Annotated in this window: 105 protein-coding genes, 5 tRNA genes and 1 pseudogene (2 of these 111 cut by a window edge); 55 read left to right on the top strand and 56 right to left on the bottom strand. The window is 67.0% G+C overall.

The features are described 5' to 3' along the window. The 5 genes in view from D893_RS02780 to D893_RS02765 are tightly spaced (at most 57 nt apart) and all read left to right on the top strand, a layout consistent with a single transcriptional unit that may run on beyond the window. Window positions 1–1054 carry the 3' portion of a restriction endonuclease subunit S gene (locus D893_RS02780; RefSeq protein ID WP_110619091.1) on the top strand. 266 nt of this gene lie to the left of the window's left edge, so the window shows 1054 of its 1320 coding nt (coding positions 267–1320); its start codon lies beyond the left edge, outside the window; the stop codon is at window positions 1052–1054. 57 nt (window positions 1055–1111) lie between these two features. Continuing rightward, complete coding sequence (locus tag D893_RS13890; protein WP_246863867.1) at window positions 1112–1267, top strand: hypothetical protein; 156 nt, start codon at window positions 1112–1114, stop codon at window positions 1265–1267. After that, window positions 1216–2946, top strand: a complete 1731-nt coding sequence (locus D893_RS02775; protein WP_246863866.1) for a DUF262 domain-containing protein — start codon at window positions 1216–1218, stop codon at window positions 2944–2946. The genes D893_RS13890 and D893_RS02775 overlap by 52 nt, the downstream gene beginning before the upstream one ends. 24 nt (window positions 2947–2970) lie before the next feature. Beyond that, window positions 2971–4143 carry a hypothetical protein gene (locus tag D893_RS02770; RefSeq protein ID WP_110619090.1) on the top strand — a complete coding sequence of 391 codons (1173 nt, stop codon included), beginning with the start codon at window positions 2971–2973 and terminating at the stop codon, window positions 4141–4143. Between the two features lie 40 nt (window positions 4144–4183). Continuing rightward, the gene (locus D893_RS02765; protein ID WP_018946000.1) at window positions 4184–4798 is read left to right on the top strand and encodes a Fic family protein; all 615 of its coding nucleotides are present in this window, start codon (window positions 4184–4186) and stop codon (window positions 4796–4798) included. Here the strand turns inward: D893_RS02765 and D893_RS13800 are convergent. Then, on the bottom strand, window positions 4776–4940 hold the full coding sequence (locus D893_RS13800; protein ID WP_168409923.1) for a hypothetical protein: 165 nt from the start codon (window positions 4938–4940) through the stop codon (window positions 4776–4778). The two genes, D893_RS02765 and D893_RS13800, sit on opposite strands and share 23 nt — an antisense overlap. A 118-nt stretch (window positions 4941–5058) precedes the next feature. On the opposite strand from D893_RS13800, the gene D893_RS02760 reads away from it, so the two are divergent. Both D893_RS02760 and D893_RS02755 read left to right on the top strand, forming a co-directional pair. Continuing rightward, window positions 5059–8397, top strand: coding sequence for a type I restriction endonuclease subunit R (locus D893_RS02760; RefSeq protein WP_110619089.1), 3339 nt, complete (start codon window positions 5059–5061; stop codon window positions 8395–8397). Beyond that, window positions 8394–9095: a SprT family zinc-dependent metalloprotease gene (locus tag D893_RS02755; protein WP_110619088.1), complete on the top strand. Its 702-nt coding sequence runs from the start codon at window positions 8394–8396 to the stop codon at window positions 9093–9095. Before D893_RS02760 ends, D893_RS02755 begins: the two co-directional genes overlap by 4 nt. Before the next feature lie 172 nt (window positions 9096–9267). Here the strand turns inward: D893_RS02755 and D893_RS02750 are convergent. Then, window positions 9268–9343: transfer RNA gene (locus D893_RS02750), tRNA-Asn, on the bottom strand. 36 nt (window positions 9344–9379) lie between these two features. Continuing rightward, the gene (locus D893_RS02745) at window positions 9380–10570 is read right to left on the bottom strand and encodes a pyridoxal phosphate-dependent aminotransferase (protein WP_018946004.1); all 1191 of its coding nucleotides are present in this window, start codon (window positions 10568–10570) and stop codon (window positions 9380–9382) included. Window positions 10571–10632: 62 nt separating this feature from the next. Here D893_RS02745 and uvrB point away from each other — a divergent pair, with 62 nt between their 5' ends. The 5 genes from uvrB to D893_RS02720 all read left to right on the top strand — a co-directional run bounded on the left by uvrB (window position 10633) and on the right by D893_RS02720 (window position 15751). Further along, window positions 10633–12714: an excinuclease ABC subunit UvrB gene (uvrB, locus tag D893_RS02740; protein WP_110619087.1), complete on the top strand. Its 2082-nt coding sequence runs from the start codon at window positions 10633–10635 to the stop codon at window positions 12712–12714. Between the two features lie 27 nt (window positions 12715–12741). Beyond that, the gene (gene nagZ, locus D893_RS02735; RefSeq protein WP_018946006.1) at window positions 12742–13794 is read left to right on the top strand and encodes a beta-N-acetylhexosaminidase; all 1053 of its coding nucleotides are present in this window, start codon (window positions 12742–12744) and stop codon (window positions 13792–13794) included. Between the two features lie 118 nt (window positions 13795–13912). Further along, complete coding sequence (locus D893_RS02730) at window positions 13913–14281, top strand: DsrE/DsrF/DrsH-like family protein (protein ID WP_018946007.1); 369 nt, start codon at window positions 13913–13915, stop codon at window positions 14279–14281. A 128-nt stretch (window positions 14282–14409) separates the two neighbouring features. Continuing rightward, window positions 14410–14961 (top strand): hypoxanthine-guanine phosphoribosyltransferase, encoded by a 552-nt coding sequence (locus D893_RS02725; RefSeq protein WP_018946008.1) that lies wholly within the window; start codon window positions 14410–14412, stop codon window positions 14959–14961. A 37-nt stretch (window positions 14962–14998) separates the two neighbouring features. Further along, window positions 14999–15751: an S-methyl-5'-thioinosine phosphorylase gene (locus D893_RS02720; protein ID WP_018946009.1), complete on the top strand. Its 753-nt coding sequence runs from the start codon at window positions 14999–15001 to the stop codon at window positions 15749–15751. 127 nt (window positions 15752–15878) lie between these two features. Here D893_RS02720 and D893_RS02715 read toward each other — a convergent pair whose 3' ends face one another. Continuing rightward, window positions 15879–17237: an adenosylmethionine--8-amino-7-oxononanoate transaminase gene (locus tag D893_RS02715; RefSeq protein WP_110619086.1), complete on the bottom strand. Its 1359-nt coding sequence runs from the start codon at window positions 17235–17237 to the stop codon at window positions 15879–15881. Between the two features lie 3 nt (window positions 17238–17240). Then, window positions 17241–18611 (bottom strand): lysine 2,3-aminomutase, encoded by a 1371-nt coding sequence (locus D893_RS02710; RefSeq protein WP_110619085.1) that lies wholly within the window; start codon window positions 18609–18611, stop codon window positions 17241–17243. A gap of 266 nt (window positions 18612–18877) precedes the next feature. Here D893_RS02710 and D893_RS02705 point away from each other — a divergent pair, with 266 nt between their 5' ends. Continuing rightward, window positions 18878–20008, top strand: coding sequence for an aminotransferase class V-fold PLP-dependent enzyme (locus tag D893_RS02705; RefSeq protein ID WP_018946012.1), 1131 nt, complete (start codon window positions 18878–18880; stop codon window positions 20006–20008). A gap of 6 nt (window positions 20009–20014) precedes the next feature. Here D893_RS02705 and D893_RS02700 read toward each other — a convergent pair whose 3' ends face one another. The 10 genes from D893_RS02700 to fabD form a co-directional block, all read right to left on the bottom strand. Further along, window positions 20015–20353, bottom strand: a complete 339-nt coding sequence (locus tag D893_RS02700; protein ID WP_024328801.1) for a PilZ domain-containing protein — start codon at window positions 20351–20353, stop codon at window positions 20015–20017. A gap of 40 nt (window positions 20354–20393) precedes the next feature. Next, window positions 20394–21419 carry a DNA polymerase III subunit delta' gene (locus tag D893_RS02695; protein WP_018946014.1) on the bottom strand — a complete coding sequence of 342 codons (1026 nt, stop codon included), beginning with the start codon at window positions 21417–21419 and terminating at the stop codon, window positions 20394–20396. Beyond that, on the bottom strand, window positions 21416–22051 hold the full coding sequence (tmk, locus tag D893_RS02690) for a dTMP kinase (protein WP_077243794.1): 636 nt from the start codon (window positions 22049–22051) through the stop codon (window positions 21416–21418). Before tmk ends, D893_RS02695 begins: the two co-directional genes overlap by 4 nt. Beyond that, window positions 22051–23094: an endolytic transglycosylase MltG gene (gene mltG, locus D893_RS02685; RefSeq protein WP_077243793.1), complete on the bottom strand. Its 1044-nt coding sequence runs from the start codon at window positions 23092–23094 to the stop codon at window positions 22051–22053. Before mltG ends, tmk begins: the two co-directional genes overlap by 1 nt. Beyond that, complete coding sequence (locus D893_RS02680) at window positions 23081–23854, bottom strand: aminotransferase class IV (protein ID WP_077243792.1); 774 nt, start codon at window positions 23852–23854, stop codon at window positions 23081–23083. The genes mltG and D893_RS02680 overlap by 14 nt, the downstream gene beginning before the upstream one ends. 29 nt (window positions 23855–23883) lie before the next feature. After that, complete coding sequence (locus D893_RS02675; RefSeq protein WP_110619084.1) at window positions 23884–25239, bottom strand: aminodeoxychorismate synthase component I; 1356 nt, start codon at window positions 25237–25239, stop codon at window positions 23884–23886. Between the two features lie 18 nt (window positions 25240–25257). After that, the gene (fabF, locus tag D893_RS02670; protein WP_018946019.1) at window positions 25258–26478 is read right to left on the bottom strand and encodes a beta-ketoacyl-ACP synthase II; all 1221 of its coding nucleotides are present in this window, start codon (window positions 26476–26478) and stop codon (window positions 25258–25260) included. A gap of 109 nt (window positions 26479–26587) precedes the next feature. After that, window positions 26588–26827, bottom strand: coding sequence for an acyl carrier protein (gene acpP, locus D893_RS02665; RefSeq protein WP_018869396.1), 240 nt, complete (start codon window positions 26825–26827; stop codon window positions 26588–26590). A 127-nt stretch (window positions 26828–26954) separates the two neighbouring features. Further along, window positions 26955–27692 (bottom strand): 3-oxoacyl-ACP reductase FabG, encoded by a 738-nt coding sequence (fabG, locus tag D893_RS02660; RefSeq protein WP_018946020.1) that lies wholly within the window; start codon window positions 27690–27692, stop codon window positions 26955–26957. 31 nt (window positions 27693–27723) lie between these two features. After that, complete coding sequence (gene fabD, locus D893_RS02655; RefSeq protein ID WP_110619083.1) at window positions 27724–28668, bottom strand: ACP S-malonyltransferase; 945 nt, start codon at window positions 28666–28668, stop codon at window positions 27724–27726. Window positions 28669–28851: 183 nt separating this feature from the next. On the opposite strand from fabD, the gene infA reads away from it, so the two are divergent. Next, a complete protein-coding gene (gene infA / locus D893_RS02650) occupies window positions 28852–29070 on the top strand; it encodes a translation initiation factor IF-1 (RefSeq protein WP_018861401.1) in 219 nt (72 codons plus the stop codon). Window positions 29071–29174: 104 nt separating this feature from the next. On the opposite strand, the gene clpA is transcribed toward infA, so the two are convergent. From clpA to icd, 3 genes are all read right to left on the bottom strand, one after another. Beyond that, the gene (gene clpA, locus D893_RS02645; RefSeq protein WP_110619082.1) at window positions 29175–31451 is read right to left on the bottom strand and encodes an ATP-dependent Clp protease ATP-binding subunit ClpA; all 2277 of its coding nucleotides are present in this window, start codon (window positions 31449–31451) and stop codon (window positions 29175–29177) included. A gap of 5 nt (window positions 31452–31456) precedes the next feature. Continuing rightward, window positions 31457–31783, bottom strand: coding sequence for an ATP-dependent Clp protease adapter ClpS (clpS, locus tag D893_RS02640; RefSeq protein WP_018869392.1), 327 nt, complete (start codon window positions 31781–31783; stop codon window positions 31457–31459). A 229-nt stretch (window positions 31784–32012) separates the two neighbouring features. Then, on the bottom strand, window positions 32013–33275 hold the full coding sequence (gene icd, locus D893_RS02635; RefSeq protein ID WP_018946023.1) for an NADP-dependent isocitrate dehydrogenase: 1263 nt from the start codon (window positions 33273–33275) through the stop codon (window positions 32013–32015). A gap of 100 nt (window positions 33276–33375) precedes the next feature. On the opposite strand from icd, the gene D893_RS02630 reads away from it, so the two are divergent. From D893_RS02630 to D893_RS02600, 7 genes are all read left to right on the top strand, one after another. Beyond that, on the top strand, window positions 33376–33858 hold the full coding sequence (locus D893_RS02630) for an NUDIX domain-containing protein (protein WP_018946024.1): 483 nt from the start codon (window positions 33376–33378) through the stop codon (window positions 33856–33858). A gap of 5 nt (window positions 33859–33863) precedes the next feature. Continuing rightward, complete coding sequence (gene mnmA / locus D893_RS02625) at window positions 33864–34985, top strand: tRNA 2-thiouridine(34) synthase MnmA (RefSeq protein ID WP_110619081.1); 1122 nt, start codon at window positions 33864–33866, stop codon at window positions 34983–34985. A gap of 61 nt (window positions 34986–35046) precedes the next feature. Then, window positions 35047–35676, top strand: coding sequence for a high frequency lysogenization protein HflD (hflD, locus tag D893_RS02620; protein ID WP_018946026.1), 630 nt, complete (start codon window positions 35047–35049; stop codon window positions 35674–35676). Between the two features lie 17 nt (window positions 35677–35693). Then, a complete protein-coding gene (gene acnA, locus D893_RS02615) occupies window positions 35694–38447 on the top strand; it encodes an aconitate hydratase AcnA (RefSeq protein WP_110619080.1) in 2754 nt (917 codons plus the stop codon). 47 nt (window positions 38448–38494) lie between these two features. Then, complete coding sequence (locus D893_RS02610) at window positions 38495–38857, top strand: hypothetical protein (RefSeq protein ID WP_051130319.1); 363 nt, start codon at window positions 38495–38497, stop codon at window positions 38855–38857. A 2-nt stretch (window positions 38858–38859) separates the two neighbouring features. Next, on the top strand, window positions 38860–39699 hold the full coding sequence (locus D893_RS02605) for an HDOD domain-containing protein (protein WP_018946029.1): 840 nt from the start codon (window positions 38860–38862) through the stop codon (window positions 39697–39699). A gap of 7 nt (window positions 39700–39706) precedes the next feature. Continuing rightward, window positions 39707–41659: an EAL domain-containing protein gene (locus D893_RS02600; RefSeq protein ID WP_018946030.1), complete on the top strand. Its 1953-nt coding sequence runs from the start codon at window positions 39707–39709 to the stop codon at window positions 41657–41659. 31 nt (window positions 41660–41690) lie between these two features. On the opposite strand, the gene D893_RS02595 is transcribed toward D893_RS02600, so the two are convergent. Further along, window positions 41691–43082 carry a class II fumarate hydratase gene (locus D893_RS02595; protein ID WP_110619079.1) on the bottom strand — a complete coding sequence of 464 codons (1392 nt, stop codon included), beginning with the start codon at window positions 43080–43082 and terminating at the stop codon, window positions 41691–41693. 74 nt (window positions 43083–43156) lie between these two features. Between D893_RS02595 and purB the strand changes: the two genes are divergently transcribed. Then, window positions 43157–44524, top strand: a complete 1368-nt coding sequence (gene purB / locus D893_RS02590) for an adenylosuccinate lyase (RefSeq protein ID WP_110619078.1) — start codon at window positions 43157–43159, stop codon at window positions 44522–44524. A gap of 7 nt (window positions 44525–44531) precedes the next feature. Next, complete coding sequence (locus D893_RS02585; RefSeq protein ID WP_110619077.1) at window positions 44532–45698, top strand: cupin domain-containing protein; 1167 nt, start codon at window positions 44532–44534, stop codon at window positions 45696–45698. Between the two features lie 49 nt (window positions 45699–45747). Here D893_RS02585 and dusA read toward each other — a convergent pair whose 3' ends face one another. Beyond that, window positions 45748–46755, bottom strand: coding sequence for a tRNA dihydrouridine(20/20a) synthase DusA (gene dusA, locus D893_RS02580; RefSeq protein WP_210434075.1), 1008 nt, complete (start codon window positions 46753–46755; stop codon window positions 45748–45750). 390 nt (window positions 46756–47145) lie between these two features. Here dusA and D893_RS02575 point away from each other — a divergent pair. Continuing rightward, a pseudogene (locus D893_RS02575) lies at window positions 47146–47346 on the top strand (hypothetical protein); the annotation flags it as partial. A 219-nt stretch (window positions 47347–47565) separates the two neighbouring features. Beyond that, a complete protein-coding gene (locus D893_RS02570) occupies window positions 47566–48999 on the top strand; it encodes a Glu/Leu/Phe/Val dehydrogenase (protein WP_018946035.1) in 1434 nt (477 codons plus the stop codon). Here the strand turns inward: D893_RS02570 and D893_RS02565 are convergent. Continuing rightward, entirely contained in the window at window positions 48992–50386 is a 1395-nt protein-coding gene (locus tag D893_RS02565) for a leucyl aminopeptidase family protein (RefSeq protein WP_110619076.1), read from the bottom strand. The two genes, D893_RS02570 and D893_RS02565, sit on opposite strands and share 8 nt — an antisense overlap. Window positions 50387–50478: 92 nt before the next feature. Between D893_RS02565 and D893_RS02560 the strand changes: the two genes are divergently transcribed. The 4 genes from D893_RS02560 (at window position 50479) to mnmD (ending at window position 55743) form a co-directional block, all read left to right on the top strand. Further along, window positions 50479–51456 carry an ABC transporter ATP-binding protein gene (locus D893_RS02560; RefSeq protein WP_110619075.1) on the top strand — a complete coding sequence of 326 codons (978 nt, stop codon included), beginning with the start codon at window positions 50479–50481 and terminating at the stop codon, window positions 51454–51456. After that, on the top strand, window positions 51453–52235 hold the full coding sequence (locus tag D893_RS02555; protein WP_110619074.1) for an ABC transporter permease: 783 nt from the start codon (window positions 51453–51455) through the stop codon (window positions 52233–52235). The genes D893_RS02560 and D893_RS02555 overlap by 4 nt, the downstream gene beginning before the upstream one ends. A gap of 104 nt (window positions 52236–52339) precedes the next feature. Further along, entirely contained in the window at window positions 52340–53869 is a 1530-nt protein-coding gene (locus tag D893_RS02550; RefSeq protein WP_110619073.1) for a peptidoglycan DD-metalloendopeptidase family protein, read from the top strand. Between the two features lie 23 nt (window positions 53870–53892). Next, window positions 53893–55743, top strand: a complete 1851-nt coding sequence (mnmD, locus tag D893_RS02545) for a tRNA (5-methylaminomethyl-2-thiouridine)(34)-methyltransferase MnmD (RefSeq protein ID WP_018946040.1) — start codon at window positions 53893–53895, stop codon at window positions 55741–55743. A gap of 145 nt (window positions 55744–55888) precedes the next feature. Here the strand turns inward: mnmD and D893_RS02535 are convergent, their stop codons facing one another. The 4 genes from D893_RS02535 to D893_RS02520 all read right to left on the bottom strand — a co-directional run bounded on the left by D893_RS02535 (window position 55889) and on the right by D893_RS02520 (window position 60975). Further along, window positions 55889–58063 (bottom strand): diguanylate cyclase, encoded by a 2175-nt coding sequence (locus D893_RS02535; protein WP_110619125.1) that lies wholly within the window; start codon window positions 58061–58063, stop codon window positions 55889–55891. Window positions 58064–58290: 227 nt separating this feature from the next. Further along, window positions 58291–58377: transfer RNA gene (locus tag D893_RS02530), tRNA-Leu, on the bottom strand. A 24-nt stretch (window positions 58378–58401) separates the two neighbouring features. After that, entirely contained in the window at window positions 58402–60378 is a 1977-nt protein-coding gene (locus D893_RS02525; RefSeq protein ID WP_110619072.1) for a M48 family metallopeptidase, read from the bottom strand. Between the two features lie 12 nt (window positions 60379–60390). Beyond that, entirely contained in the window at window positions 60391–60975 is a 585-nt protein-coding gene (locus D893_RS02520) for a LemA family protein (protein ID WP_018946043.1), read from the bottom strand. Window positions 60976–61106: 131 nt separating this feature from the next. Here D893_RS02520 and D893_RS02515 point away from each other — a divergent pair, with 131 nt between their 5' ends. Together D893_RS02515 and D893_RS02510 are read left to right on the top strand one after the other, a co-directional pair. Continuing rightward, window positions 61107–61919 (top strand): MotA/TolQ/ExbB proton channel family protein, encoded by an 813-nt coding sequence (locus D893_RS02515; protein WP_024328824.1) that lies wholly within the window; start codon window positions 61107–61109, stop codon window positions 61917–61919. 3 nt (window positions 61920–61922) lie between these two features. Next, window positions 61923–62777, top strand: a complete 855-nt coding sequence (locus D893_RS02510) for an OmpA family protein (protein ID WP_018946045.1) — start codon at window positions 61923–61925, stop codon at window positions 62775–62777. Window positions 62778–62785: 8 nt separating this feature from the next. Here the strand turns inward: D893_RS02510 and D893_RS02505 are convergent, their stop codons facing one another. Continuing rightward, window positions 62786–63973 (bottom strand): NAD(P)/FAD-dependent oxidoreductase, encoded by a 1188-nt coding sequence (locus tag D893_RS02505; protein ID WP_077243776.1) that lies wholly within the window; start codon window positions 63971–63973, stop codon window positions 62786–62788. A 212-nt stretch (window positions 63974–64185) separates the two neighbouring features. Here D893_RS02505 and D893_RS02500 point away from each other — a divergent pair, with 212 nt between their 5' ends. After that, window positions 64186–64710 (top strand): hypothetical protein, encoded by a 525-nt coding sequence (locus D893_RS02500; protein ID WP_024328827.1) that lies wholly within the window; start codon window positions 64186–64188, stop codon window positions 64708–64710. A gap of 101 nt (window positions 64711–64811) precedes the next feature. Here D893_RS02500 and D893_RS02495 read toward each other — a convergent pair whose 3' ends face one another. The 11 genes from D893_RS02495 to D893_RS02445 form a co-directional block, all read right to left on the bottom strand. After that, window positions 64812–66431, bottom strand: coding sequence for a methyl-accepting chemotaxis protein (locus tag D893_RS02495; RefSeq protein ID WP_018946048.1), 1620 nt, complete (start codon window positions 66429–66431; stop codon window positions 64812–64814). Between the two features lie 174 nt (window positions 66432–66605). Then, window positions 66606–66679, bottom strand: a tRNA-Cys gene (locus D893_RS02490). 78 nt (window positions 66680–66757) lie between these two features. Continuing rightward, window positions 66758–66833 (bottom strand) — tRNA-Gly (locus D893_RS02485). A 65-nt stretch (window positions 66834–66898) separates the two neighbouring features. Beyond that, window positions 66899–67450 (bottom strand): CDP-diacylglycerol--glycerol-3-phosphate 3-phosphatidyltransferase, encoded by a 552-nt coding sequence (pgsA, locus tag D893_RS02480; protein ID WP_018946049.1) that lies wholly within the window; start codon window positions 67448–67450, stop codon window positions 66899–66901. 6 nt (window positions 67451–67456) lie between these two features. Continuing rightward, window positions 67457–69283: an excinuclease ABC subunit UvrC gene (gene uvrC / locus D893_RS02475; protein ID WP_110619071.1), complete on the bottom strand. Its 1827-nt coding sequence runs from the start codon at window positions 69281–69283 to the stop codon at window positions 67457–67459. A gap of 7 nt (window positions 69284–69290) precedes the next feature. Continuing rightward, window positions 69291–69956, bottom strand: coding sequence for a uracil-DNA glycosylase (locus D893_RS02470; RefSeq protein ID WP_110619070.1), 666 nt, complete (start codon window positions 69954–69956; stop codon window positions 69291–69293). Beyond that, window positions 69949–70425 carry a CYTH domain-containing protein gene (locus D893_RS02465; protein WP_018946052.1) on the bottom strand — a complete coding sequence of 159 codons (477 nt, stop codon included), beginning with the start codon at window positions 70423–70425 and terminating at the stop codon, window positions 69949–69951. The genes D893_RS02470 and D893_RS02465 overlap by 8 nt, the downstream gene beginning before the upstream one ends. 13 nt (window positions 70426–70438) lie before the next feature. Beyond that, the gene (locus D893_RS02460) at window positions 70439–71401 is read right to left on the bottom strand and encodes a beta-ketoacyl-ACP synthase III (protein WP_018869360.1); all 963 of its coding nucleotides are present in this window, start codon (window positions 71399–71401) and stop codon (window positions 70439–70441) included. Next, window positions 71398–72426 (bottom strand): phosphate acyltransferase PlsX, encoded by a 1029-nt coding sequence (gene plsX / locus D893_RS02455; RefSeq protein ID WP_018946053.1) that lies wholly within the window; start codon window positions 72424–72426, stop codon window positions 71398–71400. The genes D893_RS02460 and plsX overlap by 4 nt, the downstream gene beginning before the upstream one ends. 93 nt (window positions 72427–72519) lie before the next feature. Next, complete coding sequence (gene rpmF / locus D893_RS02450) at window positions 72520–72717, bottom strand: 50S ribosomal protein L32 (RefSeq protein ID WP_018869358.1); 198 nt, start codon at window positions 72715–72717, stop codon at window positions 72520–72522. A gap of 104 nt (window positions 72718–72821) precedes the next feature. Continuing rightward, the gene (locus D893_RS02445) at window positions 72822–73349 is read right to left on the bottom strand and encodes a YceD family protein (RefSeq protein ID WP_167769397.1); all 528 of its coding nucleotides are present in this window, start codon (window positions 73347–73349) and stop codon (window positions 72822–72824) included. 131 nt (window positions 73350–73480) lie between these two features. On the opposite strand from D893_RS02445, the gene D893_RS02440 reads away from it, so the two are divergent. The 5 genes from D893_RS02440 (at window position 73481) to mltF (ending at window position 79890) form a co-directional block, all read left to right on the top strand. Further along, window positions 73481–74899 (top strand): acetyl-CoA carboxylase biotin carboxylase subunit, encoded by a 1419-nt coding sequence (locus D893_RS02440; RefSeq protein ID WP_110619124.1) that lies wholly within the window; start codon window positions 73481–73483, stop codon window positions 74897–74899. A gap of 50 nt (window positions 74900–74949) precedes the next feature. After that, window positions 74950–76803 (top strand): sodium-extruding oxaloacetate decarboxylase subunit alpha, encoded by a 1854-nt coding sequence (gene oadA / locus D893_RS02435; RefSeq protein ID WP_110619069.1) that lies wholly within the window; start codon window positions 74950–74952, stop codon window positions 76801–76803. Window positions 76804–76806: 3 nt separating this feature from the next. After that, window positions 76807–77406, top strand: coding sequence for a Maf family protein (locus tag D893_RS02430; protein WP_110619068.1), 600 nt, complete (start codon window positions 76807–76809; stop codon window positions 77404–77406). Window positions 77407–77484: 78 nt separating this feature from the next. Beyond that, window positions 77485–78345: a diiron oxygenase gene (locus D893_RS02425; RefSeq protein ID WP_018946058.1), complete on the top strand. Its 861-nt coding sequence runs from the start codon at window positions 77485–77487 to the stop codon at window positions 78343–78345. 63 nt (window positions 78346–78408) lie between these two features. After that, window positions 78409–79890 (top strand): membrane-bound lytic murein transglycosylase MltF, encoded by a 1482-nt coding sequence (gene mltF / locus D893_RS02420; RefSeq protein ID WP_110619067.1) that lies wholly within the window; start codon window positions 78409–78411, stop codon window positions 79888–79890. Between the two features lie 5 nt (window positions 79891–79895). Here the strand turns inward: mltF and D893_RS02415 are convergent, their stop codons facing one another. Next, window positions 79896–80807 carry an NAD(P)-dependent oxidoreductase gene (locus D893_RS02415; RefSeq protein ID WP_024328836.1) on the bottom strand — a complete coding sequence of 304 codons (912 nt, stop codon included), beginning with the start codon at window positions 80805–80807 and terminating at the stop codon, window positions 79896–79898. Window positions 80808–80860: 53 nt separating this feature from the next. On the opposite strand from D893_RS02415, the gene D893_RS02410 reads away from it, so the two are divergent. After that, window positions 80861–81733, top strand: a complete 873-nt coding sequence (locus D893_RS02410; RefSeq protein ID WP_018946061.1) for a DMT family transporter — start codon at window positions 80861–80863, stop codon at window positions 81731–81733. A 121-nt stretch (window positions 81734–81854) separates the two neighbouring features. After that, complete coding sequence (locus tag D893_RS02405; protein WP_029681205.1) at window positions 81855–83111, top strand: thioredoxin family protein; 1257 nt, start codon at window positions 81855–81857, stop codon at window positions 83109–83111. 11 nt (window positions 83112–83122) lie between these two features. Here D893_RS02405 and D893_RS02400 read toward each other — a convergent pair whose 3' ends face one another. Next, window positions 83123–84481 (bottom strand): divalent metal cation transporter, encoded by a 1359-nt coding sequence (locus tag D893_RS02400; protein ID WP_110619066.1) that lies wholly within the window; start codon window positions 84479–84481, stop codon window positions 83123–83125. 215 nt (window positions 84482–84696) lie between these two features. Here D893_RS02400 and D893_RS02395 point away from each other — a divergent pair, with 215 nt between their 5' ends. The 9 genes from D893_RS02395 (at window position 84697) to D893_RS02355 (ending at window position 94334) form a co-directional block, all read left to right on the top strand. After that, window positions 84697–85602 (top strand): ATP-binding cassette domain-containing protein, encoded by a 906-nt coding sequence (locus tag D893_RS02395; RefSeq protein ID WP_018946064.1) that lies wholly within the window; start codon window positions 84697–84699, stop codon window positions 85600–85602. A 6-nt stretch (window positions 85603–85608) separates the two neighbouring features. Next, window positions 85609–86397 (top strand): ABC transporter permease, encoded by a 789-nt coding sequence (locus D893_RS02390; protein WP_018946065.1) that lies wholly within the window; start codon window positions 85609–85611, stop codon window positions 86395–86397. Between the two features lie 112 nt (window positions 86398–86509). Then, entirely contained in the window at window positions 86510–88099 is a 1590-nt protein-coding gene (locus D893_RS02385; RefSeq protein ID WP_018946066.1) for a PAS domain-containing methyl-accepting chemotaxis protein, read from the top strand. A 79-nt stretch (window positions 88100–88178) separates the two neighbouring features. Beyond that, entirely contained in the window at window positions 88179–88958 is a 780-nt protein-coding gene (locus D893_RS02380; protein WP_024328841.1) for an FKBP-type peptidyl-prolyl cis-trans isomerase, read from the top strand. Continuing rightward, on the top strand, window positions 88958–90475 hold the full coding sequence (locus D893_RS02375) for a peptidase S10 (RefSeq protein WP_246863863.1): 1518 nt from the start codon (window positions 88958–88960) through the stop codon (window positions 90473–90475). Before D893_RS02380 ends, D893_RS02375 begins: the two co-directional genes overlap by 1 nt. A 63-nt stretch (window positions 90476–90538) precedes the next feature. Continuing rightward, window positions 90539–91183 (top strand): transcriptional repressor LexA, encoded by a 645-nt coding sequence (gene lexA, locus D893_RS02370; protein ID WP_077243761.1) that lies wholly within the window; start codon window positions 90539–90541, stop codon window positions 91181–91183. Beyond that, window positions 91180–91833, top strand: coding sequence for a translesion DNA synthesis-associated protein ImuA (gene imuA / locus D893_RS02365; protein ID WP_110619064.1), 654 nt, complete (start codon window positions 91180–91182; stop codon window positions 91831–91833). The genes lexA and imuA overlap by 4 nt, the downstream gene beginning before the upstream one ends. A 152-nt stretch (window positions 91834–91985) precedes the next feature. Continuing rightward, on the top strand, window positions 91986–93461 hold the full coding sequence (locus D893_RS02360) for a DNA polymerase Y family protein (RefSeq protein WP_168409925.1): 1476 nt from the start codon (window positions 91986–91988) through the stop codon (window positions 93459–93461). A 327-nt stretch (window positions 93462–93788) separates the two neighbouring features. Continuing rightward, entirely contained in the window at window positions 93789–94334 is a 546-nt protein-coding gene (locus tag D893_RS02355) for a hemerythrin domain-containing protein (RefSeq protein WP_024328846.1), read from the top strand. Between the two features lie 37 nt (window positions 94335–94371). Here the strand turns inward: D893_RS02355 and D893_RS02350 are convergent, their stop codons facing one another. Both D893_RS02350 and D893_RS02345 read right to left on the bottom strand, forming a co-directional pair. Next, entirely contained in the window at window positions 94372–95136 is a 765-nt protein-coding gene (locus tag D893_RS02350; protein WP_018946073.1) for a hemerythrin domain-containing protein, read from the bottom strand. Continuing rightward, entirely contained in the window at window positions 95129–95674 is a 546-nt protein-coding gene (locus D893_RS02345; RefSeq protein WP_018946074.1) for a hemerythrin domain-containing protein, read from the bottom strand. The genes D893_RS02350 and D893_RS02345 overlap by 8 nt, the downstream gene beginning before the upstream one ends. A 263-nt stretch (window positions 95675–95937) precedes the next feature. Between D893_RS02345 and rnk the strand changes: the two genes are divergently transcribed. Further along, window positions 95938–96348 (top strand): nucleoside diphosphate kinase regulator, encoded by a 411-nt coding sequence (gene rnk / locus D893_RS02340; protein ID WP_018946075.1) that lies wholly within the window; start codon window positions 95938–95940, stop codon window positions 96346–96348. A 21-nt stretch (window positions 96349–96369) separates the two neighbouring features. Here the strand turns inward: rnk and D893_RS02335 are convergent, their stop codons facing one another. Both D893_RS02335 and D893_RS02330 read right to left on the bottom strand, forming a co-directional pair. Beyond that, window positions 96370–97167, bottom strand: coding sequence for a metallophosphoesterase (locus D893_RS02335; protein WP_110619063.1), 798 nt, complete (start codon window positions 97165–97167; stop codon window positions 96370–96372). A gap of 70 nt (window positions 97168–97237) precedes the next feature. Then, window positions 97238–98602, bottom strand: a complete 1365-nt coding sequence (locus D893_RS02330) for an FAD/NAD(P)-binding oxidoreductase (protein WP_026288873.1) — start codon at window positions 98600–98602, stop codon at window positions 97238–97240. A gap of 374 nt (window positions 98603–98976) precedes the next feature. Between D893_RS02330 and D893_RS02325 the strand changes: the two genes are divergently transcribed. The 3 genes from D893_RS02325 (at window position 98977) to D893_RS02315 (ending at window position 102990) form a co-directional block, all read left to right on the top strand. Continuing rightward, a complete protein-coding gene (locus tag D893_RS02325; protein WP_110619062.1) occupies window positions 98977–100383 on the top strand; it encodes a cytochrome ubiquinol oxidase subunit I in 1407 nt (468 codons plus the stop codon). A 4-nt stretch (window positions 100384–100387) separates the two neighbouring features. Further along, a complete protein-coding gene (cydB, locus tag D893_RS02320) occupies window positions 100388–101389 on the top strand; it encodes a cytochrome d ubiquinol oxidase subunit II (RefSeq protein ID WP_018946079.1) in 1002 nt (333 codons plus the stop codon). Window positions 101390–101625: 236 nt separating this feature from the next. Continuing rightward, window positions 101626–102990: a sigma-54-dependent Fis family transcriptional regulator gene (locus D893_RS02315; protein ID WP_110619061.1), complete on the top strand. Its 1365-nt coding sequence runs from the start codon at window positions 101626–101628 to the stop codon at window positions 102988–102990. 33 nt (window positions 102991–103023) lie between these two features. Here the strand turns inward: D893_RS02315 and D893_RS02310 are convergent, their stop codons facing one another. Together D893_RS02310 and rluB are read right to left on the bottom strand one after the other, a co-directional pair. Beyond that, window positions 103024–103695 (bottom strand): endonuclease, encoded by a 672-nt coding sequence (locus tag D893_RS02310; RefSeq protein WP_110619060.1) that lies wholly within the window; start codon window positions 103693–103695, stop codon window positions 103024–103026. Between the two features lie 3 nt (window positions 103696–103698). Next, the gene (gene rluB, locus D893_RS02305) at window positions 103699–104628 is read right to left on the bottom strand and encodes a 23S rRNA pseudouridine(2605) synthase RluB (RefSeq protein WP_077243755.1); all 930 of its coding nucleotides are present in this window, start codon (window positions 104626–104628) and stop codon (window positions 103699–103701) included. A 55-nt stretch (window positions 104629–104683) separates the two neighbouring features. On the opposite strand from rluB, the gene moaB reads away from it, so the two are divergent. Then, complete coding sequence (moaB, locus tag D893_RS02300; protein WP_077243754.1) at window positions 104684–105223, top strand: molybdenum cofactor biosynthesis protein B; 540 nt, start codon at window positions 104684–104686, stop codon at window positions 105221–105223. 55 nt (window positions 105224–105278) lie between these two features. Here moaB and D893_RS02295 read toward each other — a convergent pair whose 3' ends face one another. From D893_RS02295 to D893_RS02285, 3 genes are read right to left on the bottom strand one after another with little or no spacing between them, the layout of a single operon-like run. After that, complete coding sequence (locus D893_RS02295) at window positions 105279–107063, bottom strand: N-acetylglutaminylglutamine amidotransferase (RefSeq protein ID WP_110619059.1); 1785 nt, start codon at window positions 107061–107063, stop codon at window positions 105279–105281. Window positions 107064–107066: 3 nt separating this feature from the next. Next, a complete protein-coding gene (locus D893_RS02290; RefSeq protein WP_018946085.1) occupies window positions 107067–107975 on the bottom strand; it encodes a LysR family transcriptional regulator in 909 nt (302 codons plus the stop codon). Further along, window positions 107963–108343 carry a hypothetical protein gene (locus D893_RS02285; RefSeq protein WP_244263423.1) on the bottom strand — a complete coding sequence of 127 codons (381 nt, stop codon included), beginning with the start codon at window positions 108341–108343 and terminating at the stop codon, window positions 107963–107965. Before D893_RS02285 ends, D893_RS02290 begins: the two co-directional genes overlap by 13 nt. 59 nt (window positions 108344–108402) lie before the next feature. Between D893_RS02285 and sohB the strand changes: the two genes are divergently transcribed. Next, a complete protein-coding gene (gene sohB, locus D893_RS02280) occupies window positions 108403–109620 on the top strand; it encodes a protease SohB (protein WP_077243751.1) in 1218 nt (405 codons plus the stop codon). 66 nt (window positions 109621–109686) lie between these two features. Beyond that, window positions 109687–110187: a DsrE family protein gene (locus D893_RS02275; RefSeq protein ID WP_018946088.1), complete on the top strand. Its 501-nt coding sequence runs from the start codon at window positions 109687–109689 to the stop codon at window positions 110185–110187. An 86-nt stretch (window positions 110188–110273) separates the two neighbouring features. Here D893_RS02275 and D893_RS02270 read toward each other — a convergent pair. The 8 genes from D893_RS02270 to infC all read right to left on the bottom strand — a co-directional run. Further along, window positions 110274–110350, bottom strand: a tRNA-Pro gene (locus D893_RS02270). 69 nt (window positions 110351–110419) lie between these two features. After that, a complete protein-coding gene (locus tag D893_RS02265) occupies window positions 110420–110776 on the bottom strand; it encodes a MerR family transcriptional regulator (protein WP_018869324.1) in 357 nt (118 codons plus the stop codon). Then, entirely contained in the window at window positions 110760–111059 is a 300-nt protein-coding gene (locus D893_RS02260) for an integration host factor subunit alpha (protein WP_024329755.1), read from the bottom strand. Before D893_RS02260 ends, D893_RS02265 begins: the two co-directional genes overlap by 17 nt. A 3-nt stretch (window positions 111060–111062) precedes the next feature. Continuing rightward, the gene (gene pheT / locus D893_RS02255) at window positions 111063–113429 is read right to left on the bottom strand and encodes a phenylalanine--tRNA ligase subunit beta (protein WP_110619058.1); all 2367 of its coding nucleotides are present in this window, start codon (window positions 113427–113429) and stop codon (window positions 111063–111065) included. Then, on the bottom strand, window positions 113429–114457 hold the full coding sequence (gene pheS / locus D893_RS02250) for a phenylalanine--tRNA ligase subunit alpha (protein ID WP_026288876.1): 1029 nt from the start codon (window positions 114455–114457) through the stop codon (window positions 113429–113431). The genes pheT and pheS overlap by 1 nt, the downstream gene beginning before the upstream one ends. A 136-nt stretch (window positions 114458–114593) precedes the next feature. Next, the gene (gene rplT, locus D893_RS02245; RefSeq protein ID WP_018869320.1) at window positions 114594–114953 is read right to left on the bottom strand and encodes a 50S ribosomal protein L20; all 360 of its coding nucleotides are present in this window, start codon (window positions 114951–114953) and stop codon (window positions 114594–114596) included. A gap of 20 nt (window positions 114954–114973) precedes the next feature. Further along, window positions 114974–115174 carry a 50S ribosomal protein L35 gene (gene rpmI, locus D893_RS02240; protein ID WP_018869319.1) on the bottom strand — a complete coding sequence of 67 codons (201 nt, stop codon included), beginning with the start codon at window positions 115172–115174 and terminating at the stop codon, window positions 114974–114976. Between the two features lie 101 nt (window positions 115175–115275). Continuing rightward, window positions 115276–115343 carry the 3' end of a translation initiation factor IF-3 gene (gene infC, locus D893_RS02235; RefSeq protein ID WP_077243747.1) on the bottom strand. 454 nt of this gene lie beyond the right edge of the window, so 68 of the gene's 522 nt are visible here — the last part of the coding sequence; its start codon lies beyond the right edge, outside the window; it ends in the stop codon at window positions 115276–115278.

Here is a 115343-nt window from a genome sequence, read left to right as displayed (position 1 = left end):
CATTGCCCCTGAAGTAGATGGTGACATCGCTTTCTCGATGGATGTCACCCACCTTGATGTAGATAAAAACAAAGCATCGCCAGCTTTTGTTTGTTATCGACTGCTTCTTGATGATGCTCGCGAGCACATGAAGGGCGCTTCCGCCGGCTCAACTGTCTTACACTTGAACCTAAAGCAAGCATCTGCATTTCCCTTTAAGATCCCGACTAAAAGCGAACAGAAAGTAATAGCGAGAATCCTCGACACCCTCGACACCCAGATCCAGAAAACCGAAGCGCTGATCGCCAAGCTGGAGAAGGTCAAGGAGGGCCTGCTACACGACCTGCTGACCCGCGGCATCGACGAGAACGGCCAGCTCCGCCCCAGCCCCGAGCAGGCGCCGGAGCTCTACAAGGAGTCGCCGCTGGGGTTGATTCCGAGGGAGTGGGCGTGTGTTGCGATTGGTGAGACGGCTACCTCTACCACCCTTGGCACTGCAAACAGGGGGGCGGATTCAGCGGGAAAAACTAAGCTCATCAAGATGGGCAATCTTGATTGGGGAAACACCTTGTCGATTCTTGACGTCGAGAGCATCTCGGCCAGCAAAGTCCAGGACGGCCTTTTCCTGAATGATGCGGACCTTCTTTTTAACACAAGAAACACTCCTGAGCTGGTTGGAAAAACTTGCTCATGGAAAGGCGATGGATCTCTCTTTACGTTCGATAACAATATATTGCGTCTTCGTTTTTCCGAGAATCTCAATGGCCACTTTGTCGCATCATACATGGGTGGAGCTATTGGAAGAAGGCGTATAGGTCGTCTCGCCACAGGAACAACTTCGGTTGCAGCCATATACTGGCGGAGTCTGTCGAGGATGGAACTCCCAATGCCGAGTCCAGATGAACAACAGTTAATCGTTGATAAAATTGATTCATCCCAAAAGAACATTAATGCTCTAAACGATGGCTTGACCTCTCTTCAACGGCTGAAGGTTGGCCTAATGGATGACCTCCTTACCGGCCGTATCCGCGTCACCCCGCTGCTCAAGCAAACCCAGGCCACCACCCCGGCATAGACCGGGGCTCTTGCAACAACATCACAACACCAGGACCACATCGCACAGGGAACCGCCATGACCACCTTCGACAGCACCAAGCGCTCGCTGCCCGAGCTGCTCAGGGACATCACCACCGGCAAGATCCAGCTGCCGGACTTCCAGCGCGGGACGACGACCACGTGCAGAGCCTGCTGGTCAGCATTGCGCGCTCGTTCCCGGTGGGTGCGGTGATGCTGATGGAAACCGGGGGCGAGGTGCAGTTCCAGACGCGCCCGGTGGAAGGGATCGATCCGAACGGTGCGGCCGGTGAGCCCGACCAGTTGATCCTGGACGGTCAGCAACGGTTGACCAGTCTGACCCAGGCGGTGGGGCTGGAGACGCCGGTGGATACCCGGACCTCCAAGGGCAAGCCGATCAAGCGTCACTACTACTTCGACGTGCGCATGGCGCTGGAAGGGGAGGACCGCCTGGAAGAGGCGGTGTTCGCGGTGGACGAGAACCGCCAGACGCGCACGAACTTCGGCCGCGACGTGGAAATCGACCTCTCCACCCGCCAGCTGGAGTGCGAGCGGCTGTGCTTCCCCTGCGACCGGATCCTCGACGCCTCCGAATGGCTGCAGGACCTGTTCCGCTACAACCAGGAGGCCATGGGCGAGTTCCTGGAGTTCCAGAAGCAGATCATCAGTGCCTTTTCCTCCTATCAGTTGCCCGTGATCGAGCTGAAGAAGGAGACCTCCAAGGAGGCGGTCTGCCTGGTGTTCGAGAAGGTGAACACCGGTGGGGTGCAGCTCTCGGTGTTCGAGCTGATCACCGCCAGCTACGCCGCCGAGGGCTACAACCTGCGCGACGACTGGTACGGCTCCGATATCCGCAATGTCCCCTCCCGGCAGGCTCGGCTCGCGCAGCATGAACTGCTGGCCGATGTGGAGAACACGGACCTGCTGCAGGCGATCACGTTACTGCACACGCGCGAGCGCAAGCAGGAGGATATCGCCGCCGGAAAGCAGGGCAAGCAGGTGCGGCCGGTCAGCGCGAAGCGTGCCTCGGTGCTGGACCTGCCGCTGGAGGCCTACAAGCGCTGGGCCGACGCGGTGGAGCAGGGCTTCGTCGAGGCGGCGTATTTCCTCAAGGGCGAGTGTTTCTACAGCCGCCGCGAGCTGCCCTACGCCACTCAGCTGGTGCCGCTGGCCGCCGTGATGACCCTGCTGGGCAACCGCTGGCGCGAGCCGCGCATCCACAACAAGCTCTCCCGCTGGTTCTGGAGCGGCGTGCTGGGCGAACTCTACGGCGGCGCCGTGGAGACCCGCATCGCCCTGGACCTGGAGGAGCTGATGCACTGGTTCGAGGACGACGACGCGCTGCCACGCACCGTGGTGGACGCCTCGTTCGACCCGGCACGCCTCGATACCCTGCGCACCCGCCTGAGTGCGGCGTACAAGGGCATCAACGTGCTGATCCTGCGCGAAGGCGCCCGGGACTTCTTCTGGAAGGGCGATATCCAGGCCCTGGACCAGCAGGGCGTCGAACTGGACATCCACCACATCTTCCCCCGGGCCTGGTGCGATGGCCGGGAAATCCCGCCTCGGGTGTACGATTCGATCGTCAACAAGACGCCGATCTCGTTCAAGGCGAACCGGATGATCGGCGGCGATGCGCCCTCTGACTATCTGCAACGCCTGCAGAACCACGAGCAGGTCCAGCTTGGCGACGCGGATATGGATGCCATCCTTGAGGGCCACCGCATCCCGGTCGACGCTCTGCGCGCGAACGACTTCGATGCCTTCTACCAGCAGCGCAAGCGCCGCCTGCTGGAGATCATCGAGAAGGCGATGGGCAAGAAGGTACTCATGGGCACTGACGAAGGCATCGACACGTACGAAGATTCCATTGCACCGGAAGAGTTCTCTTAACGGGTAGAAACCGGAGCGCTGCCAATGCCGACCTACGGAAACATCCTTCTGCGTCAGGACGGGAGCGTTGCTTTCACGACCGCTCGCCGTTCCGCGTTGGGGTTCACTGATGGCCGGGACGAAGCCTGGCTGCGCGATGTTCTGGTCGGCAATCCGGAACTGCTGCCTATCGAGGAGATCGACCCCTCATTCGCACCTCTGATCCCGCTTTGTACCGAGCTGCAAACCGAGGCTGGCCCGGTGGATGCGGTGTTCATAAGCCCCTCCGGTCGGCTGACGCTGGTGGAGTGCAAGCTGTGGCGCAACCCCGAAGCCAGGCGCAAGGTGATCGCCCAGATCCTGGACTATGCGCGGGCCGTCTCCGGTTGGAGTTACGCCGATCTGCAGCGCCGGGTGGCGGCCGCCACCGGTCGTAAGGGGAATGCACCGTTCGAGACCGCCCGTGAGGTGCAGCCCGACTTGGACGAGGCGGCCTTCGTCGACGCCACAGCCAAAGCGTTGCGGGAGGGGCGCTTTCTGCTTCTGATCGCCGGTGACGGCATCCGCGAGGGGGTCAGCGGCATGGCGGAGCTGATCACCCGCAACGCGGCGCTTGGCTTCAGCTTCGGTCTGGTGGAAGTGGCCCTCTACGAATTCGGCGAGCAGGGCCTGGTGGTGCAGCCTCGAGTCGTGGCGCGGACGGAGACCATCGAACGCACCTTCCTGCGCGTGGGGGATGAGGGAGAGCGCCTTCAGGAAGTGACGGATGATACGGAAGAGGAGGGGGAGCCGGTATCACGCGCCGACGAACGCGCCTGGTGGGAGCCGCTGACCCGGATCAGCTTTGATGATCCCGAGCAGGAACCGCCCGCCTACCGTCCGCGCAACCATGTTCGGGTGCCGATGCCGTATCCAGGGGTCTGGATCACGGCCTTCAAGTTGATGTCCGACGGGGTGTGTGGGGTCTTCCTTGCGGGCAGAAAGACCGATCTCCACCAGGCGCTCGACCGGCTGAACGAGGAGCGCGAGGCGATCCTGGCCGAGCTGCCTGGGGTGTCGCACTCTCGTTACTCGTACGATCCTGAGCGGCCCGGATTTTCCATCTACGCCGACCTGAACGATTTCGAGACCGACGAGGCCTGCCGGGAGTGGTTGGCCCAGCAGCTCAATCGCTACGTGAACGCCTTTCGGCCCCGACTGAAGGCGATGGCCCGGTGAGAGGCACGGTACGCGTGAACCCTATGGAAGCGGAGCGGACATGAGCCGGTATCGAGCGACCGGGCCGGAGGGGAGTGCTGAGCCCGGCTCTGACGGTCGGGTGTTGGCGAACAAGATGGGTATTACCGATCAGCGCGAGCTGGACGAGGCGGAGGCCCAGCTGTTGCGAATGCTGTACGAGGAGGTATTTGCGAACCTGGAGCCAGACCAGCCGCTGGATGTGCCCCTGATCAAGCATTGGCACCGCCGCTGGTTGGGCAACCTCTATGACTGGGCCGGTCAAGAGCGGCAGGTCAACCTGCAGAAGGACGGCTTCATGTTCGCCGCGGCTTCACAAGTCCCGTACCTGCTGAAGGAGCTGGACGAGAAGTGGCTGAAGACGCGGACCCCATGCTGTGACATGGCGCGTGACGAAGCGATCCTCGTGATCGCGGAGATCCATGTGGAGTTGATCCTGATTCACCCGTTCCGGGAGGGGAACGGGCGGATCGCACGCCTTCTCGCTGATGCGATGGCGTATCAGGCGGGTATCGGGCCGATGGACTACAGCGACTGGGATACGAACAAAGCCGAGTATATCGCGGCGATTCACGCCGGGTTGGGCGGCGATTACCAGCCCATGGTCGAGCGGGTCAGCCGAGCCGCAGCGATTTGAGGCGCGGGTTGGGTTTGCGCAGCCGGGCTTCAATGGCCTTGCTGGATTCGCCGGTTTCAACCGCCGTCGAGGTCGCGACCGCCCGGATGATGGCCTCGCGGCTCACCGGTTTGCGGGATGTTTTCTTGGGGGGTGCTTTCATGGCGAACTCCTCGCAGTGCAGTTCTGATTATACGCTTTGGGCCAACTCGTTGCCCATGGTACGGAGGACGAAGTTGGCACAGTTGCTATGCTGATCCCACAGACCACTGGAGCGCGGTATGGCCGGGCCGGAATACACGGACGTTGAGAAGCCGCTGATCGATCAGCTGGTCGGGTTGGGGTGGACGCACCTGGCCGGGTCGCTCGAGGATCCGGGCGTGACCCACCGCGAGAGCTTTGCGCAGGTGGTGATGGAACCGGTGCTGCGCGAGCGGGTGCGGGCGATCAACCTGCGCGCGGGCGAGCCCTGGCTGGACGAGGGGCGCCTGGACCAAGTCGTGTCGGCGGTTACGCGCATCCCGGCCAGCAAGGTGATGGAGGCGAACCGGCAGGCGACCGAGCTGCTGCTGGGCGGCCTGAGCGTGGAGGGCCTGCCGGACTGGGACGGCGGCCGGGGCCAGACCATCCGGCTGATCGACTGGGACGAACCGGCGAACAACCACTTTCTGGTGGTGAACCAGTTCAAGGTGAAGTGCCCGCCCGGGTTCGACGTCGGCAAGGGGCACATCATCCCGGATCTGGTGCTGTTCGTGAACGGCATCCCGCTGGTGGTGGTGGAGTGCAAGAGCCGCACGGTGCCGGAGGGCATCAGCCAGGCGGTGGACCAGTTGCGCCGGTATCACGACCAGCGCTTCCAGGATTTCGAGGTCGAGGAGCACGAGGGCGCGCCGGCGCTGTTCGCGACCAGTCAGCTGCTGGTCGCCAGCAACTTCGACGAGGCGCGCGCGGGCACTGTGGGGGCGGCGTTTGCCCACTACCTGAGCTGGAAGACGGTGGTGCCGCGGCGCGAATCGGAGGTGGCCGAGGCGCTGGGCGTGGCGGAGCTCTCCGCCCAGCAGCGCCTGGCGGCGGGGATGCTGGCGCCGGATACGCTGCTGGATATCGTGCGCCACTACACGCTGTTCATGAACGCGGGCGGGCAGACGATCAAGCTGGCCTGTCGCTATCAGCAGTACCGCGGGGTGACCCGCGCGATCGAACGGCTGAAGACCGGGGCGACCCGCCGCGAAGACGGCGAGGTGGACCGGCGCGGCGGGATCATCTGGCACACCCAGGGCAGCGGGAAGAGCCTGTCGATGGTGTTTCTGGTGCGCAAGCTGCGCACGGACCCGGAGCTGCGCCGCTTCAAGGTGGTGGTGATCACCGACCGCAAGGACCTCCAGGCCCAGCTCTCGGAGACGGCCGCGCTGACCGGGGAGACGGTGGCGACCGCAGTGAATACCGGGCGCCTGAAACAGCTGCTGGCCCGGGAGGGGCCGGGGCTGGTGTTCGGCACCATCCAGAAGTATCGCGACCCCGACACCGAGGGGGAGGGCGCCGCCGGCGAGGCGCCGGGGGACGCGGCGCAGGACGATCTGCGCGAGGTGGCGGAATCGCCCGGCGAGTACGCGACCCGGGCGGCCCCGAAGCGTACCGAACCCTTCGAGGTGCTGAACACCAGCGAGGACATCCTGGTGCTGGTGGACGAGGCGCACCGGACCCAGGCCGGCGACCTGCACGCCAACATGATGCGCGCGTTGCCCAACGCGGCCCGCATCGGCTTCACCGGTACGCCCATCATCATGGGCGACAAGAAGCGCACGCACGACATCTTCGGCGACTACATCGACCGCTACACCATCAAGGAGGCGGAGCAGGACGGCGCCACCGTGCCGATCCTGTACGAGGGGCGCACGGTGAAGGGCGCGATCAAGGACGGGGCCAGTCTGGACGGCCTGTTCGAGGACCTGTTCCGCAGCTACAGCAAGGAGGAGCTGGAGGCGATCAAGAAGAAATACGCCACCAAGGGGCAGATCTTCGAGGCGCCACAGCTCATCCGCGAGAAGGCCGCGGACATGCTGCGCCACTACGTGACCCACATCCTGCCGAACGGCTACAAGGCGCAGCTGGTCGCCTACAGCCGGCGGGCGGCGGTGCGCTATTTCGAGGCCCTGAACGAGGCCCGGGACGAGCTGTTGCAGGAGGCGATGGCGCTGTCGGTGGAGGACAAGCAGCTCGACGATACGCAGCTGGTGGCCCGGCCGGAGCGGGTGAAGGCGGCGATCCAGGCCTGGCGCTATCGCGATCTGCTCCGGCGTCTGGAGTTTGCCGTGGTGATCAGCGGCGGCAACAACGACGATGCGGCGTGGGCGCGCTGGACCGACCGCGGCGCGGTGGAGAACCACATCCAGCGCTTCAAGAAGCCGCTGACGCACGACGACCCCGAGAAGGCCGACCCGCTGGCCTTCCTGATCGTGAAATCCATGCTGCTCACCGGCTTCGATGCGCCCATCGAGGGGGTGATGTACCTGGACCGTTCGATCCGCGAGGCGGAGTTGCTGCAGGCGATCGCCCGGGTCAATCGCACCGGTCACCGCAAGACCCACGGCATTGTGGTGGACTACTTCGGCGTGGCCAATCACCTCAAGGAGGCCCTGGCGGCCTACAGCGAGGAGGACATCGAGGGCGCCCTGCAGAGCCTGAAGGACGAGATCCCGTTGCTGCGCGATCGTCATCTGCGCGCGGTGGACGTGCTGCGCCAGCAGGGCGTGGAGCGCCTGGAGGACGTGGAAGAGGCGGTGCAGGCTCTTGCGGACGAGCGGGTGCGGGCCGAGTTCACGGTGAAGCTGAAGGAGTTCAGCCAGAGCCTGGATGACGTGCTGCCACGCCCGGAAGGGCTGGAGTTCGTAAACGACGCGAAGCAATTAGCCTATATCCACGCGCTGGCCCGCAACCGCTACAAGGATGTGCCGTCGCTGGGGCATGACGTGGGCAACAAGGTGCGCAAGCTGATCGACGAGTACGTGATCTCGCTGGGCATGGACCCGCGCATTCCGCCGGTTCAGCTCACGGATGCCGAGTTCGACAAGCACGTGAACCGTCAGGTGGGCGATCGCGCCAAGGCCTCCGAGATGGAGCACGCGGTCCGCTCCCATATCCGAAAGCACCTGGACGAAGACCCGGTGAAGTACGGGCGGCTGAGCGAGCGGCTGGAGGAACTGCTGCAGCAGCTGGATGGCCAGTGGGCGGAGCAGGTCGATGCACTGGAGGGGCTGATCCGGCAGCTGCGGGAGGATGAGCCCGTGGACGGCGAGGCGCTGCCCGGCCTGCCGGCCCACGCCGTCCCGTTCTGGCGTGAACTGGTGCAGAGCACCGGTGCGGACGGCGCTCCGACGGGGGACACCGAAGCGGGGCGGCTGATCCACGTCACCGAGGGGCTGCTTGGGGTGATCCAGGACGAGATCGACGTGCCCGATTTCTGGAAACCGTCCCATATCCCGGACCAGGAGCGGCTGAAGGGCCAGCTGTTCCAGCACCTGGTGGAGCGGGACGTGGTGCCGGTGGAGGAAGTCGAGCCGCTGGTGGAGCGCCTGTTCGATCTGGCGCGGGCCAACCACGACCGCCTGGTCAGCGCATGACGGAGCTACAGGTAGAAGACCTGACCTTCCGGGTGCGGGAGAGCCGGCGCCGCAAGACACTGGAGATCACCGTGGACCGGGATGGCGGGCTGTTCATCGCGGCACCGGCGGGGACCGACCCGGAGCAGATCCGAACCTTCGTGGTCGAGAAACGCGGGTGGATCTACCGGAAACTGGCGGAAAAGGCCCAGCGCCACCGGCCACTGCCAAGGAAAGAATACGTGGATGGCGAGGGCTTCCTGTACCTCGGGCGCAGCCATCGCCTGAAGACGGTCCCGGCGGCCGCGCAGGCCGTTCCCCTGAAGCTCGATGGCGGGCGTTTCCGGATCCGCGAAGATGTCCTGAGCGATGCCCAGCGGCATTTCATCCAGTGGTACACCGCGCGCGCGAACGACTGGCTGGGCCGCCAGGTGGATGCCCACGCGCAGCGCCTCGGCCTGTCGCCCGCGGGCGTCCGGGTGCAGGATCTCGGGTTCCGCTGGGGCTCCTGCGGCCGGGGCGACTGGCTCTACTTCCACTGGAAGACGATCCTGCTGCCCCGCAATATCGCCGAATACGTCGCGGTCCACGAGCTGATCCACCTGCACGAGCCCCACCACACGCCCGAGTTCTGGCGCCGCCTCGAACGCGCCATGCCCGACTACGACCAGCGCAAGCGCTGGCTCGCCGAACACGGTATCGAAGTGGAGGGGATCTGAGCCATCCGGGCATCTCTGGTGACGCTCAAACCTCATCTGGGGAAGTCGCCAATGGCTGTACTCCGAGGCGATACCGGGCATGTAGCGGGTACATGCGGCCCCAAGTGGTACAAATCCGGGTACACAAACGAAAAAGGCCAGCCCGAAGGCTGGCCTAAGTCGTTGTTTTGTCTGGCTCCCCGGGACGGGCTCGAACCGCCGACCTAGTGATTAACAGTCACCCGCTCTACCGACTGAGCTACCGGGGAATTAGCCGCGTATCGTATAGCTCGATCCGGGGTCCGTCAAGCGTTTCGGGAGGCGAACTCGCGCAGGCGTTCCAGTGCCTTGTCCAGCATCTCCAGGCTGGTGGCGAAGGACACGCGCAGATGCCCGGGGGCCCCGAACGCGCTGCCCGGGACCAGGGCCACGCCGGCCTCGTCCAGCAGTCGCTCGCCGAGGGCCACGTCGCTGTCGACCCCGGCACGTTCCATCAGGCCGGTGACCCGCGGGAAGCAGTAGAAGGTACCGTCGGGCATGCGGCATTCGATGCCGTCGATGGCGTTGAGGCCGTCCACCACGTGCCGCGCGCGCTGGGCGAACGCCGAGCACATCTGGCGTACGCAGGTCTGGTCGCCGTTGAGGGCGGCTTCGGCGGCCGCCTGGGCGATGGAGGTCGGGTTGGAGGTGCTCTGCGACTGGATCTTCTTCATCGCGCCGATCAGCTCGGCGGGGCCGCCGGCGTAGCCGATGCGCCAGCCGGTCATGGCGTACGCCTTGGACACGCCATTGAGGACGACAGTGCGCTCCAGCAGGTCGGGGGCTGCGTTGACGATGTTCACGAACTCGGTTTCGCCGAAGCGGATGTGTTCGTACATGTCGTCGGTGGCGATGACGATCTGCGGATGGCGCCGCAGCACCTCGGCGAGGGCCTCCAGTTCACCGCGCGAGTAGGCGGCGCCGGTGGGGTTGGAGGGGCTGTTCAGGAAGATCAGCCGGGTGTTGCCGGTGATCGCGGCTTCGAGGGTCTCCGGTCGCAGCTTGAAGCCTTCTTCCTGCGAGGCGCTCACGATGACGGGCCGCGCGCCGGCCAGCATCGCGATGTCGGGGTAGGAGACCCAGTAGGGGGCCGGCACGATCACTTCGTCACCCGGATTGAGCAGGGCCTGGCACAGGTTGAAGATGCTCTGCTTGCCGCCGGAGGAGACCAGGATTTGCCCGGGAGTGAACGTGAGCTCGTTATCACGTTCAAACTTGCGGATGATGGCGTCCTTCAGACCGGCCGTGCCGTCGACCGCGGTGTACTTGGTCTCACCGCGGGCAAGCGCATCAATCGCCGCCTGCTTGATATGCTCCGGCGTATCGAAGTCCGGCTCGCCGGCCCCCAGCCCCACGATGTCGCGGCCTTCGGCGCGCAGCCGGGCGGCCAGGGCCGTAACGGCCAGGGTGGGGGAGGGCTGGATGCGCTGTACACGATCGGATAGCTGGATTTCCAAGGGACTGCCTCGATGTGGATGGGGTCGAGCAGGCGGAGAGGCCGACCGGCTCGCGGCCCGAAATGATACTGAAATCAGACGCGGAGGATAAGCGGTTGGCGGAACATGAAGATGGAACGTTCCGGGTGGTATCGAAATACCAGCCGGCGGGGGACCAGCCCCAGGCCATTCGCGAACTGACCCGGGGCATCGAAGACGGCCTGGCGCACCAGGTCCTGCTGGGCGTGACGGGTTCGGGCAAGACCTTCACCGTCGCCAACGTGGTGGAGAACCTGCAGCGCCCGACGATCGTGCTGGCGCCCAACAAGACGCTGGCCGCGCAGCTCTACGGCGAGTTCAAGGAGTTCTTCCCCAACAACGCGGTGGAGTATTTCGTTTCGTATTACGACTACTACCAGCCGGAGGCCTACGTCCCGTCCTCGGATACGTATATCGAGAAGGACGCGTCGATCAACGACCACATCGAGCAGATGCGCCTGTCGGCCACGCGCGCGCTGCTGGAACGCCGCGATGCCATCATCGTCGCCTCGGTCTCGGCCATCTACGGCCTGGGCGACCCGCGCAAGTATCTGTCCATGGTGCTGCACCTCAAGCGCGGCGAGCGCATCGACCAGCGCGACCTGCTGCGGCGCCTGGCCGAACTGCAGTACACCCGCAACGACACCGAACTGCGCCGCGCGACCTACCGGGTGCGCGGCGAGGTGATCGACATCCATCCGGCGGAATCCGAACGCGAGGCGGTACGCATTGAGCTGTTCGATGACGAGATCGAGCGGCTGTCGTACTTCGACCCGCTGACCGGCGAGGTGTCGGGCACGGTGCCGCGCCTGACGATCTACCCCAAGACCCACTACGTCACCCCCCGCGAGACCCTGCTGGAGGCGGTGGACAAGATCCGCGACGAGCTGAAGGAACGCCTGGATTTTCTGCGCCAGGAGAACCGGCTGGTGGAGGCCCAGCGCCTGGAACAGCGCACCCAGTTCGATCTGGAGATGATCCTGGAGATCGGCTACTGCAACGGGATCGAGAACTACTCGCGCTATCTCTCCGGACGCGCGCCGGGCGAGCCGCCGCCGACCTTCTTCGACTACCTGCCCGAAGACGCCTTGCTGGTGATCGACGAGTCGCACGTGTCGGTGCCGCAGGTAGGCGGGATGTTCAAGGGCGACCGTTCGCGCAAGGAGACCCTGGTGGAGTACGGCTTCCGCCTGCCGTCGGCGCTGGACAACCGGCCGATGCGCTTCGAGGAATTCGAGCAGCTGATGCCGCAGACCATCCACGTCTCGGCCACGCCGGGGCCGTACGAGCGCGAGCACGCCGGCGCCATCATCGACCAGGTGGTACGGCCCACCGGGCTGCTGGACCCGGAACTGGAGGTGCGCCCGGTAGCTTCCCAGGTGGACGACTGCCTGTCCGAGATCCGCGACCGGGTGGAGCGCGACGAACGCACCCTGATCACCACGCTGACCAAGCGCATGGCCGAGGATCTGACCGACTACCTGTCGGAGCACGGCGTGCGCGTGCGTTACCTGCACTCGGATATCGACACGGTCGAGCGCATGGAGATTATCCGCGACCTGCGTCTGGGCGAATTCGACGTGCTGGTGGGGATCAACCTGCTGCGCGAGGGCCTGGACATGCCCGAGGTCTCGCTGGTGGCGATCTTCGATGCCGACAAGGAGGGCTTCCTGCGCTCCGACCGCTCGCTGATCCAGACCATCGGGCGCGCCGCACGCAACGTGCATGGCAAGGCCATCCTGTATGCCGACACGGTGACCGGATCCATGCGCCGGGCAATCGACGAGACCGAACGCCGCCGCGCCCGCCAGATCGAGCACAACGAGGCCCACGGAATCACGCCCGAAGGCATCCACAAGAGCGTGGCGGATATCCTCGAGGCCGGGCAGGCCGCGCCCGGCACACGGCGCAAGTCCGGCGAGCGCAAGGGCGCGGACAAGAAGGTGGCCGAGGAGGCCGCCGACTACGTCGACGCGCCACAGAATGCGGCGCGCGAGATCGAGCGTCTGGAACAGGAGATGTTCCAGAAGGCGCGCGACCTGGAGTTCGAGGAGGCGGCGCGTCTGCGCGACCGCATCGAGAAGCTCAAGGCCCTCGCTTTCCTGCCCGAGGCCTCGCTATCCTGATGCGCCCCTGACACCCCGGACCCGCCCATGCGCACACAGGATCCCCGCCCGCCCGGCGTGGTCATGCTCGACCTCGTCGGCACCGAACTGACCACCGAAGACCGCGAACGCCTTCAGCACCCCGCGACCGGCGGGGTGATCCTGTTCGACCGCAATGTCGGCGGGCCCGAACAGGTGCGCGCCCTGACCGGCGCGATCCGCCGTGAGCGCCCCGAACTGCTGATCGCGGTGGATCAGGAAGGAGGGCGGGTACAGCGCCTGCGCGAGGGCTTCACCCGCTTCCCGCCGATGCGCAGCCTCGGGGAGCTGCATGACCAGGTGCCGACACGGGCGCGCGAACTGGCCCGTGCCGCCGGCGAACTGCTTGCCCTGGAGCTGCAGTCGGTGGGCATCGATTTCAGCTTTACGCCAGTGCTGGACCGGGATCTGGAGATCAGCGAAGTCATCGGCGACCGTGCATTTCATGACGATCCCGCGGTGATCGCGGAACTCGGGCTGGCATTCGTACGCGGTCTGACCGCCGCCGGCATGGCCTCGGTGGGCAAGCATTTCCCCGGACACGGGGCCGTGGCCGCAGACTCGCACGTGGCCGTGCCGGAGGATCCGCGCCCGCTGGCCGAGATCGAGGCCGGAGATATCGAGGCATTCCGGCCACTGACAGGGCATCTGGAAGGGATGATGCCGGCGCATGTAGTGTATTCCGCTGTGGATGCACGGCCCGCCGGATTCTCCCGTACCTGGCTTCAGGCCATCCTGCGCCGTGAGACGGGCTTCCAGGGGGCGATCTTCTCCGACGACCTCGCGATGGCCGGCGCCGAAACCATGGGCTCGCCCGCCGAGCGGGCGGACGCAGCCCTGGAGGCGGGCTGCGACATGATCCTGATCTGCAATCGCCCGCAGGAGGCCGATACAATCCTCGATCACCTGCGCGAACACCAGCAGAATGCCGACACCCGGGCGCGCCTGCGGCGCATGCACGCCCGGGCCGTGGAGAGCGATCCGCGCCGTCGCGAGGCCCTGCGCGTCCAGCTGCACGCCTGGCTGGAAGCGGGCCATGCAAGCCCGACGAAGGGTTCCTGACCGCAGCGTTTGCCGCCCCGTTGGCGCCGGGCTACCGACCCGCCTATAATGCGCCACCGGTTCGACACTGAGCTGCTAATAATATACTTAACCAATCCCACAATGATGGAGAATCGTCATGGCCGATAAGCTCATGATCGTCATGGTCAACACCGACCCGAACAATCCGTCCGAACTCGGCGCCCCGTTCTTCCAGGCCACCGTGGCCGCCGCCATGGAATACGACGTCGAGGTCGTGATGACCGGCCGTGCCGGCGAACTGGCCAAGAAGGGCGTGGCCGAGAACCTGTTCGTGCAGGAAGGCAGCAGCAAGAGCGTCTACGACTTCATCAAGGACGCCCACGAAGCCGGCGTCGTGCTGAAGGTCTGCACCCCGACGCTGGACCTGTGGGGCAACGACCTGATCGACGAAGTCGAGGAAACCGTGGGCGGCGCCTACGTGATCTCCGAGGCGATGGACGACGACACCGTCACCTTCACCTACTGAGGCGAAGCGACGGAATCCGTCGAGTGACCGGCCGGCCCCAGCGTCGGCCGGTCCTGTTTCGGGGCGGGGCATTCGCCACGCCCGCAGGCCGGGACTCCGCTTCCGGCCCCAGACGACCGGGGACCCGCATGAATCCCGAACAGGCACGTGCCACGCTCCGCGACGCCGACTGTCTGTACAGCCGTGACGCGGTGGAAACCGCCATCGACCGACTGGCCGAACGCACCGCGCATCAACTGGCGGACGAGAACCCGCTGGTGCTGGGCGTGATGAACGGCGGAGTGGTCCTGCTGGGCGGGCTGCTCACCCGCTGGTCCTTCCCCATGCAGGTCGATTACCTGCACGCTACCCGCTATCGCGGCGCCACGCGCGGCGAGGAACAGCTGCACTGGCTGTCCCTGCCGCACCAGTCCATGCAGGGACGCACCGTCGTGATCGTCGACGACATCCTCGACGGCGGCATCACCCTGGCCGGCATCCAGAACTTCTGCCGGGAGCAGGGCGCCCGTCGCCTGGTCACCATCGTGCTGGTGGACAAGGCCAACCCCGAGCGGGACCCGTCGATTACGGCCGACCATGCCGCCCTCGAAGCGCCGAACCGCTATCTGTTCGGCTACGGGATGGACTACCAGGACTATCTGCGCAACGCGCCCGGCATATTTGCCGTGGCCGAAAACTGAGACACCATACCCGACCAGCGAATCACGAGAGCGCGCGATGACCGCACCCCGACTGGCCATCATTGGCGGCACCGGACTGACCCGACTGAAGGACCTGGAGATCACCCACCGTCGGGTGATGCACACGCCGTATGGCGAACCCTCCGGCCCGCTGGTGTTCGGACACCTCAACGGCATTGAGACGGTGTTCCTGCCGCGGCACGGGGCGCGTCACACCATCCCGCCACATCAGGTGAACTATCGCGCCAATGTCTGGGCCCTGCACAACACCGGGGTCGAGGCCGCCATCGCGGTGGCGGCGGTCGGCGGCATAACCGAATGCATGCAGCCGGGGCAGCTGGCAATCCCCGACCAGATCATCGACTACACCTGGTCGCGCGCGAACACCTATTTCGAAGGTGGCCACCTGGACGAGGTCACCCATGTAGACATGACCTGGCCGTACTGTCCCGAGGTTCGCGAAAAACTTCTGAACGCAGCCGGCGAGCTGGAACTACCTGTCTGCGAGCAGGGGACCTACGGTGCTACCCAGGGACCGAGGCTCGAAACCGCGGCGGAGATCGACCGCATGGAACGAGACGGCTGTGACCTGGTGGGGATGACCGGCATGCCGGAAACGGCTCTGGCTCGGGAGCTGGGCCTCAGTTATGCGGCCTGTGCGGTGATTGCCAACCGTGCCGCCGGGCGCAGCAAGGGCGAGATCACCATGGACGAGATCGGGCGCAATCTGGAAACCGGGATGGAGCAGGTCAAACGTCTTCTTGCTCGCGTGATCGCGAGTCTCGACTGAAGGGGTGCACGCAGACGAGCGTGCTTCTCCGTCCATCTACACGATTTAACATAATATTCATTATGCGACATTACATGGACACAGGAAGGAATCGGTTGACGCGATACGCTGATTACGCGCCGTGTCGTCAGTCGCGGGTGGCGATGTCGATGCCCTCGCCCATGACGTCCACGAGGAAGTCGATCTGCTCCTCGGTGATCACGTAGGGGGGCATGAGATAGGAGACATTGCCCAGCGGGCGCAGCAGCGCTCCCCGGGTCAGACCGTGCCGGTAGATGGAGAGCCCCCGCCGTTCCTGCCACGGATACGGGGTCCGGCTGGCCTTGTCCTGCACCAGCTCGACCGCGGCGATCATGCCGTGCTGGCGCACGTCGGCCACGTGCGGGTGATCGTTGAGCGGTCCCAGGCGCCGTGCGATGTGCGCTGCCAGCTCGCGATTGCGTTCCAGTACCGGTTCGGAGTCGAAGATGTCCAGCGTCGCCAGCGCGGCCCGGCAGGCCAGCGGGTTTCCGGTGTAGGAATGCGAATGCAGGAACATGTTGAGCTTTTCGTAATCGTCGTAGAACGCCTGGTAGACCGTATCGGTGGTCAGCAGCGCGGCCATCGGCAGATAACCGCCGGTCAGCCCCTTGGACAGGCACAGGAAGTCGGGCGTGATCGGCCCCTGCTCGCAGGCGAACAGGGTCCCGGTACGGCCGAAGCCCACCGCGATCTCGTCGGCGATCAGGTGCACGCCATGGCGGTCGCAAGCCTCGCGCAGCAGGCGCAGGTATTCCGGGTCGAACATGCGCATGTGACCGGCGCACTGCACCAGCGGCTCGACGATGACCGCGGCGACCTCGTGGGCGTGGCGTTCCAGCGCCTGTTCCATGTGCGCGAACTGGCGGCGCGCCACATCGGCGCAGTCCTCGCCCGGCTCGCGGTGAAAGCAGTCGGGGCCCGGGACATTGATCACGTCCAGCATCAGCGGCTCGTAGGTGTGCCGGTACAGCGGCACGTCACTGACCGAGAGGGCCCCGATGGTCTCCCCGTGATAGGCGTTGGAGAGCCCGATGAAGCGGGTTTTCTGCGGCTGGCCGACATTGCGCCAGTAGTGGAAGCTCATTTTGAGCGCCGCTTCCACGCCGGCCGAGCCGTTGTCGGCCAGGAACACCCGATCGAGGCCCGCCGGCGTTATGTCGATCAGGCGTTCGCTCAGCTCCACCACCGGTTCATGGGTGCAGCCGGCCAGGATGACGTGCTCCAGGCGGTCGACCTGGTCCTTTAGCGCGTCGTTGATGCGCGGATTGGCGTGGCCGAACAGGTTCACCCACCACGAGCTGATCGCGTCGAGGTAACGGTTGCCGTCGAAATCGTACAGCCACACGCCCTCGCCCCGCTCGATCGGCAGCAGGGGAAGCGTGCCCTCCTCCCCGTAATCCTTCATCTGGGTACAGGGATGCCACAGGGCACGCAGGTCCCGCCGGCGTACGTCTTCGTTGCTCATGGATCAGACCCCGTGGCCGGCCTTCATCGCCTCGAATTCGTCCTCGAAGAAGAATTTCTCTTCACCGAAAGCCGGTTTCAGCTGATTCAGCCAGGTGGCGTTCTCGTCGTAGCGGGCAAAGAACGGACGCTGCACCCAGTCCGGGTTGCGACCCTGGATGAAGCGCAGCACGAAGACCTTCTCCCCGTGGATCTCGGTGACCCCCTGGATCTCGACCTTGCCCGGATCGGCGCTCATGGACGGCCCGCGCGCGGTGCGCGCCAGCCCCGAGACCTGCTGCATCGCCTCGCGGTAGATCTCCCAGGCGCGCGCCAGCGGTACCTCGAAATAGCGCCGCGCGCCGGTGTCGCGCTCCACGAACATGTAGTACGGGATGATCCCGAGGCGCACCTGTTCGCGCCACAGATCGGCCCAGGCCTGCGGGTCGTCGTTGATGTGGCGCAGCAGCGGCCCCTGAGCACGGATCTCGGCGCCGGTGTCACGCACCCGGCGAATCGCCTCGCGGGCGATCGGCGTGCGCAGCTCGTTGAGATGGTTGTAATGCGCCATCAGCGCCACGTGCTTGCCGCCCTCGACCAGCTGTTCCAGCAGCCGCAGCAGGTCATCGGCATCACTTTCGGTCACGAAACGGTAGGGCCAGAAGGAGAGCGCCTTGGTCCCGATCCGCACCGTCTGGACATGCTCCAGCCCGGGTTCCAGCAGAGCTTCGAGATAGCCGCGCAGGTTCCTGGTTTTCATGACCATCGGATCGCCACCGGTCATCAGCAGATCGGAGATCGCCGGGTGCTGGCGCAAGTACTGGTGCAGCAGATCGGCATCGGTGGAGGCGATGCGCAGTTCCTTGTCCCCCACGAACTGGGCCCAGCGGAAGCAGAAGGTGCAGTACGAATGGCAGGTCTGCCCCTGACTGGGGAAGAACAGCACCGTCTCGCGATACTTGTGCTGCAGGCCGTTCATGACCTCGCCGTCATCCTCGCTGGGCCGGTTCAGTTCCATCTGGCCGGCCGGATGCGGGTTCAGCTCATCCCGCAGCTCCTTCGCCAGGGCCGCGATCTCCTTGCGCTCGGCCCCGCGGCGATGCAGCGCAGCCATCCGCTCGTAGGCCTCCGGGGACAGCATCTCCCGCTGCGGGAAGGTGAGCTGGAACATCGGGTCGTCCGGGATATTGTCCCAGTCGATCAGCTCGTCGATCACGTACTCGTTGATCCGGAATGGCAGCACGCTGGCCACCACGCGCATGTCGAAACGCATGGCCTCGGGGACACGCTCGAGGGCTTCGATCCGGTCCAGGTTGCGATCGTTGTAGACCTTGAAGTCACGTGGCTCGATCGAGCCGGCTTCCGGGTCCTGGTAGAACTTGAGAACGGAATTCATCCGTGCCTCCTGTCGACGGTCGATGCGCCCGCTCCGGCCCCCGGGCCGTCGCGATCGTGGGAATTACGGTTACTTCGGGACCGAGGCGGTCACACGGCGGGCCTTCGGGGCGAGGGCTGCCGCCTCGGTGGTGAGCGGCGTCAGGGAAACAGCGACGCGTACGTTATCAAGCACCTCGCGGACGGACAAGAGATTCCGCGTGATCCTCAGGTTACCACCCCTGCGGCAGTGTGGGTTACCCTCGCCGAACCTGAAAGGAGGGCGTCATGCACCCGGAATTCCCCCACAAGGACATCATCCACCTCAACCATGCCGCGGTCGGACCGTGGCCCCGGCGCACCGCCGAAGCGGTCGAGGCCTTCGCCCGCGAGAACCTGCATTACGGCTCGCGGGGTTATGGACGCTGGCTGGAAACCATCGCCGCCACACGGGAGCTGGCGCGGCAACTGATCGGTGCACCCGAGGCGGAAGACGTGGCCTTCGTGAAGAACACCTCGGAGGCGCTGTCCATGGTGGCCTTCGGTCTGCCCTGGCAACCGGGGCAGAACATCGTGATTCCCGAGGGGGAGTTTCCCTCCAACCGCGTGGTATGGCACGCCGCTGCCCAACGTTACGACCTGGAAGTCCGGGAGGTCGCCATCGGCGAGGAGCCCGAGCTGGATCTGCTGCGGGCCTGCGACCAAGCCACGGCCCTGGTGTCCGCGAGTGCGGTGCGCTATGACTCGGGCCTGCGCATGGACGTTCAGTTCCTCGGCAACGAGCTGCACGGGCGCGGCATCCTGTTCTGCGTGGATGCCATCCAGCATCTGGGCGCCCTGCCCTTTGACGCCCCGGGATGCCGTGCGGATTTTGTGATGGCCGACGCGCACAAGTGGATGCTGGCTCCGGAAGGCATCGGTCTGTTCTACGTCAATCCGGAGGTCCGTGATCGCCTGCAGCTGAACGAATACGGCTGGCACATGCTCGAGCACGCCGGCGACTTCGACAATCCCGCGCTGACGCCCTCGCCCGGCGCCCGGCGTTTCGAGCCCGGCAGCCCCAACATGCTGGGCATCCAGGCGCTCCATGGCAGTCTGTCGCTGTTGCTGGAAACCGGCATGGACCGGGTGGACGAAGAGATCCGGGAGCACTGGCTGCATCTCGAGGATCGCCTGCGCGGACTGGGCTGCGAGATCCTCAGTGCCCGCCACCGCCGCGCCGGCATCCTGACCTTCCGCCCCTCCGCGGGCCTGCTGGGGGATACCCCGCTGGAGACCGTCTACCACCGGCTGCAGGCGGACGGCATCCTGTGCGCCATGCGCGGCGGCGGGATCCGTTTCTCCCCGCATTTCTACCACGAGACCGCGGATCTGGACCGCGCGGTGGAGGGGCTGCGCGAGGCCCTGCCGGGCGGGTAAGGCCGTTCAGAAGGTGTGGGTTTTGCGATCCGAATTGAGCATGCCGCCCAGGTGATCCTCGATCCGGCGGCGGGTCTGCCCCTTGTCGGAGGTGTTGAACTGGACTCCGATACCGCGCAGGCGATTGCCCTGGGCCCGTGGCGGGGTGATCCAAACCACCGTACAGGGCGTTGGCAGGCGATCACCGTCCTCCAGCAGCGACAGCAGCAGGAAGACCTGATCACCCAGCTTGTACGACTTGTCGGTGGGAATGAACAGCCCCCCGTTGCTCACAAAGGGCATGTACGCCGCATACAGCGCGGGTTTTTCCTTGATTGCCAAGGTCAGCATCCCTTGCCCGGCCATGAGCCCTCCCCAATTTCCACAGTGGTTTTTGCAGCGGCGCTCAGTATGCCCCGGAGCGCCCCCGCGATGCCAGCCGACTGGCCGTCGCCTGCGGCAGCATGGCCGCCGCCATGTCTTCCAGCCGCAGCTGCGGGTTCAGCTGCGCGCGCGCCTGACGCTGCCAGCGCCGCGATTCCTGGACCAGCGAGGCCAGTCCCCGCGCCCCGCGCTCACGGGCAAAGGCCTGCAGCCGATCCGGCGGGAACTGCGCGGCGAATCGATCCACCTCGCCGCTCACCAGCCAGCGCTGGGCCGACAACAGCAGGGCCTGCCAGCGCGGCAGCAGGGTCTCCAGGTTGCAGCGCGCCAGGTGCGTGACCGCCGAATGCAGCTCGCGTGTCTGCAACAGTTCCGCCAGAGCCTCACGTTCCTGTCGCCAGGCGGCGTGACGCTCGGGATCCGCCAGGAGTTCGGCCGCGACCACCGGGCGTCCGAGGCTGGCCGCCCAGGCCTCATCCACCGCCGAAGAATCCGGCGCGCCGGCGGCCAGCCAGTCACGTGCGGCCTCGAGATCCGGCGCCGGAAGATGCAGATCCTCGCACCGGCTGCGAATGGTGGCCGGCAGGGCCGAGGGTCGCGCGCTCTCGAGAACGATCAGCCCGCCCGCCGGGGGCTCTTCCAGGGTCTTGAGCAGCGCATTGGCCGCACTGGCGTTCATGGCGTCCGCCGGATGCAGCCGGAGCACTCGCCAGTCACCGGAGCCGCTGAGCGCCAGGAATTCACCGGCTTCGCGCACGGCATCCACCGGGATATCCTTGCCCGGCTCCGGCGGCATCACGTCGTGCAGCTCCGGATGCACGCCCCCGAGAAAACCGCGACACCCGCCACATTCCCCGCAGGCCGGCTGCGTGCCCGTGGCCCTTTCGCAGAACAGGCGCTGCAGCAGGGCCGAGACCAGCAGGCCCTTGCCCACGCCCTCGGCGCCGGTGACCAGCAGGCCACCGGGCAAATGCCCGGCCGCCGCGCGCAGCACCAGCGCCTGCCAGGGCTGCGCGAGCCACGGCGGCACCGCGCCCGGCTCGTTCACGTAGACGCCTCCAGCAAACCGCGGGAGCGCAGTCCATCGAGCATCCGCTGCCCCACGGTGGCGGCATCCGCCGAGGCATCCACCATCAGATAGCGCTGCGGTTCGGCATTGGCCCGGCGCCGGTAAGCCGCGCGGGCACGTTCGAAGAAATCCATCGCCTCGCGCTCGATGCGGTCCCGTCGTCCCCGCTGCACGGCCCGCTCCAGCCCGGTTGTCGGGTCGATGTCCAGCAGGATCACCAGATCCGGTCGCAGATCGCCCTGCACCCAGTCCTCCACTGCCGCAACCCGGGTGTCGCCCAACCCGCGTCCTCCGCCCTGATAGGCAAAGCTCGCATCGGTAAAACGGTCGCTCACCACCCACTGTCCCGCATCCAGGGCCGGACGGATCACTTCGGCGAGATGCTGCGCGCGCGCCGCGAACATCAGCAGCAGCTCCGCCTCCGGGATCATCTGCGGCAGGTCCGGATCCAGCAACAGGCCGCGGAGGCGTTCGCCCAGCCCGGTGCCCCCGGGTTCGCGGGTCGCGCATACTCGGTGGCCGGCCGCCTCCAGCGCCGCGACCAGGGTTTCCATCTGGGTGGTCTTGCCGGCCCCTTCTATGCCCTCGAGGGTCAAAAATCGCCCGGTCATCAACGTCCCCTTCGGCCGTAGCGGCTCGCGTCGCCATCCAGCTGATAGCGAATCACGGCCTCGCGATGTTCGCGATAGGTCTCGGAAAAATGGTGGCTGCCATCATTGCGCGAGACAAAAAAGAACTCCCGGGTGTCCGCCGGCCGCGCGGCCGCTTCGATGGCGGCCCGGCCCGGCAGTGCGATGGGCGTCGGCGGAAGCCCTGCCCGGGTATAGGTGTTGTACGGATGATCCCGCTCCAGCTCCGCGCCCGTCAGTCGTTGCACGCCGGTCTCCTGCACATACAGCAGCGTGGGATCGGTCTGCAGCCGCATCCCCTCGCGCAGGCGATTCACGAACACGGCGGCCACCCGGTCACGCTCGTCGCCGCGCCCGGTCTCGCGTTCCACGATCGAGGCCAGGATCAGCAACTCGTACGGCTCCTCCAGCGGCAGATCCTCGGAACGCCCCGCCCAGGCCGCATCCAGCGTGGCCCGCATCGCCTCGTGGGCCCGCCGCAGGACGTCCAGCGAGTCGGTCCCGGAGCCGAAGAAATACGTATCCGGCAGGAACCAGCCTTCGGGGTGCTCGATGTCGTCGAGGCCCAGGACATCCGGCAGATTGTGGACACCCACCGATTCCGCCGGCGGGTCCAGTTCATCATGCCGGCGCACCGCGGCGAGTGCCTGGCGCACGGTCCAGCCTTCCGGCAGTGTCAGACGGTGCCGCACCACGTCGCCACGTGCCATGGCCTGCACCAGGTCCGCCGGGGTCATCCCGGCATCCACCGCGTACTCGCCGGCCTGGAGCCGGCCCGCCACACCCTGTCGCCGGGCATACACCTCGACCACCCGCGCCGACTCCACCCAGCCGCGGCGTTCGAACTCCCGGCTGAGGCTGCGCAGACCGGTCCCCGGCTGCAGCTCGAAGCGCTGCGGCTCCTCCAGGGCCAGCGGGCGTTCCAGCTGGGCCCGATACCAGTCGGCCAGCCACAGCGCCCCGGCCGCAACCGCCAAGAGCGTCAGTACGCCCGCCAATGCCATGATCTTCCTAATCCGCTTCATGCAGTGCCCTCCTGAGCGCCTGCAAGGCAGCAGGCTCGGTCCTCGCCGCCCCGCCCCCGATCAACACGCCCGCGGCCAGCCCCAGCCGCGCGTTGCTCACATACAGTCCGTCGGCGGCCTGCAGACGCTCGTACGTCGGCCAGGCGACCTCGGTGCTGACACCAAATTCCTCGGCCTTCTCCAGCACCCAGGCACGTCGCGTGCCGGCGATTCCGGCCTCGTCAACCGGCGGTGTCACGAGGTGAGTCCCCTCGCGCAACCACAGGTTCCCCTGCGTGGCACAGGTAATCCGACCGGCGGCGTCCCGCAGGATCGCCTCATCCTCTCCCTCGCGCCAGTGCATGCGCGCCAGCACGTTATCCAGGCGTCCCAGGTGCTTGATCCCGCCGAGGGCCGGATTGACGCTGGCCGGTATCGTCGAAAACCCGATGCGCAGCGGCGTCGCCCCTGCCGGGTCCGGCCGCGACATCTCCGGCCCGGCACTGACCAGCCGGGTGACCGCTGGCTCCGCCGGAGGCGCATAGCCTCGCGGGCCGCGGCCCCGGGTCAGGGTAAGACGCACCAGCCGTTCGCCCGGCCCCGCCGCCGCCTCGATCTCCCCGCGCAGCCACTCCGGGTCCTGCGCGGGGAACCCCAGGCGCTGCAGCCCCAGCTCGAGGCGCGCCCGATGCCACGCCCACAGGCAGGCATGCCGCTGGCGTACCAGTACCGTCTCGAACAGCCCGTCGCCCAGCAGCAGGCCCCGATCGTCGGCCGTCACCTCCGATCCGGAGCCATCGTTCGCCCGACTCACCCCCCCCGCTCCACATCCGTACCCAGCGCATCCAGCAGACCGCGCGCCTTGTGCCGGGTCTCCTCGAGCTCCTGGTCGGGATCCGAATCGGCGACGATCCCGGCGCCGGCGCGAAACCGCAGTTCCCGGTCCCGCACCACCAGGGTACGGATCAGGATATTGGTATCCATGCGACCGTGATCACTGACATAACCACAGGATCCGGTGTAGGCCCCGCGCGGCACTCGGCCCTCCAGTTCCTGGATCACCTGCATGGAGCGGATCTTGGGGCATCCGGTGATGGTCCCGCCCGGGAAGGTCGCGCGCAGCAGTTCTTCCGCGCGCGTCCCCGGCCGCAGCCGTGCCGTGATGCTGGACACGATGTGGTGGACCCGGCGGTAGCTCTCAATGGTCATCAGCTCGGCGACCCGCACGCTGCCGGTACATGCCACGCGGCCAAGATCGTTGCGTTCCAGGTCCACCAGCATGATGTGCTCGGCGCGTTCCTTGAGGTTGACCTCCAGTTCGCCATAAAGCTCACGGTCGGCGTGCGCATCCGGGTCGCGCCGACGGGTGCCGGCGATCGGCCGGGTTTCGGCGACGCCTTCCTGAGCCGACACCAGGCGTTCCGGCGAGGAGCTGATCACCTCCGCTCCCGGCAGCCGCAACCAGGCCGCAAACGGCGCAGCGTTGGCACCCCGCAGGCGCCGATAGAGCTCGCCGGTATCCAGGGACCGGTCGGCACGAGCGTGCCATTCGCGTGACAGGTTGGCCTGGAAGGTATCCCCGGCGCGGATGTACTCCAGCGCCCCGCGCACCGCCGCGCGGTAATATTCGGGATCGTCCTCCTCGATCTGCAGCATCGGCAGGTCGCCGCCCCCCGGGCCCGCCGCCGCGTCCGTTGCCACCGCCGCCAGATCGGCCTCCAGCTGCTCGCGCCGCGCGCGATCAGCCTCGGAATCCACCCACCAGGTGACTCCTTCGTGATGATCGCGGATCAGCGCGGCAGGAAACCGCGTCGCAACGGCCGTCGGCAACCATGGATCCGGTGCAAAGCGCCCCAGCGCGGGCTCCAGGTGCCAGGCGAATTCGTAGCCCACATACAGGAACCAGCCACCGAAGAACGGCAGATGGGCATGTTCGGGGGCTGGCATGCACGCGGTCGGCGGACACCCCAGATCGACATCGGCCGCCGCCAGCAATGCGTCACCATCGCCGGCATCCAGCGTGCGCCCGGGGAACGCAAACAGGATGGAAAAGCGCGCCGGCGCCTGCCCGATCAGGGCCGACTCCAGCAGATGCGGATAACGCTGGGGGAAACGCCCTGCGAGGACCGCCAGATCGATCCCCGAGGGCAGCCTTTCGACGGCCATGCCCGCGCGAGGCCGGCGTCAGATGGCGCGGAACACCAGGGTTCCGTTGGTGCCGCCGAATCCAAAGGAGTTGGACAGGGCCACGCGGGTGTTCATGTCACGGGCCTCGTTGGCGACATAATCCAGATCGCAGCCCTCACCCGGATTGTCCAGGTTGATGGTTGGCGGCGAGACCTGATCACGCAGGGCCAGCGCGGTAAACACAGCCTCGATCCCGCCCGCGGCACCCAGCAGGTGCCCGGTCATGGACTTGGTCGAATTGACCAGAAGGTTCTTCGCATGATCGCCGAAGGTCCGCTTGAGCCCCTCGGTCTCGGCCAGATCCCCGGCCGGGGTAGAGGTTCCGTGGGCGTTCACGTACCCCACTTCCTCCGGCTCAACGCCCGCGTCTTTCATGGCCCGGACCATGCACTTGGATGCCCCGCTGCCATCCTCGACCGGCTGGGTCATGTGATGGGCATCGGAATTCCAGGCGAAGCCGCCGATCTCGCAGTAGATGTTCGCGCCGCGGGCCTTCGCGTGTTCGTACTCCTCCAGGACCATCACCCCGGCCCCGTCACTGAGTACGAAACCGTCCCGGTCGGCGTCCCATGGCCGCGAGGCGCGGGCGGGATCGTCGTTGCGGGTCGACAGCGCGCGCGCCGCGGCAAAGCCGCCGATGCCCAGCGGCGTGGTGGCCATCTCGGCCCCGCCCGCAACCATCGCGTCGGCATCGCCATAGGCGATCATGCGCGCGGCGTCACCGATGTTGTGGGTGCCGGTGGCACAGGCGGAGACGATGGAGATGTTCGGCCCCTCCAGTCCCCGCATGATGGAGAGATTCCCCGCCACCATGTTGATGATGGCGCTGGGGACGAAGAACGGAGAGATCTTGCGGGCCCCGCCCTTCAGGTAGGCACCGTAGGAACGCTCGATGTAGGGCAGCCCCCCGATGCCGGAGCCAATCGCGACCCCGATCCGCTCCGGATCGGAACTGTCCGCGGACAGCCCGGCATCATCCAGGGCCTGGAGTCCCGCCGCCAGACCATAGATGACAAAGGTGTCCATCTTCTTCTGGTCCTTGACCGGGACATAGTCATTGGCATTGAAGTCCCGCACCGCGCCGGAAATCTTGACCGGCATGTCCGAGGCATCGAACACGTCGATGGGCGTGATCCCGCTCTTCCCGGCCTTGATGCTGGACCAGGCCTGGTCGATAGTGGATCCGACCGGGGACACGATGCCGAGGCCGGTGACCACAACACGTCGCTTAGCCAATGATTTTCTCCCTCGAAAGACGGCTGCACGCGGACGGCGAAGAGGGGGACGCGCCGTGTTGGCGCGCCCCTCGCCGCGACCATGGACCCGATCAGTCCTTGGCGTGCTCGTTGATGTAGTCGATCGCCTGCTGCACGGTGGTGATCTTTTCGGCCTGCTCGTCGGGGATTTCCGTTTCGAATTCCTCCTCGAGCGCCATCACGAGTTCGACGGTGTCAAGCGAATCCGCGCCCAGATCGTCGACGAAAGCGGCGGCGTTCGTGACATCCTCTTCCTTGACTCCCAGCTGCTCGACAACGATTTTCTTGACGCGTTCTTCAATGCTGCTCATGGTTGAAACATCCCCTTGGATATGAGGCGGGTCCGGTAAAGGTCCGCCATTCTATTGAAAAGCACCGCCGTGATCCACAACCCCGGCGGAGGACTCCGCGTAACGGGCCCGCGGCTCAGTGCATGAATCAGTGCATGAACATGCCGCCGTTGACGTGCAGGGTCTCGCCGGTAATGTAACCGGCCTCGTCGGACGCCAGAAAGCCCACCGCCGCCGCCACTTCCTCGGCGTCACCCAGACGGCCCAGCGGGATCTCGCCCAGCAGCCGTTCGCGCGTCGCCTCGTCCAGCTCGCGCGTCATGTCAGTGTCGATGAATCCGGGGGCCACCGTGTTGACCGTGATATTGCGGGCGCCCACCTCGCGCGCCAGGGAGCGGGCGAAGCCGGCCAGCCCGGCCTTGGCGGCGGCGTAGTTGGTCTGTCCCGCATTCCCGGCCGTCCCGACCACCGAGCCGATCAGCACAACCCGCCCGCGGCGGGCCTTCATCATGCCCTTGATGACCTTCTGCGTGAGTCGAGCGGCCGCGGTCAGATTGGTGTCGATCACCGCATCCCAGTCCTCGTCCTTCAGGCGCATAAAAAGGTTGTCGCGGGTGATGCCCGCGTTGTTCACCAGCACCTCGATGCCGCCCTCGGTCGCCTGAATGTCCTCCAGCGCGGTCCTGACCGATTCGGCATCGGTGACGTCCATGGCGACACCGCGGCCGCCCCAGGGGGCCAGGGCCTCCGAGATCCGGCCGGCGCCGGCGTCGCTGGTGGCGGTGCCCACCACCTGCATGCCCTGTTCCGCCAGACGGCGGGCGATGGCCGCGCCAATGCCGCGGCTCGCCCCGGTCACGAGAGCGATTCGTTGGTTTTCCGACATCAACGGTTTCCTTGCTGTTGGGAAATGGGCGTCAGCCGGCGGTCAGCCGGTCACGGACGCTTTCCAGGGTGGCCCGATCGGCCACGTCCGGATGATCAATCGAACGGTCGATGCGTTTCGCCAGCCCGGTCAGCACCCGACCGGGGCCACATTCCACCTGCACCCCGGCGCCGGCATCGCGCAGCCCCTGAACGGTTTCGACCCAGCGGACCGGGCGGTAGAGCTGCTCCGCCAGTCGGGTCTTCAGGCTGTCCACGTCGCTCGCCGGTGCGGCGGTCACGTTCTGCCACACGGGAATCTGCGGGACACGGAATTCGACGGTGTCCAGCGCCGCCTGCAGACGTTCGGCCGCCGGGCGCATCAACGCACAGTGGGAAGGGACCGACACCGGCAGCTTCAGCGCCCGTTTGGCGCCCGCATCGCGAGCCGCCGACACCGCGCGGTCCACGGCCCCGGCCGTGCCGGCGATCACCACCTGTCCCGGTGCATTGAAGTTCACTGCCTCCAGGGTGTCGCCCTCGGCCTGTGCCTCGCACAGGGCGATCACGTCGGCATCCTCCAGGCCAAGGATCGCGGCCATGGCCCCCTCGCCTGCCGGCACGGCCTCCTGCATGGCCCGGGCGCGCTCCGCGACCAGACTAACGGCATCCGGAAACCGCAGGGCCCCGGCCGCCACCAGGGCGCTGTATTCGCCCAGGCTGTGTCCGGCCAGCGCCATGGGCTCCGGAACCCCCTGTTCACGCAGCATCCGCCAGCAGGCCACGCCAGCCGCCAGCATCACGGGCTGGGTCCAGCGGGTCTCGTCAAGCTGTTCCGCCGGTCCGTGCTGAACCAGGCTCCACAGGTCGGCGTCCAGGCAGTCCGAGGCTTCCTGAAAGGTATCGCGTACCACGGCGAATTCATCACCGACATCGGCGAGCATGCCCACCGACTGGGACCCCTGTCCCGGAAAAACCGCTGCCCAGGAAACTGTCATGGTTCGTGTCCGAAATTCACTGGATGAGAAAGCGGGCGTAGTTTAGGCGCTGACGCCGGCCCCGGCAAACCCCGAAACGCGACCGGTTTCGTGTCCATCGAACGAAAAACCGGGAGTTTCCCTTGAGTTCCATCCATGCATCCGCATAATGTCGCAACCCTGATTCATTACGCGAGGAACTGCATGGCGAAGGAAGACGAAATCGAGCTCGAAGGAACCGTCGTCGAGACGCTCCCCAACACCACCTTCCGGGTGGAGCTCGAGAACGGGCACACGATCACCGCGCACATCTCCGGGAAGATGCGCAAGCACTATATCCGGATCCTGCGCGGCGACAAGGTCATCGTGCAGATGACGCCCTACGACCTGAGCAAGGGTCGCATCGTCTACCGCAACAAATAAGCGCGCCACAGTCTCCCCGGCATGCAAAAGGCCGGCGCCCCGAGGGGTGCCGGCCTTTTTCGTGAGGGACACCACAGGCTCGTGGTGTCCCGTTCGTGGTCGGATCAGGAAGAGACGGCGGGTTCGTGGATATCCATCTCGAGACCGTCCTCGCCCAGGCGCACGGTCACTTCGCCACCCTGCGCCAGCTTGCCGAACAGGAGTTCGTCCGCCAGCGACTTCTTGATGTGCTCCTGGATGGTCCGTCCCATCGGCCGCGCACCCATCTGCGCGTCGTAGCCGTGCTCGGCCAGCCAGGCGCGCGCCTCGGATTCCACCGTCAGGGTCACCTTCTTCTCGTCCAGCTGGGCCTGGAGCTGGGTGAGGAACTTGTCGACCACGTTCAGGATGGTCGCCTCGTCCAGCGGGCCGAACTGGATGGTGGCATCCAGACGGTTGCGGAATTCCGGGGTGAACGTCCGCTTGATGGCCTCCATCGCGTCGGTGGAGTGATCCTTGCGCGTGAAGCCCACCGACGGCCGCGAAGCCGCTTCGGCACCGGCGTTGGTGGTCATCACCAGGATCACGTTGCGGAAATCCACTTCCCGCCCGTTGGCGTCGGTCAGCGTGCCGTGGTCCATCACCTGCAGCAGCACGTTGAACACGTCCGGGTGCGCCTTTTCGATCTCGTCCAGCAACAGCACCGAATGCGGATGCTTGAGGATGGCATCCGTCAGCAGGCCGCCCTCGTCGTAGCCGACATAACCCGGCGGCGCACCGATCAGCCGCGAGACCGTGTGGCGCTCCATGTATTCGGACATGTCGAAGCGGGCCAGATGGATACCCATCTGCTGGGCCAGCTGACGCGTGACCTCGGTCTTGCCGACACCGGTCGGACCGGCGAACAGGAAGGAACCGATCGGCTTGTCCTGGTCACCCAGGCCGGAACGCGACATCTTGATGGCCGTGCTCAGGGTGCCGATCGCCTCGTCCTGACCGAACACCGTCATCTTCAGGTTGCGTTCCAGGTTGCGCAGGGTCTCCTTGTCGGTGCTGGACACCGATTTCGGCGGGATGCGCGCGATCTTGGCCACGATGTTCTCGATGTCCTGCACGCCGATGGTCTTCTTGCGCTGGCTCACCGGCAGCAGCTGGCGACTGGCACCGGCCTCGTCGATCAGGTCGATCGCCTTGTCCGGCAGGAAGCGATCGGTGATGTAGCGGTCCGACAGCTCCGCCGCAGCCTGCAGCGCCGGCTTGGTAAAGCGCACGTTGTGGTGCGACTCGAAACGCGACTTGAGCCCTCGCAGGATCTGATAGGTTTCATCCACCGTGGGCTCGGGTACCTCGATCTTCTGGAAACGCCGCGCCAGTGCGCGGTCCTTTTCGAAGATCCCGCGATACTCCTGATAGGTGGTCGAACCGATGCACTTGAGCTCACCGGAGGCCAGCATCGGCTTGATCAGGTTCGAGGCATCCATTACCCCGCCGGACGCGGCACCGGCCCCGATGATGGTATGGATCTCGTCGATGAACAGGACCGCGGCGGGTTCCTTCTTGAGCTGGGCCAGCACCCCTTTCAGGCGTTTTTCGAAGTCGCCGCGATACTTGGTTCCGGCCACCAGCGCGCCCAGGTCCAGGGCATAGACCGTGGCTTCCTCGATCGCTTCCGGCACCTGGCCATCCACCACGCGCCGCGCCAGCCCCTCGGCGATCGCGGTCTTGCCGACCCCGGCCTCGCCGACCAGCAGCGGGTTGTTCTTGCGCCGCCGGCAGAGGATCTGGATGGTGCGCTCGATCTCGTGGTCCCGCCCGATCAGCGGGTCGATCTCGTCATTGCGCGCCTTCTCGTTGAGGTTGGTCGCGTACAGCTGCAGCGCGTTGGTCTTTTCTTCGGTCACCGTCTCGCCCTGCTGCTCGGAGGATTCCTCCGCCTGCTCCTGGTGAATCTGGCCGAGCTCGTCCTCGCCGACCTTCGAGATACCGTGGGAAATGAAGTTGACCACGTCCAGACGCGAGATGTTCTGCTGGCCCAGCACGTACAGTGCCTGACTGTCCTGCTCGCCGAACAGCGCCACCAGGACGTTGGCCCCGGAGACCTCCTTGCGACCACTGGACTGCACGTGGAACACCGCGCGCTGCAGGACCCGCTGAAAACCGAGGGTCGGCTGGGTCTCGCGCGTGTCGTTCGGCGGGATCCGCGGGGTGTTTTCGTCGATGTAGGCCTCCAGTTCGTCGCGGATCCGGTCAAGATCCGCACCGCAGGCACGCAGTACGGTGGCTGCACTGGGGTTCTGGGCCAGGGCCATCAGCAAGTGCTCCACGGTCACGAACTCGTGGCGTTTCTCGCGGGCCTCCTTGAAGACCAGGTTCAGACTGAATTCGAGTTCCTTGTCGAGCATGGGGGTCAGGCCTCCTCCATCGAGCATAGCAGTGGGTGCTGATGGCTCCGGGCGTATTCATTCACCTGGGCCACCTTGGTCTCGGCGACATCTCGAGTGTAGATGCCGCACACGCCCTTGCCCCGGGTATGCACCTGCAGCATCACCCGGGTGGCCTTCTCGCGATCCATGCCGAAGAAGGTCTCCAGGACCTCCACCACGAATTCCATCGGCGTGTAGTCGTCGTTGTTCAACACGACCTTGTACTGCCGTGGCGGCTTGAGTTCCGGCCTCGATTCATCGACCGCAACGGAATCGTCGTGATCGGGTTGGCGGGGCTTGTCGTCACTCATCTTTCGGTCCAGCTCGCACTCGTGGCGCCCTCGGGCACCGCGTGTTCATTTCTGTAGAGTCCTGACATCATCGAACGGTTCCCGGCGCTTGCCAAGTGTCCGCATGGCGCGGGAGGCCAGCCCGCCGGTGGTGGGAGCGCAGCCCTCTGCGCGATCAGGCATGGCCGATCGGCCAGGGGGCTGGCCTCCCACAGGCTGTATCTCCACTGGCTGCCTGCGCCCGGGTCGTTCAGCCGTCCATGTGGCGGATCATCGCCTCGCCGAAGGCGGAGCAGGCGATCGGTTCCACTCCGTCCATCAGCCGCGCAAAGTCATACGTCACCTCGCCGGCGGCGATCGCGCCCTCCATGCCGCGCACCACGAGATCCGCCGCCTCGGTCCAGCCCAGGTGGCGCAGCATCATCTCGGCCGACAGCACCAGCGAGCCCGGATTGACCTTGTCCTGACCGGCATACTTGGGCGCGGTACCGTGCGTGGCCTCGAACATCGCGGTGGTGTCGGAGATGTTGGCCCCGGGCGCGATGCCGATCCCGCCGACCTGGGCGGCCAGGGCGTCGGAGATATAGTCCCCGTTCAGGTTCAGGGTGGCGATCACCGAGTAGTCCTCCGGGCGCAGCAGGATCTGCTGCAGGAAGGCATCCGCGATGACGTCCTTGATCACGATCTCGCGACCGGTCTTCGGGTTCCTGAACACCTGCCACGGGCCACCGTCGAGGTCCTCGGCACCGAATTCCTCGCGCGCCAGCTCGTAGCCCCAGGCCTTGAAGGAGCCCTCGGTGAATTTCATGATGTTGCCCTTGTGCACCAGGGTCACCGACGGGCGGTCATTGTCGATCGCGTACTGTATGGCCTTGCGCACCAGCCGCTTCGTACCCTCGCTGGAGACCGGCTTCACGCCGATCCCCGCGGTATCCGGGAAGCGGATCTCGCGCACGCCCATCTCGTCCTGCAGGAAGTCGATGAGCTTTTTCGCCTCGGGCGTGCCGGATTCGAACTCGATGCCGGCGTAAATATCCTCCGAGTTCTCGCGGAAGATCACCATGTCGGTTTTTTCCGGTTCTTTCAGCGGGCTGGGCGTACCCTGGTAGTAGCGCACCGGACGCAGGCAGACATACAGATCCAGCTTCTGCCGCAGCGCCACGTTCAGCGAACGGAAGCCGCCGCCCACCGGGGTGGTCAGCGGGCCCTTGATCGACACCTTGTATTCGCGCACTGCATCCAGCGTCTCATCGGGGAGGCCGGAGTCATCGTCGTAGACCTGCGTGGCCTTCTCGCCGGCATAGACTTCCATCCACTCGATCGCCTTCTGGCCGCCATAGGCCTTCTCCACCGCCGCATCCGTGACCCGGCGCATCACCGGGGTGATGTCCGCGCCGATGCCGTCCCCCTCGATATAGGGGATCACCGGACGATCCGGCACCACCAGGCCGCCGTCCTTGCCCACCTCGATGGGTTGGCCTTTCTCCGGGATGCGAATGTGCTGGTACGCCATGAAGACTCCTTTTGCAGCGCCGTGTCATTGGGATTTGGATGCCGGCGATTATACATGGCCTCCGTGGCCTTCGCCGCCGGGCGGCGGGTATCATTGCGCCATGAATGAACGCCTGCGCTGCCATATCACCGTCGCTGCGGTCATCGAGGATCGAGGCCGCTTCCTGTTTGTCGAGGAAGAGGATGCGGGCCTGCGCGTTCTCAATCAGCCCGCGGGCCACCTGGACCCGGACGAGGACCTGATCGCCGCAGTGCGGCGCGAGGTCCGCGAAGAGACGGCCCTCGAATTCGCCCCGCAGCACTCGCTGGGCTGCGACCTGCTGCGTCTGGCCGACGGCGCGGTCATCCTGCGCGTGGCCTTCACCGGTACGGTGTCGGCACCGGCGCAGCCGATCCGCCGCGACCCCGCAATCCTTGCCACCCACTGGCTGGATGCCGCCACCGCGCTGAACGGTCATCGCCTGCGCAGCCCGCTGGTGGCCCGCAGCCTGCGACGCTGGGAATCGGGTCTGCGCCTGCCGCTGGAATCTGCCGGCGAACTCGTCGACAACGTGCGGCCCGCCCCCGCACGCCCCGAGGAATGAGCCGCATGGCCACCAGTGAACGCATCATCGTCGGGCTCTCCGGCGGCGTGGATTCGGCGGTCGCCGCCCTGCGCCTCCTGCAGACGGGACACCGCGTCGAAGGCCTGTTCATGAAGAACTGGGAAGACGATGACGCGGACGGCCACTGTGCCGCGGAAGACGACTACGCGATGGCCCGCGAGGTCGCGGCCACCCTGGAGATCCCGTTGCACAAGGCGAACTTCGCCGAGGATTACCGCCAGCGGGTCTTCGCCCACTTTCTCCACGAGTACCGCGCCGGCCGCACCCCCAACCCGGACATCCTGTGCAACCGCGAGATCAAGTTCCGCGCCTTTCTCGAGCAGGCCCAGGCACTGGGCGCCGACGCCATCGCCACCGGCCACTATGCCCGCGCCTGGCACGGCCCCGACCACAGCGAACTGCGACTCGCCGAGGACGCCAACAAGGACCAGACCTATTTCCTGCACGCCCTGGATCAGGCACAGCTGCGCCCGGCCCGTTTCCCGCTGGGGGACCTGCCCAAGGAACGGGTGCGCGAACTGGCATACGAGCACGGCCTGCCCAATCACGCGCGCAAGGATTCCACCGGCATCTGTTTCATCGGCGAACGCCCGTTCCGCGAATTCCTCGCCCGTTATCTCGAGGGCAGCGAGGGCGACATCTGCACCCCGGACGGTCGCGTGGTCGCCCGCCATCACGGCCTGATGTTCTACACCCTGGGGCAGCGTCAGGGACTGGGCATCGGCGGGGTCGAAGGCGCGGCCGATGCCCCCTGGTACGTGGTCGACAAGGACCTCGCGGGCAACCGACTGATCGTGGCGCAGAATTCGGCCCATCCGCTGCTGATGAGCCCGGAGCTGACGACCGAACCCGTGCACTGGATCCACCGCTTTCCGGCCGACGGGGAAACCCTGCAGGCGCGTCTGCGTCATCGCCAGCCGCTGCAGGACTGTCGGGTCTGTCCGGAGGCGGACGGACGCGCGCGCGTGGTCTTCGAACAGCCGCAGCGTGCGGCCACGCCCGGCCAGTCCATCGTGTTCTATCGCGACGGCACCTGCCTGGGGGGCGGCGTGATCGCCACACGCCACACCCTGTCCGCGGACACCCCGGTTGCCGCCGGGGCATGAGTCCGGAGGGCGGTTTCCGGTATAGTGCCTCCCCTGATACCCAGACCCGGACGGACACGGCTTGGAGCGCAGCGACCACAACCGCACCCTGGCACTGGCGGCCATCTTTCAGGCCGCGAGCCTGGTCAAGGACCTGGCCTGGCGAGGCTCCTGCGACGAATACGAGCTGGAGGTCCTGATCGGAAGCCTGTTCGCCTTCGACTCGACCACGCCCGAGGAGATCTATCGCGGCGAAGTCAGCCTGCGTACCGGGCTGGAACGCGTGCGCACCCAGCTGGAAAGCGGTGGCAAGCCGCCGGACATGGAGATCACCCGCTACGCGGTGGGGCTGATCTTCCTCGAACGCAAGCTGCAGAAGCGCGGCGACATGATGCAGCAGCTGGCCGACGGCCTGCAGGGCGCCCAGCGGCAGGTGGACTACTTCACCCTGACCCACGAGAGCGTGATCTCGCGGCTGGGCGAGATCTACAAGGAGACCATTTCCGAGCTCGGCCCGCGCATCATCGTCCAGGGCGAACAGAACAATCTCTCCAACCCGGATACCGCGGCCCGTATTCGCGCGCTGCTGCTGGCCGGCATCCGCGGCGCCGTGCTGTGGCGCCAGGCCGGCGGCTCGCGCTGGAAGCTCCTGTTCGGGCGCAAGCGCCTGATGAACGAGGCCGGCCACATTCTTCAACGTCTCAACACCTGACTTCGGATGGACGCATCATGAGCGACGCTATGCCCCGGAACACCCGCACCCTGTCCGCCGGCGGACACGAGTGCCAGTACGTCCCGATCGCCGACGACCGACGCGCGCAGACCCTGCCCTTCGCGCTCAAGGTGCTGCTGGAAAACCTGATGCGCCACGAGGACGGGCGTACGGTGACCCGCGACGACATCGAGGGCCTGCTGGACTGGGACCCGGCGGCGGAACCCTCGCGCGAGATCGCCTTCCGGCCGGCGCGCGTGCTGCTGCAGGACTTCACCGGCGTCCCCGCGGTGGTCGACCTCGCCGCGATGCGTGACGCCATGGAAGACCTCGGCGGCGATCCAGCGAAGATCGCGCCCCTGCAGCCGGCGGAGCTGGTGATCGACCACTCCGTGCAGGTCGATTCCTACGGCGAGGCCAATTCCATGAACCTGAACGCCGAGCTGGAATATTCGCGCAACCGCGAACGCTACAGCTTCCTCAAATGGGGCCAGCAGGCGTTCGAGACTTTCAAGGTCGTGCCCCCGGATACCGGCATCGTGCACCAGGTCAACCTGGAGTACCTGGCGCGCACCGTGTTCCTCGAGGACCGCGCCGACGGCAGCTGCATGGCCTATCCCGACACGCTCGTCGGCACCGACTCCCACACCACCATGATCAACGGCCTGGGCGTGCTGGGCTGGGGCGTGGGCGGGATCGAGGCCGAGGCCGCCATGCTGGGCCAGCCGATCTCCATGCTGATCCCGCAGGTGGTCGGCTTCCGCCTGACCGGCAAGCTGGCCGAGGGCGCCACCGCCACCGACCTGGTGCTGGTGATCGTCGAACAGCTGCGCAAACACGGCGTGGTCGGCAAGTTCGTCGAATTCTTCGGCGACGGCCTCGCCGACCTGCCGCTGGCCGACCGCGCCACCATCGCCAACATGGCGCCCGAATACGGCGCGACCTGCGGCATCTTCCCGATCGACGACGAGACTCTGGAATACCTGCGTCTGACCGGCCGCGAGGAAAGCCACATCCAGTTCATCGAGGCCTATGCCCGCGGGCAGGGCCTGTGGCGCGACGACAGCGCCCCGGTGGCGCGCTACTCCGACCTGCTGGAGCTGGACCTGTCCACCGTCGAGCCGAGCCTCGCCGGACCCAAGCGTCCGCAGGACCGGATCCCGCTGAGCCAGGCGGGTGCCGAGATCAGTCGCCACCTGGACACGGTCCTGAAGGAACGCGTTTCCGGCAAGGACGAGCCGTCGGAGGCCGAACGCTTCGCCACCGAAGGCGGCCATACCGCAGTGGGCGTAGAGCATCAGGCGGAAGAACCGCATCACACAGCCATCGAGATGGGCGGCGAGACCTTTACCCTGGACCACGGCGACGTGGTGATCGCCGCGATCACCTCCTGCACCAACACCTCGAACCCGTCGGTGATGCTGGGGGCCGGCCTGGTGGCTCGCAAAGCGCGCGAGCGCGGCCTGAAGGTCAAGCCGTGGGTCAAGACCTCGCTGGCCCCCGGCTCGCGCGTGGTGACCGATTATCTGCAGAACGCTGGCCTGCTCGAGGACCTGGAAGACCTGGGCTTCTATGTGGTCGGCTACGGCTGCACCACCTGCATCGGCAACTCCGGTCCGCTGCCGGAAGCGATCAGCGAGGCCATCGTGAAGGACGACCTTGTGGTCTCCTCGGTGCTCTCCGGCAACCGCAATTTCGAGGGCCGCATCCATTCCGAGGTGCAGATGAACTTCCTCGCCTCACCGCCGCTGGTGGTGGCCTACGCCCTGGCCGGACGCTCGAACCTGGATCTCTACAACGATCCGCTGGGCGATGATGCCGATGGCAATCCCGTCTATCTCAAGGACATCTGGCCGACTTCTCAGGAGGTGCGTGACGAGGTGGCCCGCCATGTCGGCGCCGGCAGCTTCACCACCGCCTACGGCGACCTCTATACCGGCGAGGACCGCTGGCGCAATCTCGAGGCCCCGTCAGGCGACCGCTTCGATTGGCAGGAAGACTCCACCTACGTGCGCAAGCCGCCCTACTTCGACGGCATGGGCATGACGCCCGCCGAGACCCCGGACATCGAGGGCGCGCGGGTCCTGGCCCTGCTGGGCGATTCGGTGACCACCGACCATATTTCGCCGGCGGGCTCCATCGCATCGGACAGCCCCGCCGCCCGTTACCTGGAAGAACAGGGGGTCAAGCCCGCCGACTTCAACTCCTATGGCTCGCGGCGCGGCAACCACGAGGTGATGATGCGCGGCACCTTCGCCAACGTGCGCCTGCGCAACCTGCTCGCACCGGGCACCCAGGGCGGCGTAACGCGGCACCTGCCGGACGGCGAGCAGATGTCCATCTACGACGCCTCCATGCGCTATCAGGCCGAGGGGACCCCGCTGGTCGTCATCGCGGGCAAGGAATACGGCACTGGCTCCTCGCGCGACTGGGCCGCCAAGGGGACCCTGCTGCTGGGCGTGAAGGCGGTCATCGTGGAAAGCTACGAACGCATCCACCGCTCCAACCTGGTGGGCATGGGCGTGCTTCCGCTGCAGTTCCACGACGGCGAGAACGCCGAATCGCTGGGCCTGACCGGCGAGGAGACCTATACCATCACCGGCATCCGGAGTGGCGAGGCGAAGGAAGCGACGGTGACCGCCACCGCCGATGATGGCTCACGGAAGGAGTTCCGCGTGCGCGTACGGCTGGACACCCCGCAGGAGATCGACTACTACCGTCACGGTGGAATATTGCCGTACGTCCTGCGTCAACTTGCGGGCGAAGGCTGAATCGCATCATGTCGCGAATCGCCCCCACTGCGGAACTGCGTGCCGGGATGACGCTGGCCGCCCCGGTGCATGACCGTTCCGGTCGCCTGCTGATCCCCGCGGGCATGACCCTGCAGGACAAGCATCTGCGGGTCCTGCGGGCCTGGGGCGTCAGCGAGGTGCGGATCCAGGACGGGGACCCGCCCGCGACCGAACCCGTCCCGGATGCGGCCGAGGGTACGCAGCCGACCGCCGGCGAAGAGGATCCGGATGCCGCCGAGGCGCGCCTTGGCGCCACTGCGGACGAAGCGCTGGCGGAACGCTTCCAGCACTGCGACATCGAGCGCTTTCCGATGGACGGGATCTACCGCATCGCGCGACGTGCGATGATCGACGAACTTCGGCAGTCCAGGGGTGCGGGCTCGCGATGACTATGCGGTTGGAAGATTTCCTGCAGGCGGATGACGCGCTGTGCAGCTTCTCCGGTGCGTTCAATGCCATCGTCGAACGCATCAACGATCCAACCGCGAGCGTCGCCGACATCACCGAGGCGATCGAACTGGACCCCACGGTCGCGGCCAAGACCCTGCGCCTGGCCAATTCGTCGTTGTACGGGTTCCCGCAGGAGATCGAGACCCTGCATCGGGCAGTGGCCATCATCGGCCTGCAGCAGATCCGGCAGATCGTACTGTCCACTGTGGTGATCGAACATTTCCGCGGCCTGCCGGTGATCGGCGTGGACATGAGTTCGTTCTGGCGACACAGTCTGGCGACCGCGATCATCGCCCGCGGGATCGCCCGTTTCCGTCGCGAAGCCAACGTTGACCGGCTGTACCTGTTCGGGCTGCTGCACGACATCGGCCGTCTGATTCTGTTCCTGCGCCTCGGCCGCGATACCGAGGAGCTGATCAACCTGCGCGAACGCGACGGTGAGCTGCTGTTCGTCACGGAACAGCGTTTTCTCGGATTCGACCATACGACCATCGGCAGCGGCCTGCTGGAGCAATGGGGCATGACGCCCGCTCACGTGGAAGCCACCCGCTATCACCACGACCCGCTGGCCGCGCCCGCCTTCCCGGTCGAGGCCGGCATCGTGCACGTCGCCGATTCGCTGGCCAACGCCCTGCGCCTGGGTTCCTCCGGGGAGCGCATGGTGCCGCCGGTCCGGGCCGAGGCTTTTGAACGGATAGGACTGGAGACCGCCGCCTGTGAAGATATCGCCGATACGGCACGCGAACAGCTCGATCAGCTGGCCCGAATCCTCCTGGACTGACCCCGCCATGAGCCCTTCGTACCGGACGCCGGAAGAATTCGAGCAGCTGCAGGAGCGAATTCGCTACCTGGAGCAGAGCCTCGAGGGCAACGCCTACGTGATGGACGTGCTGTCCTCGACGACGGCAATCTTTGGCGATACCGAGGGCAACCGCCGCCCCGAAGTGATCGTGCGCAACACCCTCGAAGCCGTGCGCCGCCTGCTGGCGCTTCCGGAGTCGGCCATCTATCTGCTCGACGGCGACGCCTCGTTCAATCTGGCCCAGCACGACGCGGAAGACGATACCCCCGGTGACCTGCCCGACCGTGTGGAACAGCTGATCCAGCAGGGGACCTTCTCCTGGGCCCTGCACGAAAACCACCCGGTGTTCCTGCCCGCCGGCGAAGATGGCGGGATGGTGCTGCTGCACGTCATATCCACCCGTACCCGGGTGCGCGGGATGTTCGCCGCCCGGCCGGGCCAGGACGAAGCCCCGCGTCACGAACTGGTCATGTCCGCCCTGACCCTGGTGCTGTTCAACGCGGCCTACGCGCTCGAATCGGCCGATCTCTACCACCTGATGGAACGGCGCCAGCAGGCCCTGCAACGCATCACCGAACGGCAATCGCGCGAGCTCCTGCATCACATGTCGCACGACTCGTTGACCAACCTGCCCAACCGCATGCTGTTCAGTGACCGTCTCGCCCAGGCCATGGAGCGTCATGCCAACGGCTCCAGCCATGTCGCGCTGATCCTGCTCGACCTGGACAATTTCAAGCGGCTGAATGACGCGCTGGGTCATCGCGCGGGGGACGAACTGATCCGCAAGGTAGCCACCGATCTTTCCGTCCTCCTGGAGACCCCCCGCGGATCAACGGGTGGCCAGGGCCCCAGCCCGACGCTATCGCGGCTGGGTGGCGACGAATTCGGCATCCTGGTGGAGGGGATCCAGGGGCTCGAGGGCGTCGTCCGTCTGGTGACCGAAATCGTGCGGACCACGGCGGTGGAACGGACGGTGGCCGACCATCCGGTGCTGACCTCCTGCTCGGCCGGGATCGCAGTGTTCCCCTACGACGGCGACGAACCCGACGCCCTGCTCAGCAACGCCGACGCCGCGATGTACGATGCCAAGGAACGCGGCCGCAACGGCTTCCGCTTCTACACCCAGGACCTCAATTCGCGAACCTTCCGGCACTTCCGCCTGGAAACCGACCTTGGCGGCGCCATCGAGGATGACCAGCTGCGGCTGCACTATCAGCCCAAGATCGAGCTGGCGACCGGCCGTGTCGTGGGTGCCGAGGCCCTGATCCGCTGGGACCACCCGCGTCTGGGGATGCTGCCCCCCGGTCAGTTCATGGAAATCGCGGAAGACATGACCCTGATCGAACAGATCGGAGAATGGGTTCTGCAACAGGCCTGCCGCGATCTCGCCTCCCTGCCCGGAACCGCGCAGGCGCTTCCGCATATCGCCATCAACGTCTCCGCGCGCCAGCTGCGCCAGCCCAATCTTGCGGAGGAATTCTTCGCGATCACCGAGGAACACGGGATCCCCGCCGACCGCATCGAGCTGGAGCTCACCGAGAGCGTGATCATGGATGACGCCGACACCGCCGCGCGCGTGTTCCAGCGCCTGCGCGAAGTCGGCATGTCACTGGCAGTGGACGACTTCGGTACCGGACATGCATCGCTGACCCAGCTCAAGCAGCTTCCGGCCGACACCCTCAAGATCGACCGCTCCTTCGTGATGGATCTGGAGAAGAGCCACGAGGACGCCAAGATCGTGCGTGCGATCGTGGTCATGGCGCGCAGCCTGGACATGCAGCTGGTGGCCGAAGGAGTGGAAACCGACGCGCAGATCCACTTGCTGCGGGAATTCGGCTGCGATTACGCCCAGGGGTTTCGCTATTCCCGGCCGGTCGCCTTCGACGAATTGCGGGAGATGATCGTCAACGACGTGCGCATGCTGCCCGAGTCCGAATAACGCGAACACCGAACCGCGCCGAACGGCCGGTTCAGGCGCCGCCGTCCGCTCCTCCGGTCAGACGCAGCGGATCCAGCAGGCCGCGCAGGCGATCGCGGTCCATGCCGGTGTGCTCCGCCGCCACTTCGATGATCGGCCGCCCGGAGGCGTAGGCCTCCTTGGCGATGCGGGCCCCCGCCTCATAACCGATCTCGGCGTTGAGCGCGGTCACCAGGATCGGGTTGCGATCCAGGGCCGCGCGCATCACCTCCTCGTTGACGCTGAAGCCCGCCACCGCGCGCTCGCCCAGATGGTCGGCGGCGCGCGCCAGCAGCCCCGTCATCTGCAACAGGTTGTCGGCGATCAGCGGCAGGCCCACGTTGAGCTGGAAATTGCCGGCGGCGCCGGCGGCCGTGACCGCAGCGTCCAGTCCGATCACCTGGCGCGCCGCCATCAGCACCGCTTCAGGAATAACCGGATTCACCTTGCCGGGCATGATCGAACTGCCCGGCTGCAACGCCGGCAGCGCAATCTCGCCGAGTCCGGCGAGCGGGCCCGAGTTCATCCAGCGCAGGTCCTCGGCGATCTTGATCAGCGCGGTGGCCATGGTCCGCAGCTGACCCGAATATTCCACTGCGGTGTCCTGGCTGGCCAGCGCGGCGAACCCGTTCGGCTCGCGCCGGAATGCCAGCCCGGTGCGTTCGGACAGGCGCTCCGCCACCCGCTCGCCGAACCCTTCCGGGGCATTGACCCCGGTACCCACCGCGGTCGCGCCGATGGCCAGCCGCCCCAGCCGGTCGCGGGTCGCCTCGAGGCGCTCCACCGCCTGCTCCAGCTGCGTGCGCCAGCCGGACAGTTCCTGGTCCAGGCGTACCGGCATGGCATCCATCAGATGAGTACGCCCGGTCTTGACCAGGGTCTTTGCCCCGGCTTCGCGCCGTGCGATGGTCGCGATCAGGCGCCGCATCGCCGGAAGCAGCTCGTGTTCCAGCTGGTTGAGTGCGGCCACGTGCAGCGCCGTGGGGATCACGTCGTTCGAGCTCTGCGAGCGGTTCACGTGATCATTGGGGTGGACCGCCCCGGTGGCGCCGGTCGAGGCCAGATGCGCCAGCACCTCGTTCATGTTCATGTTGCTGCTGGTGCCCGAGCCCGTCTGGTACACGTCCACCGGGAAGGCATCGGCATGCTCGCCCAGCGCCACCGCCTCGGCCGCCTGCACGATGGCCTGCGCGGCCTCTCCGTCCAGCTGGCCCAGACCTTGATTGGCCTCGGCACAGGCCGCCTTGACCTGCGCCAGGGCACGGATGAAGGCGCCCGGCAGCGGGCGTCCGGCGATGGCGAAGTTGTCGATTGCACGCTGGGTCTGCGCGCCCCACAGGGCATGTTCGGGCACCTCCACGGTGCCCAGGCTGTCGTGTTCCTGGCGATGGCCTGATCGGGTCATTCCTGGCTCCGGCGGTCGACTTGATCGTTGTATTATACTGCGCCGCACAAGCAAGCCCCATCACAAGGCCGACCATGTCCCTGAACGCCCTCACCGCCATCGCCCCGGTCGATGGCCGTTATGCCCGTCACACCCGCGACCTTGCTCCCTGGTTCAGCGAGCAGGGCCTGATGCAGGCCCGCGTGCGCGTCGAGATCGCCTGGCTCAAGGCGCTGGCCGCCGAGCCCGCGATCACCGAGGTCCCGGCGCTCTCCGCCGAAGGCACCGCCGCGCTGGAGCGCATCGCGGCCGAGTTCGACAACGCCGCCGGCGAACGCGTGAAGGCCATCGAGGCGACCACCAATCATGACGTCAAGGCGATCGAGTACTACATCAAGGAACAGATGCAGGACCATCCCGAACTCGCCGCACGCATGGAGTTCGTGCATTTCGCCTGCACCTCCGAGGACATCAACAACCTCGCCTACGGCGTGATGGTGCGCGAGGCGCGCAACGAGGTGATGCTGCCGGCGCTGGACGGCATCGTGGATACCCTGCGCCAGTTGAGCGGGGAGTTCGCCGACCAGCCGATGCTCTCGCGCACCCACGGTCAGCCCGCCTCGCCCAGCACCATGGGCAAGGAGATCGCCAACGTAGTGCACCGCCTGCAGGCCCAGCGCGAGCAGCTGGCCGGCGTGGTCTGCCGCGGCAAGATCAACGGCGCGGTGGGCAACTTTAATGCCCACGTGGTGGCCTACCCCGAGGTCGACTGGCCGGCACTGGCGCGGCGCGTGGTCAGTGACCTGGGCCTCGAGCCCAGTTCGCACACCACCCAGATCGAGCCGCACGACTACCTCGCCGAGATGTTCCATGCCTTCATGCGCGCCAACACCATCCTGCTGGATGCCTCGCGCGACATCTGGGGCTACATCTCGCTGGGCTATTTCAAGCAGAAGGTCGTGGCCGGCGAAGTCGGCTCCTCGACCATGCCGCACAAGGTCAACCCGATCGACTTCGAGAACGCCGAAGGCAACCTCGGCCTGGCCAACGCGGTGTTCGATCACCTCGCCGGCAAGCTGCCGGTCTCGCGCTTCCAGCGCGACCTCACCGACTCCACCGTGCTGCGCAACATCGGCATGGGCTTCGCGTGGTCGCTGATCGCCTGGAAGGCCTTCGCCCGCGGACTGGGCAAGCTGGAGATCGAATCCTCTCGCATGGAGGAGGATCTGGATGCCAACTGGGAGGTCCTCGGCGAAGCGGTGCAGACGGTGATGCGCCGCTACGGCATCGATTCGCCCTACGAGAAACTCAAGGACTTCACCCGCGGCCGCCGGATCACCCCCGAGGCCCTGCACGAGTTCATCGACGCGCAGGACATCCCCGAGGAGGCCCGCGCGCGCCTGCGCGAGCTGACCCCCGGGCGTTACACCGGTCTGGCGGACCGCCTGGCCCGCGACGTCTGAGTCGACCATGGCAGCGCCCGATCCGGATACCCCGCTGACCCTGCTGGGCGGACTCACGCCGGCCGCGTTCCTGCGGGATTACTGGCAGCAGAAACCCCTGCTGATCCGCGGCGCGATCCCCGGGTTCCAGAACCCCATCGAAGCCGACGACCTGGCCGGTCTGGCGACCGATCCCGAGGCCGGCAGCCGGCTGGTCCTCGGCCACCGCGAGCGCAACGACTGGGACGTGGAATACGGCCCGTTCGAGCCGGACCGCCTGGCCCGGCTGCCGGAACGCGACTGGACCCTGCTGGTCAGTGATATCGAACGGTTCTGGCCCGATGGCCCCGGATTCCTCGCGCAGTTCGATTTCATCCCGCGCTGGCGGCGCGACGACCTGATGATCTCGTACGCCCCGCCCGGCGGCTCGGTGGGCCCGCACGTGGATCAGTACGACGTCTTCCTGTTTCAGGCGGCGGGCCGCCGCCGCTGGCAGATCCAGGATCCGCCCGGGAACCCGGAATGCTTCGAGGATTTGCCGCTGGCGATCCTGCGGGACTTCCGGCCCACCGACTCCTGGGATCTGGAACCGGGCGACATGCTGTACCTGCCGCCGGGCGTCCCGCATTACGGTGAATCCCTGGATCGCGAATGCATGACCTGGTCCGTCGGCTTCCGCGCCCCGGCCATCCTCGACGTGCTCACCGGGTTCCTGGAAGAACGCGCGAACGTGATCGGGGATCAGGCCCGCTTCGAGGACCCGGGGCGCCCCGCCGACCAGTGGCCGGGGGAGCTTCCGGCCGGCGACCGGCGCGAACTGCGCGACGCCCTGCGGGCCCTGCTGGCGGCGGACGATGCCGATCTGGACGCCTATCTCGGCCGCTTTCTGACCCGTCCCACGGCAGGCATCGGGCTCGCTGCCCCGGACGAGGACGCCCCGCCCCCGGCCCCGCAGCCGGGTGTGCGTTACCGCATCCATCCGGGCATCCGTCGGGCCTGGTTCCACGGTCCGGACGGCCCGGTGCTGTGCATCGCCGGGCATGATCACCCCACGCCGGCGCTGGAACCGGAACAGCTGGAGATCTTTTGTACCGTGGAGAGCCTCGCCGCGGCAGACTGGGAAGCCGGCTTTCCGTCGATCCATCAGGTGCTGGAAGATGGCCTGCGCGAGGGGTGGCTGGAGCCCGACGACTGAGGGAAACACTGAGCGGCGGTACCGCCCGGGGCCAGCCCTGCAGCGGATTTCAGCCGGCCGGGGCCACCGCGTCGACCTGCGCCGCCGGACAGGCGGCCGCCGCCCGTTCGATCAGTTCGGGGCCGGCATCGGGACGATGGGCCCCTTCGGTCAGGATCCGCCGCCACTGCCGGGCCCCGGGTTCGCCGTGGAAAAGCCCCAGTATGTGGCGGGTCAGCCGCGCCAGCGGCACGCCGTCACGGCGCATCCCTTCGGCCATGTCCTGCAGCTTGCGGACCACCTCGGCACGCTCGGGCCGCCGGGCCTCGCCGAAATACAGCCGGTCGACCTCCGCCAGACTCCAGGGGTGATGATAGGCATGACGGCCGAACATGACCCCGTCCAGGGTGGTCAGATGTTCGCGCGCGGCCTCCACGTCATCCAGCCCTCCGTTCAGCACGATCACGCACCCCGGGAATTCGGCCTTCAGCCGGTGTACCCGCGCGTAGTCCAGCGGCGGGACGTCGCGGTTGTCCTTCGGGCTCAGTCCCTGCAGCCACGCCTTGCGCGCATGCACGATGAAATGCCGGCAACCGGCATCCGACACGGTACGCACGAAGGCATGCAAATCCGCATCCGAATCCTGCTCGTCGATACCGATGCGATGCTTGACCGTCACCGGGATGTCGACCGCCGCCTGCATGGCCTCCACCGCGCGCGCGACCCGGTCGGGTGTCGCCATCAGGCTGGCTCCGAAATCACCCGACTGTACCCGGTCCGACGGACAGCCCACGTTGAGATTGATCTCGTCGTAGCCGAAGTCCTCGCCAATGCGCGCGGCCTCCGCCAGCGTGTCGGGCTCGGATCCCCCCAGCTGCAGCGCCAGCGGATGCTCGACCTCCGCGTAGCCGAGAAGATGCGCGCGATCGCCCCGCACCACCGCGTTGGCATGCAGCATTTCGGTGTACAGCAGCGCATGCCGCGTCAGAAGCCGGTGGAAGCGTCGGCACCAGCGGTCCGTCCAGTCCATCATCGGCGCGACGGAAAAGCGCTCCGGCCGGCCCGCGAGCGATGGCACGCAGGCCGTCGGCGAGCCGGATTGCGGCGCGCACACGATGGGGTTGGCAGAAGGCGGATCGGACATTCCGGGCTGAACCATAAATGGGCCGCCCATGGTGTCCCGGCGCGCCCCCGACGTCCAGCAACGCCCGACTCTGCCTGTGCCAATGCGACACGGGTCAGCCTGACCCGCTGTGTCCGACCGACTCAACCGCCCGCCGCCGGGCTATCTCTGGAACCATTTCACAGAATCCACCGTAACCCACTGATCCTTTGGGCTTCCAGACACCCTCTCCCTCACCTGGCACGGTCCCTGCTTTCCCTTCGGGTGCAGACGCCGGCTTCGCCGCTATCTTCGGCCTCCGGAGTCTGCCGAGATCTTTTTACAGACCCCAAGGAGCGCAGATCCATGAAATATCGCAAGACTGCCATCGCTTTTGCCCTCTCCTCCCTGTTCACCATTGGCTCCATGGCTACCGCCGGCGCCATGGGCGGCGGCGGTGCCGAACAGGGCGGTGCCCCGCCGGCCGAGGAAGGGGCACCGGAAGCGGGGGCTCCCCCGGAGGCCGGTGGTGCGCCTGACGCCGGAGGGGCTCAGGGCGGTGCGCCGCCGGCAGACGAGGGTGCTGCCGGGGGTGCCGATGCCGGTGGCGCGCCCATGGGTGCAGAAGAAGACGAAGACGACGACGAAGACGACGGCGCTCCGGACTGGTAACGCGCCCTCCCCTGCACACGCCGAAGCGGTCCTGCGGGCCCTTCGGCGTCTTTTTGCCTGCATGCGGGCCTGCGCATGTACAATCCGATGCGAATTCAGTCACGGAATCGCCGGATGACGTCTCCCGCAACCCCGCAGACCAACGATTTCCAGCAGAACGTTTCGCGCATGGTGGAACGCGCGATGCGCTACCTCGAGATCCCCGACGGGGCGTGCGAGGCGCTGCAAACCTGCGATTCGGTCATCCAGGTGTCCTTCCCCATCCAGTTCCGGGACCGCGTGGAGGTCTTTCATGGCTGGCGAGCCGTGCATTCCGCGCACCGGCTTCCGGTCAAGGGCGGCATGCGTTTCGCACCCAACATGGACCAGGCCCACGCCGAGGCCCTCGCGGCACTGATGTCCTACAAGTGCGCAATCATCGACATCCCGTTCGGCGGTTCCAAGGGCGGTCTGCGCATCGACCCGCGCCAGTACAATGAATGGGAACTGGAACGCATCACCCGCCGGTTCGCCCACGAACTGATCCAGCGCGATTACATCTCGCCGGCGCAGAACGTCCCGGCCCCCGACGTCGGCACCTCCCAGCGGGAAATGGCCTGGATGGCGGACACCTATCGCCAGCACCGTCCGGACGATATCAACCACGTCGCCGCGGTGACCGGCAAACCGGTGGATCTGGGCGGCATGCGTGGCCGGCTGGAAGCCACCGGCCGCGGCGTGCAGTACGCCCTGCAGGCCTTCTTCCGTTCGAAGGCGGCCGTCGCGGAGGCGGGCCTCGAGGGCGGCCTGAGTCAGCAGCGGGTCATCGTCCAGGGCTTCGGCAACGTGGGCTATCACCTCGCCCATTTCCTGCAGCAGGACAACAACGTCCGCATTGTCGGGATCATCAAGAGCGATGGCGGCATCTACGCCGAGCAGGGCCTTGATGTCAACGCGGTACATGACTACATGAACCGCACGGGCACCCTGGAAGGCTATCCGGGCGTGCGTTTCGAACGCGATGGCAACCGCCTGATGGAAGAAGACTGTGACGTGCTGGTCCCGGCCGCGCTGGAAGGCGCGATCCACGAGGACAACGCGCCGCGCATCCGCGCCCGCCTGGTGGTCGAGGCCGCCAACGGCCCCTGCACCTTCGAGGGCGACCGCATCCTGCAGCAGCGCGGAATCACGGTGCTGCCCGACGTGTTCGTCAATGCCGGCGGCGTGGTGGTCTCCTATTTCGAATGGGTGCGCAACATCCAGCACATCCGCTTTGGCCGCATGGAACGCCGCTACGACCAGGCCCAGGGCCAGCACATCGTCAGCGCCATCGAGATGATGACCAACCAGGATGTGCCCGAGTGGCTGCGCGACTCCATCGTGCGTGGTGCCGAGGAGATCGATCTGGTGCGCTCGGGCCTGGACGACACCATGCGCGAGGCCTTCAGCGAGATGCAGGAAGTGCGCGAGGTGGAAAGCAACGGTGAGGTCCTCGACTACCGTACCGCGGCGTACCTGATCGCCCTGCGCAAGATCATCCGCGCCCGTCCCGACCTGAAGGTCATCTGACCCGACCGAAACGGGCCTCCAGCGCCGCGAACACCGCCCGCAGCCCCATCGCCTCGCCACCCTTCGGCCGGCCCGGGCGTGCGCGGGTGTTGAAGGCCATGATGTCGAAATGCAGCCAGGGCGTTTCGGCCGGCACGAAATCCTGCAGGAACAGCGCCGCGGTGATCGCCCCGGCCTGCCCGCCCGAACTGGCGTTGACCACGTCGGCCACGTCGCTCTCCAGCATGTGCCGGTACGGCGCATGCAGTGGCAGCCGCCAGACCGGATCGTCCCACGCCCGTGCCGGCTCTTCCAGGGCGGCGGCCCAGGCGTCGTCGCTGGCGAAGAACGCGGCGATCTCGTGCCCCACGGCCACCCGCGCCGCACCGGTCAGGGTCGCGAAATCCACCACCAGGGCCGGCTCCAGTTCGCCCGCGCGGTCCAGCAGATCGGCCAGCACCAGGCGGCCCTCGGCATCGGTATTGTCGATCTCCACGGTACGCCCGCTGCGCGTGCTCAGGACATCGCCCGGACGGAAGGAACGCGAACCCACCGCATTCTCCACCGCCCCGATCAGGACCGTCAGGCGGACTGCAAGTCCGGCCCGCATGATCAGGCCGGCCAGCCCCAGCGCCGTGGCCGCACCGCCCATGTCCTTCTTCATCTGCCGCATCGCACTGTCGGGCTTGATGTTCAGACCGCCCGAATCGAAACAGACCCCCTTGCCCACCAGTACCACCGGCGGGGCATCCTCCGGCCCCCAGGTCAGCTCGATCACCCGCGGGTGGTGTTCGCTGGCGCGCCCTACGGCATGGATGCATGGCCAGTCCCGGGCCACCTCATCGGGATCCGCCACCACCCGGGCGGCTCCGCCGTGACGTTCGGCCAGATCCTCGGCCTCCGCCGCCAGTTCGCCCGGCATCAGATCGGCCGGGGCCGTATTGATCAGATCGCGGGTGTGGCCGATCGCCGCCACCATGGATGTGACCCGCTCCCGATTCACCCCGTCCGGCCAGATCAGCCGCACCGGCGTGTCGTCGGTCGGTGGCTCGCTGCGATATCGGCGAAAGCGATAACTTCCCAGCCCCCAGCCGACCGCCGCCCGTTCGATCGCCTCCGCTGTCAGTCCCGCCTCCTGCAGGCGATAATCTCCCCCCGGCAGGGACCCCGCCGCCGCGGCCAGCATCCACAGGGGCTGGTCGACGTCGTAGCCGACCAGGACCGCTTCCAGCTCACCCTGGTCCCCGGCGATCTGCAGAACGCCTCCGGCCTCGCCGGTAAAACCCGTCGCCCGCGCCCAGCGCGCATAGCGCGCGGGCCGCCCCTCCAGCGCGGCATGCAGGGACTCCGGCGTCACCGGGATCAGTTCAACGGCGGCGGGCGACTCATCAACAAAAACGGATTCCACTGGGGGCTTCCTCATCAGCACGGCAAAGGCCCCATAATAACGCCACCTGCGGCCGGGACGCCCGGCCCCCACCGACCGACAGGGAACGTGCCATGACGCCAGCACTGGAAATCCGCGGGCTGCGCAAGACCTACAACAACGGCTTCGAAGCCCTCAAGGGAATCGATCTCGAGGTCTCCCCCGGCAGCTTTTTCGCCCTGCTCGGGCCCAATGGCGCCGGCAAGTCCACCACCATCGGCATCATCACCTCGCTCGTGAACAAGACGGCCGGGGAAGTCCGGGTGTTCGGCCACGACCTCGACCGGGATCCCCGGGGCGTAAAGCGCTCGATCGGTCTGGTCCCGCAGGAGTTCAATTTCAACCAGTTCGAACCGGTGGGCGAAATCATCGTCAACCAGGCCGGCTACTACGGCATTCCCCGCCGCGAGGCCTGGGACCGCGCCGGCCACTATCTCAACGAACTGGGCCTGTGGGACAAGCGCGAGAACATGGCCCGCACGCTCTCCGGCGGCATGAAACGCCGCCTGATGATCGCCCGCGCCCTGGTGCACGAACCGCGGCTGCTGATCCTCGACGAACCCACCGCCGGGGTCGACATCGAATTGCGGCGCTCCATGTGGGACTTCCTGCAGAAGATCAACGACGACGGCCGGAGCATCATCCTGACCACCCACTATCTCGAGGAAGCCGAATCGCTCTGCCGCAACATCGCGATCATCGACGACGGGCGCATCATCGAGAACACCACGATGAAGCAGCTGCTGGCCAAGCTCGAGACCGAGACCATGGTCCTGGACCTGGTGGAACCCCCGCTGGCGGTACCGGAGGGCGGCCCGATCCCGCTGCGACGCATCGACGAGCTGACCCTGGAGGCCGAAATCCACTCCAACCAGAACCTGAACGATCTGTTCCAGCTCCTTGATAACCAGGGGATCCGGGTCCAGAGCATGCGGAACAAGGCGAATCGTCTGGAAGAGCTCTTTGTCCGCATGACCCAGAACGAGGCCACCCGCAGCCCGCTGACACCCGGCGGCGACGGAGCCACCGAGCAGCAGGAGGGCCAGGCATGACCCGCGCGGATCTCCGGTTGTGGGGCACCGCCCTGCGCACCATCGCAATCAAGGAAATACTGCGTTTTGCCAGAATCTGGGTGCAGACCATTCTGCCCCCGGTCGTCACCACCGCGCTGTACTTCATCATCTTCGGCGGCCTGATCGGCGAACGCATTGGCGAAATGGAAGGCTTTCGCTACATGGACTTCATCGTTCCCGGGCTGATCATGCTGGCGGTGATCACCAACAGCTATTCCAACGTCGTATCATCATTTTTTGGTTCAAAGTTTCAGCGTCATATCGAGGAGCTGTTGGTCTCGCCGATCCCCAACAGCGTCATCATCCTGGGCTTCATATTCGGCGGCGTAGCACGCGGGCTCACCGTGGGCGTGGCCGTTCTGATTGTCTCGCTGTTCTTTTCGCCCCTGAGCGTGCACAACCCGATCGTGATGCTGCTGGTCGTCCTTTTGACTTCCATCCTGTTCGCACTGGCCGGGCTGATCAATGGAGTCTTCGCACGAACTTTCGACGATATCGCGCTGATTCCAACGTTCGTTCTAACCCCTCTGACCTACCTCGGAGGCGTCTTCTATTCAATCAGCCTGCTGCCCGATTTCTGGCAGGGCGCGTCCATGCTGAACCCGATCTTTTACATGGTGGACGCCTTTCGTTACGGCAGTCTGGGAACCAGTGACTTTCCCGTGATCGCATCCTTTGCCATCATCGCGATGTTCATCATTGTGCTCTATGGTCTGGCACTGTGGCTTCTGAATCGGGGAACGGGCATCCGCTCATGAAGACATTCAAGCGACGGCACCGCGAGAATCGGCGCATCCGTGAGGGTGGTTCACATCGCGGCCAAACGTGGTATAAATCGGCAACGCCCAACGGAACCACTTCCATGAACGGTCAGCGCAGGATCACGTCTTCGGTCATCGTGGGAACCGCCGGCCTCGCCCTCGCAGTGGGTTCCGGCCTGGTCCTCGCCTCCAAGCCACAGGAAACGGAACAGCCCCTGCAGATCGCGCCACTCTCGACCGCGGACTCCGGGTCGCCGTACAACGGTTCCGGGTCTCGGGACACGGGGACCCGTGCCGACTGGAGCCAGGCCTCGGTGGCCGAACCGGTGCCCGCGGTGGGCGGCGCGGTTCCGCCGGGGGACACCCGCACGGTGGCATTCGCGTTCGAACCGGAGCGGGATGCCGGAGAGCCGCCGTCGGCCAGCGAGCCGACGACCGGGGCCACTTCGTACGAAACCTTTGACCTGGATGACGACGAGCCCTCCGCAACGGCCGAACTCGGCCACTCGGACTGGAATTCGCACACCCTGGATCGCAACGAGCGCCTCTCCGGGCTGTGGGAACAGGAATGGGATCTGCCGCTGGCCACGCTTTATCGCCTGCTGGACGACGACGAAAATGCCGACATCCTGAACCGTGTTCGCCCGGGCCAGGAGATCGAGTGGCAAGTGGACGACGAAGGCTACCTGACCCGGATGCGGCTGTGGACCGACAGCGCCTCGGGCTACGAATGGGTCCGCGAGGAGGACGGCTGGGACTTTGACCGCCATGAGGTCGAGAATGCCCGCGAGACCTCGCACCTGATCATCAGCGCCGAGATCGACGGCTCGATTTCCGCGGCCCTTTCTCGCCAGACCGAACTGTCCTCGCGGGCGGCCGCGGCGATCGCCGTGCTGATGGACCGCCACCTGCCGGTGCGCCTGAACGCACGCGCCGGCGATGAATTCACCCTGCTGGTGGAACAGGAGACCGTCGTCGGCGAGGACACGCCGCAAAACCTTAGACTGCTGGCGTTCGACTACAACGGCGAGCGGATTCAGGAGGAAGCCGCGCGCAACGTCAACGGACGCTTCTATCGCCCGGACGGCGAAAGCCTGCTGCCGCCGTTCGACCGCCGCCCCTTCTCCGGCAACTACCGCATCAGCTCGGGCTTCGATCCGCAGCGACGGCATCCGGTCACCGGGCGGGTCGCGCCGCACCACGGGACGGACTTCGCCATGCCGGTGGGGACCCCCATTCAGGCACCGGCGGATGGTCGAGTCACGCGCGTCGAGCACGACCGGTATGCCGGTCGCTTCATCGTGATCGCGCACGGGCAGGGCTACTCCACGCGCTATCTCCATCTGGACCGTGCCCTGGTCAGCCCGGGGGATGATGTCGAGCGGGGCGATCGCATCGCCCTGTCGGGCAACACCGGACGCAGTACCGGCCCGCACCTGCACTACGAGGTGCACGTAAAGGGACGGCCGAAGGATCCGATGCGAGTGGCGTTGCCCGAGAGCGACTCGCTCGAAGGCGAAGACCTCGAGCAGTTTCGCGAGATCGGCGAAGTCCTGTTCGCGCAGCTGGAGAACGGGCAGCGCGGCGAACAGGTCGCTCTGCGGCCGTTCAGCGAACTCGCCGGGCAGTAAGAACCAGCCCGCCGCTCCCGCCGTTGCCCGAAGCACTGGCCTTTGCACGTCTCGAATGGAGGGACGGACAGCCCGTCTCTCCCGAGTTCGGCGACGGCTATTTCGGCTCGGACGCGCCGCTCGAGGAAGCGCACGAAGTCTTTCTCGAGGCCAACGACCTTCCGCGGCGTTTTGCCCGGCCCGGCGCCCGACTTGCGGTCGCCGAGACCGGCTTCGGCACCGGTCTCAACGCCCTTCTGACACTGCGGGAGTGGCGCTCGCGGGCGCAGCCCGACGGCTTCCTGTCCCTGATCGGCTTTGAATCACGCCCCCTGCACCCCGACGACCTCGACCGCGCACATCGGATGCTGGGGCTGGACGGACCTGACGCCGAGCGTCTGCGCAGCGGTTACCCACCTCCGGTAACCGGCCTGCACCGGATCCATTTCCCGCAGGCACGAGCAGTCCTGACCCTGGTGTTCGGTGATGCGGCCGTCACCCTCCCGCAGCTGAATGCCGGCGTGGATGCCTGGTACCTGGACGGATTTGCACCGCGTCGCAACCCCGGCCTGTGGAATATTGGCGTGTTCCGTCAAATGGCGCGTATCTCCCGGCCCGGCACCACCTTTGGAACCTATGCAGCGGCCGGACAGGTGCGGCGGGACCTGGAAGCGGCGGGCTTCACCGTGCGGCGGGAACCCGGCCATGGCCGGAAACGCGAACGGCTGTGCGGTCATTTCGGCGACAGCAAACCCGCAAGCGACCCGGAAGATCGCCCGCGGCCCGAGCGCGTGGCGGTCATCGGCGCGGGTATTGCCGGGCTCTCGGCCGCCCTCGCCCTGCAGGACCGCGGCTGCAACGTCCACCTGTTCGATCCCGCCGGTCCCGGCGGCGGAGCCTCCGGTAACCCCGCCGCGGTGCTTCTGCCCCACCTGCTGCCCGACGACGCCGGGCTCAATGCCCTCGCCCTGACCGGGATGCGGCATACGCATGCGCTGATCAAGCGTGCCGCCGAAGGGCTGAACGGCGATGAATCCGAGGTCCTGCTGGGAGACAGCGTCGCCTTCCATGGTATTTCGGGGCATGCGCGCAAGCGCGTGCAGCGCCTGCGTGCGCGCGATCCGGCCGAGAGCGGGTATCTGTTCGATCCCGCCGCCACCACCCCTGCCGGCGCCCCGGGCCCGGTTCTGGACTACCCCGGCGGACGAGCGGTCAACATGAGCGCCCTCTGTCGCGGCCTGGCCGGCGCTCTTCCGGCAGTGGAACGCTACCGGGTCAGGGAGGTCCGGCCCGGACCCGACGAAGTGCTGCTGGAGTTCGACGGGGATCCGGCAACAAGCACGACCTTCCACGCCGTCGTCATCGCCACGGCTGGCGTGCCCCTTTGTCCCGAACAGGCACGGCTCGACACCGTTGGCGGACAGATGACCCGTCTGCGTTACCCGCTGGCAAGTCGCGATTTCCGGGTGCGCACCGGCCAGGGCTACTGGATACGCCAGGACACGGACGACCACTGGATCGGCGCAACCTATCGCCATGACGGCCTGCCCGATGATCCGTCCCTCCCGCCCGAACCGACTATCGAAGACGACCATCACAACCTGAGGCACCTGGCATGGGTACCGGGGATGCCGTCTCCGGAGGATGCCCGCATCATGGAACGCTGGACCGGGATCCGCGCCGTCTACCGGGACCGTCTGCCGCTAGTGGGAGCATCCAGCGTGGACGCGCGCGGCCGGGTGATGCTGACGCTCGGGCACGGCTCCCGTGGGCTGCTGTATGCCCCGATCAGCGGTGAACTGGCCGCCGACCGGCTGGTGGACCTGCCGGAACCCGTTGAAAAGGCCGTGGCGCGGCGCCTTTCACCGCGGCGCCTGGACAAGGGTCCGGGTTAAGGAAACGCTGATCCATGTGCACGCTGGCGGTGGTTCCCCGGGTTTTCCGAGACAAGGCGCGTCGCGCAGCGGGTAGTGACTCCGCCTGCAAGCGACGCAACGCAGGATCGGGGAACCGGGAGTGCCAATCCCGATCAGTGTTTCCTTAACGGACGTCGTCCCCCTCCACCCACGCCACCGCATTGCGTCCCCGCCCCTTCACCCGGTACATCGCCCGGTCGGCGGACGCGATCAGTTCGGACAGGCTCTCGCCGTGCTCCGGATGAAACGCAACGCCAATGCTGGCCGTGACGACGACCGAAACCAGCGCACCGTCATCCAGTGTCAGCTCCCATCGGGTTTCGAAGACGCCGCGGAGCCTCTCGATGAGGGGGGGCACTTCATCCCGTGAGGCGAGGGATCCCGTCAGTATCAGGAATTCGTCGCCACCCAGACGCACGAGCAGGTCTTCGGCCCGCAGCTGGTCCGCGAGAGCCGCGGACAACCTGCGCAGTAGCTGGTCACCCACCGCATGTCCGTACTGGTCATTGATCGGCTTGAAACGGTCCAGATCGATGAAAATCATGGCCAGCTGCTCGCCCTGGCGTCGGGCACGGGAAGACATGCGGGGAAACGCGCGTTCCAGCGCCGCACGATTGGCCGCCTCGGTCAGTGGATCCTGCCACGCGAGCGTCTGGAGCCGCTCTTCCAGGTGGCGGCGGGCCGTGACATCCAGCGCATGCCAGACCACCGCCGCCCGGCCTTCGAAATGCGCGGCAATGGGACGCACGCGGGCCTCGAACCAGCGTTGCCCGTCCTCGCGGCATTCGCCCGGGGCATATCCCTCCGCCGATCCGGCCGGATGCAGAACGCCCGGGTCCAGAAGATATTCGGTTTCCTGCAGGGCTCCCTCGGAGAGCGCACGCCTTACAACCGCGAGAAACTGCCGGGCCACGGGCTCGGGCAGCAACTCCTCCACGCAATGGCCCACGATCGCCCCGGGCCCCTCAGCGTCGACTTCCCCCCGTGCCCAGGCATCTCCGAAGGAGCGATATACCCTCCCCTCTTCGCCAATGACCAGCGCGTGCCCGGGCATGGCCTCGAACAGGGCATCCTGCAGGTCGCGCGCCTGGGCAAGGGCCTCGAACAGCATCCGGTTTTCGTGCACGTCCACGAGGATGAGGAGCATGGCCTGCCCCTGCTCCCATGGGATCGGCACCCAGCGCAGCAGATGGAAGCGCCAGTGACCATCCGCCATGCGGACACGGACCTGACGGCCGGATGGCTCCGGGTCTTCTTCGGAGAAGTCGAGATCGGCCGGCAGACCTTCGATATCGTCCGGATGAAACAGAGCAAGGTCTTCAACCGTACCGAGCACACCGGGGGTGCGCCCGGTAGCGCGGCGAAACGCCGGATTGGTCCAGAGCAACCGTGTTCCCCGCACCACCAGCGTGGCATCTTCCAGGTTGCTGACCAGTGCATGATATTGCGCCAGAAGGCGACGACGGTCGCGGACGTATCCCGTCACGCGCCAGCTGAGACCGCCCAGGGCCAGCGTACCGACGATCCCGAAGGCCCACCAGGCCGGTGGCCGGGCGGTGGGAATGGCATCCTCCGCCGGGCGCGCCAGCAGCACCCATTCGCCACCGGCAAAACTGACCGTCTGGCGCCATTCAATGGGACCGGCCGCGATCTCCTGCGGATCATGGAACACCTCACCACGCGCGCCAGTCCCGTCCCTGCCCTTTATGGCAAGCTGCACGAGACCGCTGCCCTGCCCGAAACCCGCCCGCTCCAGAATCGCCTCGAAATCGAGGGCAACGCTGGACATCGTGAACAAGGGGGCAGACGGCGAACCGTTCGTCACCCCGTCAACGGAGCCCGGTACTCCAACCGGGCTGCGTACCAGCAGGCCGACCCCGCCCTGCTCCAGTTCCCAGGGCCCGGCCACCACCGTCTGTCCGGAATCCATGACCCGACGGAACGAGTCTCCCTGTTCGGGGTGCTCCGCAACGTCGAGGCCGAGGGCTTCACGATTGCCCTCCAGCGGATACACGAAATGGATGCGGGAACCTGCCAGCAGCGTCAATGAGCGGAAGACTTCCGGATCCCGGCGATAGAGCCGTTCGGCCACGCGTTCGAATTCCTCGACATCCAGACCGGGCCGGGCCTCGGCATAGGCCGAAAGACCGATGGTGGCGTGAACCAGACTGTTGATCACGCTTTCCAGGTGCGTACGCTTGCTGGCTACCTCGCTGGCGAGGTTGGAGTGATGGCGCTCCGTGAGCTGCCGCTCCCAGGCGCGATCCGCCAACAGGAACATGCCGGCAAACAGCAGCATTGCCACGAAGCCGACGGCCAGTGGCAGGGAACGCGGACTCCCGTGAAGGACCATCCCGCCAACGTCGTGGGCCCCGGGGTTTCGACCAGAATCTTCTTCGGACGGCTGGCTCATTTCCCCTGTCCCCGCAAACGGGGTCCCTTGAATCCACAATGCATCGGGAGCGGCACGAAAACCATTGCCTGTTGTCCTTCCGCCGGAAGAGCGCAGATTCCCGGCAGAAAAGCTGGTGGGGACGGCCGGACTCGAACCGGCACGGCCTTGTGGCCGGCAGATTTTAAGTCTGCTGCGTCTACCTGTTTCGCCACGCCCCCGCAGACACGGCGGATGATACCGCGTCAATCGGCGGAGGACATTCCCTCCTCGCCGGCGTCGAATTCCGCCAGCGGCAGCGGGACGTGCATCGACGCCGCCATGGCCCGCAGCAGTTCCACTTCGGCGGTCCGTACCTGCCCCCCGTGCGTCACGGTCGTCAGCATGGCCCGCACCAGGCGTTCCTTGTCCGCCATGCGCAGCGCATCGAGGGTATCCAGCACCTGGTCGAGGACTCCCGCCCATGCCCGGCTCCCCTCGGATTCGGTCCAGGCTTCGGGGAAATCCACCGCCGTCGGCGCCTGTCCCTCGATGCGCTCGATCCCCGCCGTCAGTGCGGCGCGTCCGGCGTCCGGGTCCCCGGGGTGGCCATGACGCGCGAGCACGGCCAGCAGGAACCGGGCCTCTTCGTGGTGCCGATCGAGTCGCCCATGTCCACCGGCACCGTCGTCACCAGGCTTTCCGGCATCCATCAGATGCCGGTTGAGCAGACGCCCCAGGGCATATTCAAATGCCGAAACCCGGCCATCCGCATGGATCAGGCTTTCCACCAGCTCCTGCAACTGCTCGCGTTCCTCGCGCGGGTGGCGGCGCAACACGGGGAAGGCCATCTCCAGCAGCGGAATCCGCAGGTCGTCACGCAGTTGCGGCACCATGTCGAGCAGCTGTCCGACCCTGCGCTCGCTGTCCCCGCCCCGTTTCTCCGCGACCATCAGGCGTTGTTGCTCACGCACATCGGGGTCGGCATTCATCAGGAGATACAGCACCACTTCCGCTGCCCAGCCATCGCTGTGGGCGGCCTGTTCCAGCGGCCCCGGCATCGAGGCCATCAGGAGCCCGGCACCGAGTATCTGCGCCAGTCCCGGATCGGCAATGCCGTCCACCAGCCGGTCGGCATCCAGGGGCAGCCCCCCGGGGCCCCGCCGGTCTTCCTTTTCCTCCTGCTCGGCGGCCGCCTCGGCCGCGGCCTGCCCCGACTCGGCTTCTTCACGCATGCGCCGGGCGACCTGCTCGAACTCGGACGGATCGAACCCCGGCTCGATCGCCCGAATCCGTTCCTCCAGTGGGGGGTGCGTCGCGAACATGCGCCCGAGGCCTCCACTGGCGAACAGCATGTGCCCCACCTCTTCGGAGTCCGCATCGAGGCGGGCATGACGTGCGCCGATCTTCTTCAGGGCCCCGGCGATGCCATCGGGCTGACGGGTAAACTGCACGGCCGAGGCGTCCGCCAGATACTCGCGCTGGCGCGAAACCGAAGCCCGGATCCAGCGGCCGAAGAACAGGCCGATGTAGCCCACCACCAGCAGTGCCAGGCCCGCGGCCATCAGACCGGCGGCGTTGCGGCTGTCACGCGAGAAACGCATGGCGATCAGCACCCGCTGCCCCACCAGGGCAAGCACCAGGATCCCGTACAGGATTCCGATCAGACGAATGTTCAGGCGCATGTCGCCATTGAGGATATGCCCGAATTCGTGGGCGACGACGCCCTGCAGCTCGTTGCGGTTGAGGGTTTCCAGGGTCCCCCGGGTCACCGCGATGGCTGCGTCGCCCGGCGCATGCCCCGCAGCAAAGGCATTGATGCCGCTTTCCTCCTCCAGCACGTAGATCTCCGGTACCGGCACCCCGGAGGCGATCGCAATTTCCTCGACCACGTTGACCAGGCGTCGGCGCAGCGGGTCCCGGGTGTCCGGCTCGACCCGCGTGCCGCCCAGCTCCCGGGCGACCTGGCCACCCCCGCCTCGCAGTGACGACGCCCGGTAAAGGCTCGCGCCACCGATCAGGACGATCGTGAACAGGGTCACCCAGAACAGGAGATCGAGATTGTTCCGGACCAGTTCGTCCAGCTGCAGGGGCTCGCCCGGCTGTGCCGATGGATCGTGGCCCAGAAACAGCAGGGCGATCGCGTTCATCGCCACCACGATGGCCAGGACGGCCAGGGAAAACAGGACCAGCAGGACCCGGGTGCGGCGATGCGCCCGGTCCTGGTGTTCGAAAAAGTTCATGGTCGGGCTCGCTTACTGGAAGTTGACCTCGACCGCCTCCCGGCGCTGCGGATCCTCGATTTCCAGCAGCTCGGCGCGACGGAAACCGAAATTGTTCGCGATCAGGCTGTTGGGGAACATTTCGCGCAGGATGTTGTAACTCATCACCGCGTCGTTGAATGCCTGCCGCGCGTAGGCGATGCGGTTCTCGGTGCTGCTCAGCTCCTCGGAGAGCTGCATCATGTTTTCGTTCGCCTTGAGGTCAGGATAGGCCTCGGACAGCGCGAACAGACGCCCGAGCGCGCCGGACAGCCCCTGTTCGGACTGCGACAGCTCACGCATGGCCTCGGGGTTGGAAGGATCGGCCGCCGCCTTCTGCAAGCTGCTCTGAGCCTGGTTCCGGGCCTGGATGACCGCCTCCAGCGTATCTTTCTCATGCGCCATGTAGCGATCCGCGACCTTCACCAGATTGGGGATCAGGTCATACCGGCGGTTGAGCTGAACATCGATCTGCGCGAACGCGTTCTGATAGCGATTGCGCGACGTCACCAGGCGGTTGTACGTCCAGACCCCCCAGATCACCAGAAGGATCACGATCCCGAGCAGGACCCATTCCATGTCTCTTCTCCCATGCTTGCAACGAGGTCTTGGCAGTGTACGCCTTCCACCGGCGGCTCGCGAGCGCGACGCGCGGGCGCGGGATGTTTATCCTTGGGACATATGTCCATCCAATCCCGGCCACTGCTCCCATGAATGTTTCATCCCTGCTGGGCATGATCGGCGGGCTGGCGCTGTTCATCAGCATCATCGCCTTCACCAGCCAGGACCTGCTGGTATTCCTCAACCTCCCCGGTCTGGGCATCGTGGTGGGCGGGACCCTCGCTGCCACCCTGCTCAGCTACCCCCTGCATGAGCTGGTGCGGGTGTTCCGTCTCGCGGCCACGGTCATCCGCGACGAGCGCTACGACGTCACCCAGGACATGGAGGAGATCGTCGAAGTCTCGCGGCTGTGGTTCGCCCAGAACCTGCCCCGAGTCCAGGAGCGCCTGGAGAGCCTGCGCAACCCGTTCCTCAAGACCGGGGTCCAGCTGGTCATCGACGACACGCCCATGGAGGACGTTTCGGATCTGCTGCACTGGCGTCTCGCGCGTCTGCGGGCCCGCGAACTCGCCGAGGCCCAGGTGTACCGCACCATGGCCACCTATGCGCCCGCCTTCGGCATGCTGGGGACGCTGCTCGGCCTGATCAACCTGCTGCTGACCACCGAGACGGACGATTTCGCGGTAATCGCCGTGAACCTGGGCATTGCCCTGATCACCACCTTCTACGGCATCCTGCTGGCCAACCTTGTGTTCCGCCCCATTGCCATCAAGCTGGAACGCCGTACCGAGGAACGCGTGGTCGTGATGACCATGGTGCTGGAAGGCATCATGCTGATGCGCAAGGGGCGTACCCCGGGCTACATCCGCGAGACCCTGCGTTCGTTCGCCGAGAACCACCACGATGAAATCCGTCAGGTTCCGCCGACCGAGGAAGACGAACCAGGAGCGGGCGGGCGCTGAACCATGGCCACGAACGGCGAACCGGAACCGGCCGCATCCGCTCGGGACCAGGCTCGGTCCCGCGACGGGGATCATGTCCTCGCGCGCGATGCGCTGGCGCCGGAAACCGGGCGCAGCCCCGACAGCCTGCGCGAGGACGAACACGCCTGGATCCTGACCTACCTCGACGTCCTGACCCTGGTGATCGTGGTCTTCGTGATCATGCTGACCTTCGCCGAACCGCGGGACGAAAGCATCCGTGCCGCCGATGACGACCCGGTGGAGCTGGTCTATCGCGACCTCTCCAATCTGGTCGATCCGCGGCTGTTCCGGCTGTCACCCGAGGCCCCGGAAGTGCCCCCCGGGCCGGTCGAAGATCCGCCGCTGGCCGCCGATCCGCCCTCGCCCGTGGCGACCCCGGCCGACGACCCGCCGCCGGAGGCCGATCCCGAGGCAGTCCGCGACATGCGCGACCGCGCGCCGGAGGGCGTCGAGGTCATCGAACAGCCCGGCAGCATCGAGCTGCGGATCCAGGACGACATACTGTTCGCCACCGCGCAGGCCGATCTGGCCGCCGACGGGCAGGCGTTGCTGGACGACCTCCTTCCGCTGCTGGAAGAACACGAGGGTCGCGTGACCATCGAGGGCCATACGGACAACGTGCCCATCGCGACCCCGCGCTTCCCGTCGAACTGGGAACTCTCCTCGACGCGCGCCAGCGGTGTAGTGCGCTATCTCGTCGACCGCGGCATCGACCCCGGCATCCTGCAGGCGGTCGGCCACGCGGACACCCGACCGGTGGCCGACAACGACACCCCCGAAGGGCGTGCGGAGAACCGCCGCGTATCCATCGTGCTCGAAACCCCCGCCGACTCCTGAGACCCGGATCAGGCGACCTCGCCGGCGGCGTGACCGGAGGCCCAGGCCCACTGGAAATTGTGGCCCCCGAGATGCCCGGTGACATCCACCACCTCGCCGATGAAATAAAGCCCCGGGTATCCCTTTGCCTCGCAGGTGCGCGACGACAGCGCGCGGGTGTCCACGCCCCCGGCCATGACCTCCGCACGGGCATAGCCCTCGGTCCCCGACGGCGTGAACACCCAGGGCTGGAGACGACCGGCCAGCGCGGCCAGGTCGGCGTCGGAGAAACGCTCCAGCGGCCGCTCCGCCACCTCCGGATCCAGCCAGTGCCGGGCGACCCGCCGGGTGAGCCATTCGCCCAGCACCCGACGCAGCTGGCGCTTCGGCGTCTCTTCGCGCGCTGCGCGCAGCCCCTGTTCCAGGGACTCGCCGGGGAAGAAATCCACCGTCACCGATTGCCCCGGCTGCCAGTACGAGGAAACCTGCAGGATCGCCGGACCGCTCACGCCCCGGTGGGTGAACAGCACATTCTCGCGAAAGCCCGCATCGCCCGCCTCGGCCACCGCGTCCAGCGCAATGCCGGACAGCGCCTCGACCGCCGCGCGTGCGTCACCGTCCAGGGTCAGCGGAACCAGCGCGGGCCGCGTCGGCTCCAGCGGGATATCCAGACGTTGCGCCAGGTCCAGGCCGAAGCCCGTGGCGCCCATCCGCGGGATCGGATAGCCGCCGGTCGCGATCACCAGGGACTCGGCCTCGATGACCGCGGACGGCGTGCGCAGGCGCCACGGCGCCTGATCGGATACAACCTCCACGGGCGTGGACGTCCGCAGGGTCACCCCGGCCGCGGCGCATTCGTCCAGCAGCATGCGCACGATGTCCTTCGACGAATGGTCGCAGAACAGCTGACCGAGCTTCTTCTCGTGATACGGGATCCCGTGCGCCGCCACCAGGGCCACGAAATCCCAGGGCGTGTAACGGGCCAGGGCCGATTTCACGAAATGCGGATTCGCGGACAGGAAGTTGTCCGGCCCGCATTCCATGTTGGTGAAGTTGCAGCGGCCGCCCCCGGACATCAGGATCTTCTTGCCGGCCCGGTCCGCGTGATCCAGAAGGACCACGCGGCGCCCGCGCGCTCCCGCCACCGCCGCGCACATCATGCCCGCGGCCCCGGCCCCGATCACCGCCACATCGAAGATTTCCGTCGATTCGTTCATGGGCGGGGATTCTACCCGAGCAGGCCGCGCGGGCGGATCCATGCCGCCGGACAGGCACCAACTTGCCGGCATGGAACCCGTTCCCTGTACTATACTCGTATCCGGAAAGGCCTCGGGGGGCTTGCAAGCTGATTTCGTGCGTCTCTCCCGCACCTTTCCGGGCATACCCCCTGCGTGGCCCTGCCGACAGCGAACCTGAACAGGAGCGACCCATGATCAACGGGATCGGACCCAATCCGGCCGCCATGGCCAGCCAGACCGCCGCCATGAACGCCAACCAGAATCCGGCCCAGAATCGTGCCGAGGGGGCTCAGCAGCCCGGATCGGCCCAGGCCCCGCAGGCCAGCTCCGGAGCACAACCGGCCCAGCCGGGTCAGGCCACGTCCGTCGGCGCCAGCCAGGGCGCCACCGCCCCGTCGCCCCAGGCGGCCGACACCCCCTCGGCCGCGCGCGGCATCGAGCAGGCCAGCGGCACCCAGGAAGCAAACGCCACGGGCGGGGCCACGGCCGCCGGTGCCATCAACGGGCCCGAGGGCGGTAACGCCGTCAGCGCCACCGACGAGGCGAGCAGCGTCGACGGGGCCGGCAACAACGGTGACGACCGATCCGTCCAGCTGGCCGCCCGCGAAGAGGAGCAGGTGGCCGAAGACAATCTGGCCGCTACCCTGATGCCCGACGGCACCATGGACAACCGTGGCATCAACACCGCGGGCTCCACCCTCGACATTCAGGTCTGACACCGCGGCTGCCCGCCGACCGGCCCGGCGGGCAGCGCACGGTCTCGACCGACCGGACCTGCCGCGACCCCCACCTGCACCATTCCGGCGGACGGCCACCCTTACACGCGGAAGCGCTGGGTCATCTCCTGCAGTTCGCGCGCCAGGCGCATCAGTTCCGCTGCCGAATCACTGGCCTGGCTCGCCCCCTCGGCGTTCTGCTCGGCCTCTTCGGTCACCGTCGCCACATTGCGGTTGATGGTCTCCGCGACCTGGCTCTGCTCCTCGGCCGCGCTGGCGATCTGGTCAATCATCTCGGTGATCGACTGCACCGCCTCGCGGATATCATCCAGCGCCGAACCCGCCTCGCCGGCCTGATCCACGGTCGCGCGCGCCCGCTCCTCGCCGGCCTGCATCACCTCCACCGCGTTGCGCGTGCCCCCCTGCAGGGTCTCGACCGTGCGCCGGATCTCCTCGGTGGATTCATGCGTACGCGACGCGAGGGCCCGCACTTCGTCGGCCACCACCGCGAAGCCACGTCCCGCCTCTCCGGCACGTGCGGCCTCGATCGCGGCGTTCAGCGCCAGCAGATTGGTCTGTTCGGCAATCTCCTGGATCACCTGCAGGACCTTGCCGATGCTCTCCGAGTCCTGCTCGACCCGCTGGATTGCCTCCGCGGCACGATGCACTTCCGAGGCCAGCTGCTCGATCCCGGTTACGGTCCGCTGCACCACCTCCTGGCCACTGCGCGAAGATTCCAGAGAGCGGTGTGCCGCCTCGGTCGCCGATTGCGAGTTACGGGCCACATCCTGGGCCGTGGCGGTCATCTCGTTCATCGAGGTCGCCACCTGCTCGATCTCCCGACGCTGACGATCCCCGCCTTCGCGCGTGCGATCGGACACGTTCGAGACCTCTTCCGCGGCCGAAGTCAGCTGCCCGCTGGAACCGACCACCGCACCGATCAGGGAGCGGAACTGTTCCATCACGTCGTTGAACGCCCGGGCCGCACGCCCGACCTCGTCATCGCCGTGCACGTCCAGCCGCCGGGTCAGATCGCCCCCGCCCCCGGCGATGTCACGCAGCCCTTCCGTCATCTCGGCGAGGGGGCGCGTAACGAAACGGCGGATGAACAGAAAGATCGCACCCAGCAGCGGCAGGCTGACCAGGATCGCGAAGCCGAACAGCTGGATCCCGAAATTCGTCGCTCCCTCGTGCACCTCGGTCATGTCGAGACGCATGGACGTGGCCCCGAGAACCTCGCCTTCCTCCGCGACCCCGTGACAGGTCATGCAGTTGCGCCCCAGGTAGTCGCGCTCATTGCGGATCGGCATGACCACGCGGAGCTCGTCCGTCTCGCGGTCCACGCTGACGAACGATTCGCCACCGGCGAGGACCTCGCGCTCGATTTCATCACGGGGGGCGCTTTCTTCCGTCCCCTCACCCCACTGTTCGATCACGCCGTCGCCGCGCACGGCACGGAGATCCCGCACATTGCCCATTTCCTGGATCTGTTCCATGAACTCGTGACGCTGGTCCATGGTGCCGGTGATCATCAGGGTCGTCAGTCCGGCCCAGGTCATCTCGTGCAGGCTGCCGGCAAAATGCCCGGCCTGCTCCTGTGCGGTGTCACGCTGCTCCAGCACCGCCCATCCGATCATGCCGGACCAGACGAAGACCAGGATCAGCCAGATGACGCCGAGCAGCCTCAGCCAGATGGGAAGATCGTACAGGCGACGCAGCATGCGGTTACCCCGAGGTCATGGATTGCGGGCGCCCGGACTCACCGGCGCCTCCATCCGGGTTTTCGGCCGTTCGGCCCCAACCTTGAATGGCCGAAGGGACCTGCGAAGACCCGGCAGGCACCCCGCAAACGAAAAGGCCCGCCGGCATAAAGCCGGCGGGCCTGCAATCGAAGATGGAGGCTGGGCCCGGAATCGAACCGAGGTACGCGGATTTGCAGTCCGCTGCATCACCACTCTGCCACCCAGCCGGGGCAAGGCTTGTTCGACGGTCATGGATGCCGCCGAAACAGAAAGCCCCGGCGGTGCCGGGGCTTCGGGAAATCGTTTGGAGCGGGAAACGAGATTCGAACTCGCGACCCCAACCTTGGCAAGGTTGTGCTCTACCAGCTGAGCTATTCCCGCCCGTCGACAGATGCGTATTCTACAGACAGCGCCGGCGTCGTCAACACCGGATACAAAAAATTCGTTCAGGCGTCCCGGGCCGCGGCCAGCATGTACTGCACCATGGACACCAGCGTCAGCACCGCCGCCAGGTACAGCAGCCATTCCCCGATCAGGAACAGCGACAACCCCGCCACCGGCTCGGCCCACAGCAGCAGGAAGATGGCCACCATCTGGGCACTGGTCTTGAACTTGCCGATCCAGGACACGGCCACCTTCGCGCTCGTTCCGACCTCGGCCATCCATTCACGCAGCGCCGAGATCGCGATCTCGCGGCCGATGATCACGATCGCGGCCAGCGCCAGCCCCAGGCCGGGGTTGTGGTCCACCACCAGCACCAGCGCGGCGGCGACGATCAGCTTGTCCGCCACCGGGTCGAGAAAGGCACCGAAGCGGCTGGTCACCGACCAGCGCCGGGCCAGATAACCGTCCAGCCAGTCGGTCACCGCGGCCAGCGCAAAGATGATGGCCGCCACGATCCCCGCCACCGGCATCGGCAACGCATAGAAGGCCCCGATCATCAGCGGGATCATCACGATGCGCGACCAGGTCAGCCAGGTGGGGAGTCGTGGAAACATGTCGGATCAGGCCTCGTGGAACCGGTCGTAGATCGCCTGCGCCAGGCGACGATTGATGCCGGGCACCTTGGCCAGCTCGTCGACCCCCGCGCGGGAGACCCCGCGCAGCCCGCCAAAGTGCTTGAGCAATGCAGTGCGACGCTTGGGCCCCAGCCCGCGGACCGACTCCAGGGTGGACTCCTTGCGCGCCTTCGCCCGCCGCGCCCGATGACCGCTGATCGCGAAACGATGGGCCTCGTCACGGATCTGCTGAATCAGGTGCAGTGCACTCGAATGGGGCGGCAGTATAGAAGGCGCCTCCACCCCGCTCAACACCAGGGTTTCCATGCCGGGCCGGCGCTCTTCGCCCTTGGCCACCCCGACCACCCGGATGTGATCCAGCCCCAGATCGGCCAGCACGTTCAGCGCCTGGGTCACCTGTCCCTTGCCGCCGTCGATGAACAGGATGTCCGGTTCCCGGCCCTCGCCCTTTTTCAGCCGCGCGAAGCGACGACTCAGCGCCTGGTGCATCGCGGCATAATCATCACCCGGCTCGATCCCTTCGATGTTGAAGCGCCGGTAATCGGATTTGATCGGCCCCTCCGGCCCGAACACCACGCAGGACGCCACGGTGCCCTCGCCGCGGGTGTGCGAGATGTCGAAACATTCCATGCGCTGCGGCGGTGCCTCAAGTTCCAGCTCCGCGGTGAGCGCATCCAGGCGTGCGGTCTGCCCGGCCTGACTGGCCAGCCGGGTCTTCAGGGCCTGCTCGGCGTTGCGCTGCGCCATGTCGACCCAGCGGGCGCGTTCGCCTCGTAGCGACCAAGCCAGCCGCACGCGTGCCCCGCGGCGTTCGCCCAGCAGGGTCTCCAGGGCCTCGGCCCCTTCCGGCGCGTGCGACAGCAGCACCTGCGGCGGTGGCTCACGTTCGGCGTAGTACTGGGCGAGGACCGCAGCCATGATCTCGTCGTGGCCCGCCGCCTCGGGGACGTCCGGGAACAGTTCACTGTTGCCCAGATTCTGGCCATTGCGAACGAAGAACACCTCCACCGCAAAACTCCCGCCCGACTGCGCCAGGGCGATCACATCGGCATTGCCCTCGCCGCCGGCTACAAACTGCTGCTGCGAGATCTCGCGCAGCCGGCCGATCTGATCGCGCAGGCGCGCCGCCTTCTCGAACTCGAGTGCGGCCGAGGCGGACTCCATGCGTTCCATCAGATCACCGATCACCGCCTCGCTGTCACCCTCCAGGAAACGCACGCTGGCCTCGACGTCGCGGGCGTACTCCTCCGGTGAAATATAGTCCACGCAGGGGGCGGTACAGCGACCGATCTGGTACTGCAGGCACGGCCGACTGCGATGCGCGAACACGCTGTCCTCGCACTGGCGCACCTGAAACAGCTTCTGCAGCAGTGCAAGGCTTTCGCGCACCGCCCCGGCCGACGGATAGGGCCCGAAATAGCGGACCCCCTTTTTCTTCGCCCCGCGATGAAACCCCAGACGCGGATATTCGTGTCCGGAAACAAAGATATAGGGGTAGCTCTTGTCATCGCGCAGCAGCACGTTGTAGCGCGGCCGGTGCTGCTTGATGAGATTGGCCTCCAGCAGCAGCGCTTCGGATTCGGTGTGCGTGACCGCGATGCGGATGTCCGCGATCTGCCGCACCATCGAACGGATGCGCGGACCGCGGTCATCCCCGCCGCGGAAATAACTGGTGACGCGGCTGCGGAGGTTGCGGGCCTTGCCCACATAGAGCACCTTCCCGTCCACGTCCAGCATCTGGTACACGCCGGGCGAACGGGTCAGGTTCTCGAGGAAGGGTTCGGGGTCGAATCCGGTCTCTGGCGCGCTCATGGCGCTGTCAGGATACCTGTTCACGGATGCGGGCGAACAGCGTCCGGAACATCGCCGGGGTCAGGCGCCCGGTCTGGGTGTTGTAGCGCGAGCAGTGATAGGAGTCCACCAGCACGGTGTCGTCATCCAGCCGGTGCTCCGCGGCGTGGGCAAACGGGTGCCGGGCGAGTGCCAGCCCGCGCGTGCGCAGCACCGCGTCGTGGGCGACCTTGCCCAGCGCCAGGATCACGCGCGGACGGACCCCGGCGATCTCCGCCGCCAGGTAGCCGTTGCATTCGCGGATCTCGGCGGTGGTCGGACGGTTCTGCGGCGGCAGACACTTCACCGCATTGGTGATACGGCAGTCGTGCAGCGCCAGACCGTCATCCGCCCGTTCGCTCTCGGGCGCGCTGGCGAATCCGTATTCGTGCAGGGTGGCGTACAGCAGGATGCCGGCATAATCGCCGGTGAACGGCCGCCCCGTCGCGTTGGCCCCGTGCATTCCGGGGGCGAGACCAACGATCAGCAGCCGTGCATCGACCGGTCCGAACGACGGCACCGGAGCCGCATGGTAGCGGGGGTGCTCCGCACGTACCTCGTCGAGGAACTGCGCGAGGCGGGAACAGCGCCGACAGTCGGGGGCAAACCCTCCGGACGGTTCCGGAGGCGGCGCCCCCTCCGCCGGGTTACTCACCCCGCTCCCACTCGCTGTAGGGGTGGCGCGCCAGTTCGGTGTTGTAATAGCGCGGATCGTGCGAGACCTCGTCGCCGAGCCATTCCGGACGCGGAAATTCGGCGTCCGCATCGTCGAGTTCCAGCTCGGCGACGATCAGCCCCGCATTCGCCCCGTGGAATTCGTCCACCTCGAACACCCAGCCGTGGTGATCGACCCAGTGGCGGGTCTTCTCCACCTGCGCTCCGGCAAGGGTATCCAGCATTGTGTGTGCTTCGGCTTCCGGAACCGGGTACTGGTATTCGTCGCGCTCCACACCCAGGGTCGCGCTCTTGATGTTGAGGTTGGCGGCCCCCGACTCCACCCGCACCCGGATGGAGGCCCGCTCGTTGCCGCACAGGTAGCCCTGGCGCATGTAACAGGACCGGTGCGCCTGCTCGCGCCAGCCGTCCCCTGCCAGCAGGAACTTGCGTTCGATTTCGCGTCCCATGTCGGTGTTTCCCCTACATGCGGATCAGGGCCGAGCCCCAGGTGAAGCCGCCGCCGAAGGCCTCGGTCAGGATCAGGTCCCCGCGCTTGATGCGTCCGTCGCGTACCGCCGTGTCCAGCGCCAGCGGCACCGAGGCCGCCGAGGTGTTTCCGTGTCGATCCACGGTGACCACCACGTCATCCATGGACATGTTCAGCTTCTTCGCGGTGGCCTGGATGATGCGAATATTGGCCTGATGCGGGACCAGCCAGTCCAGTTCCGACTTGTCGATCCCGTTGTGCTCCAGGGTTTCGTCGACGATCTGGTCCAAGGTATTGACCGCCACGCGGAACACCGCCCGGCCTTCCATGCGGATGAAGTCCAGATCGGGGTTGTCACCGGGCTGCGAGATGCCCCCCGGGACTTCCAGCAGGGACCGGTGCTGGCCGTCGGCATGCAGGTGGGTGGAGATGATGCCGGGATCAGTGGACCGCGAGAGCACCACCGCGCCGGCACCATCGCCCCACAGGATGCAGTTCGAGCGGTCGGTGTAATCGGTGATGCGCGACAGCGTCTCGGCCCCCACCACCAGCACGTGCCGTGGCCCGCCGTTGCGCATGAAACGGTCGGCGGTCGCCAGGGCGTACACGAAGCCGCTGCACACCGCCTGGATATCGAACGCCGGGCAGCCACCGATGCCCAGCTTGGCCTGCAGGATACAGGCGGTGCTGGGGAAGATCTGGTCGGGCGTCGTGGTCGCCACCAGGATCAGGTCCAGGTCGGAGGCCTTCAGGCCGGCTGCATCCAGAGCACGCTGCGACGCCTGCAGCGCCAGATCCGAGGTCAGCTCCTCTTCCGCGGCGATGTGCCGCTCGCGGATCCCCGTGCGCTCGCGGATCCAGGCGTCGGAGGTCTCGACCATGGATTCCAGTTCCTCGTTGGTGAGGATGCGCTCGGGGAGGTAGCTCCCGGTTCCGGCAATACGGGCGTGGTTCACTCCGGCGTCTCCTGCCGCAGCAGCCGCTCCAGCTGCTTGTCGATGCGGGTCGCGATATTGGCCTCGGCCTCGATCCGCGCGATGCGGATGGCATTGGCGAAGGCCAGCGAATCCGCGCTCCCATGACTCTTGATCACGATGCCCTGCAGCCCCAGCAGCGAGGCGCCGTTATAGCGCCGGTGATCGAACCGCTGGCGCAGTCGGCGCAGCACCGGCAGGGCCATCAACCCGGCCAGACGCGAGTACAGCGAGCTGCGGAACTCGGCCTTCATGTTGCTGGTGATCATCTTCGCCACGCCTTCGCTGGTCTTCAGCGCGACGTTGCCGACGAAGCCGTCGCACACCACCACGTCGACGTCACCGCAGTAGACATCGTTGCCCTCGACAAAACCGACGTAGTTCAGTGAGGACTCCTCGAGCATGCGCCCAGCTTCGCGCACGCGGTCGTTGCCCTTGATCGCCTCCGAGCCGATGTTCAGCAGACCGACCCGCGGGCTGTCCAGGCCGTCCACGGCCTTCGCCAGCACCGAGCCCATCACCGCGAACTGATACAGGTGCTCGGCCTCGACATCGACGTTGGCGCCCAGATCCAGCATGTGGGTATGGGTGTTCATCGACGGCAGGGCGGTGGCGATTGCCGGCCGGTCGATCCCGGGCAGGGTCTTGAGCACGTAACGCGCGGTGGCCATCAGTCCACCGGTGTTGCCGGCGCTCACGCAGGCCTGGGCCTCGCCCTTGCGCACCTGGTCGATGGCAACCCGCATGGAGGAGTCCCGCTTGGTACGCAGGGCGACCGCGGGCAGTTCCTCCATGCCCACTACCTGGGACGCATGGACGATCTCCACCCGCTCACGCTCCGCAGCGTTCCAGTCCTCCAGCTCCGGCTCGATCACCGCCTGATCGCCGACCAGCTGCAGCCGGAAGTCACCCTTGCCCTTCAGAGCCTGACGCGCCGCCGGAAGCACCACGGGCACGCCGTAATCGCCGCCCATCACGTCAAGGGCGATGGTGTAGCTGCTGCTCATGCCGAGTACCGTTGTGGCTGCCGGAACCGGGGCTCCCCGGAAACAACGGGGCCACGAGGCCCGTTACCCCATGGCCCCCGCATGTCCTGCAATTCAGTCTTCGTCGTCGTCGACTTCGACCGGCTGCTGCACGACCTGACGGCCGCGGTAGAAACCATCCGGCGTCACGTGATGCCGGCGATGGATCTCGCCCGTGGTCGGATCGGTGGACAGGGTCGCGCCCTTGAGCCCGTCGTGGGAACGGCGCATGTCGCGCTTGGAACGGGTCTTGCGGCGTTGCTGAACGGCCATGATGAATCTCCAGATTGAAGCCAGTTGGTACGGATAGCCCGTAAAACGGGCGGCAGTATAGCGTTTCACCGCGGCGAATGCCCGCCCCGGTACCTGCGGTCGGGTCAGGAGTCGTCCCCGCGGCCGGCGAGGTCGTCCTTCAGCCCGGCCAGCACCGCAAATGGATTCTCGCGTCCCTCGCCCTCGGCGAATTCGTCCGTCCGACCGGTGTTGCAGTCCTCGTGGCGCGGCACCAGCGGCCAGGCCAGCAGGACCTCTTCCTCCACCCAGTCGCGCGGGCGCAGCAGGCCCTCGGCATCCAGCTCGACGAAGTCGTCACCGGCATCGAGGCCCTCGATGGATCCCTCCAGCGGCACCAGCACCGCATCCGGCGTCAGGCGGAAATGCCAGGCCATCGGCTGCAGACAGCGCTGGCACTCGTGCCACAGCTCGCCCTCGATGGTCCCGGAGAGCCGCAGCTCGCCCAGCGCCCCCCGCCGGATCTCGAACCGCGCCGCCACATGCAGCGGATGACCCTCCAGCGACTCGGCACGCAGACGCGGCAGATCGCCGGGCACGAGCGCGTCCATGACGAACTCGCGCTGCTGGACGCGGGGCTGCTGCGGATCAAGTGAGGCGGGGACGCGGCTCATACAAACGGGACCGTGTACAAGGGCGCGGATTATGCGCGCGCGCGAACGGGGCGTCAAACCGAAACAGAAACTTGCGGGCACCCCCCGGGCGTGTCGATACTGCGGTTTCCAGGGTCGCCCGGAGAGCGATGTTGATCCGCAAACTCCTGATCGCCAACCGCGGCGAGATCGCCGTCCGGATCATCCGCGCCTGCCACGAGCTGGGCGTCACGCCGGTGGCCGTGCATACGGACGCCGACCGCCACGCCCTGCATGTCCATCGCGCGACGGAAGCGGTCGACCTCGGCCCCGACACCGAGTCCGGTTACCTCGATATCGCCCGACTGGTGGAAGCCGCCCGGACGCGGGGTTGCGACGCCGTGCATCCGGGCTACGGCTTCCTGTCGGAAAACGCCGATTTTGCCGAGGCCGTCACGCAGGCCGGCCTGATCTGGGTGGGTCCGCCGGCCGAGGTCATCCGCCGCATGGGCGACAAGGTCGCCGCGCGGGCGACCATGCAGGCGGCCGGTGTCCCGGTTACGCCCGGGTCCGAAGGCAACCTCGCCGACGCCGCCGAAGCACGCGCGGTCGCCGACGCAATCGGTTATCCGGTAATGCTCAAGGCGACCAGCGGTGGTGGCGGCCGCGGGATCCGCCTGTGCGAGGACCCCGAGGCGGTGGAACAGCAGTTCGAGCGCGTGCGGTCGGAGGCAACCCGTGCCTTCGGTAACACCGAGATCTTCCTCGAAAAGGCGGTGGTCAATCCGCGCCACATCGAGGTCCAGATCCTCGCCGATACCGAGGGGCGCGCCGTCCACCTCTACGAGCGCGACTGCTCCATCCAGCGGCGTCACCAGAAGCTCCTGGAGATCGCCCCCTCGCCGGCCCTGACGAGCGACCAGCGGGAACACCTCGGCGCCCTGGCGGTGCGCGCCGCCGAGGCGGCGGGCTACCGCAATGCCGGGACGGTCGAGTTCCTCCTGGATCACGACGGATCCTTTCATTTCATGGAGATGAATACACGACTTCAGGTGGAACATCCGGTCACCGAGATGATTACCGGTGTCGATCTGGTGCAGGCACAGCTGCGCGTGGCGGCCGGTGAACCGCCGGGTTTCACCCAGGCCGACATCCGTCCACAGGGGATGGCGATCGAATTCCGCATCAACGCCGAAGACCCGGCGAACGATTTCCTCCCCGACATGGGCCGGATCACCCGTTTCGTTCCGCCCGGGGGCCCGGGCGTGCGTACCGACAGCGCCCTGTACGATGGCTACGTGATCCCGCCGAATTTCGACTCCATGTGCGCCAAGCTGATCGTTCACGCCAGCGGCTGGGCATCCCTTCTGCCACGCTGCGAACGTGCGCTGAACGATCTGGAACTGCGCGGCGTACGCAGTACCGTGCCCTACCATCTGGCCATCCTGAATGACACGGACTTTCGCCGGGGGGTGTTCGATACCGGGTTCATCGCCGCCCGACCGCACCTGGCACGGGCTCAACCGCCACCCGACCCGCGTCACCGCGCCGCGGTGGTGGCAGCCGCCATCGCTGCTCACCACGGACTTTAGCAGGCTCACATGTCCGGACCGTTCACTTGTTCCCAGCCAATGGATCGCCCATGGACCGCGTTCGCCTGACCGACGTGACCCTCCGCGACGGGCACCAGTGCCTGATCGCGACCCGCCTGAGGACCGAGGACATGCTGCCGGCCTGTGCGCAGCTGGATGCCATCGGCTTTCATTCCCTCGAGGTCTGGGGCGGTGCCACCTTCGATGCCTGCCTGCGCTACCTGGGCGAGGATCCGTGGGAGCGTCTGCATCGCCTGAAGGCGGCCCTGCCCCGCACCCCGCTACAAATGCTTCTGCGTGGCCAGAACCTGCTGGGCTATCGCCATTACGCCGACGACGTGGTGCGCGCCTTCGTGGAGCGCGCGGTGGCCGGCGGGATCGACATCATCCGCATCTTCGACGCGATGAACGATGCGCGAAACCTGAGGGTGGCGATCGAGGCGACCCGCGAGACCGGGGCGCACGCCCAGGGTACGCTCTGCTACACCACCGGGCCGGTGCATGACAGCGGCCAGTTCGTGGCGCTGGCGCGCGAACTCACGGCCATGGGGGCGCAGAGCATCGCGATCAAGGACATGGCCGGCCTGCTGACACCTTCGGCCACGCGCGAACTGGTCACCGAACTGGTCGACGCCCTGGACGTACCCGTGCATCTGCATGCCCACGCGACCTCGGGCCTGTCCGAGCTGTGCCACTGGGAGGCGATCCGTGCCGGCTGCCGGCACATCGAAACCGCGCTGACGCCATTCGCCGGCGGTACCAGCCACCCGCCGACCGAGAGCATGGTGGCCGCGCTGGCCGGCACCGAACACGACACCGGCCTGGATCTGGAGGCCCTGCAGACCGTCGCCCGCCATTTCCACGACGTGCGGCCGAAATACCGCCGCTTCGAGAGCCGCTTCACCGGGGTGGACACCCGGGTTCAGGTCAACCAGGTGCCCGGCGGCATGGTCTCCAATCTCGCCAGCCAGCTGCGCGAACAGGGTGCCCTGGACCATTTCGACGCGGTGCTGGAGGAAGTGCCGCGGGTCCGCGAGGACCTAGGATACCCGCCGCTGGTCACCCCGACTTCGCAGATCGTGGGCACCCAGGCCGTGCTGAACGTGCTGAGCGGAGAACGCTACGCCCGCATCACCAACGAGGTGAAACGCTATCTCGGCGGCCACTACGGCCGGGCCCCGGGGCCGGTGAACGAAGCCGTCCGTCGTCAGGCCATCGCCGACGGGCCGGTCCTGGAAGAACGCCCCGCCGACCGGCTGGAGCCGGAAATGGAACGGCTGACCGCCGACGCCGGCGACCTCGCCGAATCCCCCGAGGACGTCCTGACCTGCGCGCTGTTCCCCGAGATCGGACGGCGCTTCCTCGAGGACCGACGCGCCGGGACCCTCGCCCCGGAACCCCTGGACCTGCCCGGCGATGACCGTCCCGGCTGCCCCGCCCCGCGGCGTTTCACGGTGCAGCTCGACGGCGAAGCGCACGAGGTGGAAATCCGCGGCAGCGGGCCGCGCGACGATGGGACCCGGAACCTGTTTCTGAGCGTGGACGGCGTTCCCGAAGAGATCGGCCTGGTCACCCACGACAGCATCGAGCTGGCCCCGTGGGGCAGTAGCGCGACGGCGCCGCCGGCGTCGTCGCCGGTCGCAAAAAGCAAGCCGGGCCCGAGCGCCGGTCCGGGCGATGTCACCACCACCATGCCCGGAACCGTGGTGGACATCCTGGTGGCCCCGGGAGATCCGGTGGAGGCCGGGCAGGCGGTGGTGGTGGTCGAGGCGATGAAGATGGAATCCGAACTCGTCGCCCCCGCCGGAGGCACCGTGACCGCAGTACATGTGGAACGCGGCGCCGCGGTGACCGCCGGGTGCGTGCTGGTGACGGTCGAAACCGCCGTCGCCACGGGAGACTGAGCCATGCCATCGCCGGAACGCAGCGTCATCCTCGCCTCGACCTCGCCCTATCGCGCACAGCTGCTGCAGCGTCTGGCGCTGCCGTTCGGCACCGATGCCCCCACCGTTGACGAAGGGCCGTACCCTGGCGAAGTACCGGCGGATCTGGTCCGCCGCCTGGCCGAAGCCAAGGCACGCGCGGTCAGCGGGCGCCACGGCGACGCGCTGATCATCGGTTCCGACCAGAACGCCGCCCATGCCGGGCGCATCCTGGGCAAACCCGGAGACGAAACAAGCGCCCGCGAGCAACTGGCGATGCTGTCGGGGGGCACGGTCACCTTCCACACCGGGCTTTGCCTGCTGGACACCGCAACCGGCGAGGCGCGAGTGGAAGAGGTCCCCTGCCGGGTGACCTTCCGCGATCTGGACGCCGCCGAGATCGCCGCGTACGTACGCCAGGACCAGCCGCTGGACTGCGCCGGCAGTTTCCGTTCGGAAGGCCTGGGCATCAGCCTGTTCGAGCGCATGGACACCGAGGACCCCACCGCACTGGTCGGCCTGCCCCTGATCCGCCTGGCCGCCCTGCTGCGCGCGGCGGGCGTGAGCGTTCCCCCGCGTACCTGAATCCGGGACATTGGTCCCGCAGCGGTTTGCGAGTATGATTCGCGCGACTGACTGCAGCCATTGCCCGGTGATCCCCTGATGAATTCGTCGCAGGAGCTGCTCGACCATCTGAGCCGCAACAGCGCGCCCTACGAGGATCCGCTCCTGCGAGTGGAATGGGAGACGTTATCCCTGGACGATTTCTGGATCCCGGAACAGGCCATCTCGCTCTACGGGACACCCGAATACGAGCAGCTGCCCGAGGCGCTCAAACGGCGCCTGTCGCAATACGAATTCATCTACTTCATCAGCGGGGCCCTGTGGCTGGAGGGGCTGTTCATGGAGCGCATCGCGCGCATCTCGATGCACTCCGCCGACCGCCTCGACCGGCTCAATTACCGTCTGCACGAACTGCGCGAAGAAGCCGGTCACAGCCTGATGTTCATCGAGTTCATGCGGCGCAGCGGTCTGGAACTGCCGATCCGGCGGTTCCCCAAGCCGCGCATGGCCACGCTGGTCGGACGCTTCGCCCCGTTCGAATCGGCGATTTTCTGGATCGCGGTGATGATCGGCGAGGAGGTCCCCGACCGCATGAACCGGCTGATCCGCCGCCACCGCGAGGACATCAGCCCCGCCGTGCATGACGTGGTCACCACGCACATGATCGACGAGGCCCGGCACATGGCCCACGCCCGGGATACGCTGGAACAGCACATGGAAACCCTGCCGAACTGGCAGAAGATGCTGTACCGCCCCCTGATGCGCCGGGTGTTCCGCCAGTTCGTGCACGCCTTCTATTACCCCACACCGGACATCTACCACCTTGCGGGACTGCCCGAAGGCCCCGATTACCGCCGGATCGCGCGGAACAACCCGCAGCGGGCCGCGTTCATCGACGACTGCGTGGACCCCGCCCTGCAGATCCTGCGCCAGCAGGGTCTCGTACTCCACTGGCGCTGACCCGAACCGGCCGCTGATCCGAATCACGGATCCGGAGCGGCACGATGCGCTACCCTTCGGCCCATGCGCCCGACCCGCCGCCTCCGCCCCGCACTCTCCACGCGCCACCAGATCGAACTGGGCGTGTTCATCGTGGTGCTGGTCGCGCTCGCCCTGCGGGTGTGGCTGCAGCCCGCGCCGGTCACCGAGCAGGTCCAGTTCCGCGAGGAACTGCGGGTGGCCTTCGTGGAACACGCCCTGGGCCGCTCCGACCTGGCGGACTACGGCGGGCGCGAACAACTGGAACTGGAGCTCCTCGACCGCCTCGCCGAACGTCTGGGCGTTTCCCTGGAGGTCCGGCGCGTGGAACGCCCCGCGGATGTCCACGCCCTGCTGCGGGCCGGTCGCGTCGATCTGGGAGCCGGTCTTCTCGTGCCGCCGGGCGACGATGCCGGACTGCGACGGGGCCCCAAGATTCTCGAGGTTCAGCGTATCCTGGCCTACTGGCAGGGGTCCGAGAACGGCGGCCCCCTGCTGTCGCCCATGGACATCCCCGCAGGCAGCCGGATCGGCGTCCCCGCCGGGGCATCGCTGCCGCCCATGCTGCACCGCCCGTACCGGGAGGATGGCCGGAATGACCTCGCCACCACAGGCCCGCACGAAGTCCTGCCCCTGCCCGGGCCGGAGCGGATGCGCGACGCCCTGGAGCGCGGCGAGATCGACTTTGCCCTGATGACATCGCTGGAATACCGGCGCCTGCAGCGGCTGCATCCCGAACTGCGCGCCGGGTACGAACTGTCCGGAAACACCCCGGTAGTCTGGCTGTTGCCCGACCGTGGCGACACCAGCCTGGAGCGCGAGGCACGGGCACTCCTGGATGAACTGCGGGGGCACGGTGCGCTGGAGCGGCTCATCGATCAGTATCTGGGTCACCTGGAAACCCACGACCTGGTCGATACCCTGACCTTCGAACGACGCGTCCATGACCGTCTGGAACGCTTTCGCGATCTGTTCGAGGCCGCCGGCGAGAAATACAACCTCGACTGGCGCTTCATTGCCGCCGTGGCCTATCAGGAATCGCACTGGAACCCCGACGCGGTCTCGCCCACGGGGGTGCGGGGTCTGATGATGCTCACCCGGGCCACCGCGCAGGATCTGGGGATCCCCGACCGCACCGATCCACAGGCCTCGGTGGACGGGGGCACGCGCTACCTGCTGCAGATGCGCGAACGCCTCCCCGAAAGCATCCCCGAACCGGATCGCACCTGGATGACCCTGGCCGCCTACAACGTGGGCCTGGGGCATGTGAACGACGCACGTGCGCTGGCCGCCAACAACGGCGACGATCCGGACCGCTGGGTCGACGTGAAGGAATGGCTGCCGCGACTGGCCGAATCCCGCTGGTACGAACAGACCCGGCACGGCTACGCCCGCGGCTGGGAGCCGGTCAGCTACACCCGCAATATCCGCAGTTACTACGACAAGCTGATGCAGCGCTTCCCCGAACCCGGCGATCGCGTGCAGCCCCCCGCCCCCGGTTACCGCAACACCCCCCTGGCACTGTAGCCGGGTTATTCGGCACGCCCGCCCGACGATCCGGCACAGTAGCGTGCCAGCAGGGACACGTCGGCGTCACCGCGCCCGTCCGCGCAGGCGGCGTCCACGGCAGCGCCGATACGCCGGACCCCGTCCAGTTCCAGACCCGTGCGCCGGGCCAGCTCGGCCACGATCCCGGCGTCCTTCTGGTAGAGTCCCAACTGGAACCCGGGCTCGAAGTCGCCGTCCAGCAGCCGCTGGCCGTGTACCTCGAGGATCCGCGATCCGGCAAAGCCGCCCAGCAGCGCCTCGCGAATGCGTGCGGGATCCACGCCCTGCCCCTCGGCCAGCGCAAAGGCCTCGCCGATCGCCGCCAGGGTCTCGCCGACCACCAGCTGGTTGCAGGCCTTGGCGATCTGCCCGGCACCGCTGTCACCGACATGGGTGAGCGTGGAACCCACGGCCTCCAGCAGGGGCCGGATCTGCTCGACCGCGTCCGCGGGCCCGCCGATCATCAGGCTCAGGGTACCGGCGCGAGCACCGGGCTCGCCCCCCGAAACCGGGGCGTCGATAAACACCATGTCACGCTCCGCCGCGGCGCGTGCGAGCTCGCGGGAACGTACCGGCTCGATGGTGCTGTGGTCGATGATGATCAGGCCCGGACGACCGTGTTCGAGCACCCCGCCGGGCCCCTCCATCAGGGCCGCGACGTCGGGCGTATCCGAAACGTTGAGCACCAGGACACGGACCTGCGCGAGCAGCCCGGCCAGATCCCCGTGCACCCGGGCACCCTCCGGTTCGAAGGCCCGCGCCTGTTCCGGACGTCGGGCCCAGACATGCACCTCGGCCCCCGCAGCAAGCAGGTTGCGGGTCATGGGCGCGCCCATGATGCCCAGGCCCACGCAGCCGACCGGCTGCAACGCGGCGGGGATCGTCGCTGACGACATGGAAAACTCCTCGGACTGGAAATCCGGCCAACGTAGCAGAAAAGGAGCCCGCATTGATTCGCAACCTCAGTCCGCACGCCACCGGTGCCCTGTTCGCGTTCATCGGAGTCATGGCGATCAGCTTCGACGGCCTGCTGGTACGCCTCGCCGATGCCAGCGCGCCGGACATCCTGTTCTGGCGCGGCCTGTTCATGGCGATCACCCTCACCGTCGTGCTGCGACTGATGAACGGGCGCTGGACCTGGGCCTGCATGCAGCGCGGCGGCATGGACGCATGGTGGACCGCGACCGGATTCGCTGCCACCAACTATCTGTTCGTCCTCGCGGTTTTGCATACTACCGTCGCGAACGCCGTGGTCATCCTCGCCGCCTCGCCGCTGTTCGCGGCCCTGTTTTCGGGCCTGATCCTGCACGAATGGATCCCGCTGCGGACCTGGGTCGCGATCCTGCTCAGCCTGGCCGGCATCGTCGGCGTGTTCGCCGGCTCGCTGGAAACCGGCGGCTGGCTGGGGGACCTGTTCGCGCTGGGCGCGGCCATGGTGGTCGGCCTCAAGCTGACCCTGCTGCGCCGTTCGCCGCAGATCGACCGGCTCGCGGTGATCGCCACCGGCGGCCTGCTGGGCGCGGTGATTGCGCTCTTCTTCGCCGCGCCGCTGGCGGTGTCGGCCACCAGCCTGGCCACACTGCTGCTGATGGGCGCGGTGCAGCTGCCACTGGCGCTGGTGATGATCGCCCTGGCCACCCGCCACCTCCCGGCCGGGGAAGTCGCCCTGTTCCTGGTCCTGGAAGCGGTGTTCGGTACCCTGTGGGTCTGGCTGTTCCTGGCCGAGGCGCCGCCGCTGATGACGCTCGTCGCGGGGACGGCCGTTCTGGTAACCCTGGCTCTGCACGCGCTGGCCAGCTGGCGCGACGACGAGGCACGCTGAAAGCCGGTTATACTCGGCGACAGGGAACAGTACGGGGAGCCCCATGCCGGGAAGGCACGATCCACCCGCGAAGAGTCACGGACATCCGGCACGGAGGTACGCGTTACTGGCCTGGATATTGATGGGCTTCCTGCTGCTGTCGCTCGCCGGCGGCACCGCCCAGGCCCAGACCCCGGGTGGCGAACCCGACGACGCCGACGGGGCCTCCCCTGCCATCACCCTGCATTTCTTCTGGACCCGCGAGTGCCCCCGCTGCCTCGACGCACTGCCCGTGGTCCATCAGCTGGCGCAGGACTACCCCTGGCTGGACGTGCGCAGCTACGACCTGACCGCACACCCGCAACTGGGCTCGCTCTACCGCCAGATGGCCGCCGAACGCGGCGAACAGGCCCGGGCGGTGCCCGGTTTCCTGTTCTGCGGCGCGATGCTCGAGGGGTTCGACACGCGCGGACGCCAGGAGGCCCGGCTGCGCGAACTGCTGGAGACCTGTCACCGGCGGGTTCAGGCCGGCGAACCACCCGAGCTGGAACGCGCGCTGTGGACCGAGGCCGAACCGCTGCGCCTGCCCCTGTTCGGCGAGCTGCACCCCGACCGGCTGTCCCTGCCGGCGCTGACGCTGATCCTCGCGGGCTTCGACGCGTTCAATCCCTGCGCCTTCTTCGTCCTGCTGTTCCTGTTGAGCGTGGTGGTGCACAGCCGCAGCCGGGGCCGCATCCTGCTGATCGGCGGGGTCTTCGTGGCCATCTCCGGGGTCATCTATTTCACCTTCATGACCGCCTGGCTGAACGCCTTCCTGGTGCTCGGCGAGATGCCCCTGATCACGCGCATCGCCGGGGCCGTGGCGCTGGCGATGGCGCTGATCAATATCAAGGACTACTTCCTGTTCAAGCGCGGGGTATCGCTGAGCATCCCGGACTCGGCCCGGCCCGGACTGTTCCGCCGCATGCGGGAGCTGACCCAGGCCGACAGTCTGCCCTGGGTGCTGGGCGCCACCGTGGTCCTGGCGGTGGTGGTCAACCTCTACGAGATCCTGTGCACCCTGGGCTTCCCGATGATCTACACCCGGATCCTGACCACCCACGACCCCGGCGCGGCAGGCTATTACGGCTATCTGTTCGCGTACAACCTGATCTACGTACTGCCGATGCTGGCGATCGTCGCACTGTTCGCCTTCACCCTGGGCAACCGCAAGCTGCAGGAACACGAGGGGCGCCTGCTCAAACTGCTGTCCGGGATGATGATGCTGGCGCTGGGCCTGTTACTGCTGCTGCGCCCGGACCTGCTCTCCAGCCCCGCGTTCGCGATCGGGGCGATCGGCGTGGCCGTCCTGCTGACGCTGATCATCCGCCGGTTCACCCGAGCGCGCGCCTCGAGCTGAGGAGGTTCCTGTCACACCCGGGCCGTCGGCTCGAACGGGACGACCAGAGCCTGCTCCTCCTCCTGCATCCGCTCGCGTTCTTCCTCGGCCGCATCCTGCAGCCCGAAGAACCACACCACGAACAGCAGCGTGAACACGATGAAGAACGTCATCCCCGCCCAGGACAGTACATGCATGACCGGACCCGGGCGGTCCTTCTCCGCCACCTCGGGGCGCTGGATGGCGCGGTAATTGAGCCAGGCGAACACCGGGGAAGTCAGGAACGACACCACCATCGCGAACTGCAGCATCGCCAGCAGATCGGTCAGCAGAAACTGAATAATCACGATGCAGACCACCACCGTGAACAGCAGCCATGCGACCAGCGCGCGCCGCAGCCCCGCCTCCGGGCGGTCGAACAGCAGCAGTGTGCTCATCGCCAGCGAGCGCGGCCAGCCGTCCATGCAGGTCAGGGTGGTACTGAACATCGCGGAAAACGCCGCCAGCACGATCAGCCAGTGCGCCCAGTCGCCGATGGTCGAGGTGTACATCTCGATGAACCGGCCGGAGAACTCGCCGGCGGTCATGTCGGCCAGCCCGATGCCGGTCCCGGAGTGGTACATCACCAGCGCTCCCAGGGCGAGGAAGAACACCGCCAGCACCACGGTCACGATGTAACCGATGTGAAAATCGGTGGTCGACTCGCCCACCGTGGCGCGGTGTCCGGTCTCGATCTCGCGCGAGGTCCGCCACAGCGACGGCCACGCCGCGATGTCGATGGGCGCCGGCATCCAGCCCATGAACATGATGATGAAGCCGATGGAGGCAAGGTCCCAGGGGTCGCGCCCGACAAAACTCTCGGGGATCTCCACGCTCTGCCAGATCGCCACGATCACCGCGGTCAGGGTGGACACCGCCAGCAGGAAAACCACGACCTTGGCGATCTTGTCCAGCAGCTGATAATGCCCGGCGATGATGATGGCGGCACACAACAACAGGATGCCGATGGCGATCCCGGTTACATGCTCGGCCGCATCCACGAACGGGAACGCCAGAAACAGACTGGCGGAGATGAACGCGACCCCCGCGGTATTGAGGAAGGCATTGACCAGATTCAGGCCAAAGAAGGCCGCGAGGAAGCCCTTCCCCATGCGCCGGTAGCCATGCAGGATCGTGTCGCCGGTGGCCGCGCGGTACTTCACCGCGTACAGGAAGAACGGGTACTTGAACAGGTTGGCCAGCAGCAACAGTCCCAGCAGGGACCAGCCGTAGAGCGCCCCGGCCTGGGTCGAGGACACCAGATGGGAACCGCCGATCGCGGCGCCGGCCATCAGGATGCCCGGACCGATGGCCTTGCCCAGATCCGTCCGGGGCTGCCAGAACAACTGCATGGATCACCTCGCGTTGGCCGGAACAGTCTGCCGCAGAGCTGCTGCCTTTACAGGAGCGCGCTTGCGCGCGAACGCGGCGAAGGGTAGCGCATTGCCCCGGCAACGACCATGGGCACCGGAAATCCCCGTGCTGTCCTGCCCCCTTCGCGGCACCCGGCGGGAACACCTTACACTGTGCGGGATCCCGACTACTCGTTTTGCGAAAAGGACACCCCTTGACCGCCATCCGCATCCAGGACCTGCGCAAGTGGTACGACGGCACGCCGGTGGTGGACGGCGTCAACCTGGACATCCCGGAGGGCGAGTTCTTCGGCCTGCTGGGCCCCAACGGGGCGGGCAAGACCACCACCCTGCGCATGCTGCTGGGCCTCACGCCCATTGATGCCGGTCACATCGAGGTCCTCGGCCGGAGCATGCCCGAGGGCGAGCGGGCGGTCCGCCACCGACTGGGCGTGGTGCCGCAGTTCGACACCCTGGATCCCGATTTCACCGTCAGCGAGAACATGAGCACCTATGCCTCGTATTTCGGCCTGTCCGGCCCCTCGCTGCACACGCACATCGACCGGCTGCTGGAACGGGTGAACCTGAGCGACAAGCGCGACGCGCCGATCCAGTCACTGTCCGGGGGCATGAAGCGCCGCCTGACCCTCGCCCGCGCGCTGATCAACGACCCGGCCGCGGTGATCCTCGACGAACCCACGACCGGACTCGATCCCCAGGCCCGTCACCACCTCTGGCGACAGCTGCGCGAGCTGCGTGCCTCGGGCGTCACCCTGGTGCTGACCACGCACTACATGGAGGAGGCCGAGGAGCTGTGCGACCGCATCGCGATCATCGACCATGGCCGCATCATCGCCTGTGACACGCCCGCCGGGCTGATCCAAGAGCACGTCGAGCCGTGGGTGGCCACGGTCGCCGGCCACGGCGCCGCGGCCTCCATCGAAAACGAACTGGGGCCGCGCGACCGCGCCCACCAGGTCGCCGACACCTGGCTGATCTACACCCCCGACCCGGAAGGCCTGCGCGGCCGGCTGGAGGCGCGCGGGGAACGCATGGGCCTGCGCGAGGCCAACCTCGAAGACGTCTTCCTCAAGCTCACCGGCCACGACCTGCGGGACTGAATGCCCATGCGCCAGCGCACCCACCCCCTGCTGCCCCGCCCCGGCCCGCGCCTGTTCACGGTGTGGCGCCGCAATCTGCGGGTGTGGCGCAAACTGATGCTGCCGGCGGTGGTCGGCAATTTCGGCGAACCGATCCTCTACCTGCTCGCGTTCGGGGTCGGCTTTGGCGCCATGGTGGGCGAGGTCGACGGCATGCGCTACATGGTGTTCATCGCCTCCGGCATCGTCGCCTCCAGCGCGATGATGACCGCCAGCTTCGAGGGCATGTACTCGGCCTATACGCGCATGGCAGAACAGAACACCTGGCTCGGCATGCTGGCGACCCCGCTGACCCTGGACGACATCGTCTTCGGCGAGGCGATCTGGGCGGCCACCAAGGGCCTGGTCAGCGCCATCACCGTGCTGATCGTCGCCAGCCTGCTGGGCCTGGTGACCGACGCGCGCGCCCTGCTCGCACTGCCGGTGATCTTCCTCGCCGCCTTTACCTTCGGGGCGCTGGCGCTGGTCGTCACCTCGCTGGCGCGCAGCTACGATTTCTTCCTCTACTATTTCACCCTGGCGGTCACGCCCATGCTGCTGCTCTCTGGAGTATTCTTCCCGCTGGAACAATTGCCCGACTGGGTGCAGACCCTGGCCTGGATGCTGCCACTGGCCCACGTAATCGAGCTGGTCCGACCCTTGATGACCGGCAGCTGGCCAGTGCAGTGGCTGCCCCATCTTGCCGTCATCACCGGCTACGGCGCCGTGGCCATCAGCCTGGCCAGCTACCGCATCCGTCGCCGCCTTCTTCGCTGACCCCGAAAAATCAATTGACAGCGTTAACAAAAGGGATTTAGCTTCAGTTCCGCCCGCAGCCGCCGTAAGCCTGCAAGAGACCCGGCAACACGGCCTTTCCCGAGGGGGAAACATGAAGAAGAATCTTCCGGTCACCCAACGTGAGGTGGACTACCCCGAGAGCGCCAATATTCTTTCCACTACCAACCTCAAGGGCGCCATCACCTACGTGAACCCGGATTTCCTCCGGATCAGCGGTTTCGAGCACGAAGAGCTGATTGGCAAGAACCACAACGTCATCCGCCACCCGGACATGCCGCCGGCCGCCTTCGCCGATCTCTGGAACACCATCAAGAGCGGACGCTCGTGGATGGGCATGGTGAAGAACCGCTGCAAGAACGGGGACCACTACTGGGTCAGCGCCTATGTCACTCCGGTCATGCGGGATGGTCAAGTGGTTGAATACCAGTCCGTACGCACCAAACCCCGGCGCGAACACGTAGAAGCGGCCGAACGCGTCTATGCCGATCTGATGCAGGAGCGCACGCCACTGGCCCTGCGCCTGCCCCGGATGGGCATCAAGACCCGGGCCCTTGCTTCCATCGCCGGCGGGCTGGCGGCCGGGCTGGGCGTGGCCGCCGCCTTTACCGGCCTGACAGCCCCCAGTGCCGCAGTGATCGCCGCTTCGGGACTGGTGGTGGGTGGCGGACTGGCGTGGAACGGTCTTTCTCCGTTATGCAACGCGGTCGCCCGGGCGCGCCGACTCACCGGCAACCCGATCAGCCAGTACATCTATACCGGCCGCATGGACGAAGCCGGGGAACTGGAATTCGCCATGCGGATGCTGGAAGCCGAAGCCGGCGCGGTGGTCGGCCGCATGGGCGACGCGGCGGAACAGCTCGGCGAGACCGCCGAAGGCCTGACGGCCGCGGTCAATGAAAGCCGCTCCGCCTGCGACCGGCAGCAGCAGGAGACCGAGGAGGTCGCCAGTGCGACCAACCAGATGGTCAACAGTGTGCAGGACGTTGCCCGCAGCGCACAGAGCACCGCGGACGCCGCCGATCAGACCGATTCCGAGGCCCGCGAAGGCCAGGAAATCGTCCAGAAAAGTACCCGCTCGATCGAAACCCTGGGTGAAGAAGTTGCGCGCGGAGCCGCGGTCATGAGCGAACTGGGGGAAGAAAGCGAGAAAATCAGCAGCGTTCTGGACGTCATCCGGGGTATCGCGGAGCAGACCAACCTGCTCGCCCTGAATGCGGCCATCGAGGCCGCCCGCGCCGGCGAACAGGGTCGCGGGTTCGCCGTGGTCGCCGACGAGGTCCGCACCCTCGCCAGCCGAACCCAGAACTCCACCTCCGAAATCCAGGCGATGATCGAAAGGCTTCAGGACCGGGCCCGGGCCGCCTCGGAAGTCATGAACCAGAGCCATGAACAGGCCCGTGCGAGTGTCGACCAGGCCCGCCGAGCCGCCGAATCCCTGACTCATATCACCGAAGGGATCGCGCGCATACGCGACATGAGCAATCAGATCGCCGCCGCCGTGGAAGAACAAGGGACCGCCGGAGGCGAGATTAACCGCGGCGTGGAAACCATTCGCAGTGCGGCCGACACGACGGCCACGCGCGCCGGGGACAGCCATGGTGCCGCCCGTTCCGTCAGCGAACTGGCGGCCGGTCTGCAGAATCTCTCCCGACAATTCTGGGAGCAGCGGCGTCAGGGTTGAAGAGACACGGATTCATGCGCGCACTCACCGGGCCCGGTCTGGTAGGTTATTCCTCCTGCCAACTGGTTCCGGAGGGCTCATGAAGGCCTGGTTGTTTGCAATTTTCATCACTCTGATCCTGCCCGCCACCGCGCTGGCGGAAAACGTCCAGATCCGCGACCTCGAAAAAGGCGAAGGCCCCGAGGTCGTGCGTCATGACACCGTGACCGTACATTACACCGGCTGGGTGTACGAGGATGGCGAGGACCAGGGCGAACCCTTCGACTCCAGTCGCGACCGCGGCCAGCCGTTTACCCTGACCCTGGGCGCCGGCGAGGTCATTCCGGGCTGGGAGAAGGGCCTGGAAGGCATGCGCGAGGGCGGGAAGCGCGAGATCATCATCCCGCCGGAACTGGGCTACGGGTCACGCGGCGCCGGTGACGTGATCCCGCCGAACGCCACTCTGCGCTTCGAAGTGGAGATCCTGGAAGTGGAGCGGGCGCCCTTCGGCGGCCTGAACAATAACGAGCTGGCCGGGATGCTCGAACGCGACGACGTCACGATCATCGACATCCGCCGCCCCGACGAATGGGCCGAGACGGGGGTGGTGAAAGGAAGTCTGCGCATGACCGCCTTCGACGAACGCGGCCAGTTCATTCCGCAATTCGGTCAGGCGTTCACCGATGCGGTAGACCCGGATGACACCGTGGTCCTGATCTGCCGCACCGGCAGCCGCACCGGCGTACTGGCCCGCGCGCTGGCCGACGGTCTCGGGTACGAGGACGTCCATAACGTCACCGACGGCATCAAGCACTGGCTGGAAGAAGACCGCGTGGTGCAGCACGACTGCCCCGACACCGAGGAGACAGCGGTTTGCTGATGCGGCGACATGGCGGCCCCGGTGCCCTGGGTCTGGTCCTGCTGCTGCTCGCCGCCCCGGCACCGGGCGAAGAAGACAATCGCGAGGACCTTCCGGCGGTGCTCCCCGAGCCGGTGACCACCACGCATTCGCTGGAAACGGTGGACGGCGAACGGCTGGAGTACCGCGCGACGGTCGGCTACACCCCGCTGGGCGAGGATCGCGAACACCCCGAGGCGCGGGTCTTCAGCGTAGCCTATACGATGGGCGACGAAGAAGCCGACCGCCCGGTGACCTTCCTGTTCAACGGCGGACCGGGGGCGGCCTCGGCCTATCTCAACGTCGGCGGACTCGGACCGCGGGTGCTGGAGACCGACGAGCGTGGCCTGTCGGCCACCACCCCGCCGCGCCTGGTGGACAACCCGAAGACCTGGCTGGCATTTACCGACCTGGTCTTCGTGGATCCACCGGGCACCGGCTTCAGCCGGGTCATGGAGGCCGGCGATCCCGAAGATTTCTTCGAGCCGGAGGGCGACCTGGCCGCGCTGGAAGAAACCCTGGAACGCTGGCTGGACGACCACGGACGGCGCGGCGACCCGGTGTACCTCGGCGGGGAAAGCTATGGCGGCTATCGCGCCGGTGCCCTGCCGGCGCGGCTGATGCGCAACTCCGGCATCAGCGTCTCGGGCACGGTGCTGGTCTCCCCCGCGCTGGATTTCGGCATGCTCGAGGGCGGCACCGGCCGCCCGCTCCCGCACGCACTGATGCTGCCGGCGCTGACCGCCTCGGCCCGCGCGCATGACCGCCTGGGCGATGACCCGCCGAGCCTCGAGCAGGCGGAGGCATTCGCGCTGGGGGACTATCTCGAAGGCCTGCTGCATCCGGACCGGATCGACGCGGACTGGATCGATGAAGTGGCCCGATTCACCGGGATCGACCGCGACCACCTGCGCGCGACCGGCGGCCGCGTCACCCTGAACATGGCGCAGCGTGGCCTGCTGCGGGACGAGGGCCGGCTGGTCAGCCTGTACGACGGCGGGATCGATTCGCCCGATCCGGTCCCGACCCGCACGCGGCCGCGGGCCGATGCCATCCTCGACGGTCTGGTGGCCCCGCTGTCCACCGCCATGCTGGACCACCTGCGCAACACCCTGGACTGGTCACACGGGCATCAGTATCGCCTGCTCAGCCGCGAAGTCTTCGGTGCCTGGGACTGGGACAGCTCGCAGCGGACCGGCCCGGCCTCGGCGATGGACGACCTGGCCACCGCGCTGGCACTGGATCCCCGCTTTCGCATCTTCAGCGTGCACGGCGAGGCCGACCTGATCACCCCCTATTTCGCCACCGAATGGCTGCTGGGGCAGATCGCGCATGCCGCGGACCCGGGCGACGACGAGCGCATCGTCACCGGCCGCTATCCCGGCGGGCACATGCTGTACATGCGTGCCGACACCAACGCCGAGCTGTTCGACGACGCCCGGCGCTTCTACACCGGGCACGCAGCAGACGAGGACGGGGCCGCAGCGGACCCCGACTGACCGCTTGCCGACCCGGGCGCCCTCCGGTTACTGTAATTATGAACAGTATCCGGAGCTGCCCTCGTGTCGTCCGACCCCTCGCTTACCCCGCGCCAGCAGGCCATCCTCGACTACATCACCGAGGTGGTCACCACCCAGGGCACCGCGCCCACGCGCAACGAGATCGCCACGGCCTTCGGCTTTCGCTCGCCCCATGCGGCGGAATGCCACCTCAAGGCCCTGGCGCGCAAGGGTGCGATCGAACTGGTGGGCGGGGCGGCCCGCGGGATCCGCCTGCCTCCCGACACGCGCCCCTCGCCCGCCACGCCCTCGGGAGCGGACGGCATCCCCCTGGTCGGCCACGTCGCCGCCGGCTCGCCGCTGCTGGCCACCGAACACATCGAGGGGCACTACCATCTCGGTGACGCACTGTTCCGGGCTCGTCCCGACTACCTGCTGCGGGTACACGGCGAAAGCATGCGCGATGCCGGTATCCTCGACGGCGACCTGCTGGCCGTGCGCCGCACCCCGGAGGCCCGGGAGGGCCAGATCGTGGTCGCGCGCATCGAGGACGAGGTCACGGTCAAGCGCTTCCGGCGCGATGGTTCGCGGATCCGTCTGCTGCCCGAAAACCCCGATTTCAGCCCCATCGAGGTCGATCCCGAACGCCGCGAACTCGCGATCGAGGGGATCGGCGTAGGGGTACTGCGAAATCTGGAAGGCGAATGACCCGCGCCCTGGACTCGCTGCTGGAACACCCGGCCCTGTGGCGCGGCCGCCAGGGCGCCCCCGTCAGTGGCGACGCGGTCTGGCCGGCGGGCACGCCCGAACTGGAAAAGGCCCTGGGCGGCGGCTGGCCGCGCGGCCAGCTGGTGGAACTGCTGGGCGCGCCCTTCGGCAGCGGCGAGACCCGCCTGCTGGTGCCCATGCTCGCCGCCTGCGGACGTGCGCGGCTGTGGACCGCCCTGATCGGCCCGCCGGCGACCCCCTGGCTGCCCGGCTGGCAGCAGCTGGGTATCCCTCCGGAGCGGGTCCTGCTGGTGCAGGCCGAACAGGACCCCGAACGCCTGTGGAGCGCGGAACAGTGCCTGCGTGACCCGGCCTTTGGCGCACTGCTGGTCTGGATCCACGGCCCTGCGGAAACCGCGCGCCTGCGGCGTCTGCGCCTGGCGGCCGGCGAAAGCCGCGCCTGTGCCGTGCTCTACCGTCCGCCGCAGGCGGCCGAACAGCCCTCGCCAGCGCATCAGCGCCTGCAGTGGCAGCCACATGGCCGGGACCTGCGCCTGCACTTTCTCAAGGGCAACGGCGCACAGCACCGACGCGGTCGGCCGCTGGATATCTCCGTTGCACACCCGCCCCCCGCGGAGGACGCCCCGTGATCCCGGACGCGCACCCGTCGCAACCGGCGCCCGCCCGCGACCGCGGCCCTTCGGGCCCCGCCCTGCAGCTGCTTCCGGGGCTCCCGGAGCTGCCCCGCGATTCTGCACCCGCCCCGTCCCCGAACGCCGCGCCGGGGGCCCCGGAGTGCTGGCTGGCCATCCAGCTCCCGCATCTGGCCCTGGACCTCCAGGCCCGCCGCCACGCGGATGCCGACCGTCTCGCGCAGCATCCCCTGCTGATCGTGGAACGCGGGGAACGACCCCGGGTGCATGCCGCCAACCGTGCCGCGCGCCGCGCCGGCGCCCGCCCGGGCATGCCCCTGGGCGATGCCCTGGCCCTGCTGGACACCCCGGAACTGATCGAGGACGATCCGGTGGCCCGCGCGCGCGAGATTCACCAGCTCGCCGCCGCCCTGCTGCAGTTCAGCGACCATGTGCATCCCGAACCCGGAGCACAGCGCATCCTGCTCGAAGCCGGGCGCAGCCGGCGCCTGTTCGGCGGGCTGCCGGCCCTGCGCCAGCGCGTGGAGGCCTTGCTGCGCGAACTGGGTTTCCAGCCTCGTACCGGCATGGCCCGCAGTCCGGCCGCCGCCCGCCTGTTCGCCACGCACCGGCACCCGGAGATTCCCGAGGACCGTGATGCCCTGCGTCGCAGCCTGGCTCGCTTCCCGCTGGGCACCCTGCCTCTGCCCGCAACCACCCGCGAGGCCCTGCAGGCCACCGGGCTGCGGGTGTTCGGCGAGCTGCTGCGCCTGCCCCGTGCGGAGCTGGCCCGGCGCCACGGGCCGGACCTGCTGCAGACCATCGACCGTCTGCTGGGCGATGCCTGCGAAACCCTGCCGCGTTTCGTCCCGCCGGCGACCCTGGAACTCACCCTGCGTCTGGATCACGAGATCCGTGCGAGTACGGCCCTGGTCTTCCCCTTGCGGCGCCTGCTGCAGCAGGCCGAGCAGCAACTGCGCGGCCGGGCCCTGAGCCTGCAGGGCATGCAGCTGGATCTGCAGCATCGGGAGGACACCACCCGCCTGAATCTGGAGCGCGGGCAGCCGGGCATCCGTGCGGCGGACTGGCTGAGCCTGTGGCAGACGCGGCTGGAGCGCGAGACCCTGCAGGCCCCGGTTATCGGCCTGCGCCTGCACTCGGCCGAACTGCTCGAGCCGCCCGCCACCGATGACGGGCTACTGACCGGAGACCCCGCCGGGGACCACGACGATGCCGGGCACGGCGCCGGCCACCCCAGGCACCTGCCCGCCGTGCTCGCACGCCTGCGCGCGCGTCTGGGGGCGCAACAGGTCGGACGCCTGGTCAACCGCGGCACCCCGGCCCCGGAAGATGCGCAGGAACCCGTGTTCGCCGCCATGCGGCCGGGGCCGGACACCGCCACACATCCCCCCAGCCCCGCGCAGCAAGCTTGCGGTACGGCCCTGTGGGTACATGCCCCGGAGCCGGTGCCGGCACCCCGAAGCGGCGACACCCAGCCACTGGGGCGGCTGGAAAACGGCTGGTGGGACCGGGAGAACGACCGACGCCGCGACTATGCCCTGACCCGCGATGTCCGCGGCCGCTGGATCTGGCTGTTTCGCTGCCTGCGCAATGGGGGCTGGTTTCGCCAGGGGTACTGGGGATAAGGCCCGCTCCTTGTGTGCGGCACCGAACAGAACCCACACCGACACAAATGCATTCTCGTCCCGGCACGGGGAAGCGAGTCGTGATCATCGGCCCTGCCCCTGCCCAGGAAATATCCCGAACCCACCCCGCACAGGGACACACGACGAGGCATGCATTATGAAAAAACCTTTCACGCTCATGCTCGGCTATGCCGGGACCATCCCGTTCGCCGCCCGCGTCCAGATGGTGCCGGCGGCCGGCCTGGCCCCCTCCTCGAAGGGCCTGGCTGGATATTCATGCCCGCCCCCCCGTCCGCAAACCCGGAATCAGCACGCTGAGGTAAACCCATGGATCTGATGATCAACGAACCCTTCCCCGGGTTTAACCGTCCTCTGGAGGTCCTGCGTACCTGTCACCGCCGCCTGCTGGCCTGTCTGGAGCGGCTGGAACACCTGCATGCTCACGTCCCGGAACACGGAGCGGATGCCACGGCCCAGGCCGCCGCCCAGCGCCTGCTGCATTATTTTTATTCGGCCGCTCCGCACCATCATGCCGACGAGTACGAGGACCTGTTCCCGAGGCTCAAGCGCCTGGGCGACCATCCGGCGTCTCACCCTCAGCTCCCCGCCTGGCTGGACAGCCTGACCGCGGATCACGAGGCCCTCGAAAGGGTCTGGGCCCGGCTGGAGCCGGACCTGCTGGACATCGCCGAAGGCCGCCCCGCTTCCCTCGCGGGAGCCCCGGAATGGGTCGCCCGCTATCGCCGGCACCTGAGCCTCAAGGAACAGGCCGTGCTGCCCCTGGCCGAGCACCTGCTGGACGCCGATCAGTGCCGCGCCATCGGCGAAGCCATGGCTCGCCGGCGTGACATCGAAATTGAATGCCGTGCCTGACCCCTCCGGAACGGGAGCGGGTTAAACCAACCTTTCTTTAACCCTTCCCCGACTCCGGCGGGTTCTGCGGCCCGCCGGAGTCGGCGGCATCTTCGGATTCGTCGCCGGGGACGACGAGCATGTGTCGGGCCTTGTCGAAGAGCTCGCGGGATACGTCGGGTTGTTCCTTCAGGCGCCGGCTCCAGTGCGGGAACAGGTTCTGTTCCTCGCGCCCTTCGTGCTTGGCCAGTCCGCCCGAGATCAGGGCGAAGAAGGGCGCGATGACCCCGGGTTCGTCGACCCCCTCGGAGAATTCGTGTTCCAGCATCGCGGTCTGATCCAGCAGTTCGTCATGTTCGCGCAGCATGATGGACGTCGGGTCGTCTCCGCCCGGATGGCGCGGCAGATCAAGCAGCGGAACGATCAGTTCATTCTCCACGTGAACGTGGCGTCGCAGTCCGGCCACATAGGCGTGGAATGCCGGAGCGGCACCCTCGGCATCGCCGGCATTGACCCGGTGAAGGGCGCTGGCGAACAGGCGGTCGATGCGCAGGTGGTCACGAGTGAGGAGGTCGACCAGGTCGACGGGTTCGGTGTCGTCGCGCCGGCGCACGCGCAGGGTCCACAGCGGTGGCCCGGCTTTTACGGTTTCCCAGTGGATGGCGTGGCGCAGCTGCTGCGCGACGGCGGCCATCAGCAGTTCGGGCTCTTCCTCTACCAGTACGTCGAAGGTCTGGCCGGGGCCGAGTTCGCGCAGGGTGTAGTAGGCGCGGGTATGGGCGTGGTCGCCCAGTCCGCGCAGGTCCAGGGTGAAATCAGTCATGGGATTCGGGGTCCAGGTCGCGCCGGCGAGCCATGGCTTCGCCGATGGCGCGGCACTGATCGGCGTCCAGCAGGTGTTCGGCCAGGGGCAGCACGGCCTCGTCCTCGAGGGACAGATGGCGGCGGTATTGTTCGATCCATTCCGCGGCCCCCTCCAGCGGGGCATCGCGTCCTTCGGCGATGTCGAGCAGGTCCGGCTCCAGGCGGGACCAGCCATTTTCCAGCGTTTCGTGCTCCGCGGTAAGACGGTCCAGCCAGTCGGGCAGCTGGGGATGGCAGTCGGGCTGATCGCCCAGGCTCCTGAGCCGCGGGAACAGGTCCTCGTCCTCGTCGGCGTGATGATGCGGCGCGGAGGCATGGAAATATTTCAGCAGCCGCTGGGCCGCAGCCTGGGCCTCGGCATCCGCGCCGTGTTCCGGGACGTGCGCATGCAAGCGTTCGAGCGTCTCCAGGCAGCCCCTGAGGCGTCGATGGCAGGCGCGCAGGACCTCGACGGGACGGTCGAAACCGGGTAATGGCTCGTTCATCTGGAGATTCATGCAGGGGCTCCCGGGTACAGAACGTCTTCCCCTGTGTAGCAGTTCGACGGCCGTGTGGCCTTGATACGGATCACATCGTGCTTCCGGGTTTGTCTTTTGCGTCATTCGACCCCAGAATCGGTCGTCAGAGGCACCGCATCCGCGTGTCCCGCCGGGCCGCCAGCGTCCCCGGTATGTGGTGTCCGTCGGCTTCCCGGCGGCCTTTTCCCTGCATGCTTTACCGGTCACCGCAGTGGCGTTGACCGGCCTCGAGAGGTGGAGTTGTGGACAAGCCCGAGATCGTTGTTTCGGCAACCGACATGGAGCGGCTGGACCAGTTGCTGGAATCCGTGTCCGCGGAGGAGTGGCCCGGCAGAACGGAGCTGGAAGCCGAACTGGATCGTGCGCGGGTGGTGGACTCGCACGAGATGCCGGCGTCGGTCGTAACCATGAACTCCAGCGTGCGCTTCCGGGTGGTGGAATCCGGGGAGGAATTCACCATGACCCTGGTCTACCCGCGTGACATGGATGACAGCGGGCAGACGCTGTCGATCATGGCGCCGGTGGGCAGTGCCCTGCTCGGACTCTCGGAAGGCGAGGAGATCGAGTGGCCGCGTCCGGGCGGGGGCGTGATGCACGTGCGCATCGACAAGGTGCTGTTTCAGCCGGAGCGGGCGGGCGAACACCATCGTTAGATTACCACGGACGCACTGCACTCACGACGCTCTCCCGGAAGCGGCGGGCTCCTGACCGGACGCGTCAGGGCCCCCCGTGCCGGGCGTCAGGGTCTCCAGCCGGCCGTCCGGATACAGGCCGACCACCCCGGCCCGCCCGACACCGCGCACCCGCACCCCGTCCGGGGTATATGCCTCGTAGTCCTGGTGATGGTGCCCGTGAACGATCAGCCCGACCCCCAGCAGCTCGGCCAGGCCGTCGATGGTGTCGAAGCCGCTCGCATGCGGCGACGGCGCCTCGTGGGTGATCAGGATATCGGCCCGCAGCCCGCGCAGGCGTTCGATGTCTTCGGGATAGATGGAGGTGCGATGGCGCCGGGGCAGGCCCGGCTCGCGATCCCCGGCGCCCTGCCAGCGATCGCGTTCCGGGAGCTGCGCCACATGTTCGTTTCGGGTGAAGAAGACCGGCGCCTTGCAGCGCGGGCCCCGCGGGTACCAGACGCGTCCACGGAACACCCCGCCGAGACCCGCTACCGCTCGGCCGGCCACTTCCGCCACGCGCGCGTGCAAATTGCCCGCCACATAGGAACTGCCGAACACATGCGCCCAGGCCGCATCGGTATCACTCTCGTGATTGCCGGGGATCCAGTAGATCTCCGGCATCGTGGCGCCCGCCGCCACGGCTTCGCGCAACGGCGCCAATACTGCATCCAGCGACTGTTCGCGCAGCTCCATGTCCCCCAGCAGAATCACCGCACGCGGACGATGGCGGGCCACCGCCTCGATCAGGGGATCGAAGAGGCCATGGGGATCGCCATAGAACAGAATATCGGGTGCCACGCCGCTCCCGGGGGTTCGCGAATGCGCCTACCCTAACGCATCCCCGCCCCCGGGCGCGCGCTGCCCGCGATCAGCGGAGGTAACGCCCCCGCAGCATGTTGTAGTACAGCGGCTTGATCATGTGCACCTTCAGCCGCCACCACATCCAGCTTGGCTGTCCCTGATCGATGAAGCCGAAGGTCGGGACCTCTTCCAGGGTGTAGTCAAACTCGACCAGGGCCGCCTTGCCGACCTCGGTGATCAGCGGGCAGGAGGTGTAGCCGTCGAAACGCTGTTGCGGTTCGCGATCCTGCAGCACCGACACCAGGTTATCCGGGGTCACCGACCCGTGGGCCCGGACCGTGGAGGCCGTCTTGCCAATCGCCGTGTCCACCACGTCGCCGGCGCCGAACACGTTCGGGTAGCGGGCATGCTGCAGGGTCTGGTCGTCCACGGCCAGCCAGCCGCCTTCCGCCAGACTGCCGTCTTCCACCGCCAGACCGGCCTCGCGCACCCAGTCGTGGGCGCGCATGGGCGGCACCACGTGCAGGTAGTCGTAGTCCACCGTCTCGCGATTGCCGTCGCCATCCACGAAGGTCGCACGGCGCAGCTCGGGCTCCACGCCCTGCAGCACGGACCCGGATTCGATCCCGACTCCGCGCTCGCCATAGATGTCGCGCACCATCCCGTCAAAACGTTCGACGCTGAACAGCGCGCCTTCCGGGGCATGATAGTGGAATTCCACGCGATCCCGCTGTCCCGCCTTGCGCAGCAGGTCCTCGGCGATCAGGGTCGCCTTGATCGGCGCCCCGGCACACTTGATCGGCGTATTCGGGATATTGAAGCGGGCCACCCCGCCCTGCTCGCCCAGGCGCTGCGTCTGCTCGTAGGCATGCCGCGCCTGCTCGGGACCGGCATAGATACTGGTCAGGCCGTTCTGCCCGATATCCGCGCGCTCCAGGCCTTCGATCGCCTCGTAATCCAGATGGATCCCGGTGGCAACGACCAGGAAATCGTAATCCAGACGATCCCCGCCGGCGGTCTCGACCACCTGGCTCTCCGGATCCACCGCGGCCACGTAGTCCTTCTTCCAGTCGACGCCGCGCGGGATGTAATGCTCGTTGCGCGCGGTCACGTCGCTGACCGAATAGGTCCCGGCCGCGACCAGGGTCCAGCCGGGCTGGTAGTGATGGGTCTCGCTCGGTTCCACCACGGTGATGCGCGCCCCGTCCAGCAGGTCGCGCAACCGCGCCGCCACGGTCAGCCCGGCGGCGCCGCCGCCCAGCACAACGATCCGCGCGCGGGTCTGCACACCGGCCTGCGCCGCCGCCGGCGCAGACCCTACGGCTGCCGCCGCAGTCAGCCCGCCGGTCAGTTTCAGGAAATCCCGCCGCGAAAGTCCGTCCCGCAATACCAGCGGTGCCTTTGACGAACCTGCCTTATTGCGATCTGTCATGTGTATGCCTCCTCGCGACCCCGTCATCCCGCGGGGCGTCTTTTTTCGGAGCGGTCGCCGATGGCGCCGCGTTTCAACCCTTCTGGCATACAGATTTCGTGCCAGCATCACAAACCCCGCCAAACCTGCATCGCGCGCGCCTCGGTCAGCCTGTTGCGGACGCTTTGTCTGCCGCCAGTGTCACTTCAATGTTCCAGACTGTCATGTGCGGCATGCACAACACCCCGGGGATTCCCTGTTCCCCGCGGGGTGCAGCCGCAAACCGCGTCGCAGCGCGAACACGCACCCCAAAGCGAGAACTGGCACGCAACTTGATTGTCATCCGGGCGGAACGCACAGCGCGTCCTCTCTCAATCGTTCACGGAGGCAATGCCATGGAGCTTGACCCCTTACTCCTGTCACGACTGCAGTTCGCATTCGTCGTGTCATTTCACGCACTGTTCCCGGTATTCACCATCGGGCTCGCCTCGTTCATCGCCTTCCTGGAATTCCGGGCCTGGCAGACCGGCGACGCCCTGTACACCCGGATCTCGAAGTTCTGGATCAAGATCTTCGCGGTCGTGTTCGGCATGGGGGTGGTCTCCGGGATCGTGATGTCCTTCCAGTTCGGCACAAACTGGAGCGTGTTCTCCTATGCCACGGCCAATTTCCTCGGGCCGGTGCTGTCCTACGAGGTGATCACCGCATTCTTCCTGGAGGCGGCATTCCTCGGCGTACTGCTGTTCGGGCGTGACCGTGTCCCGCAGGGCGTGCATGTGTTCGCCGCGCTGATGGTGGCGCTGGGTACCTTCATCTCCTCGTTCTGGATCCTGGTGGCCAACAGCTGGATGCAGACCCCGGCCGGCCTCGAACTGGTTGACGGCGTGTTCCAGGTCACCTCGTGGATGGAGGCGATCTTCAACCCCAGCTTCTGGCCGCGTTTCTTCCACATGGGTCTGGCCTCGCTGCTGACCGCCGGCTTCGTGGTGGCGGGCGTCTCCGCCTACTACCTGCTGCGCAACAAGCACGTCGAGATGAACCGCAAGGCGCTGGGCGTGACCATGTGGATCCTGCTGTTCGCCGCCCCGGCCCAGCTGGTGGTGGGTGACATCCACGGCCTCAACACCTTCGAGCACCAGCCGACCAAGGTGGCGGCAATGGAAGGGGTCTGGGAGACCGAACGCGGGGCACCGTTCCTGCTGTTCGCCATCCCGGATTCGGCCAACGAGACCAACCACCTCGAGATCGGCCTGCCCAACATGGCTTCGCTGGTGCTGACCCACGAGCTGGACGGCGAGGTGCCCGGGCTGAAGGAAGTGCCCGCGGAGGAACGTCCCCCGGTCGGCATCACCTTCTGGTCGTTCCGCATCATGCTGGCCATCGGCTTCGTGATGATCGGGTTCGCCCTGTGGAGTGCCTGGCTGCGCTTCCGTGGTGACCTGTTCGGCTCGGAGCGTTTCCTCAAGGGCCTCACCTGGATGATCCCGACGCCGTTCGTCGCGGTGCTGGCCGGCTGGTTCGTGACCGAAACAGGCCGTGCGCCCTGGCTGGTGTACGAAATCATGGACCACGCGACCGGCCTCACGCCGTCGCTGACCGGTGGTATGGCGCTGTTCAGTCTGCTGGGTTACATCGCGGTGTATGCCGTGGTCTTCACCGCCGGCGTCTATTACATCGTGCGCATCGTGCGCAAGGGTCCGGAACCGGACCACCCGGTGCAGGAGCCGCAGCACGCCAAGCGCCCGCTGTCGGCGGCCGATACGCCGTTCAACGACAACCCTGCCGCTGACGCAAGGAGCTGAAACCATGGTCGATATCACACTGGTATGGGTCGTGATCATCGCCGTCGGACTGGTCGGCTACGTCCTGATGGACGGGTTTGACCTGGGCGTGGGGATCCTCTTCCCCTTCGCCCCCGGCGAGCAGTCGCGCGACATCATGATGAACACGGTCGCCCCGGTCTGGGACGGCAACGAGACCTGGCTGATCCTCGGGGGGGCCGGCCTGCTGGCGGCCTTCCCGCTGGTCTACTCGGTGTTCCTGCCGGCGCTGTACATCGGGGTGTTCCTGATGCTGGCCGGGCTGATCTTCCGCGGCGTGGCCTTCGAGTTCCGCTTCAAGGCGAGTTCGGCGAAATCCCGGCGCGGCTGGAACGCCTCCTTCGCGATCGGCTCGATGGTCGCGGCCTTCGCCCAGGGGGCGGTCGTCGGGGCCTATATCCAGGGCTTCCAGATGGACGGGCTGAACTACGCCGGCACCGCGCTGGACTGGCTGACCCCGTTCACGGTGCTCACCGGTCTGGGTCTGATGGCGGGCTACGCCCTGCTGGGCGCGACCTGGATGATCCTCAAGACCGAGGGTGAAACCCAGGCATTCGCCTACCGCGTGACCCCGTGGCTGCTGGGTGCCGTGCTGGTGGTGTTCGGGCTGGTCAGTGCGATCACGCCGTTCATTGATGCCAAGGTCATGGAACGCTGGATGGGCACCTTCGAGATCCTGTGGGTCCTTCCGGCCCTGGCGCTGCTGGCGGCCTGGCAGATCCTGCGCTCGGTGCGCCGGCGCCACGAGGGGCTGCCCTTCGTGTCCACGATCGCCCTGTTCATCTTCACCTTCCTGGGGCTGATCGTGAGCAAGTGGCCGTACGTGGTTCCGCCGGACTACACCTTCTGGGACGCCGCATCCTCCCCGGATGCGCAGCTCTTCATCCTGATCGGGGCGCTGTTCATCATCCCGATCATTCTCGGCTATACCGCGTGGACCTACTGGGTCTTCCGCGGCAAGGTCACGGCGGACGCGGGTTACCACTAGCGCCGCTGCCTGACCGTTCAGGGTTTGCGACCGGGTCTTTCTCTCTCTCTCCGGACCCGGCTCGCAGGCAACCGCCCGCTGCGGGGCGGACACGAGGCGCCACGAACCTTCGGGTTCGTGGCGTTTTTTGTTTGCGGAGCACCGCAACACGATGCGGGAACATGACTCCAACCGGGAACACGGGAGATACTGCCACACGCAGGGACCCATTCCCGGACACCGGAGCCGTCAGCATCGTGAACGAAAAGTTGCCCACAGAATCCGTGCCTCAATGGACACGCGGCCTGGACCGCGACGAGGTGGTCAGCATCCTCGACGTGTTTCAGGAGCCCGCCATCCTGCTGTCGCCGGACTACGACATCCTGGGCGCCAATCAGGCCTATCGGCATCTGTACGAGGTAGATGCCGGGGGCAACGGGCAACGCTGCTACGAAGCCTCGCACGACTTCCGGCGGCCCTGTGACGAAGCGGGCGAGACCTGCCCTCTGCGTGACACCCTGGCCACCGGCAAGCCCAACCGCACGCTGCACGTCCACCACACGGCTCGCGGCAAGGAACACGTGGACGTCGAGATGTTCCCGATCCACGGTTCCGACGGCAAGCTGCGCTACCTGATCGAGGTCCTGCACCATCTGCCGGTCTCGTCTCCGCAGGCCGGGGAACAGGGGCTGGTCGGACAGTCCGCCGCCTTCAACGAGATGCTGGGGCTGGTCAGCCGGGTCGCGCCCAGCGAGGCATCGGTGCTGCTGCAGGGCGAGTCGGGCACCGGCAAGGAGCTGGTGGCCCGTGCCGTGCACGACCAGAGCCGCCGCGCGGAAGGCCCGTTCGTGCCGGTGGAATGCTCCGGCCTGACCGAGACCCTGTTCGAAAGCGAGCTCTTCGGCCATGAACGCGGCGCCTTCACCGGGGCCACCCATGCCAAGGCCGGGCTGGTGGAGTCCGCCGCCGGTGGCACACTGTTCCTCGACGAGATCGGCGACGTGCCCCACGGGCTGCAGGTCAAGCTGCTGCGCCTGCTGGAGACCCGGACCTTCCGGCGGGTGGGCAGCACCGAACCGCGGCGCGCCGATTTCCGCCTGGTCTGTGCCTCGCACCGTGATCTCCGCCAGCTGGTCCGCGAAGGGGAGTTTCGCGAGGACCTCTATTACCGGCTGAGCACCTTTCCCATTCGCGTACCGCCACTGCGCGAACGCAAGGCCGACATCCCGATCCTTTCCCAGGCCCTGTTCGAGCGCCTCCAACTGCCGGCCAGCCCGCATCTCAGTCCGGGGGCGCGCGAGGTGCTGGAACGCTATCCCTTCCCCGGCAACATCCGCGAGCTGCGCAATATCCTGGAACGCGCCGCGCTGCTCAGCGACGGCGAAGAGATCCGTGCGGAACACCTGGGCACCGAGGTGACCGAAGGCGTGGACGATCGCGACCTGCCGCCGCCGCGCGCGCTGGCCGACGGCGAGATCCGCCCGCTGGAGGAAGTGGAACGCGAATACCTGCGTTACGCGGCCACCGTACACCGGGGCGACCGGCGCTCGCTGGCGGCGCGTCTGGGGCTCAGCGAGCGCAGCCTGTACCGGCACCTGCAGCGGCTGGATGACGCCCTCTGAGCCGCACCCGCCGGTGCCGCTTCGCGTGGCGCATCAGCCCGTGACAACCCCGTAACAGCGATCCCCCAGCGGACAGCCGTCGCACAGCGGGCGTGGCCGGCAGCGCTGTTTGCCGTGTTCCACGATCAGCGCATGGAATTCGTTGAACGCCACGGTATCCGCACCCAGCTCGGCCTCCACCGAGGCCCGCAGCGTCTCGTAGCCGTCCCGCGCATGCGGTCGCCCGAGGCGTTCGAACAGGCGCCGGGTGTAGGCATCCACGACGAACACCGGACGGTGGAAGGCGTACAGCACGATGTCATCGGCCGTTTCCGGACCGATGCCCTTCACCTCCAGCAAGGCCTCGCGCAGTGCTCCGGTCTCCAGCGCAGACAGCGCCTCGATCCCGCCCGTCCGCTCGAGGAACGCCAGCAGGTGCCGCAGGCGCCCGGCCTTGACGTTGTAATACACCGACGGGCGGATCCGCTCGGCCAGTTCCTCCGGCTCCAGGGCCGCCATCCCTGCCGGCGTCAGCGCATCCGCCTCGCGCAGGGCCGCAAGCGCGCGCTCCACGTTGCTCCAGGCCGTGTTCTGCGTCAGCACCGCCCCGACCATGACCTCGAACGCGGTCTCGGCGGGCCACCAGTGCAACGGGCCATAATGCGCATGCAGCCGTTCCAGCACCGTGCGACAGTCCGGCGCCGCGGTGTCAGCCCCGTCGGTCATGATTCAGCGCCCCGGCCGGCCGCGTCCGCCGCGCGCTCCCCTGCCCTGGCGCGCGCCGGGCTTGCCGGATTTGGCGGTCTTCGCCCCGGCACCCGGACGTGACGAACTCCAGCCCTCGCCCTTGTCGCGACCCCCGGCTGCCCCGCCCTTTTTCTTTTTCGGCCGTGTGCCGCGACGTTTCTGCGGCGGCTGCAGGTTCTCCGGCACATTCAGCCCCGCCTCGCGATACAGCGCGGCCACTTCGCCCACCTCGAGGTCACGCGCAGCGCCCGATTTCAGCCCGCGCCCCAGCACCACCGGCCCGTAGCGCACCCGGATCAGGCGGCTGACCGTCACCCCGACCGCATCCCACAGCCGCCGCACCAGCCGATTGCGGCCCTCGGTCACGATCACGTGATACCACTGGTTGGCGCCATCGCCTCCCCCGGCCTCCAGGGCATCAAATCGGGCCGGTCCGTCCTCCAGCTCCACGCCCTCCAGCAGCATGCGCTGCGTCTCCTCCGGCACCTGGCCCAGCACACGCACCGCGTATTCGCGCTCCATGGCGCCGCCCGGATGCATCAGCGCATTGGCCAGTTCGCCGTCGGTGGTGAACAGCAGCAGCCCGGAGGTATTGAGGTCCAGGCGGCCCACCGCCACCCAGCGCTGGCCCTTGAGCTTCGGCAGGCTGGCAAACACCGGACGCCGGCCCTCCGGATCGGAGCGCGAACAGATCTCGCCGACCGGCTTGTGATAGGCGATCCAGCGGTGCGGATATTCCGGTCGCGTGACCACGCGGCCGCGCACCCGGATCACGTCATCCGGCCCCACGCGATCGCCCAGTCCGGCGGTGCTCTGGTTGATCTGCACCTCGCCGCGTTCGATCCAGCCCTCGATCTCGCGCCGCGACCCCAGACCGCGCGCCGCGAGGACCTTCTGTACCCGTTCCTGCATCGGCTCCTGCCACTGTTTATGATGGGCGCCCACGATACACCAACGGGAACCCGCCATGAGCCCCAATGCGCCCGAAACCGGTGACGCCGTCACCACACCGCTGAATATCGCCGTCCTCACGGTCTCCGACAGCCGTTCGGCGGCCGAGGATCGCTCCGGCGATGCCCTGGTCCAACGCCTGGAAGCCGCCGGCCATCAACTGGCCGAGCGCGACCTGCAGCCGGACGACATCTACGCCCTGCGCGCGGTGGTCTCGCGCTGGATCGCCGATCCGCGGATCGACGCCATCCTCACCACCGGTGGAACGGGTATCACCGGCCGCGACGGCACCCCCGAGGCGGTGTCGGTGCTGCTGGACAAGACCATTGAGGGCTTCGGCGAACTGTTCCGCGCGCTGTCGTACGAAGAGATCGGCACCTCCAGCCTGCAGTCGCGGGCCCTGTCAGGCGTGGCCAACGGCACTTACGTGTTCGTGCTGCCGGGCTCCACCGGGGCCTGCCGGACGGCCTGGGACCAGCTGATCCGCGCCCAGCTTGACGCCCGCACCATGCCCTGCAACCTGACCATGCTGATGCCGCGCCTGAAGGAAATCTGAGACGCGCAGGAGGTCAGCCCCCCTGACCGATCCCCTGACCGCTCCGGCACGGCATTCAGCCATCCACGTGGACCTGCAGCCAGTACTCCAGCAGTGCCGCGTGCCACAGCTTGGAGCCCTGGATGCGGGTGAAATACTGGTCCGGGGCGTCCAGCAGTTTGTCGATGTAGGCCGGCTGATACAGCCCGCGCTCGCGCGCCGCACGCGAGTTGAGGATGTCGCGCATGAACTCGAGGAACTCGCCGCGCACGTATTTCAGCGCCGGCACCGGGAAGTAGCCCTTGGGCCGGTCCAGCACCGCGTCCGGCAGACGGCCGCGGGCGATGCGCCGCAGCACGTCCTTGCCGCCGTCGCCCAGCTTCAGGTGCGGCGGCATCGCGGCCGCCGTCTCCACCAGTTCGTGGTCCAGAAACGGGACCCGCGCCTCCAGGCCGAAGGCCATGGTCATGTTGTCCACCCGCTTGACCGGGTCGTCGACGATCAGCGTGGTCACGTCCAGCGCCAGCACCGCATCAATGAACGAGTCCGCGCGGTCGGACTCCAGACGATGGAACTGTTCGCGCAGCCACTCCCCGGTCACGTCATTCGGCGGCGGATGGCGCAGCATCTCGGCCATCTCGGGGTGGTCGCGATCGAAATAGTGCCGGCGGAAGCGTTCCACCCAGTCGCCGTGACGATCCTCCGCCATCTGCGGGTACCAGAAATAGCCGCCGAAGACCTCGTCCGCCCCCTGGCCCGACTGCACCACCTTCACGTGCTGCGAGACCTGTTCGGAGAGCAGGTAGAACGCGACCGCGTCCTGCCCGAACATCGGTTCGGCCATGGCCTCCACGGCCTCCGGCAGCCGTGCGAGCACCTGGTCGTTGGGGATCAGCGTGGCCTGGTGATCGGTGGCGTAACGCTCCGCCACCGGATCGGAATACTCGAACTCGGAGCCCTTTTCCTCGGGCTGATCCTCGAACCCCACGGTAAAGGTGCGCAGATCCTGCGCACCCTCTTCCATGGCCAGCGCCACCAGCAGGCTGGAATCCAGGCCGCCCGACAGCAGCACCCCCACCGGTACATCCGCCACCTCCAGTCGGCGGCGCACCGCGCGGCGCAGGCCCGCCTCGATGCGTTCCTGCCATTCGGCGTCACTCACCGCCTCCGCAGGACGTCGGGCGTTCAGTTGCCAGTAGCACTGCTGGCGCTCCTGGCCGTGCGCATCGATGGTGATGTAATGACCGGGTTCCAGCTTGCGCACCCCCCGCAACACCGTGCGCGGCGCCGGCACCACGGCATGCAGCGAGAACAGCATGTGCAGGCCCTCGGGATCCAGCTCGGTATCCACACCGCCGCCGGCCAGCAGGGCCGCGGTATTGGAGGCAAAACGGATCCCGTCACCGGTGCGCGCAAGGTACAGGGGCTTGATGCCCATGCGGTCGCGCGCCAGCAGCAGGCGCTGGTGTTCCCCGTCGAACAGTGCGAAGGCGAACATGCCGTGCAGCCGCGCCACCACGCCCTCGCCCCATTCGGCATACCCGCGCAGGATCACCTCCGTATCACCGCTGGAGAAGAAGCGGTGACCGCGCCCCTCGAGCTCGCTGCGCAACGCGCGGAAATTGTAGATCGCCCCGTTGAACACCAGCGACAACCCGGTTTCGGGGTCGAACATCGGCTGGTGCGCCCGCTGCGACAAGTCCAGGATGGACAGCCGCCGGTGTCCCAGCGCCACCCGGCCCGAGGCCCACAGGCCATCGGCATCCGGGCCGCGGCGTTCCAGACAGGGCAGCATGCGCGCGACCGCATCCGCGTTCGCGCGTCGCTCGCCCCAGACGAATTCTCCGGCGATTCCGCACATGAGTTATGGATCCATCCCGGTCGAAGTTGGCAAAGATTGAAAGGCCGTGCGCAGCGCGTCGGCCAGCGTCCGCCCGGCTACCCCGGCCGCGTCACCGTCGGCCAGCGTGAGATAGAACGGCACCCGCATACGCCCGCCGGCCTCCAGCACCAGTTCCGCCAGGCGACCGGAGGCCAGATCATCCGCCACACGGTCCAGCGGCACCCAGGCGAACCCGACTCCGGAACGCAGCACTTCCAGCACCGTGGACACATGCCCCACGGTCCAGCGCTGATCGGCATCCAGCCAGCCGCCTTCACCGTTGCCACGGGCACCCGAATCGCGCAGCACGACCTGGCGATGAGGCCGCAGGTCACGCCGGGTGAGCACCGCACCCGACCTCGCCAGCGGGTGCCCCGGATGAGCGACACACACCATGGTCTGTTCCCCGATTTCCTGCGCCAGGAAATCCGAGGGCACCTGGGGCGCCAGCAGCATGTCCACTCGCCCCTGCTCCAGACGCTGGGGACCGTCCTCCAGCACCACCTCGTGCAGCTGGATGCGGGTCGCCGGCTGTTCGCGCGAAAACGCCTCCAGGGCATGGATGACCCGCGCGGCGGGGATGATCTGCTCCACCGCCAGGTGCAGTTCCGATTCCACGCCGGTGGCCAGCGCGCCAGCCAGGGCCTCGATGTCCGCGGCCTCCTCGAGCAGGTGTTCCGCGCGCCGCAGCAGCGCATGGCCCGCCGGCGTCAGTTCCGCCTTGCGGCCCTGCAGCTGGAAAACCTCGACCCCCAGCTGTTCCTCCAGCTTCTGCACCGCGTGGTTCACGCTGGAGGCGCTCTTGTGCACCCGCTCGGCGGCGCGGGCGAAACCACCCGCATCCACCACCGCCTTGAGCATGCGCCACTGCTCGAGGGTTACCCGGGACATCCGCAGTCCGGGCTGTGCGTGCGCGCATGCCATTCCGCACGCATGCGCTCCACCGCCCGCGTCCCCAGCAGGACCACGTGCACGGTCGACGGATAGATGGTGCCGGCCGCCCGCCATTGCTCGGCAAGCTCGGGCTCCTCGCCCCGACGGATCAGGAAGAAGTCACGCCCCTCTTCCAGCTCACCCTCGCGGGCCCGAAACATGCGGAACGCCGTGCCCTTGGGCTGGCCGTTCCATTCGTCGACCTGACGCAGCGTCAGCACCGGAACATCGCGGTAGACCACCGGCTCGGGCTCCGCCCCCCCGGCATCCTCGCAACCATGAAAACGACCCGGAGCGCGCGGGTCCCAAGCGTCGGAAGCAATCATGGTGGCATTATGGCACGCACAGACGATGCGTCGACCACCCGCCGACCCCGAGGAATCGCATGGAACTGCTGCAGGATTTCGGACTGTTCTTTGCCAAGGTCGTCACCGCCGTCATGGCGGTGCTGATCCTGATGAGCGCCTTTATCGGGCTGATTGCCCGCAGCCGCGAGCGCCGCCCCGACCAGCTCAACGTCAAACGCCTGAACGACCGCTATGCACGCATGGAAAAGACCGTGCGCCGCGCGGTGGAAGGCCCACGCACCCGCCTGCAGCGCCTGCGAGACCGCCTGCGCCGGCGCCGCCACCCCGGACACCCCTTTGATGGCAACGGCCAGGGCAACGGGACCCCCGATGGCGGGACCCCCTATGGATCGACGCAATCCGCCGGGGTAAGCGACGCCGACACCGCCGAATCGCCGGCCGACCCGTCCGGTTCTTCCGCGCCCGGGGGAAACCCGGTCAGCGAATCACCAACCGTGGTCGAACTCGAACAGGAAGAGGCCCCGGCGCCGCGGGTGTTCGTGCTGCGCTTTCAGGGCGACATTCGGGCGTCGGCGGTGGACAACCTTCGCGAAGAAATCACCGCCGTGCTCACCCTGGCCGAGCCCGGCCGCGATCAGGCCGTCGTGTGCCTCGAGAGCCCCGGGGGAATGGTACCCTCCTACGGCCTCGCGGCCTCCCAGCTCGTCCGCCTGCGCGAGGCCGGGCTGGATCTCACCGTGGTGGTCGACCGCGTGGCCGCCAGTGGCGGCTACATGATGGCCGCGGTCGGTCATCGCATCGTCGCCGCCCCGTTCGCCATCCTCGGCTCCATCGGGGTGGTGGCGCAGATCCCCAATCTGCATCGCTGGCTCGACCGCCACGACATCGACTTCGAACTGCTGACCGCCGGGGACTACAAGCGCACCCTGACCGTATTCGGCGAAAACACCGACGCCGCCCGGCGCAAGTTCCAGGATCACCTCGACGAAACCCACGAACTGTTCAAGCAGTTCCTGCAGCGATACCGCCCGCAGCTGGAACTGGACCGGGTCGCCACCGGCGAACACTGGTACGGGGACCAGGCCCGCGCCCTGGGGCTGGCCGACGAGATCGGCACCAGCGACGACCTGTTGATGAAACTTGCGCGCGAGGCCGAGGTCTTCGAGGTCTCCTATACCCGCGCGCAACCGCTTGGTCGACGGGTCGGCATGGCCGCTGAACAACTGCTGGAGCGCGTGCTGCACGCCCGCAGCCCCGAAGATCACGCCCGCGGGCCGGGCGAGCCGCCACGCTGACGGAATGGATCCGGCCCGTCCATGCGTCTTGTTGGTATCGCCAGCCACATTGCAAGGGAGAACGTGATGTCCGCACATGCAAGCCGTATCGGTCCCCTCGCCAGCCTGGTGGCCGGGGCACTCCTGCTGGGCGCCCCGCTTACCACCCCGGCACAGGACGACATGCCCTGGGGCTCCGCCGAGGTCAACCAGAAGGAGTACGAACCGGCCCGCGTGGTGTATGACGTGGCCGTGGATACCGCGGACGAGATGGATTTCGTCCTCGACCGCGTCAGCATGCTCAACAACGTGTACGAGGCCGATCCGTTCGATTCGCACATCGTGCTGGTGCTGCACGGCCGCGAAGTGCCCTTCTTCACCCGCGATCAGTTCGATGAACATCGTGACCTGATGCGCCGCGCCGAGTCCCTGACCCGTGCCGGCAACATCGACATCCGCATGTGCGAAGCCTCCGCCGCCCTGCGCGGCATCGAGCCCGAGGACGTGCACGGGTTCGTGGAGATCGTCCCCATGGCGGACTCCGAAATCATCCATCTGCAGCAGGAAGGCTATTCCTACATGCAGTAAACCGATCCCGGCCGACGCCGAACCCGTTCGGCGCGCACAAAAAAGGCCGCCGGGGACTCCCCCGGCGGCCTTTTTACTGTCCTGTTTGGTCGGGACGGCAGGATTTGAACCTGCGACCCTCTGCACCCCATGCAGATGCGCTACCAGACTGCGCTACGCCCCGAACGCGACATATGGTAATCGAGAGCGGCCGTTCGCGAAAGGGGGCGAACAACCCCGTCTTCCGCGTGTTTCAGTTCCGCAGCACCTTCAGTACCGATTCCAGTTCCTGAATCGTGTCCTGGATGATCTGCTGGGCCTGCTGGTGATCCTCGCGCGCCTCGTCCCCGGAGAGCTTCTGCCGCGCGCCACTGATGGTATAGCCTTCTTCGTACAGCAGCGCGCGGATCTGACGGATCAGGATGACGTCCTGACGCTGGTAGTACCGGCGGTTGCCGCGCCGCTTGACCGGCTCCAGCATCGGGAATTCCTGCTCCCAGTAACGCAACACGTGCGGCTTGACCAGGCACAGCTCGGCGACTTCCCCGATGGTGAAATACCGCTTGCCCGGGATCGCCGGCAGCTCCTGGTGGTTACTCGCTTCCAGCATAGCTCTCGACCCGTTCGCGCAGTTTCTGGCCCGGGCGGAACGTCACGACCCGGCGCGCGGAGACCGGGATCTCTTCCCCGGTCTTGGGATTGCGCCCCGGGCGCTGGTTCTTGTCGCGCAGCACGAAATTGCCGAACCCCGAGAGTTTCACGCCCTCGCCGTCTTCCAGCGACTGACGCATCTCCTCGAAGAACATTTCGACGAATTCCTTGGCCTCGCGCTTGTTCAGGCCCAGTTCCTCGTTCAGCGTGGCGGCCAGATCCGCCTTGGTCACAGCTGCCATCGATCAGTGCCTCAGGGTCGCATTGAACCGGCTTTCGAGGTGCGCCACCACCGCATCGGTCACGGCGGTCACATCGGAGTCATCAAGCGTGCGATCAAATGCCTGCAAAATCAAGCCCAGAGCCAGACTCTTCTCGCCCGGATTCAAACCCTTGCCCTGGTAGACATCGAACAGCCGGACGTCACGCAGCAGCTCCAGCTCGAGTTCGCCGATCGCCGCCAGCAGATCCCCGGCGGGCACGTTCTCCTGCACGACCAGGGCCAGATCCCGCCGGATCGAGGGATAAGCCGACAGGGGCCGGAACTGCGCCACCGGGTCGGTACTGACGGTCCGTGCATCCAGGTCGAACAGGAACACCGGGGCCCCGAGGTCGAAGCGCTCCGCCAGCGACGGATGCAGCTTGCCCACCCAGCCGATCGGCTGTTCGCCGGCCAGCACACGGGCACTCTGACCATCGTGCAGCGCGGGATGCTTCTCCGCGCGGAAGCGCAACGGCTCCGCCAGGTTGCCGCAAAGGGTCTCCACCTCGCCCTTGGCGTCGAAGAAGTCCAGCTCGCGGGATGCCGTCTCCCAGTGCTCGGGCATGGCCCGTCCGCTCAGCAGCCCGGCCAGCCGGGGTTCCTGGGACAGGCCGGAGGCCCCGGGCACGAAGCGCAGGCCGTGTTCGAACAGCCGCAGGTCGTACTGCTGCCGGGCCGTATTCCAGGCGGCCGTGCTCACCAGCCCCGGCCACAGACCGGGGCGCATCACGCTCATGTCGGAGGCGATGGGGTTGGCCAGCGCCAGCGGCTCCACCTCGGGATAGAAGCGCTGCGAAACCTCGCGGTCGATGAAGCTGAAACTGATCACCTCGTGGAACCCGCGCCGGGTCAGACCTTCCCGCAGCGCCTTCAGGCCACCCGGCGGCGTCACCGGCGGCACCGCGCCCGGCAGGGTGCGCGGCAGACGGTCATACCCGTGCACCCGCGCCAGTTCCTCGATCAGGTCTTCCTCGCGCTCCAGGTCGAAGCGCGCACGCGGGGCCAACACCCGCCACGTGCCATCGCCACCGGGCTCCACCACGCAGTCCAGCGCCCGCAGGATCCGCTCCACCTCGCCGTCGTCCAGGGCGACCCCGAGCAGCCGCTCAATACGTCCGGCGCGCAGGGTGATCGGCCGTTCATCGTGCGTCGAGGGGATGTCGCCGACCGTCTCCACGGGCCCGCAGGCGCCGCCGCAGATCGCCAGCAACAGCTCGGTGGCCCGCTCCATCGCACGCGGCACCAGGGTGGGATCCACACCCCGCTCAAAGCGATGCGACGCATCGGTATGCAGCCCGTGTTCGCGCGCCCGGCCCGCCAGCGCACGCGGCGCGAAATGGGCACATTCCAGGACCACCCGGGTGGTGTCGTCATCCACCGCCGAAGCCGCTCCGCCCATGATTCCGGCCAGCGCCAGCGGTTGGGTCTCTCCGGCAATCACCAGATCCCGTTGCGACAGCTCCACCGTCTGCTCGCCGCCCAGCAGGGTCAGGGACTCGCCCTCGCCGCCCCGGCGCACGCGAATCACTTCGCCGGCACGCTCGGCATCGAAGGCATGCAGCGGCTGACCCAGCTCCAGCATCACGTAGTTGGTCACGTCGACAATCGCGGAGAGCGGGCGCACCCCGGCCCGGCGCAGGCGTTCGGACATCCACAGCGGCGTGGGTGCCCGGGCATCCAGACCCTCGAGGATCCGCCCCGAATAGATCGGACAGGCCTGCGCATCGTCGACGGTCACGCGCACACGTCGATCCAGCGTCGCCTCCACCGCGGGCGCCGGGCGGACCTGCAGCGGCCGGTCCAGCAGGGCCGAGCACTCGCGGGCGATCCCGCGCATGCCCAGACAGTCCGCGCGATTGGGCGTCAGGTCGACCTCCAGCACATGATCATCCAGCCCCAGCGCCGTGCGCAGGTCGCTGCCGACTTCCAGGTCCGCGGGCAGATCCAGGAGGCCCTCGGCGTCCTCGGCCAGGCCGATCTCGCGTGCGGAACAGAGCATCCCTTCGGAGGCCACGCCGCGCAGCTTCGAGCGCTTGATGCGGAACTCGCCCGGCAGCTCCGCCCCGACCACCGCGACCGGCGCCACCATTCCCGTGTAGACATTGGGTGCGCCACAGACGATGTTCAGCGGTTCCGCCTCGCCCGCCTCCACCTGACAAACCCGCAGGCGGTCGGCATCCGGGTGCGGCTCCACGCTGATCACCCGGCCGACCCGCACGCCGTGAAAGACCGGCGCCGCCGCTTCGATGGCGTCCAGCTCCAGCCCCGCCATGGTCAGGCGGTGCCCGAGCTCCCGCGGGGTCTCGTCGATCTGCAGCCAGTCCTGCAGCCATTCCATACTGATGCGCATTAGCCTGCCTGCCCGAATTGCCGAATGAAGCGGATGTCGTTGTCGAAGAACAGCCGGAGGTCATTGACCCCGTGGCGCAGCATGGCCATGCGTTCCACGCCCAGGCCAAACGCGAACCCGGTGTATTCCTCCGGGTCGATCCCGACGTGACCCAATACGTTGGGATGCACCATCCCGCAGCCCATCACCTCCAGCCACCCCGTGTGCTTGCACACGCGACAGCCTCCACCGCCGCAGTGCACGCACTGGATGTCCACCTCGGCCGAAGGCTCGGTAAACGGGAAATACGATGGCCTGAAGCGCGTGGCCAGATCGTCGCGCTCGAAAAAGCCCCGCAGGAACGCATCCAGCACCCCGCGCAGATCGGCAAAGGTGATGTCACTGTCCACGCACAGCCCCTCGATCTGATGGAACATCGGGCTGTGCGTCAGATCGGAATCGCAACGGTAGACCCGCCCGGGCGCGATCGCGCGCAGAGGAGGTTTCTGCTGTTCCATCGCCCGGATCTGCACCGGCGAGGTATGCGTCCGCAGCACGCGGTGGGCATCGAAGTAGAACGTGTCGTGCATCGCCCGCGCCGGATGATGCGCCGGGATGTTCAGGGCCTCGAAATTGTGGGTGTCGTCTTCCACCTCCGGGCCCTCCGCCACGCGGAACCCGAGACCGGCGAAGAAATGCTCGATGCGTTCGATGGTCGAGGTAATGGGATGCAGCGCCCCGCCGGCGGGACGGCGCCCCGGCAGGGTCACGTCCACCCGCTCGCGCGCCAGCTGCGCCTCGCGCTCGACCTCGGCAAGCGCCGTCCTGCGCGCCTCGATGGCCTCCGCCACCCGTTCCTTGGCCGCGTTCACCGCCTGCCCCGCGGCCGGCCGTTCTTCCGCCGGCAGCCGGCCCAGCTCCTTGAGCTGCGCGGTCAGCACACCCTTCTTGCCCAGATAGTGGACCCGGACATCATCCAGCGCCTTCAGGTCCGTGGCGGCCTCGACCCGCGCCAGCGCCTCGTCGGTCAGCTCCTGCAATTGCTCCACGTACTGCCCCCTTTGCAAACAAAAAAGGGAGGGCCTGAACCCTCCCCTTTCGGGATCCCCGCATGATCCGGGGTTGCCGGCCTTTCCCGCCCGCGCTCCGGCGGGCCGTCGAGGCCGGCGATGATCCTGCGGGATCTCAGGCCGCCTGAGCGGCTTTCGCCTGTTCGGCCAGCTTGCCGAAAGCGGTCAGATCGTGCACCGCCAGATCGGCCAGCGACTTGCGATCGATCTCGATGCCGGCCTTCTTCAGCCCGCTCATGAAGCGGCTGTAGGACAGGTCGAACTGCCGCGCGGCGGCGTTGATGCGGACGATCCACAGCGAACGGAAGTCGCGCTTTTTCTGGCGACGGTCACGATAGGCGTACTGGCCAGCCTTGATGACCGCCTGGTTGGCAACGCGATAGACGTTCTTGCGTGCCCCGTAGTACCCCTTCGCCTGCTTGAGGACCTTCTTGTGACGGGCGTGAGCGGTTACACCGCGCTTGACTCGTGGCATATCTCGATTCCTCGGTCAGTTCAACGATGGTTGGGCAGCATCTTGCGCACGGCGGCCGTGTCGGCCTCGTGCACCATCGCCGGGCTGCGCAGGTGACGCTTACGCTTGGTGGACTTCTTGGTCAGGATGTGGCTGCGGTGCGACTGGAACCGCTTGTACTTTCCCGACCCCGTACGGGTGAAGCGCTTGGCCGCACCCCGGTTGGTCTTGATCTTGGGCATTTTCTTCTCCGGCATTTCGGACCGGTTCCCCGCAGGGCCGGTCGTTTGTGAAAAGGGCGATCAGGTATGCGGAAACCCGCCGCCCCTTGTCGATGTCCGCCCTACTGCTTCTTGCGGGCCGACATCACCATGATCATCTGGCGTCCTTCCATTTTGGGGCGCTGTTCCA

It is taken from the genome of Thioalkalivibrio sp. ALE21, assembly GCF_003208255.1.
Lineage (GTDB): Bacteria > Pseudomonadota > Gammaproteobacteria > Ectothiorhodospirales > Ectothiorhodospiraceae > Thioalkalivibrio > Thioalkalivibrio halophilus.
The sequence above is the reverse complement of the archived record's forward strand: the minus strand, read 5'-3'. Positions and strand labels throughout refer to the sequence as shown.

Excerpts from the sequence above, each read along its gene's own strand:
- D893_RS13890 (WP_246863867.1), top strand. The coding sequence starts at position 1,112 with ATGACCACCTTCGACAGCACCAAGCGCTCGCTGCCCGAGCTGCTCAGG.
- D893_RS02770 (WP_110619090.1), top strand. The coding sequence starts at position 2,971 with ATGCCGACCTACGGAAACATCCTTCTGCGTCAGGACGGGAGCGTTGCT.
- D893_RS02765 (WP_018946000.1), top strand. The coding sequence starts at position 4,184 with ATGAGCCGGTATCGAGCGACCGGGCCGGAGGGGAGTGCTGAGCCCGGC.
- D893_RS13800 (WP_168409923.1), bottom strand. The coding sequence starts at position 4,940 with ATGAAAGCACCCCCCAAGAAAACATCCCGCAAACCGGTGAGCCGCGAG.
- D893_RS02760 (WP_110619089.1), top strand. The coding sequence starts at position 5,059 with ATGGCCGGGCCGGAATACACGGACGTTGAGAAGCCGCTGATCGATCAG.
- D893_RS02755 (WP_110619088.1), top strand. The coding sequence starts at position 8,394 with ATGACGGAGCTACAGGTAGAAGACCTGACCTTCCGGGTGCGGGAGAGC.
- uvrB (WP_110619087.1), top strand. The coding sequence starts at position 10,633 with ATGATACTGAAATCAGACGCGGAGGATAAGCGGTTGGCGGAACATGAA.
- nagZ (WP_018946006.1), top strand. The coding sequence starts at position 12,742 with ATGCGCACACAGGATCCCCGCCCGCCCGGCGTGGTCATGCTCGACCTC.
- D893_RS02730 (WP_018946007.1), top strand. The coding sequence starts at position 13,913 with ATGGCCGATAAGCTCATGATCGTCATGGTCAACACCGACCCGAACAAT.
- D893_RS02725 (WP_018946008.1), top strand. The coding sequence starts at position 14,410 with ATGAATCCCGAACAGGCACGTGCCACGCTCCGCGACGCCGACTGTCTG.
- D893_RS02720 (WP_018946009.1), top strand. The coding sequence starts at position 14,999 with ATGACCGCACCCCGACTGGCCATCATTGGCGGCACCGGACTGACCCGA.
- D893_RS02715 (WP_110619086.1), bottom strand. The coding sequence starts at position 17,237 with ATGAGCAACGAAGACGTACGCCGGCGGGACCTGCGTGCCCTGTGGCAT.
- D893_RS02710 (WP_110619085.1), bottom strand. The coding sequence starts at position 18,611 with ATGAATTCCGTTCTCAAGTTCTACCAGGACCCGGAAGCCGGCTCGATC.
- D893_RS02705 (WP_018946012.1), top strand. The coding sequence starts at position 18,878 with ATGCACCCGGAATTCCCCCACAAGGACATCATCCACCTCAACCATGCC.
- D893_RS02700 (WP_024328801.1), bottom strand. The coding sequence starts at position 20,353 with ATGGCCGGGCAAGGGATGCTGACCTTGGCAATCAAGGAAAAACCCGCG.
- tmk (WP_077243794.1), bottom strand. The coding sequence starts at position 22,051 with ATGACCGGGCGATTTTTGACCCTCGAGGGCATAGAAGGGGCCGGCAAG.
- mltG (WP_077243793.1), bottom strand. The coding sequence starts at position 23,094 with ATGAAGCGGATTAGGAAGATCATGGCATTGGCGGGCGTACTGACGCTC.
- D893_RS02675 (WP_110619084.1), bottom strand. The coding sequence starts at position 25,239 with ATGGCCGTCGAAAGGCTGCCCTCGGGGATCGATCTGGCGGTCCTCGCA.
- acpP (WP_018869396.1), bottom strand. The coding sequence starts at position 26,827 with ATGAGCAGCATTGAAGAACGCGTCAAGAAAATCGTTGTCGAGCAGCTG.
- fabG (WP_018946020.1), bottom strand. The coding sequence starts at position 27,692 with ATGTCGGAAAACCAACGAATCGCTCTCGTGACCGGGGCGAGCCGCGGC.
- fabD (WP_110619083.1), bottom strand. The coding sequence starts at position 28,668 with ATGACAGTTTCCTGGGCAGCGGTTTTTCCGGGACAGGGGTCCCAGTCG.
- infA (WP_018861401.1), top strand. The coding sequence starts at position 28,852 with ATGGCGAAGGAAGACGAAATCGAGCTCGAAGGAACCGTCGTCGAGACG.
- clpA (WP_110619082.1), bottom strand. The coding sequence starts at position 31,451 with ATGCTCGACAAGGAACTCGAATTCAGTCTGAACCTGGTCTTCAAGGAG.
- clpS (WP_018869392.1), bottom strand. The coding sequence starts at position 31,783 with ATGAGTGACGACAAGCCCCGCCAACCCGATCACGACGATTCCGTTGCG.
- icd (WP_018946023.1), bottom strand. The coding sequence starts at position 33,275 with ATGGCGTACCAGCACATTCGCATCCCGGAGAAAGGCCAACCCATCGAG.
- D893_RS02630 (WP_018946024.1), top strand. The coding sequence starts at position 33,376 with ATGAATGAACGCCTGCGCTGCCATATCACCGTCGCTGCGGTCATCGAG.
- mnmA (WP_110619081.1), top strand. The coding sequence starts at position 33,864 with ATGGCCACCAGTGAACGCATCATCGTCGGGCTCTCCGGCGGCGTGGAT.
- acnA (WP_110619080.1), top strand. The coding sequence starts at position 35,694 with ATGAGCGACGCTATGCCCCGGAACACCCGCACCCTGTCCGCCGGCGGA.
- D893_RS02610 (WP_051130319.1), top strand. The coding sequence starts at position 38,495 with ATGACGCTGGCCGCCCCGGTGCATGACCGTTCCGGTCGCCTGCTGATC.
- D893_RS02605 (WP_018946029.1), top strand. The coding sequence starts at position 38,860 with ATGCGGTTGGAAGATTTCCTGCAGGCGGATGACGCGCTGTGCAGCTTC.
- D893_RS02600 (WP_018946030.1), top strand. The coding sequence starts at position 39,707 with ATGAGCCCTTCGTACCGGACGCCGGAAGAATTCGAGCAGCTGCAGGAG.
- D893_RS02595 (WP_110619079.1), bottom strand. The coding sequence starts at position 43,082 with ATGACCCGATCAGGCCATCGCCAGGAACACGACAGCCTGGGCACCGTG.
- purB (WP_110619078.1), top strand. The coding sequence starts at position 43,157 with ATGTCCCTGAACGCCCTCACCGCCATCGCCCCGGTCGATGGCCGTTAT.
- D893_RS02585 (WP_110619077.1), top strand. The coding sequence starts at position 44,532 with ATGGCAGCGCCCGATCCGGATACCCCGCTGACCCTGCTGGGCGGACTC.
- D893_RS02570 (WP_018946035.1), top strand. The coding sequence starts at position 47,566 with ATGACGTCTCCCGCAACCCCGCAGACCAACGATTTCCAGCAGAACGTT.
- D893_RS02560 (WP_110619075.1), top strand. The coding sequence starts at position 50,479 with ATGACGCCAGCACTGGAAATCCGCGGGCTGCGCAAGACCTACAACAAC.
- D893_RS02555 (WP_110619074.1), top strand. The coding sequence starts at position 51,453 with ATGACCCGCGCGGATCTCCGGTTGTGGGGCACCGCCCTGCGCACCATC.
- D893_RS02550 (WP_110619073.1), top strand. The coding sequence starts at position 52,340 with ATGAACGGTCAGCGCAGGATCACGTCTTCGGTCATCGTGGGAACCGCC.
- D893_RS02535 (WP_110619125.1), bottom strand. The coding sequence starts at position 58,063 with ATGCTGCTGTTTGCCGGCATGTTCCTGTTGGCGGATCGCGCCTGGGAG.
- D893_RS02525 (WP_110619072.1), bottom strand. The coding sequence starts at position 60,378 with ATGAACTTTTTCGAACACCAGGACCGGGCGCATCGCCGCACCCGGGTC.
- D893_RS02520 (WP_018946043.1), bottom strand. The coding sequence starts at position 60,975 with ATGGAATGGGTCCTGCTCGGGATCGTGATCCTTCTGGTGATCTGGGGG.
- D893_RS02515 (WP_024328824.1), top strand. The coding sequence starts at position 61,107 with ATGAATGTTTCATCCCTGCTGGGCATGATCGGCGGGCTGGCGCTGTTC.
- D893_RS02510 (WP_018946045.1), top strand. The coding sequence starts at position 61,923 with ATGGCCACGAACGGCGAACCGGAACCGGCCGCATCCGCTCGGGACCAG.
- D893_RS02505 (WP_077243776.1), bottom strand. The coding sequence starts at position 63,973 with ATGAACGAATCGACGGAAATCTTCGATGTGGCGGTGATCGGGGCCGGG.
- D893_RS02500 (WP_024328827.1), top strand. The coding sequence starts at position 64,186 with ATGATCAACGGGATCGGACCCAATCCGGCCGCCATGGCCAGCCAGACC.
- D893_RS02495 (WP_018946048.1), bottom strand. The coding sequence starts at position 66,431 with ATGCTGCGTCGCCTGTACGATCTTCCCATCTGGCTGAGGCTGCTCGGC.
- pgsA (WP_018946049.1), bottom strand. The coding sequence starts at position 67,450 with ATGTTTCCACGACTCCCCACCTGGCTGACCTGGTCGCGCATCGTGATG.
- uvrC (WP_110619071.1), bottom strand. The coding sequence starts at position 69,283 with ATGAGCGCGCCAGAGACCGGATTCGACCCCGAACCCTTCCTCGAGAAC.
- D893_RS02465 (WP_018946052.1), bottom strand. The coding sequence starts at position 70,425 with ATGGGACGCGAAATCGAACGCAAGTTCCTGCTGGCAGGGGACGGCTGG.
- plsX (WP_018946053.1), bottom strand. The coding sequence starts at position 72,426 with ATGAGCAGCAGCTACACCATCGCCCTTGACGTGATGGGCGGCGATTAC.
- rpmF (WP_018869358.1), bottom strand. The coding sequence starts at position 72,717 with ATGGCCGTTCAGCAACGCCGCAAGACCCGTTCCAAGCGCGACATGCGC.
- D893_RS02445 (WP_167769397.1), bottom strand. The coding sequence starts at position 73,349 with ATGAGCCGCGTCCCCGCCTCACTTGATCCGCAGCAGCCCCGCGTCCAG.
- oadA (WP_110619069.1), top strand. The coding sequence starts at position 74,950 with ATGGACCGCGTTCGCCTGACCGACGTGACCCTCCGCGACGGGCACCAG.
- D893_RS02430 (WP_110619068.1), top strand. The coding sequence starts at position 76,807 with ATGCCATCGCCGGAACGCAGCGTCATCCTCGCCTCGACCTCGCCCTAT.
- D893_RS02425 (WP_018946058.1), top strand. The coding sequence starts at position 77,485 with ATGAATTCGTCGCAGGAGCTGCTCGACCATCTGAGCCGCAACAGCGCG.
- mltF (WP_110619067.1), top strand. The coding sequence starts at position 78,409 with ATGCGCCCGACCCGCCGCCTCCGCCCCGCACTCTCCACGCGCCACCAG.
- D893_RS02415 (WP_024328836.1), bottom strand. The coding sequence starts at position 80,807 with ATGTCGTCAGCGACGATCCCCGCCGCGTTGCAGCCGGTCGGCTGCGTG.
- D893_RS02405 (WP_029681205.1), top strand. The coding sequence starts at position 81,855 with ATGGGCTTCCTGCTGCTGTCGCTCGCCGGCGGCACCGCCCAGGCCCAG.
- D893_RS02400 (WP_110619066.1), bottom strand. The coding sequence starts at position 84,481 with ATGCAGTTGTTCTGGCAGCCCCGGACGGATCTGGGCAAGGCCATCGGT.
- D893_RS02390 (WP_018946065.1), top strand. The coding sequence starts at position 85,609 with ATGCGCCAGCGCACCCACCCCCTGCTGCCCCGCCCCGGCCCGCGCCTG.
- D893_RS02385 (WP_018946066.1), top strand. The coding sequence starts at position 86,510 with ATGAAGAAGAATCTTCCGGTCACCCAACGTGAGGTGGACTACCCCGAG.
- D893_RS02380 (WP_024328841.1), top strand. The coding sequence starts at position 88,179 with ATGAAGGCCTGGTTGTTTGCAATTTTCATCACTCTGATCCTGCCCGCC.
- D893_RS02375 (WP_246863863.1), top strand. The coding sequence starts at position 88,958 with ATGCGGCGACATGGCGGCCCCGGTGCCCTGGGTCTGGTCCTGCTGCTG.
- imuA (WP_110619064.1), top strand. The coding sequence starts at position 91,180 with ATGACCCGCGCCCTGGACTCGCTGCTGGAACACCCGGCCCTGTGGCGC.
- D893_RS02355 (WP_024328846.1), top strand. The coding sequence starts at position 93,789 with ATGGATCTGATGATCAACGAACCCTTCCCCGGGTTTAACCGTCCTCTG.
- D893_RS02350 (WP_018946073.1), bottom strand. The coding sequence starts at position 95,136 with ATGACTGATTTCACCCTGGACCTGCGCGGACTGGGCGACCACGCCCAT.
- D893_RS02345 (WP_018946074.1), bottom strand. The coding sequence starts at position 95,674 with ATGAATCTCCAGATGAACGAGCCATTACCCGGTTTCGACCGTCCCGTC.
- D893_RS02330 (WP_026288873.1), bottom strand. The coding sequence starts at position 98,602 with ATGACAGATCGCAATAAGGCAGGTTCGTCAAAGGCACCGCTGGTATTG.
- D893_RS02325 (WP_110619062.1), top strand. The coding sequence starts at position 98,977 with ATGGAGCTTGACCCCTTACTCCTGTCACGACTGCAGTTCGCATTCGTC.
- cydB (WP_018946079.1), top strand. The coding sequence starts at position 100,388 with ATGGTCGATATCACACTGGTATGGGTCGTGATCATCGCCGTCGGACTG.
- D893_RS02310 (WP_110619060.1), bottom strand. The coding sequence starts at position 103,695 with ATGACCGACGGGGCTGACACCGCGGCGCCGGACTGTCGCACGGTGCTG.
- rluB (WP_077243755.1), bottom strand. The coding sequence starts at position 104,628 with ATGCAGGAACGGGTACAGAAGGTCCTCGCGGCGCGCGGTCTGGGGTCG.
- moaB (WP_077243754.1), top strand. The coding sequence starts at position 104,684 with ATGAGCCCCAATGCGCCCGAAACCGGTGACGCCGTCACCACACCGCTG.
- D893_RS02295 (WP_110619059.1), bottom strand. The coding sequence starts at position 107,063 with ATGTGCGGAATCGCCGGAGAATTCGTCTGGGGCGAGCGACGCGCGAAC.
- D893_RS02290 (WP_018946085.1), bottom strand. The coding sequence starts at position 107,975 with ATGTCCCGGGTAACCCTCGAGCAGTGGCGCATGCTCAAGGCGGTGGTG.
- D893_RS02285 (WP_244263423.1), bottom strand. The coding sequence starts at position 108,343 with ATGATTGCTTCCGACGCTTGGGACCCGCGCGCTCCGGGTCGTTTTCAT.
- sohB (WP_077243751.1), top strand. The coding sequence starts at position 108,403 with ATGGAACTGCTGCAGGATTTCGGACTGTTCTTTGCCAAGGTCGTCACC.
- D893_RS02275 (WP_018946088.1), top strand. The coding sequence starts at position 109,687 with ATGTCCGCACATGCAAGCCGTATCGGTCCCCTCGCCAGCCTGGTGGCC.
- D893_RS02265 (WP_018869324.1), bottom strand. The coding sequence starts at position 110,776 with ATGCTGGAAGCGAGTAACCACCAGGAGCTGCCGGCGATCCCGGGCAAG.
- D893_RS02260 (WP_024329755.1), bottom strand. The coding sequence starts at position 111,059 with ATGGCAGCTGTGACCAAGGCGGATCTGGCCGCCACGCTGAACGAGGAA.
- pheT (WP_110619058.1), bottom strand. The coding sequence starts at position 113,429 with ATGCGCATCAGTATGGAATGGCTGCAGGACTGGCTGCAGATCGACGAG.
- rplT (WP_018869320.1), bottom strand. The coding sequence starts at position 114,953 with ATGCCACGAGTCAAGCGCGGTGTAACCGCTCACGCCCGTCACAAGAAG.
- rpmI (WP_018869319.1), bottom strand. The coding sequence starts at position 115,174 with ATGCCCAAGATCAAGACCAACCGGGGTGCGGCCAAGCGCTTCACCCGT.